The sequence below is a fragment of the Duganella sp. Root198D2 genome (genome assembly GCF_001428585.1).
GTDB lineage: Bacteria > Pseudomonadota > Gammaproteobacteria > Burkholderiales > Burkholderiaceae_D > Rugamonas.
Genome location: NZ_LMIC01000006.1, coordinates 54,884 through 170,226, shown reverse-complemented (window position 1 = coordinate 170,226; position 115,343 = coordinate 54,884). Strand labels below are relative to the sequence as shown.

The following is a 115,343-nucleotide window of genomic DNA, read 5'->3' as shown; positions in this document are numbered from 1 at the left end:
AACCTGGCCAGCATTCCGGACCAGTGCTTCACTTTGGACCATAAGCTTGGCGGCCGGCTGGCCGCGCGCGCATTACTGGACCACAAGCATCGCGATATCGCCGTGGTGGCAGGCCCGTCGCGCCTCGCCGACAACGTGGCGCGCGTCGAGGGCTTCATGGCGGAGTTGCAGGACGGCGGCATCGATACCAGCCGCATGTGGGTTGCCGAGAGCGACTTCTCGCCGGCCGGTGGCTGGGCCGCGGCCAAGGAACTGGTGGAATCGGGGCATCGCTGCACGGCCCTGTTCTGCGCCAACGACGAAATGGCGGTCGGCGCGCTGTCCTACTTCCAGGAGGCGGGTATCCGCGTGCCAAATGACTTGTCCGTCATCGCTTACGACGATACGCCGAGTGCGGAGTTTTCCGCGCCGCGCCTGACCACCGTCCATATGCCTTGGCGTGAAATGACGATGAATGGCTTGAGCGCTTTGCTGAACCGCTGTTACGACTTGCGGCGCACGGTGACGCGCAGCTTCCCTGTGACGGTCACGCTGCGCGCTTCCCTGGCCAAGGCGGCCAGTGTCAAGCGCAAGGCTGTCGCATGAACTGAACCTGCAAAAGGGGGCGCTTGCGCCCTTTTTTTCGAGTGAATGTGGAAACCTTTCCAAATCCTGTACACTACTGAATATGACTACTCCAGACCAGATTGAACCAGGCGCCCCGGCGCGCAGCGACTTCGCGCGCGACTTCCTGTGGGGCTGCGCCACCTCGTCCTATCAGATCGAGGGGGCCGGACGCGAAGATGGGCGGGCGGAATCGATCTGGGACCGCTTTGCCGCCACGCCCGGCAAGGTGCGCGACGGTTCGAGCGGCCTGGTGGCCTGCGACCATTACCACCGCTGGCCGGAAGATATGGATATCGCGCGCGACATGGGCCTGAACGCCTACCGTTTTTCGATTGCATGGCCGCGCATCGTCTCCGAATTCGGCGCGGCACCCAACCAGAAGGGCCTGGATTTCTATTCGCGCCTGGTGGACGGCATGCTGGAGCGCGGCATCCAGCCCTGGGCTACCTTGTACCACTGGGATTTGCCGCAGTACCTGCAGGACCGCGGCGGCTGGGCCGAGCGCGACACGGTGCAGCGCTACCTCGAATTTGTCGACGCGGTATCGCGCCGCCTGGGCGACCGGGTGCGGCATTGGATCACGCACAACGAGCCCTGGTGCACCGCCATCCTGGGTAATTTCGAAGGGCTGCATGCGCCGGGGCTGACCGATTTCAGCACCGCCCTGCAGGTCTGCCACCATGTGCTGCTCTCGCACGGCAAGGCAGTTCCGCTGATCCGCGAGAACGTGCCAGGCGCGCGGGTCGGCATTTCCCTCAGCCTGCATCCGCTACGCGCAGCCAGCACTGGAGAGGCCGATCGGGCGGCCTGCGAGCGCCACGACGGCCTGCGCTACCGCTGGTTCCTCGATCCGCTGCACGGACGCGGCTATCCAGCGGCGACGCTGCAAGAGGTGGGCGCAGCGGCGCCGGTGGTGCACGAGGGAGACATGGAGACGATCGCGGCGACGACCGATTTCATGGGCGTGAACTATTATTTCCCCGAGACGGTAGCAGACGCGCCCGGCCACGAGCCGCTGGATGCACGCGTGCTGCCGCCGCCAGCCGGCGCGCAGATCACCGCCATGGGCTGGGAAGTGGCGCCGGAAGGCATGAGCGAGCTGCTTGGCCGCATTCATGCCGATTACGCGCCGAAGGAGTTATACATCACCGAGAACGGCTCCTGCTACGACGATGAAGTGCTGGCCGATGGCAGCGTGGCCGACGTTGGCCGTCGACGCTACCTGGCGCGCCACCTGGGCGCAATGAAGGACGCGATTGCGGCCGGCGTACCGGTAAAGGGCTATTTCGCCTGGAGCCTGGTCGACAACTTTGAGTGGGCGGAAGGCTACCTGCGCCGTTTTGGTCTGGTCCACATCGATTACACAACACAAGAACGAAGGCTGAAGGACAGCGCCAAGTGGTATCGCGCCTTCCTGCAACAGCCGTAAAAGGAGACAGGATGAAACAGGTTTCACTGCTGGCCGCTGCGATGGCCATGGCGCTCGCGGCGGGCGCTGCACCGCTGGCCGACTGGCCGCACGTAAGCAGCGCAATCAAGGCCGACGCGGCGCTAGAGAAGCGCGTTGCCGATATCGTCGGCAAGATGACGCTGGAACAGAAAATCGGGCAAATGACCCAGCCCGAGATCAAGACCGTCGCGCCCGACGACGTTCGGCGCTACTACATTGGCTCGGTGCTGAATGGCGGCGGCAGCTGGCCGAATGGGAACAAGCGCGCCAACGCGGCGGAGTGGCTGGCCCTGGCGCAGAAATACCACGATGCGTCGATGGCGACCGATATGGCGGTCAAGGTGCCCGTGGTATGGGGCATCGACGCCATTCACGGCAACAGCAACGTCTTTGGCGCCACGCTGTTCCCGCACAATATCGGCCTCGGCGCGGCGCATAACCCCAAGCTCGCCTATGAGATTGGTGCTGCGACCGGCAAGGCGGTACGGGCCACTGGCATCGCCTGGGTTTTTGGTCCGACTATCGCTGTGGTGCGCGACGATCGCTGGGGACGTACTTACGAAAGCTTCTCCGAAGATGGCAAGCTGGTGGCACAGTATGCGGGCGAATACGTGAAAGGCCTGCAGGGCCGCTTCAAGACCGATGCCAACGTGCTGGCAAGCGCCAAGCATTTCGTCGGCGACGGCGGCACCGACCAGGGCAAGGATCGCGGCAACAACAAGTCCTCGCCGGCGGACTTGCTCAACCTCCACGGCGCAGGCTATATGCCGGCGCTGGCGGAAGGTGCGCAGACGGTCATGGCGTCGTTCAATAGCTGGAATGGCGTAAAAGTGCATGGCAGCCGCGAGTTGCTGACCGATGTGCTGAAGACCAAGATGGGCTTCGACGGCTTCGTGGTCAGCGACTGGAATGGCATTGCCGAAGTGCCGGGATGCCGCAACGATAGCTGCCCGCAGGCGATCAATGCGGGGCTCGACATGATCATGGTTCCGGATGACTGGAAGGCTTTCATCGCCAACACCATTGCCCAGGTGAAAGCGGGGGAGATCCCGATGTCCCGTATCGACGATGCGGTGACCCGCATCCTGCGCGTCAAGCTGCGCGCGGGACTGTTCGACAAAAAACCTTCGCAGAACATTTATGCCGGCAAGGATGCTGCCTTGCAGGATCGCGAACTGGCGCGCCGCGCCGTGCGTGAATCGCTGGTGCTGTTGAAAAACGAAGGGCCGGCGCTGCCGCTGGCACGCGGCAGGAAAATCCTGGTGGTGGGCAAGAGCGCAGACGACATCCCCAACCAGACCGGCGGCTGGTCGCTGACCTGGCAGGGTACTGACAATACCAATGCCGACTTCCCGAATGCGGACAGCATCCTCACAGGTATTCGCGCTGCTGCGGGACAGGGCAATGTGGAATTCAGCGTTGACGCGAAAGGCGTTGACCTGTCGCGCTTCGATGCCGTGATTGCGGTCATTGGCGAGCGCCCCTATGCGGAAGGCGACGGCGATATAGGTCCCTCGGGCACGCTGCGGCACAGCAGCCGGTATCCGGAAGACCTTGCCGTCCTGGAAGCAGTGGCGGGCCAAGGCAAGCCGGTAATCACCGTGTTCGTTGCGGGCCGTCCCCTGTTCGTGAACGACTTGCTCAACCTGTCCGACACATTCATCGCGGCGTGGCTGCCTGGCACCGAAGGCAAGGGCGTATCCGACCTGCTGGTTGCGGGCCCGCGCAACTACGCCTTCGGCGGCAAATTGTCCTTCTCCTGGCCCCAATCGGCTTGCCAGACGCCTTTGAACTTTGGCGACGCAGGCTATACACCGCTGTTCGCCTTGAACTATGGCTTGCGCAAAGGGCAGCGGTCGAAGCTGGGAACACTTGATACTTCCTACGCTCCGGGCGGCTGTGGTTCGAGCAATACCGTGACGGTGCACGGACAGGCAGACCGCGCCAGCTTCCCGTTGTCGATCCGCAGCGGCAGCCAGCAACTGGCATTGGGCGCCGATTTGAATGCGTCTTTCCGCCTGCCGGGCATCACGGTGCAGACGGCGCAGGTGAACACGCAGCAGGACGCCAAGCAGGTTACATGGTCGGCGGGAGCTCCGGCCGGAGCGGCGCTGGTCGCGCAGGGCGCCAAACCGATCGTGCTGCCGCCTGCCGCCGTACGCGACGGGGTCTTGCAATTCGATGCTGTCGTGGCCGCCCCGCCGCAGGGTAAAGTCATGCTGACAATGCAAGATACCGCATTGGATGCGACCAGGCTGTTCGCCCGCATTGCAGGCAAGGGCAAGCGGAGCATCAAACTTCCCCTGGCCTGCTTCACTGCGCGCGGCTTGCAGCTGGAGCGCCTGGACAAGCCGTTTGCCATCAGCGCCGGCGCCCCGTTTGCCGTAGCCATCGCCAACATCGAAATCGCCGGCGGTGCAGCTGGCGCCGCCGATGCGGTACGTTGCGAAGAACTGACCAAGGAGAACTAAATGGCGAGCATTGCCCCTGACTCATCTAACGTCGCGCAGCAGCATGCGGCTGGCGGCACGCAGGACAACGCCAACACGAGCGCGCTGGTGATCGTTACCATCCTGTTCTTCATGTGGGGCTTGATCACGTCCCTGAACGATGTCCTGATCCCGCACTTGAAGGCGATCTACACGCTGACCTATGTGCAGGCAATGCTGGTGCAGTTCTGCTTCTTCGGCGCGTACTTCATCGTTTCGCTGCCGGCGGGAGCGCTGATTCGCCGCATCGGCTACCAGAAGGGCGCGGTGACCGGCTTGCTGATTGCCGCCGGCGGCTGCGCGCTGTTCTATCCCGCCTCGTTCGGTGGCTACGGCCTGTTCCTGTTTGCTTTCTTTGTGCTGGCATCGGGCATCACCATCCTGCAGGTGGCCGCCAATCCCTACGTGACCGTGCTTGGCGCGGCGCGTACGGCATCGAGCCGCCTGACGCTGACCCAGGCCTTCAATTCGCTCGGCACCACCATTGGTCCTTCCGTCGGCGGCCTGCTGATCCTGTCGGCGGTTGGCGCGGCTGCTGGCGCCGCGGCGAATGCAGCGACCGTGCGTGGTCCTTACCTGGGGTTGGCCGCTGCGCTGGCGCTGCTGGCTGTGTTGTTTCTCGCCGCCAGGCTGCCGCAGATTGCCGATAGCGGCGATGCGTCGCTACCGGGCGAAGGACATGGTTCCGCGTGGGCGCATCGCCACCTGGTACTGGGAGCAATCGGCATCTTCCTGTATGTGGGCGCGGAAGTCAGTATCGGCAGCTTCCTGATCAATTTCCTCGGCGAGCCGCATATTGCCGGCCTGTCGCACGCCGACGCCGCGCATTACGTCAGCATCTATTGGGGCGGTGCGATGGTGGGACGTTTCATCGGCTTCGTCGTGATGCGCGTTGTCAGCCCTGGCAAGACGCTGGCATTTAATTCCTTGCTGGCGATCGCGCTGGTGCTGGGCGCCGTATTCGGCAAGGGAAGCGTTGCGATGTGGGCGGTCCTGGCAGTTGGCCTGTGCAATTCGATCATGTTCCCGACCATTTTCAGTATGGCGCTGAATGGACTGGGCAAGTACACGGGGCAGGGCTCGGGCATCCTGTGCATGGCCATTGTCGGCGGCGCACTGGTGCCGTTCGCGCAGGGCGCGCTGGCCGATTCGATCGGTGTGCAGGCGTCCTTCATGCTGCCGGCCGCCTGCTATGCCTTCATTTTTACTTCGGCGCCAAGTACTCTTCCATGTACGCCGCGCAGTAGTTCTCCAAGTACTGCTGGTGCGGCGGCAGCTGCACCACAGTACGTGCCACATTGCTGCGGATGCTGTCGAGGAAGCAGGACAGCTCAGCGTCGCCCATCAAATCCGCGGACGGGTGGTGCTGCATCGGCGTGATGCCCTGTCCCAGCATCACTTGGACCCAGGAGTTTTCGGCAAACAGTTCATTTGACAGGCGGAACACGCGGCCTGTTTCGCGGAACATGTCGATGCGATGGCGCAGCGACGCCGGCACCTCCATGGCGGCGCAATGGCGCCAGAACGCCGCGTCGCGCCGGTTCGTGACCTTGTAGTGCAGGATGATGAAATCGCGGATATGCTCGATCTCGCTCCATGCCTGCGTGTTGTATTCGTCGATCTCCGACTGGAAGATGCCATTTGAAGGGAACATCTGCAGCAGGCGGATGATGCCGCGCTGGATAAGGTGGATGCTGGTCGATTCAATCGGTTCCAGGAAGCCGCTGGCCAGGCCGATCGCAATGCAGTTCTTGTTCCAGACTTTGCGGCGCTGTCCGGGCTTGAAGCGGATCACGCGCGGCTGCACCAGCTGCTCACCGGTGATATTCGACATCAGCCTGGCGCGTGCGGTTTCGTCGTCGACGAACTTGCTGGAGAAAACAATGCCATTGCCGACGCGGTGCTGCAGCGGGATGCGCCACTGCCAGCCCCATTCGTGGGCGATGGCCCGCGTGTAAGGCACGGCTGGCCCGCTGGAGGAAGTCTGGACTGCGATCGCGCTGTCGTTGTGCAGCCACTGCGACCAGTCTTCAAACTCAGCGCCCAGGGTTTCGCCGGCCAGCAAGGCGCGGAAACCGGTGCAATCGATGAACAGGTCGCCCTCGAGCATGGCGCCGGAATCGAGCTGCAGGGCCGTGATGCAGCCGCTGGCGGCATCGGTGTGGACCTTGGCGATCCTGCCTTCGATGCGCCGTGCGCCGTAGCCTTCCGAATATCTGCGCAGGTATCGTGCATAAGCGCTGGCGTCGAGATGATAGGCGTAGTTGATGCCTTCGCATGGCAGGTGGCCAAAACGGTTCATTTGCGCGGCTTTCAGCTCCAGGCAGTAGTCGCCGTAGTCGCCGGCCAGCTTGCGTTCGCGGCCCTTATGCCAGAAATGATTGAATCCGGCGGTCCAGTGATCGGTACCCGTCATGCCGAAGGAATGGATATAGTCTTCGTTGACGTTGCGCCAGTTCTCGAAGCTGATGCCCAGCTTGAAGGTGGCCTTGGTGGCAGCCATGAATTCCTGTTCATCGATCTCCAGCAGCCGGTGGAAATTCAGCAGGCTCGGGATGGTCGCCTCGCCGACACCAACGGTGCCGATTTCGTCCGACTCCACCAGCTTGATGTCCAGCACTTTGCCAAGGCTGCGCGAAATCGCTGCGGCAACCATCCAGCCGGCGGTCCCGCCACCTGCAATGACAACGCGCCGCACTGGGCGGCGCCGGGATTGTTCATCTCTCACTTCGGGTCTCCGCTTATCGGTTGATTTTCTTGAGCAACTGGGCGCGCAGCATGCGAGCTGCGTTGTCGTCGATCGGGCCGAGCATACCCCGGGCGCCCTCTGGAACGTGGGCTGCCGTTCGTTCATCGGCCTCGAATACGTAATGACGGAAGATCTCCTGCCATGCGCTGCGCTGTTCTGGCGGCAAGTCGCGGATCGAGAGCAGCGACAGCATGAGCGCATTGACGGGCGTGTCCATGTAAGGCGGCGACTGGCGCCACCAGTAATTGACCAGCACATTGAAGCACTCCAGCGCTTCGACATGGTGCCACCACATGCTGGGGATGAAGATGGCATCACCTGGCTCCAGTTCGGCGCATTGCGCATGGCGCATTGCTTCGCTGAAGCGGGGGAAGCGTTCGAGGTCCGGCTGGTGCAAGTCGACCAGGCTGATTGGCTGGCCGGCCGGCGTGAAGTCCAGTGGGCCGACGTACAGGTTCGCCAATTGGCCTGGCGGGAACAGCGTGAACCTGCGTCTGCCGGCAGTCACGCAGGCCAGGTTGTCGGGCAGGTCGTAGTGGGCCGGGATGCGGGTCCGGTTGCCGATCCAGATGCTTGCGAGCGCGTCGCGCGCGTCCAGGCCAAGGGGATTTTCCTCAAGGTAGCCCGGCAGGGCCGTTTCTATAGTCGTGGAGCCGACGTAGATGGTGGGAGGATGCGGATTGTCGCGCTGGCCGGCGAGTTGCATCAGGACGTGGTCCAGGCGCGTGTGCAACGAGGCGAAATTGAAGCCGCTCAGGTCCTCGTTGTAGAAGATGCGCCCGCCGATGTCCGGGGCGGCAAGCATGGCGGTCACGGTGGCGTCGCGGCAGAAACGGCGCAGGTATGCGTCGGCGCTGGCAGCGCCGTGGCGGCCTGCCTGCACCGCCGGCCAGCCTGCCATCAGCCCGCGCAGCACCAGCGGTTCGGTGGAAGCCAGTACCTCATCGTCAAGGTCGGATGGGGAGATGCCGCGCAGCTCCCTGATCGGCTTAGCACTGGCCGGCATGGAGGCGGTTCTTGCGGTCGATCAGCGCGCGGAAATTGGACATGGAGGCGATGACCATGTAGGCGGAAAGCAGGTAGCCGGCACGGTTCAACCGTTCCAGCGCGCTGCCAGGCAGCGCGGCAAGGCGTTCTTCGTTGATGGTGTAGAAGCCTGCCAGGCGGTTCTGCGACCCGTCATCGAGTTCCATGTCAAATACGAATGGTTCCAGCAGCTGGTGTTCCAGTAACCCCGCCAGGAAGCCTCGCGCCTGTTGCAGTCCCTGGTGGATGGCCAGCAGGGTGGAATTGACGCGTTCCAGGTATTCGGAAGTTCCGCCGTGTGGCAGGAATACGCGCTCGCCGCAGGCATTGTTGATACGCGGGTTCTCCAGGTCCACATGCACCGTCAGCTCATCGCCGCTCACTCCGATCAGGAAGGGCTGGCGCTCAATCGCCAACGGCACGTAAGGCGCCTCCCAGCCGTGCAAGTCGAGGAACAGGTTTTCGCCTTCCTGGAAGCCGAACAGCGCATGTGCTTCAAAGCCGCCACCCGCCTGGCGGAATACGATCGGGTAACAGGCTTGCACGTCGCGGAATTCGGACGGAAAGGTGAGGGCGGACATGACGTTGTCCCCGAAATGGGCGCCGCGCCCGGTCTGCACGTGCAAGTCCTTGTGGTCGACATTATTGAGCAGGACAGGTTTTGCCATGGTGATCCTTATATGGTGGGCAGACCGAAGCGCGGCTTGTCGTCAGAACTTGTAGCGGGCCCCGAGCATGTAGCGCGGCCCGGATTGCGTCACGAAGAGCGCCATCGATTCAGCGCGGCCGTGCACTCGCTGGATTTCGTTGGTCACGTTGATCGCTTCAAACTGCACGCTAAGTTTCTCATTGAAAGCGTAGCCGATGCTCAGGTCGAGCTGGCCGTAAGCTTCCGTGTAGTTCGGGTTGGGGCCCGCACCATCGAAGGTCGAAGACAGGAATTTGTCGCGCCAGTTGTAGGCCGCACGGATCGACCAGTTCTTGTCTTCGTAGATGCCCACCAGGTTGGCTGAGTTGCTCAAGCCTACCAGCGCGAACTGCTCTCCGATCTTGAAGTTGTCGTACTTCAGCCCTGAGTCCACCCAGGTGTAGTTGGCCGAAAGCCCGAAGCCCGAATTGCCGAACATATGCTGCACATTGATCTCGGCGCCCTTCAGCTTCTCATTCTTCTGGTTGGCGAAGGAGTTGATCTCGAACGACATGACCGGATCGTTCGGTTGGCCGACGATGGTACCGGTCGCATTGCCGCTGGCGTCGTCCGGGCCGCGCGTCACGCCTGGAGCGGTCGGGTGGTTGCGGAAGATGTAGTTGCGGATGCAGACACGGTCGCTGCCGCAACTGCCTTGCTGGACAGCTTCATTCCAAAGCGCGCCGCCAACCGGCGTATGCAGGTTGAACGGGGTCGCCGTGATCTTGGATTGGCCGGCATAGTTGCTCAAGTCCTTGTGGAACAGGCCAATCGAGGCGAAGCTCTGCTGGCCGTAATACCACTCCCACGACAGGTCCAGGTTCTTCGACTTGACCGGTTTAAGTTGCGGGTTGCCCTGGCTGCCTGTGCCGCCGAAATCGCGCGCCAGGCGGTCCAATGTGGTGCCGCCCTGGATCTGGTCGTAGCGCGGGCGGCCGATGGTTTCGCCATAGCTTGCACGCAGCTTCATGTCCGGGCGGATGTCGGCATCCCAGTCCACGCTAGGCAGCCAGTGATTGTATTTGCCATTGAGCGTGGTGAAAGTCGGCGCCCCGAAGCTGAGCGGAAATTCGTTGGCCGATACCCAGCTGATCCCCGTCGCGGCGGGCACCAGCGCGGTCGACATGACGTCGGTCTTTTCATAGCGCACGCCGATATTGGTGTGCATCGGGATTGCGGTATCCCAGTCGGTGCCGAACTGCAGGTACGCGCTCTTCGATTTTTCCTGGGTGCGCTGGTCGGTATCGAAGGTACTCTTCGGCATGTACATTTCCGGCAGGCCGGTAACCTTGGCAGTCAGGGCGCGCAGTTCGGCGAAATTGAAGGTGTAGAACTGGTTGAACAGGGCAGGGTTGCCGCTGCCGTTTATCTTGTCGTAGTACTGGCGCAGCGACTCCTGGTGGAACAGGCTGGCCGGGTAGTCGGATGCGGTTGACGCGCCGCCCCAGGAATCGCGCTGCTGGGTCGACATGGCGGAGCGGTTTTTCACTTCGATCGCGCCCACGCCGAAGTTCAGGTTCGATGCTTCCAGCAGCTTCAGGCTGCCCTTGAACTGGGCCTGTTCGATCTCGCCTTTCATATAGCCGTTCTGGAATACGGAACCGGTTACCTGCTGCGGGGCCCTGGTGAAATCCGCTCCCTGGATGCTCAATACCGGGAAATCATTGCGGAAGTCGACCGTGGTGTCGCCGCGGCTGAAACTTGCGGTGCCGATCACGTTGCTCGAGCCGAACGGGCTGTCCGCCTTGGATACGGCGCTGGATTTATGTACGTCCAGTTCCAGTTTCAGGCCGTCGGTCTTCCAGGCGGCATTGAAGCCGAGCGATTGGTTCTGGGTCTTGGTGGCAAAGTCGGCGCCGCCCATGGCGATATCGCTGTTTGCCGCGGGCAGCAGTTCGGTGTAGACCAGCGGGGCGGCGACCGGGCCGTTGCTCCAGGTCGAACTGGACGGGCCGAAATTGAACCAGGCGGACAGGTCCTGGCGTCGTGTCTGGATCTTGTTTTCGGAGTAGGTGTAATCCAGCGTGGTAATGAGTTCCCTGACCGGCGCCCATTGCAGGGTCAACTGGCCATTGGTGCGCTGGCGCTGCACGCCGTTCATGTTGTAGTTCAGGTTTTGCGGCAGCGAGTAGTTATCGCCGTCTTTCGGGCGGTTGGTGGCGCCGGTTTGCGGCAGCGGGCCCGCATTGCCGAGGAAGGGGCCGCGCCAGCCATTTGCCACGGAAGCCTGGTTGAAGCCCAGGTTGCGCTCCTGGTAGCTGGCACTCAACGCCACGCCAAAGCGGTTGTCGTCGAAGGTATTGCTGTAGATGCCCGAAATTTCGGGCGTGGTGGCGCTGCCTCGTTTCACATCGCCGGGCAGGTTGTTGTGGGATGTGTCATGCACCGCCTTGGCGCCAACGCTGGCCACCATGCCGGGGCGGTCCAGCGGCCGCGCGGTCAGCACGTTGACGGTGGCGCCGATGCCGCCGGTCGGGGTTTCTGCGCGGCCGGTCTTGTAGACCTGGATCTGCGAAATCGCTTCCGAAGCAAGGTTGGCGAAGTCGAAGGCGCGGCCATTCAGATCGCCCAGGTTGGAGGCCGGCATCTGGCGGCCATTCAGCAGCACCAGGTTGAAGTCGGGGCCGACACCGCGCACCGTGATCTTGGAGCCTTCGCCAATGGAGCGGTCGATCGACACGCCGCTGATGCGCTGTAGCGATTCGGCGAGGTTGGTGTCGGGGAATTTGCCGATGTCGGCTGCCACGATGCCGTCTACGATACCGTCGGCATTGCGTTTCAGGTTCATCGAAGAACCCAGGCTGGCACGCAGGCCGGTCACAACCACGGTCGCGACGTCGCCGGTATTGGACGGGGCGGGCGCAACGCCTGCCTGCTCCGACGCTTGCGCCTGCGCCGGTGCGGTGAGCGCCGCGCAGGCGGTGGCAACTGCAAGGCTCATCAATGTCTGCTTCGCCTTTGGATAGTGCATTTGGTCTCCTTGGTTCTTATAGTCTGGCCGCCTCCCCAACCAGCATGGAAACGTTTCCATGTATCGCTTGAAAATACTAGGGGCAGCAAAAACGATTGTCAATAAAATACGCCGGGAATCGGCAGGAAGTGTGGGGTTTCCGTCATCAAACTGGAAACGTTTCCATTCTGGTCTGCGCAATATAGCACCGTTCAAATTTTGAAGTCAACAGCTTTACCCTGCTATATTCGCAACAAAATTGGGAACGTTTCCACTTGATGGGGATAAATAATGCTGAGGGCAATTCTTGTCGTATTGCTGGGCCTGCAGGGCGCACAGGCAGTGGAAACGTGGCCGAACGGAGCCCATGCGGCGGTCAGCCTGGCGTACGACGACGCGCTCGCTTCGCAGCTCGACCATGCGCTGCCGGCACTGGAGCGCCATGGCCTGAAAGCCACGTTCTACCTGGCACTGGCCAATCCGCCGGTACGCCTGCGCATGGACGGGTGGCGCAGGGCGGCACTACGCGGGCACGAGCTGGGCAACCACACTTTGTTCCATCAGTGCTCCGGCAGCGCGCCGGGCCACGAATGGATTGAGGCGCACCGTGACCTTGACACCACCAGCGTCGCGCACATGCTGGACCAGGTGCGGGTAGCGAACACAATGCTGCAGGCGATCGACGGCAGGCACGAACGCACCTTCAATGCCCCTTGCTTTGAGCAGCAAGCGGCCGGAAAGTCCTACTGGCCGGCGATCCGCGACGAGTTCGTGGCATTGCGCCCGGCGGGCGCGGCGCCGGTGGGCTTGAGCGGCGCCCAGCTCATCGCGCTGGTGAGAGAGCAGGGCGCGCACGGTGGCGTGGTGAACCTGGTGTTCCATGGCGTCGGCGGCGACTATCTCGCCACCAGCAAGGAAGCGCATGAAGAACTGCTGCAGTTCCTGGATGCGCACCGCGACCAGTACTGGACTGACACCTACCTGAACATCGTGCGCCATCAGCGCGCGGCCAAGCCGGGCTGGGTCCTGGACTGGGCCGATGAATTCGAAGGAGACGCACTCGATACGCGCAAATGGGTGGCGGAAGTCGCCGGCCATGGCTACGGCAACAATGAGATGCAGTTCTATACCGCGCGCAGGCAGAACCTGCGCGTGGAAGACGGCAAGCTGGTCATCGAGGCGCGCAAGGAGGCTTACCGGGGCAAGCAATACACCTCGGCGCGGCTGAAGACGGCGGGACTGATGGAAAGGCAATACGGGCGTTTCGAGGCGCGCATCCAGTTGCCTCGCGGGCAGGGCATCTGGCCGGCTTTCTGGATGCTGGGTGCGGATATCGGCAAGGCGGGCTGGCCGCGCAGCGGCGAGATCGACATCATGGAAAACATCGGCAAGGAGCCCGGCATCGTCCACGGCACGCTGCACGGCCCCGGCTACTCTGGTGAAAAGGGCTTTGGCGCGCCAGCGCCGCTGGCAGGGGGGCAGAGCTATGCCGACAGCTTCCACGTCTTCGCGGTGGAATGGGAACCCGGCGAAATCCGCTGGTACCGCGATGGGCTGCACTACCACACTGCGCGGCCGCAATCGGTGAAGGGCGAATGGGTGTTCGAGCATCCTTTCTTCGTGCTGCTTAACCTGGCCGTGGGCGGCTATTGGCCAGGCTACCCGGATGCAAGTAGTGCCTTCCCGCAACTGATGCAAGTTGACTACGTTCGTGTATATCGCAGGGATGAGTGATGGTACACTCGGTGCATGAATGCAATCATTATTGCTGTGGCCTTAATGGGCGCGCCGGCCACGCCGGAACAGGCGGTTGCCGCCCTTTGGCGCTCACTTAGCCATGATGCCGGCCAGGCCGGCGATGAAGCTGCGCTGCGTGCCATGCTCCACCCGGACGCCATGGTGTACGGCGCCCGTTACCGCGATGGCGCTGCGGCGCTGTCAGTTGCGCGCGGCACCGATTTTGCAGCAGGCATCGGGCGTGCCGGCGACAAAGGATTCCATGAGTGCGAAGTGGCGCGCGAAGTGCGCCAGTATGATCGCTTCACAACCGTCTACAGCGTGGTCGAATCGCGCCATGAGCGCGCCGCACCGAAAGCGGATTTCACAGGCGTCAACAGTATTCAGCTGTACCGTGCCGACGACGGCTGGCGCATCATCAGCCTGTACTACCAGGTCGAACGGCCGGGACAGCCAGTTTCGCTACAGGGCGGCAAGGCAGGCGCCTGCCTGGAGGGCTGATGAACGAAAAGACCGCCCGCGCCATCATGCTGGTCAAGGCGATCGAAGAGGCCGACCAGCACAAGGAAGTGCTGACCGACGATGACCGCAAATTTGCCAGCCGCACCGCGCGCGAGCTGGCGCACTGGCAAGCGGCCGAACAGCGTTCGGCGTCGTCCCTGCCGGACTTCCTTTTCCACCGCGCCGAACAATTGCTCAAGCGGCTGGCCGCGCGCCACAAAATGTTCGCTTCCGTCACGCAGGGCCACAGCGGCATGTGGGGCGCAAGCTGGCTGCTGCCTGTTGCGGCGCTGCTGGTTGGCGCCATGGCGGAACGTTTCGGCGATCCGCATCGCGTCGATTTGCTGTCGATGCCCCTGCTGGGCATTATCGCCTGGAACATGCTGGCCTACCTGCTGCTCATCGTGTGGGCGCTGCTGCCGGCGCGCCGTGCCGGCTTGCGGCGCGGACTGGCCAACCGCATGGCGCTGGGCGGCGGCCATGTCCCGCGCCGCCTGCCGCACGCATTGGCGGGCGGCGTACTGCAATTCATGGTGGACTGGGCGCGCGTGGGCGCCCGCCTGAACCAGGCCCGCATTGCGCGCATCCTGCACTGGTCGGCTGCGGCCTTTGCCGTTGGTGCCGTGCTGTCGCTGTATGCGCGCGGCATCGTCGAGCGCTATGCCACGGGCTGGGAAAGCACATTCCTCAGCCCATGGCCTGTGTATCGCGTGTTGTCCGTGCTGTTCGCTCCTGTCGAGTATATCTTCGGGCTGGAAGGCTTCACCCTGGACGAGGTGATGGGCTTGCAGAACTGGGGGGAATCGCGCCTTGGCAACGGCGCGCGCTGGGTGCACCTGTACGCGGCGAGCCTGTTGTTGTATGTGGTGCTGCCGCGCCTTGTGCTGGGCAGCGTTGCCGCAGTGCGCGCCATCTGGCTGCGCCGGCACTTCCCGCTCGACCTGGAGCAGGCTTACTACCACCAGCTATCGGTGGCGGCCGGCGGCGAGCCGGGCCTGCTGCGCGTGCTGCCGTACAGCCTGACGGTGGACGAAGCGCGCAGCAGGGGCCTGGACACGGTGGCGCAAGGGCTGTTGGGCGAACAGGCCCGCGTGCGGCTGCTGCCGCCGGCAGCATACGGCAGCGAAGCGCCGGCGCTGGAAGCCGGCAACGGCGTGACCAATGCGGTTTTGTTCGGCATTGCTGCCACGCCGGAGCAGGAAAACCACGGCGTCTTCCTGGCGGCAGTGGGGCACGGGCGCAAGCTCATTGCCTTGCTTGACCAGTCCGCCCTGGCGGCGCGCATGGACGCCACCCGCCTGGGCGAGCGCATCGAACTCTGGCGTGAATTCTGCATCCTGCACGGCGCCGAACCGATGGTGGTCGATTTGCTGGCGCCGGCGGCCGCCAGCGGGAATGCGGCATGAGCGGCGCGCCCGTCACCATCCAGCTTGCGCTGGTTTCCCACACCAACAACGGCAAGACCACGCTGGCGCGCACGCTGCTGGGCACCGATGTTGGGCAAGTGCGCGATGCGGCCCATGTCACGACGTTCGCGGAGTCGCATGCACTGATGACCAGCCAAAGCGGCGACCGCCTGCTGCTGTGGGATACGCCGGGGTTTGGCGACTCCTTGCGCCTGATGAAGCGCCTGGCGCTGACCGGCAACCCGATCGGCTGGTTCCTGCGCGAAGTGGTGGACCGTTACCGCGACCGCCCATTCTGGCTTAGCCAGCAAGCCGTGCGCACCGCGCGCGACGAGGCGGACGTCGTGCTGTACCTCGTCAACTCGACCGAAAACCCGGGCGATGCCGGCTATATTCCGGCCGAAATGCGCATCCTTGACTGGCTGGGCAAGCCGGTGCTGGTGCTGCTGAACCAGATGGGGCCTCCACGGCCGTTGCCGGAAGAACAGGCCGAGCTGCTGCGCTGGAAGGACTTCATGCTGCAATTCGGCCAGGTGCGCGAGGTGTTGCCGCTGGATGCTTTTGCCCGGTGCTGGGTGCATGAGCGCGTGTTTTACGATGCGCTGGGCGCGCTGGTCGGACCGGAAAAACAGCAAGGCTACCAACGCCTGTTCTCCGTGTGGGAAGACACTAATGCGCGCCGCTTCAAGCAGTCGATGGCGGTCATCGCGCACCAGCTGGCGGATGCCTCGCACGACAAGCAGATCGTGGAAACTGTGGAGCGCGGCGTCATCGCATCGGCGCTGAAGATCATCGGCATTGGCAAAGGCGAGGACCGCAAGCGCCAGGACCGCGCCATGAACACGCTGGTGGCGCGGCTTAACCTGGCCATCGGCCAGGCGACCGTCAACCTGCTGGCGCTGCATAAGCTTGACCCGAGCGAGGCGCCGAAGATCAATGCGCGGGTCAGCAACAACTTCGTGGTGCTGGCGCCGGTCGACAAGGGGCAGGCCGCGCTGCTGGGCGCCATTGTTTCCGGCGCCGCCACCGGTTTCTCGGCCGACCTGGCTGCCGGCGGCCTGACGCTGGGCACCGGGGCATTGCTGGGCGGAGTAATCGGCGCACTGACCTTCGCCGGTGCAGCCTGGGGCTTCAACGTCGGTATGGAGCGCGAGGTGCCGACCATGTCGCTGTCCGACGATTTCCTGCGTACGCTGCTGGTGTCGGGTGTGCTGCGTTATCTCGCCGTCGCGCATTTCGGCCGCGGCCGCGGTAATTTTGTCGAGGGCGAAGCCCCTGCATTCTGGCAGGAGGAAGTGGAGCAGGCCGTGGCGCTGCATGAGGCGCAGGTCAGCGCCCTGTGGAAGACCCTGCGCGAGCAGGAAGAGCGCGACCTGGCGCCTGCCAGCGCGGTGCTCACCGCGATCACGGCGCACGTGCTGGCACGGCTTTACCCGGAAGGTCAGGCAGCGAACCCGCCATCGATATTAAGGCCGGCGCCGGTCACGTAGCCCGCATCTTCGCTGGCCAGGTAAGCCACCATGCCGGCAATCTCCTCGCCGCGCGCGTGGCGCTTGATCGGCATCAGGTCGTGCAGCGCCTTGGCAAAGTCGCTGTGCGCCGGGTTCATGTCGGTATCCACCGGGCCTGGCTGCACGTTATTGACGGTGATGCCGCGCGCTCCGAGGTCGCGCGCCAGTCCTTGCACCAGGCCGGTCAGGGCCGATTTGCTCATCGCATAAATCGAACCGCCGGGGAAGGGCATGCGTTCGGCATTGGTGCTGCCGATATTGATCACGCGCCCGCCTTCCCTCATGTGCGCCACCGCTGCCTGCGTGGCGGCGAACACGGCGCGCACATTGACGGCGATGGTATGGTCGAAATCTTCCATGGTCAGCTCGGACACATCGCCCAAATGCAGCACACCGGCGTTGTTGACGAGGATATCGAGGCGGCCGAAGCGCTTGGCGATATCGTCGATGGCAGCGCGGGTGGCGGCAGCGTCCGTGGCGTCGACTTTCAGCGCGATGGCCTTGCCGCCGGCAGCGCCGATTTCGCTGGCCAGCGCATCGGCCGCAGCGCCCGAGCTTTGATAGGTGAAGGCGACGGTTGCACCGTCTTTGGCCAGGCGGCGTACGATGGCGGCGCCGATGCCGCGGGAACCACCGGTGACGAAAGCGATTTTGCTCATGATTTGCTCCTGATCTGGTTGGGATGGAGCTAGTATGGGCGCGGCATTGCATCTCGACTAGCTGGTAATATTGAGTATCACTTTCAACCAAATATATCAAATGCAGCCACTGAACCTGCTCGAATCCTTCCTGCAGAGCGCCGAATGCGCGGGCTTTTCCGAGGCCGCGCGCCGCCTGGGACTGACCCCGGCAGCGGTCAGCAAGAACGTGGCGCGGCTGGAAGCGCGGCTGGGCGTGCGCCTGTTCCAGCGCAGCACCCGCCGGCTGGCGTTGACCGAGGCCGGCGAACGCTTGCTGCAGCAGGTGCGCGGTCCGCTGGCGGAGCTGCAGGGCGCCATGGCCGGCGCGGCGCAGGACGCGGGGGAACCGGCAGGCACCCTCAAAGTGGCGGTGGCGCACGGGGTGGGACGCATGTACATCCTGCCGCTGCTGAAAGGCTTCCTGCAGCGCTACCCCGGCGTGCAGCACGACTGGCGCTTTGACAACCGCACGGTGGACCTGATCGGCGAGGGCTACGACGTCGCCATCGGTGGCGGCATCGAGTTGGCGCCGGGCGTGGTGGCGCGCGAATTGGGGCGGCCGCGCATCCTGGTCACGGCCGCCCCTTCCTGCCTAGCCGGTCGCAAGCTGCCCAGCCATCCATCCGAGCTGGCGGGCTGGGAGGGCATTGCGCGCCGCTCCGCCGAAACCGGGCGCCTGCGCGACTACCTGCTGCGCAATGCCGGCGGCGAGGAGGCCGTGGCCGAATTCCGGGCGGTTGCCACCTTCGACGATCCGGAAGCGATGGCGCAGGCGGCCTGCATGGGGCTGGGTGTGGCCTTGTTGCCTGGCCCGCATGCGGCGCCACTGCTGGAGTCGGGCCAGCTGGTGCGGCTGCTGCCCGACTGGCATGCGGAAGTGGGGGCGCTCTCGATCTACTATTCCAGCAAAAAACTGTTGCCGGCCAAGACGCGCGCCTTCGTTGACTATGTGATTGGTCAAATGCGTGCAGACGACTTTGCGGGCCGGCTCGACAGGCTTTGAAAGATCACGGTAATATTGGTTTCCAATTCATCAGCGATAGGGGTGCCTTCCATGAAGTTCCGCCTTGTTACCCGCAGTGATTTTGATGGCCTGGTGTGCGCGGTGCTGCTGAAGCACCTGGACCTGATCGACGAGATCCTGTTCGTGCACCCCAAGGATATGCAGGATGGGAAGATCGCGATCACCAGCCGCGACATCACCACCAACCTCCCTTACGTCTCGGGCGCCCACCTGGCGTTCGACCACCACCTGTCCGAGACCATCCGCAATACGGGCGAGCGGCAGAATCACGTCATCGATCCCAGTGCACCGTCGGCCGCGCGCGTGGTCTACGATTACTACGGCGGCGGCAACAAATTCCCTTCTGCCTGGAACGACATGATGATTGCGGTGGACAAGGGGGATTCGGCCCAGTTCAACCGCGATGAGGTGCTGAACCCGCAGGGCTGGGACCTGTTGAATTTCCTGATGGATGCACGCACGGGACTGGGCCGCTTCCGCGATTTCCGCATATCGAACTACAACCTGATGATGGACCTGATCGATTACTGCCGTTCGCATTCGATCAGCGAAATCATGGCGCTGCCGGATGTGAAGGAGCGCAGCGACCTGTATTTCGAGCACGCGGAAAAATGCAAGGAGCAGATCCGCCGCTGCGCTACGGTGCATAAGAACCTGGTGGTGCTGGACCTGCGCAATGAAGAGACGATTTACGCGGGTAACCGCTTCGTCATTTATGCACTGTATCCTGAGCAGAATATCTCGATCCACGTACTGTGGGGGCTGAAGAACCAGAATACGGTATTCGCCACGGGAAAATCAATCCTCAACCGGACATCGAAAACCAATATCGGCGCGTTGATGCTGGAGTACGGCGGGGGCGGGCATGAGAATGCCGGGACTTGCCAGGTTGAAAACGAAATGGCGGAGGACGTGCTGGGCGCCTTGATCGTGCGCATCAACAAAGAAGGCTAATTCGGGAAAATGTCCACTTTGGGTCGCCGGAGCGCCCCAAAGTGGACATTTTCCCGCAAGCGAATTAGAAGTCTTTTTCAGGTAAAGCTATAGAATTATCGGTCGAGAACTGGTAGTCCTTGAACACGTGTTCCGCGGTCAGGACCTGGTAGGAACCATCCGGCTTCTTGAAAGAGGTGTCCTTCAGGCGGTAGGTGTAGTGGCCGCACGTCCAGCAGTTGAAGTTGCGCATATGGGTGCACAGGCAGGTCTTGTCCATCACCTTGATGCCCTTGTCGCTGCCGCCGTTGGCCACCACTTCGCGGTTGTACGAATTGATGTAGGCGCAGTTGCCGCTTGCATCGAGCAGGTAGCCGTAGGATTCGCAGCCGGGACGGATGCCGGCGCCGATAGCAGGGGTGTTCTTCAGCATGCGCATCGGATAGCCGGTCGGCGACACGCCGTTGACGATGATGTCTTCTTCGCTGGCCTTGAAGTATTCCTGCTTCACGTCTTCAGGCAGGCCGCATTCCCGGGTCACGGTAAAGCGGGTTGCCACCTGTACGCCAGCCGCCCCCATCTCGAGGAAGGACACGGCATCGCTGCCGGTGAACACGCCGCCTGCGGCAATCACCGGCACGTCCAGGTTTTCCCCCTTCATGTAGTCCAGGATCTCCTGCACGATCTGGTGCAGGTCGAAGTCCTTCCAGTCTTCCAGGCCAAAACCCAGGTGGCCGCCGGCCAGCGGGCCTTCCACGATCACGTAGTCGGGCAGGCGGTTCAGCTTCTGGTTCTTGCGCAGGAAGATCTGCAGGGCACGCACGGACGACACGATGATGCCCAGCTTCGCTTCACGGAAGCGCGGGTGGTCGGCCATCAGGGCGAAGGAGCCGAAGTGCAGGCCGGCCGACAGGGTGATACCGTCGATGCCCGCATCCAGCGCCGCGTTCAGGCGCGTGCGCAGGGTTTCCTTCGGGCCGTTCATGGTCAGCTTTTCCATGCAGTTCACGAAGATCAGGCCGGGGCCTTCCTTGCGCTGCATGGTGTCGCCGATATGGCGGCGCTGGGCTTCGGCCAGGCGTCCCAGGTCGAACTGCACCTCGGACTTGTCCATATTATTGATGTTGTGCTTGTACAGGCGGGTCTTGTCCTTGACGAAGGTGGTGTCGAACTTGCGGTCCGAAACATCCTCCACCATCGCATCGGAAATATGGCCGATGCCGCCAAGGCGCGCTGCTTCCAGCGCCAGTTCGGTCGTGGAAATATCCACGCCCATCCCGCCGATCATGATTGGCACATACTCTTTGTCGCCAAGTTTGAGGCGGAAATCGTCAACACGTTTCATTACAGTCCTTCGATCAATCGCGGAAATTATTGAATTCCAGTGGCGTGTCCGGCACGTCCTTGCGCAGCAGCTGCATTGCAGCCTGCAGGTCGTCGCGTTTGGCGCCAGTTACGCGCACGGACTCGCCCTGGATGCTGGCCTGGACCTTCATCTTGCTTTCCTTGATTACCTTGGTGATCTTCTTGGCGGTCTCGGAATCGAGACCGTTCTTCACCTTGATGACCTGCTTGACTTTGTCCCCACCAATCTTCTCTACTTTGCCTTCGTCGAGGAAGCGCACGTCGACCTTGCGTTTGGCCAGCTTGTTGGTCAGCACGTCGCGGACCTGGCTAAGCTGGAACTCCGAATCGGCGAATGCCGTCAGGTCGTTTTCTTTTTGTTCTACGCGCGCATCGCTGCCTTTGAAGTCGAAACGGGTGGAGATTTCCTTGTTGCTCTGGTCGACGGCGTTGCGCACCTCGATCATGTCCGCTTCGGATACTACGTCAAACGATGGCATATTCTTTCCTTTACAATGAAGCACCCGCCCAAGGGGCGGATTCAAAAGAAGCGATATTTTAACGGACAAACAAGCGAACGCTCGGTCGTTTTTGTCATAATTGCACTATAACCGAGCAAAAACTTGATCTGCCCATGCCTTTCCCCGATTTTCTCCAGCACGACTACCCACTGAAGCATTTAAATACATTCAGTATTGATGTACGCGCCAAACATTACCTGCGCGTGACATCGGTGGAACTGTTGCGCAGCGCCCTGGCCGATCCGCAACTGGCTGCCATGCCGCGCCTGGTGCTGGGCGGCGGCAGCAACCTGCTGCTGACGCGCGATTTTCCAGGCCTGGTACTGCATATTGCGCTAGAAGGCCGCGACATCCTGTCCGGTACCCCGAGCCACCACCACGTGCGCGCTGCCGCCGGCGAAACCTGGCACAACTTCGTGCAATGGACCCTGGCGCAAGGCGTTGGCGGCCTGGAAAACCTGTCGCTGATCCCGGGCACCGTGGGTGCAGCCCCGATCCAGAACATTGGGGCATATGGGGCGGAAACCAAGGAGTTCTTCCTGTCGCTGACCGCATTCGACCCGGCCAGCGGCGAAGTCCGGGTGATGGACGGCGCCGACTGCCGCTTCGCCTACCGCGACAGCGTGTTCAAACACGAAGGCCGCGGGCTGATCATCCTGGAGGTGAGCTTTGCACTGCCGCGCGCCTGGCAGGCGAACCTGCGCTACGCCGAGCTGGCCAACGCCGTGGCGCAGCAGGGCCTGGCCGCGCCGACGGCGCAGCAGGTGGCGGATACCGTGATCGCCATCCGCCGCCGCAAGCTGCCCGACCCGGCGGACATCGGCAATGCCGGCAGTTTTTTCAAGAATCCCGTGGTCAGCGCCGAACAATGCGCGCAACTGCTGGAGAAATTCCCGACCCTGGTGCACCACAGGCAGCCGGACGGCAGCGAAAAACTCGCGGCGGGCTGGCTGATCGACCAATGCGGCTGGAAAGGCAAGTCGATGGGCGCGGCGGGCGTTTATCCGAAACAGGCCCTGGTGCTGGTGAACAACGGCGGCGCCACCGGCGCCGAAGTACAGGCGCTGGCCGCCGCCATCCAGGCCGACGTGGCCCAGCGCTACGGCGTAGCGCTCGAACCCGAGCCAGTCTTCATTTAAAAATGTCCACTTTGGGGTCAGGAACGGAAGTGGACATTTCACTCGGCGTTGACGACGCGGTTGCGGCCGCCGGCTTTGGCGGCGTAGAGGGCGCGGTCGGAGGCTGCTACCAGTTCGCTCCACGTTGATTGCTTGCTCGGTACGACCGTCCGCACGCCGATTGACATGGTCAGTACGCCGTAGGGCAGGGCGTTGGCGTTCTCGATCTCCAGCTTCTCCAACTGGCGCAGGCAGGCGCTGGCGACGTTCATGGCGCCGGCGTTGTCGGTCTCGGGCAGGATGATGGCGAACTCCTCGCCGCCGTAGCGCGTGACCAGGTCGGCCGGGCGCTTCAGGTTTTCGGTCATCACCGCGGCCACTTTCTTCAGCGCCAGGTCGCCGGCCGGGTGGCCGTAGCTGTCGTTGTATTGCTTGAAGAAGTCGACGTCCACCATCAGCAGCGACAAGGGTGTCTTGTCGCGCTGGCCGCGCTGCCATTCCAGCACCAGGGTTTCATCGAAACGGCGGCGGTTGGAAATGCCTGTCAGGGGGTCGAGCGCTGCCAGCTTTTGCAGTTCCACATTGGCCGCTGCGAGTTTTTGCTGGCTCTCGCGCAGGAAGCGGAATGCCTGGTCGCGCTGCAGGCGGTGGATGTGGGCATTCGAGTGATGGCGCACGCGCGCCAGTAATTCCAGCTTGTCGGGCAGCTTGACCAGGTAGTCGTTGGCGCCGACGGCAAAGCCGTGTGCTTTCAGCTTGGGGTCTTCGCGGGCCGACAACACGATGATCGGCACATGCGCCAGCATCTCCTCGGCGCGGAAACGGCGGATCAGTTCAAAGCCGTCCACTTCCGGCATCACCAGGTCCTGCAGGATCACGGTCGGCTGCAGCGAGTTGGCGCAGGCGATCGCTTCCCGCGCGTCGGTGGTGAAATGGAATTCGATGTCGTCCTGGTCGGCCAGCATGCGCCGCACCGCTTCCGCAATGATCAACTGGTCGTCAACCAGCAGCACGCGCACCTTGAAGTGGGTCAGGCTTGGCTCGGTTTCCAGGTTCAAGGTGAGTACGTCGGGCATCGCTTTCCTTTAAATCAGTTTGCCTCCGATCGTGCTTCGCAGGAATGGGCCGATCTTATCAAGAGGCAGGATGGTTTGCGCCGCATCCAGTTCGATCGCGGCGCGCGGCATGCCATATACCGCGCAGCTGGCCTGGTCCTGGGCAATGGTGTTCTTGCCCGCGCGGCGCAGCGCCAGCATGCCTTCGGCGCCATCGCGCCCCATGCCGGTCAGCAGCACGCCGACTGCGTCGCCTTTCCAGTGCTGTGCCACGCAGTTGAAAAACACGTCGACCGAAGGCCGGTAGGCGTAATCCTTCGGGTTGGCATCGTAACCCAGTTGGTACTTTTCATCCAGTACCAGGTGGTCGTTGCTTTTTGCGACCATGACGATACCACCCTGCAGGGCAGTGCGGTTTTCGATTGCGCGCACCGGCACCGCGAGCTGTTCCGACAGCCATTTGGCAAAATGGTCGGCAAAATTCTCGTCGATATGTTGTACCACGACGACGGCGCAATTGGGCGGCGGGGTCCAGCCGGCAAGGATGCGCGCTACGGCCATTGGACCGCCGGTCGAGGCGCCGATTGCCACCATGGTGTCGAGGGATACTTCGCGCGAAACCGGCAAGGCCGCGTTGCGGCGCGGCGGCATGGACTGGTTGCCGCCGCTGTGGCGGATCAACTTGTCCATGGTCTTGATCTTGTGCAGCAGTTCGGCGTCGCCGCCTTGTTTCCCCTGCAGCACCGGGGTGGCCGTCACGTCGAGCGCCCCCGCGCCCAGGGCGCGGAACACCTGGTTGACATTGTCCTGCGGGCGCCCGGTTACCACCAGGATGGCGCACGGGCATTCCTCCATGATGCGGCGCGTCGCTTCGACCCCGTCCAGTTCCGGCATATTGAGGTCCATCAGGACCAGGTCCGGACGGTCGGTGGCGCATTTATATACCGCTTCGAGACCGGTGCGGGCGATCCATGCAACCTGGTGTTCCTGCGTGCTGGCGACCACGCGCCGCAGCGCCTCTGCCGCCATCGGCACGTCGTTGGCAATCCCTATCCTCATCGGTACGCGTCGCCTATCAGGTCGGACACTGCGTCAAGCAGCGTCTCGTCGTGGAAGCTGCCCTTGGTCAGGTAATAGTCCGCCCCCGCGGCCAGGCCGCGTGCGCGGTCTTCCGGCCGGTCTTTGTAGGAGACGATCATGACGGGCAGCTTATGCAAGTGCAGGTCTTTCTTGATCAGGGTGACCAGTTCGATGCCATCCATGCGCGGCATGTCGACGTCGGTGATGACCAGGTCGTAATCGCCGCTGCGCACCACGTTCCAGCCATCGATGCCGTCGATGGCGATGTCCACTTCAAAACCGCGCCCGGCGAGCAGTTTACGCTCCATTTCGCGCACTGTAAGCGAATCGTCCACGACAAGGATGCGTTTCATTCTACGCCGTCCGGCGTGGTCTGCGCGCGCAAGTTGATGCAGGCCGCCTTCTTCCAGCAGCTTTTCGACCGAAAGCAACAGGTCGGGTACGTCCAGGATCAGCACCGGCTCGCCGTCATCCAGCAAGGCGGCGGCGGAAATATCGCGCATCTTGCCGAAAATCGGGTCAATGGCTTGTACTGCCAGGCTTTCTTCGCCGCGGATCTTGTCCACGACCAGGGCATAGCGGCGCGCGCTGCCGCCGATCACCACCACCGGCATTTCCTCGGCATGCGCCATGTCGCCCAGTTGCAGCACCTGGGCGGCAGCCACCAGGCCCAGGTGCTCGCCGCCATGGTCGAAGAACTGTTTGTTTTCCAGGGTGTGCACGGCGCCTTGCGGCACCATCAGGACGCGTTCCACCTTGACGATGGGGACGGCGTAGGCTTCGCCTTTGACGTCCACCACCAGGGCGCGCACGATCGACTGTGTGAGCGGCAGCGTGATCGAGGTGCGGAAACCCTTGCCCATTTCGGATTCGATGCGCACCGTGCCGTTTTGCTGGCGGATGGTGTCGTGCACGATGTCCAGGCCCACGCCGCGGCCGGAAATCTCGGTAATGCCGCCTTTCAGGCTGAAGGCGGGCAGGAACAGGAATTCCATCAGCTCCGCATGCGACATGACGGCCACCATCTGTTCGGTGGCCATCTTGCGCTCGATGATGCTGCGGCGGATTTTTTCCGGGTCGACTCCACGGCCGTCGTCGCTGAGTTCAATATTCAGCATGCCGGCACGGTGGCGCGCCTCCAGCACGATGGTGCCGGTAGCCGGCTTGCCGGCTGCAAGCCGTTCCTGCGCAGTCTCCATGCCGTGGTCGACGGCGTTGCGCAGCATGTGGTTCAGCGGGCCCTCGATGCGCAGCAGGATGTCGCGGTCGACCAGGGTGTCTTCGCCTTCCACCTGCAGCACCACATCCTTGCCCAGGTTGCGGGCCAGGTCGCGCACCATGCGCGGAAAGTGCTGGATGCCGTCGCGGAAGGGGCGCATGCGCAGCGACAGTACTTCATCGACCATGTTTTCCGAACCCGTCAGCAGGCGGCGTTCGTAGCTTTCCATGTCGGTGATGTGCTCCAGCATGAACTGCTTGAGCGGCTGGCTTTTCTGGATCGCCAGCAGGGCCTTTTCCTTCAGTGTCGGGTCGCTGCTGTGGGAGGCCGCTTCCATCACCTCTTCCAGTACCGCGAACAGGGCGGCCTGGTTGCGCTTATAACGCTGCATGCCCTGGATCAGCGGATGCAGCTGGTGGGCGTTGATGCGCGCTTCGCTCGCCAGCGCGAGCAGGCGGTCGAAATTTTGCGCGTTTTTCATCGGCGGCAGGCTGCGGCCCGGGACCGGCTGTTCGGCAACCGCGTCGGCCGGCGCGGCTTCCAGCGCAAGAACCGGCGCCTCGGCCGGCGCCGGCGCAGCCGGTGCAAAGGCTATGGGCGGCAGCAGCACCGGCTCCGGCAGGAAAGCAATGCCCTGCACATCATTCATGGTTTTGCTGACCTGGGCGCTGTTGGCTGCCAGCCACGCATCGAGGTCGCCGTTGACGCGCGAGCACTGCACGATCAGGTCGACCCCCGCCAGCAGGGCGTCGACCCGGTTCGGCGCCAGTTTGAGTTTGCCCGCCTGGGCGGCGAGGAACGCGTCCTCCATGCCGTGCGCAAGCTGCACGATCATCTCCAGCCCGACGATGGACGCGGCGCCCTTGATCGAATGCGCGGCGCGCATCATGGATTCAACGGCGGCCGGGTCGTTTTGGCGCTCGAAGGCAAGCAGGCCGTCGGTCAGGATCTGGGTCTGGCTGTCGGCCTCCATACGGAACAGGTCGAGCATGGAGAACTGGCTCAGGTCGTCCTTCTTGTCGCTCATCGCAAGGTCCTCGCGAGTTGGTAGCCGAGCAGGCTATCGTCCAGGCAGCCGACCTGCATGTCCTGGTGCGGCAGTACGCCGGCCAGGTAACGCTGAATGCCCTTGTTGATGGTGGCGGCCGGCGCTTTCAGGTCGCCGGCGGAATAGCGGATGATGCCGTGCAGTTCGGCCACTGGCATGGCGTACACCTGGCTTTCCCATTGCACCAGCAGCATGCGGGCGAAGGTATGGCGGCCGGCGCTCGCCTCGCCGCCGGATTCGTCGACTCCCAGCAATTCGGCAAGGGAGATGCAGGGATACAGCTTGCCACCTGCGTTCACCACGCCGCGCAAGCCGCGTGCGTCGCGGTGGGGCAGGCGGTGCGGAATGGCTTTCGGCGCAATTTGCTGGAACATATGGGTCGGCAGGGCGAGCCATTCACGGCCAATGCGGAAGGCGACGCAGGAGCTGTCGTGGCGCGCGCCTGCGTCCTGCGGGGCGCGGAAGTGTTCCGCCCATTCGCGCAGGTAGCCGGGATTGACCGGGCGCTGCAGGTTGCGCAGCGCCGCATCGGCGTACACCCCGCAATTGCGGCAGTGGACTGCCTTGTCGAGGACTTCGCAGCTATGGTCGCCGGCGATGCCGATTCGGTTCCAGCAGGCGTCCAGGTCTTGGATTTGGTCAGTCATTTGTTCTCGTCGGCTATCACTATGGCTGCTGGCGCTGGAAGGCGCGCGCCGCACGTGCCTTCAGCGTGGCGGCGGCGCTGCTGTTGCCGCCTTGCTCTTGCAGCAGGGCCAGGTGGCACAGGGCTTCGTAATGGTCCGGCTGCAGGTAGATGCAGCGTTTCAGGTGCGTTTCGGCGTCGCCTGGTTTGCCGGCAGTTTCTGCCAGCACGCCGAGGATGAAATAAGCGTCGGCCGATTCGGGCTGCCGGGCGAGGAATTCGCGGCAGGCGGCGGCGGCTTCCTGCGGTTTTCCGGCGTCGGCCAGCTTGCGCGCATGCGCGAGCAGGGACTGGTCGCCGGCGGCGGCCATCGGCGGTGTAGCGGCTGGCGCGGCCGGCGCGGTGCCGCTGGGCCGGACGCTGGGGCGTGCAGCGCCAGGCGCGGCCGCCGGGTGCTGCCGGGCGCCGGACGGGACGGCGGCTTGGCCCGCGGGGCGTTGCGTGCGATCGGCGCCGGCGGGCAGGGCGGCGCGGGCAGGGGCGCCAGGCCGCTTGATGTCCTTGCGCAGGGCGAATGCCTGGCGGTGCGGGAGGGGCGAAAAGCCGTGGCGGACGAAAGACGGCACCTCCGCGTACCCCGCCAGGATCATGCCGTCACTGGACAGGTGCTCCGACAGGCGCTCGATGGCGGCGGTGGTGGTCTGCTCATCGAAATAGATCAGCAGGTTGCGGCAGAAAATGACGTCGTACTGGCGCGCCGAGCCAAGCTCGCCTTCCAGTATGCTGCCCCGGCCGAAGCGGATGCGCGCCCGCAGCGCATCGTTGATGCGGTACAGTTCATCGTCGCCGGAGCAGGTGAAATAGCGCTCGCGGAACGACAAATCCTGGCCGCGAAAAGCGTTGCGCCCGAATATGCCCGCTTCGGCGCGCGCAATGCAGGCTGCGCTGATATCCACGGCGTCGATCACGAACGATTGTGGTTTTACGCCAGCATCGCACAAGGCCATCGCCATGGAATAAGGCTCCTCGCCGCCGGCACAGGGCACGGACAGGATGCGTACGACTTTGGCCCCTTCGGCCAGCCGCTGGCGCACGAACGCGGCCGCCGCTGCAAACGCTTGCGGATCGCGGAACAGCCAGGACTCCGGCACCACCACCAGTTCCACCAGCTCGCGCAGCTCCGCCTCGCCAAGCTGGTCGGCATAAGCCTTGCGCACCGTTTCGCCAGTGGCCTGCATGCGCCGCTTCACCGCCTGTTCGACCGTGCTGCGGGCCAGGTTCATGCCGGTCAGGCGGCGCAATGTGGAAAGCACATTCATATGGCTTCAGCCTGCGCCGGGAACAGGCGCGCCCGCAACTCGGCCGGCAGCAGGTCGTTCACCTCGACCAGTTGCACCAGGCCTTTCGCATCGCCAGCCACGCGGCCCAGGAAAGGAGCACCCTGCACGCCGCTTGGCGCCAGGTCCTGCGTCGAAACGTCCTGCACGCCCTGTACGCGCTCGGCCATCAGCCCCAGCGCGTACACCTTGCCACCGGGCGCCGTGTAATCGACCAGTACGATGCGGGTGTCGAAATGCTGGCGCGCCGGCGCGCCGCCGCTGATGCGCGACAGGTCGATCACCGGCATCGGGTCGCCGTGCAGGTTGAGCAAGCCCGCCACACAGTCCGGCGCCAGCGGAATACCCTTCAGCTCCAGCAAGGGCAGCACGCGCCGCACCTGCCGCAACGGAAGGCCGTAGCGGTCGGCGCCAATGTGGAAGACTAATACTCTCATGCGTTCACGGCGAAAGTGGAGACGCTCGATTGCAGGTCGCCGGCCGCATATTGCAGCTGGTGCACGGCTTCGCTGGTAGCCTTCAGCGACTCAACGGTCTGCTGCGTGGCATCGTTCAGCTGCATCATGGTCTCGGTGATCTGCTGCGCCCCGACCGCCTGCGCCTGCATGCCTTGCAGCACGGCGTCGAATTGCGGCGCCAGCTTCTGCACCTGGTCCATCACGCCCGACAACTGGTCGGTCACCTGGCGTACTTCGCCCACGCTGCGGCGGATCTCTTCCGAGAACTTGTCCATGCCCATCACGCTGGCCGAGACGGCCGACTGCATTTCCTTCAGCATCTGTTCGATATCCCAGGTCGACACCGAGGTCTGGTCGGCCAGGCGCCGGATCTCAGTTGCCACCACCGAGAAGCCGCGTCCTGCTTCACCGGCCTTCTCGGCCTCGATGGCGGCATTCAGCGACAGGATATTGGTCTGGTCGGCCACCTTGGTAATGGTGGTCAGCACGGAGTTGATGTTGGAAGCCTTTTCCGACAAGGCCGCCAGCTTGGCATTGATCGAGTCGGTGGCGTTGACCATGTTTTGCATGGTCTGGTCCATGCGGCGCAGGTTGCCTTGCGCTTCGGACGTGGCGCTGGTCGTGTAGTCGGCTACCGCAGTCGCATCTTCCATGGTTTTCAGGAGCTGCGCAGTGTTCGAAGAAATCTCCTTGGTCGTGCTCAGCACTTCCACCGAAGTCTGCGCCTGTTCGACGCCGGTTGCTTCCTGCTGCTTGGCCGAGGCAGCAATCTCGGTAGCCGAGGTGGTGACCTGGATGCCGGCTTTCTGCACGTTGTTCAGCAACTGGCGCAGGTTGTCGAACATGCGCTGCAGGCCTTCGCCGAGCTGGCCGATCGCATCGTCGCCGGTGACGGTGATCTTGCCGGTCATGTCGCCGCCGGCCGCGCGCGACACGGATTCAAGCAGGGCGTCGACTTTTGCGCGCAACTGGTTGGTCTGCTCCACCTCGCGCTGGCTCGAATCCTGCAGTTGCTGGGCCATCTTGTTGAAATCCTCGCTGACCTTGCCCAGTTCATCGCCGGAGGTCACCTCCGTGCGTGCCGCCTGATCGCCGCTGCCCAGGCGGGCCAGCGCTGCGGTCAGGTTGCTCAACGGTCCCAGGATCGCGCGGCCGAGCGTATAGGAGATCAGCAGCGAAAGCACGACCACGGCGGCGCCGCCGCCAATGATCAGGTTATTCTGGCTGGTGTGCAGGTCGACTGCCTTGGTGCTGCGTTCCGCCAACAGGCGGCGCTCTTCCTCGGCAGCCTGCTCCAGCAGCTCGCGCGCGCTGTTGACAATCGCGCCGGCTTCCTTCAGTTCCGAGGACTGCCCCAGGACTTCAGCCGCGCCCTTGGTTTCGCCAAGCGCGCGCCGCTTGTCGATCTGGCGCCGGATGTTGACGTCGGCCCAGGTGGCCAATAAAGCCTGCGCGCGCTTCAAACGCTCGTTCTGCTGCGGGTTATCGGCGGTAAGCTGGACCGCTTTCACGACATGCTGCTTCAGCAGTTCCCCGTTTTCGCGCTCGCTGGCGATCAAGGACTCGCTGCCGGTGAGGATGTAGCCGCGCGCATCGACCTGGATCTGCAACGATACGCTGTTGATCCGGTCAAGCTCGATCAGCACTTCCATCGTGTGCCTGTCCCACCTGTTCGCATCGGTCAGGCTGGCGAAATTGTTATAGGCCAGGACCAACAGTAGCAAGATGATTGCCACTATGCTGCCGAAGCCGATGTACAGTTTATTTTTAATACTTAGATTATTCATGCGCTGGTCTCCGGGGACGAGGGGCTTTCTTCCAAGGCAATGTAGCAAAAAAAACGGGCCGCGCAAAGCGGCCCGTCTTGGCGAAGCGGGGGAGCAGCTTACTGGCCGCGCTTATTGCGTGCGTTGGCGGCGATGCGCATGCGCAGCGCGTTGAGCTTGATGAAGCCGCCGGCGTCGGCCTGGTTGTAGGCGCCGCCGTCCTCGTCGAAGGTGGCGATGGTCTGGTCGAACAGCGAATCGGTCTTCGAATCGCGGGCCACCACGATCACATTGCCCTTGTACAGCTTGACGCGTACCCAGCCGTTCACGGTTGCCTGGGTGTGGTCGATCAGGGTTTGCAGCGCAACGCGCTCCGGCGCCCACCAGTAGCCGTTGTAAATCAGCGAAGCGTAGCGCGGCATCAGGTCGTCCTTCAGGTGGGCCACTTCGCGGTCCAGGGTGATCGACTCGATGGCGCGGTGCGCCTTCAGCATGATGGTGCCGCCAGGGGTTTCGTAGCAGCCGCGCGACTTCATGCCGACGTAGCGGTTTTCCACCAGGTCCAGGCGGCCGATGCCGTGCTTGCCGCCCAGGCGGTTCAGCTCAGTCAGCACGGTGGCAGGCGACATGCGGCTGCCGTTCAGGGCCACGATGTCGCCCTTTTCGAATTCGATGTCCAGGTACTCCGGCTGGTCCGGCGCCGCTTCCGGGCTGACGGTCCAGCGCCACATCGATTCTTCGGCTTCGGCGCTTGGGTTTTCCAGGTGGCGCCCTTCGAAGGAGATGTGCAGCAGGTTGGCATCCATCGAGTATGGCGCGCCGCCGTTCTTGTGCTTCATGTCGACGGCGATGCCGGCGTCTTCCGCGTATTTCAGCAGCTTTTCGCGCGACAGCAGGTCCCACTCGCGCCATGGAGCGATCACGCGCACGCCCGGCTTCAGCGCATAGGCGCCCAGTTCGAAGCGGACCTGGTCGTTGCCTTTGCCGGTGGCGCCGTGCGAGATGGCGTCGGCGCCGGTCTGGTTGGCGATTTCGATCAGGCGTTTGGCGATCAGCGGACGCGCGATCGAGGTGCCCAGCAGGTATTCGCCTTCGTACACGGTGTTGGCGCGGAACATAGGGAACACGAAGTCGCGCACGAACTCTTCGCGCACGTCGTCGATGAAGATGTTCTCAGGCTTGATGCCGAACTTCAGCGCCTTGGCGCGTGCCGGCTCCAGCTCTTCACCCTGGCCCAGGTCGGCGGTGAAGGTCACGATCTCGCAGTGGTAGTTGTCCTGCAGCCATTTCAGGATCACGGAGGTGTCCAGGCCGCCGGAGTAGGCGAGGACTACTTTTTTAACGTCACTCATGGTTTTCTCAGTCAGTTGGGTGTTCGGAGGCGATCTTGCCGAGCAAGAGATATTCGATCAGGGCCTTCTGCACGTGCAGGCGGTTTTCCGCTTCGTCCCAGACCACGGATTGCGGGCCGTCGATGACTTCGGCCGCGACTTCTTCGCCGCGGTGGGCCGGCAGGCAGTGCATGAACAGGGCTTCCGGCTTGGCGCGGGACATCTTGGCGGAATCGACGATCCAGCCGTCGAAGGCCTTCAGGCGGGCGGCGTTTTCCTCTTCGTAGCCCATCGAGGTCCAGACGTCGGTGTTGACCAGGTCTGCGCCTTCGCAGGCATCGGACGGGTTGGCGAAGAAGGTGTAGCGGTCGGTCGATACCAGCGACATGTCCATGTCGTAGCCGTGCGGCGTAGAGACATTGACGTGGAAACCGAACACTTCGGCCGCCTGCAGCCAGGAGTACAGCATATTGTTGGCATCACCCACCCAGGCCACGACCTTGCCCTTGATCGAGCCGCGATGCTCGATAAAGGTGAAGATGTCGGCAAAGACCTGGCATGGATGGTGTTCGTTGGTCAGGCCGTTAATCACCGGCACGCGCGAATGGGCTGCGAAACGCTCGATGATGTCCTGGCCGAAGGTGCGCACCATGATGATGTCGCACATGCGGGACATGACCTGGCCCGCGTCTTCCACCGGCTCGCCGCGGCCCAGCTGGGAATCGCGGGTATTCAGGTAGATCGCAGCGCCGCCCAGCTGGTGCATGCCGGCCTCGAAGGACAGGCGGGTACGGGTCGAGTTCTTGTCGAACACCATGACCAGGGTGCGGTCGATCAGCGGGTGGTAAATCTCGTAGGCCTTGAACTTGCGCTTGATTTCCGCTGCGCGGGCGATCACATATTCGTACTCCTCCAGGGTCAGGTCGTTGAACTGGAGATAGTGCTTGATGCTTTTAGGTGGTATAGACATCTTTGCAAAGTTTTGCTGCGGTGGACTAAAGATTATACGGGCATTTCAATAAATCGTGGCCGGGCGTTCGGGGTCATGCCGCGGCGCCGATAACGGCAGGTCCAGCGTGAACGTGGTGCCTGTGGCGCCGCTGTCGACGGCGATCTGGCCGCCCAGCAGGGAAGTGACGATGTTGTAACTGATCGATAACCCCAGCCCCGAGCCGCCTTGCCCCAGTTTGGTGGTGAAAAACGGGTCGAATATGCGCGTCAGGTTCTCCGGCGCGATGCCGCCGCCGTTGTCAGTGAACGATATTAGCACGCGCCCTTCCTGCGGCGTCGCCGCCGCCAGGTGCAGCTGGCCGCCTTCGCGCCTGTCGAAGGCGTGCAGCAGGGCGTTGTTGATCAGGTTGGTGATGACCTGGCCGAAGGGGCCGGGGTAGCTGTCCAGCATGATCAGCTCCGGCACCTCGAATTCGATCTGGTGGCCGTCCTTGCGGATGCGGTTCATCACCGTGGCCACCACTTCATGCGTCACCTGGTGCAGGTTGAAGATGCGCCGCTGCTCGGTGGTGCGGTCGACCGCCACCTGCTTGAAGCTCGACACCAGGTCGGCGGCGCTGTGCAGGCCGCGCATCACCAGGGTGGAAGCGGTACGCGCATCGTCGATGAAGGCCAGCAGTTCGGACTTGCGCAGCCCGCGGCCGTTGACCACCTCTTCCAGTTCGGTGGTTTTCTGCTCCAGCGTACTGGCAATCAGCAGGCTGTTGCCGATCGGCGTATTCAATTCGTGCGCCACGCCGGCCATCAGCGCGCCCAGGGCCGCCAGTTTTTGCTGCGACACCAGTTGCGACTGGGCCTCCTGCAGCTGCCGGTAGGCGAGCGCGTTATCCAGGGCGATGGCGCCATACGCGCACAGCGTGCGGAAAATCAGGCGCTCCCGTTCACCGTAGGCGTTGGCGTGCATCGCTTGCACCGTCATCACGCCCAGCGCCCGTTCGCCCACCAGCAACGGCACGTACAGCGCGCTGCGGCTGGCTGCCGTGCCGGGTGTCACCGTGCTGTCGCGCTCAGCCGGGATCTGGTCGATGTACACCTCGCGCCGCTCGCGCAGGCATTGCGCGGTGTAGGCACTGGGGTGCACCAGCGGAATCGCGTTGCGGGGCAGGGCCTGGCCCGCTTCCACGCCGAAAGCGCGTTCCAGTTGGCGGCCCGCCGGGTCGACCAGGTAGACCGCGAAAGTATTGGCCGACAGCAGGGCGTGGGTGTGGCGGTCCAGTGCCTGGAACACGGCGCCCGCATCGAGGTGGGTCGTGATTTCCTGGCCGATGGCGGACAGGCGTTCCAGCAATTTGCTGGTCTGCTGCAGCACTTCGGCGCGGCGTGCCTCGGACATGGCCAGCTCGCGGTGGTGCAGGCCTTCCGCGCGCGCCTGCTCGGTCTGGTGGTGCACCTGCATGGCGATGGCGCGGCTGGTGGCTTCCAGTGTATGGGTCTTTTCGCGCGCGGCGCTGGCGGCAGTCGCCATTTCATACGCGCGGGCAAAGTCGCCCAGGCGCGCATACTCGGCGCCCAGTGCGTCATACAGGTCGCCCGGCACCGTGTAGCCCTTGATGGTCTGCGCCGCTTCCAGCGCCTTGTGCAGGTAGTGCAGGCGCGCGTTCGGCGCCTCCATGCCGGGCGGCGCCGACAGCTGGAGCTGGCCGTGGATCAGTGCCAGCACGCGCAGCGCGGCCACGTGGTGGAAGGCATTGTGGTGGCGCGCGGCGCGCTCCACCGCCAGCTGCGCCATGTCCAGCGCTTCCAGCGAACGATTGAGGTAGCAAAGGGCGTGGGCCTGGCCGCGCAGGGCCACGATCTTGAAGTCGCCCTGCTGCAGGGCCTCGGCGCGCTCCGACAGGCGCTGGAAGGCGTCCAGCGCTTCGCCATAATCCTTCTTGTCCAGGCACAGTTCGCCCAGGTGCTGCAGGGCGATCGCGTAGGTGCGCCCGTTCGCCTGCGGCGCCAGGATCACCAGCGCTTCGCGCAGCAAGTCTTCCGCCGCGTCGAGGCGGCCCAGGCGGCGCACGATATCGGCCGTGTGCACCAGGCAGGAGCCGATGCTGCGCGGCCAGCCGGTGGGCTTGGCCAGCTCCATGGCACGCTGCATCCACTCCAGGCCGGAGTGGTGGTCGTTCAATTGCGAAAACTTCTCGGCGATATTGATGGCGGCGGTGGCGGCGGCGCGGACCTGGCCCGTTTCCAGCGCCGCCTCATGGCTGCGGATGTAAAAGCCGGCGGAATTGCCGATGTCGCCGGCCTGGCTGGCGGCGATGGCGAAGAAATCGTTGATCCAGCAATCGACGCTGGGCGCCACATCTTCGGCAAGGTCGAAGCGCGAACCCCAGCGCTCGGTGGCGGCGTGCAGGTCGCGCAAGGCCGCCCAGCGCGCCTGGACCGCATCGGCGATGGTGGCGCGCTGCTGGTCGCCGGCCTGATGGGCCCAGAGCGAACACGCCTCCAGTTCCGCATCGCGCTGGCCGTGGTTGCCGCGGTCGACGGAGATCCACGCTTTCAGCCAATGGGTGTCGGCGCGGCCGATGCAGTCGTTATGGGTTTCGAATGCCTCCATGGCGCGGGCCGCCAGGGCCCAGGCGACATCGAGTTCGCCGAGCAGCCAGCGGATTTCAGCGTCCACCAGGAGCAGGCGCGCTTCCAGGCCGGCGCGCGCAATATCCGGCAACTGGGCGGCGGACGCCAGGGCAGCCGCTTCGCGCGCCAGTTCCTGCGCGCGCTTGCCGTCGCGTTGCCGCAAATGCCAGGCCAGCGGCAGCAGCACTGGAAGCCGCATAACGCCACGCAGGGGCAGGAGCTCAAGCTCCCACTGCGCAACCGCATCGTCATCGGCAAACAGAAGCTGCATCGGCGTCCCGTCAATAAAGCGTTTGCGAGGACTCGTGCAACAGCTGGCCGTACAGCGTATGCCGCATTTTCGCGATCTTGCCTTCGCCGACAGCCTCCAGTACCGCGCATTGCGGCTCGCTCAGGTGCCGGCAGTTGTAGAACCGGCAGGCGCCCAGATAGGGCTGGAAATCGCGGAAGGCCCGTTCCAGCATGCCTTCGCTCAGGTGGTACAGGCCGAATTCCTGGAAGCCCGGCGAATCGATCACACTTGAATCGGGGCCCACGTGGTACAGGCGGGTGAAGGTCGTGGTGTGCTTGCCGGTATCCAGCGCCTCGCTGATTTCGCGGGTGGCGATATCGGCGTCCGGCACCAGGATGTTGATCAGGGACGATTTGCCCATGCCGGACTGGCCGATCAGGATCGAGGAGTGCCCCTGCAGCAGCGGCGCCAGGGTGGCGCCGGTCTGCTCCGGCTGGCCGGTAGCCGACACTTCGATCACCTCATAGCCCATGGCCGAATACACCTGCAGGCGCTTGCGCGCATGTTCCAGCATTTCGGTCACGTCGACCTTGTTCAGCAGCAGGCGCACGTGGATGCCGGCCGCCTCCGCCGCCACCAGGGCGCGCGACACCAGGTCGTCCGAGAAACTTGGTTCCGTCGCGACCACGATGAACAGTTGGTCTACATTGGCTGCCAGCAGCTTGGACTTGTACTGGTCGGAGCGGTACAGCAGCGTCTTGCGCTCCTGGATCTTGTCGATCACCGCCTGGTCGGGCGAAGTCAGGGTCAGGTCGACGAAATCGCCCACTGCCACATTGGTCTTCTTGCCGCGCGTGACGCATTGCAGGCGCTGGCCCTCCGCTTCCGCCAGGTAGTGGCGACCGTGGGCTGCGATGATGGTGCCGGTTCGTTTGGTTCCCTTGCTCATGCCTGGCCCAGTGCATCGGCCTTGGAGGCGCAGATGAAATCGTTGATCGACAAGCCGTTCACCGAGTGCGTGTCATAGCGCACCTGGCAGGTCTTGTAGCCCACCACCAGCTCAGGGTGATGGTCTTCGCGATGGGAGATGTAGGCCAGCGCATTCACAAAAGCCATGGTCTCGTAGTAGTTGTTGAAGCCGAAGGTGTTCACCAGCTTGCCGCTGGCCATGCTCCAGCCATCGAGCAGCTGGCACAGGCGCAGCGCTTCGGCTGCATCCAGGGCCTGCGTCTGGTGGCTGCAGCGCAGGGCGCGCAAATCGGCCGCGGTGTGGATATTCGCTGTCATTGGGATACCGCCAGATTGAGTTGACGGATCCGCACGCTGGCGGGCGGGTGCGAATCGTAGAAGGCCGAGTGCAGCGGATCAGGGGTCAGGGTCGAGGCATTATCCTCGTACATCTTGACCAGCGCCGACACCAGGTCGCGCGCGTCGGTATGCTTGGCGGCGAAGGCATCGGCCTCGAATTCGTGCTTGCGCGAGCTGAGCGAGGTCAATGGGCCAAACAGGAAGGTGAATACCGGCAGCACCAGCATGAACAGCAGCAGCGCCAGTGCGTCGTTGGCCTGGCCGGGCACGATGATCGGGTTCACGCCCAGGCCGGTGTAGAACCAGAGCTGGCCTTTCAGGTAGCCCAGCAAGGCAAGGAAGCCAAGCGACAGGCCGAACATGACCACGATGCGCTTGATGATGTGTTTCAGCTTGAAGTGGCCCAGTTCATGCGCCAGCACCGCTTCAACCTCCTGCGGCGACAGGCTGGATACCAGGGTGTCGTAGAACACGATGCGCTTGGCCGCACCGAAACCTGAGAAGTAGGCATTGCCATGCGCGCTGCGTTTGGAACCGTCCATCACGAACAAGCCCTTGGATGCGAAACCGACGCGCTTCATCAAGCCCTCGATACGCTGTTTCAGCGATTCGTCGGCCAGCGGCGTGAATTTGTTGAACAGCGGTGCAATCAGGTTAGGGTAGAGCGCCATCACCAGCAGCTGGAAGCCGCACCACACGAACCAGGCATACAGCCACCACAGGCTGCCCGATTTTTCCATCAGTACCAGGATGACCCACACCAGCGGCAGGCCGATCACGCCAGCGATGCCCACTCCTTTGAGCAGGTCAATGAAGAACAGGCGCTTGCTCATCTTGTTGAAGCCGAAGCGCTCTTCCAGCGTGAACTGGCGGTAGTAATCCAGCGGCAGGTCAATCAGGCCCGACACCAGGCCGAAGGCGATGATCAGGCCAAGCTGGTAAGTCATGCCGCCGCCAGTGGCGTTGAACAGGGTAGCCGACAGCCATTGCAGGCCACCGAGCAGGGTAAAGCCGATCAGCGCAATGCTGGACACCATCATGCTGAGCAGCCCGAGTTTGGTGCGCTCAATGGTGTAATCAGCAGCCTTCTGGTGGGCGGCCAGCGGGATTCTTTCTGCGAAATCGGCAGGCACGGCGGCGCGGTTTTGCAGCACATGGCGGATATGGCGCGAGGCGAGCCAGAAGCGCACCACCAGGGTTAATGTTAAAAAAGCAACGAACAAAAACGAAAACGCGTGTGAATACATTCTGTGCCTGTGAGAAAATGGCGGATTAATCCTGCCTTATATTGTCTTAGAGAGAATTATGTCACAAGCGAACGACACCCCAGCAACCCCGGCCAGCCCACAGCGCCCGAATGAGATGAACCTGGTGTGGGTCGATATGGAAATGACCGGCCTGGAACCTGAGACCGACCGCATTATTGAAGTGGCAATGGTGGTCACCGACATGCACCTGAACGTGCTGGCCGAAGGCCCGGTGCTGGCGATTCACCAGTCGGACCAGACGCTGGACAAGATGGACGCCTGGAACAAGGGCACCCACGGCCGCTCCGGCCTGATCGACCGCGTGAAAGCGTCGACTGTGAGCGAAGCGCAGGCCGAAGCCGAGTTGATCGCCTTCATGCGCCAATGGGTGCCGAACGGCAAATCGCCAATGTGCGGCAACACCATCGGCCAGGACCGCCGCTTCATGGTCAAGTACATGCCGAAGCTCGAGGCCTTCTTCCACTATCGCAATATCGACGTCTCGACCCTGAAGGAGTTGGGCCGCCGCTGGAAGCCGGAAATGGTGGCCGGTTTCAAGAAAGCCCAAAAACACACCGCGCTGGCCGACATCATCGAGTCGATCGAAGAACTGAAGTACTACCGCGAGAACTTCATCAAGCTGTAATTGCTGCAAGAAATGTCCACATTCGTTCCTGACCCCAAGGTGGACATTTTGATTTGCGGCTTAGCCGGCTACGCGGGCGGTTTGGCGCAGGCCCAGTAGCAGGGTTGCTGCGGCCAGCGGCCAGGGCGGGATGCCGTTCCCGCTCGCAGGCGAGTAGACCGGCAGGCGTGCGAAGTCCGCGGGGCCGAAGGGCTTGTCATTGAAGACGTAAGGATAGAAGTGGCGTCGCACACGCTCGTGGTAGGCCGCGACGCGATCCAGGTAAGCCTGCCGCGCTTCCATGTCGGTGCCGGCCAGCCGGTGCAGCAGAACCTGCACGTTTACCCCCGCCAGCACCAGGCCTGCATTGCGCGTCCATACTTCGCGCGACCATAGCGCCTGGCGGTATAGCGCTGCCTGGCCCGACACCATGTCATCCCCGGCCTGGTGCATCGCGTAATACCATTTCCAGTGGAATCCTTCCGGCAGTGGCGCCGCATCTTTCCACTCCGGATGCGTGCGGAAGAAGCGCTGCATCGTCTCTTCCCGCGGCTTGTCCCATGCCGTATGGACGGCCTGGCGCTGCGCCAGCGCCAATTCCGCGCCCTGGACGACCGGCACTGCGCGTTCCAGCATGGCGTTGACGCCAGTCGGCAGCACCAGCGCGAACAGTACGAAGGCGGCCAGCAATAATGCGGCACCTGCTGCCGCGCTGCGCGCCAGCGCCGCCCCCCAGGCTGCCACGCCGCACCAGAAGGCAAGGTAAAGCAGCGCGGCGCCGGCCATGAAAGCTGTTTCGCCCACTGCAGCGTGCGACAGTATCGCCCCGGCAAGCAGCGGCAAGAGCAGGGCCGTGGCGACCAGGGCCAGCCGCAGCAGCACGCGGCGTCGCCACATTGCACCGGGCTTGCCGGGCAAGGAGGACAGCAGCCGCAGGCGCCCGGCGCGAAGAGTTTTCCACTTACGACAGTGAACATGCAAAGTGGGAGGAGCGGCAAAAGGCCGGCAAGGCTGGCCGCTGACGGGATGCCTGTCAGTCCTTGAACGCCGGCGCGCGCTTGGCCATGCCGGACATCATGGCTTCCTGCAGGTCGGCCGACATCAGCATGGCCGCATTCCAGGTGGCGTTGTAATTGAGGCCGTCGGCAATCGAATGGTCGCGCGCGTAAGTGATCATCTCTTTCACGCCGCGCACGGCCAGCGGAGCCTTGGCGGCAATTCCGGCGGCAATCGCGCGCACGCCTTCACGCAGCGCTTGCGGCGATTCGAATACGCGGTTGACCAGGCGGATTTCCTTCGCTTCCGCCGCATCCACTTTACGCGCGGTGTAGGCCAGTTCGCGCGCCATGCCTTCGCCGACCAGGCGCGGTAAGCGCTGCAAGGTGCCTACGTCGGCCGTCATGCCGATATCGATTTCCTTGATCGAGAACCAGGCGTCCGCCGAGCAGTAGCGCATGTCGGCGCAGGTGATCAGGTCGATGCCGCCGCCCACGCAGGCGCCATGCACTGCCGCCAGTACCGGCTTGCGGCAGCGTTCCAGGCTGGTCAGGGTGTCCTGCAGATCAAGGATGATGCGGCGCAGCGATTCGCGCATGCGGCCATCGCAGTCGTCCTGGATCTGCTGGCCCAGGCCCATCATCATCTGCAGATCGATGCCCGCCGTGAAGGCCTTGCCTTCAGCTTCCAGCACGGCGACGCGGATTCCGGGCGTGTCGTCCACATAGCGGAATGCGCTGCGGATATCGTGCCACATGGCCAGGTTCATGGCATTCAACTTCTCCGGCCGGTTCAGTCGCACGGTGGCGATGTGGGCTTCTACGCTGATGGCGACTGTTTCCAGTGCTGGCATGTTCATGACGTCTCCTTTATAGTCTGGAGCCCGATTATGTCAGCGGTACCGCGATTGTTTTAGAGTAAGTACGCTAACGCACGGTCAGTTGCGCTACCTGCACCAGGAACTGGCGGTAGTCGATCGGCTTCTCGATATAGGCGTCGAAGCCGGCTTGCATCAGGCGCTCGCGGTCGCCCTTCATGGCCAGCGCCGTCAGGGCCACCAGCGGGATGGCTTGCGTACGCGGGTCGGCGCGCAGGATCCCGGCGGCCTGGATGCCGTCCATCTCGGGCATCTGGATATCCATCAGGATCAGGTCCAGGGACTGTTGCCGGGCGATCTCGATGCCGGGCCGGGCGCGGTCGGCATGGAACAACTCATGCCCGGCGCTCGACAGCAGCACCGTGGCCAGCTCCATATTCGCCGGCGAATCTTCAATGATCAGGATTCGGGCCATGGCATTGCCTCCCGGGCGCGTAGCGCGCGCCCCACTTCATGCAGGAATTGGTGGGTGTCCAGGCCACCTTGCGGCAAACCTGGTTTGGCGTGCGCGCCTGGCTGGCGCTCTGACAGCACCAGCACCGGCGGCGGCACGTGCATATCCGAGCGTAGTACGTCGAGCAGGGCCATGCCGCTGGCTTCATCGCGCATCGGACCCAGGACCAGCAAGTCCACCGCATCGGACTGTGCGGCGGCCATTGCCTGCGGCCCGTCGGCATAGTAGCTGACCTGGTAGTTCAGCCCCGCCAGCGCGCTGCGCAGCGCAATACTGTTGGCGCTTTCGTCGATGATCATCACATGCGGTGCCCGCTGGCGGTCGGTGCCCAGCCCCAGCGCATACAGGGCGCGGTTCAAGTCATCCTGCAGCACCGGCTTGGGCAGGAAGTGGGCGGCACCCAACAGGCAGCTGTGCATCTCCTCGGCCTGGATCGACACTACCACCACCGGCACCGATCCCAGCCCCGGCTCGGCGCGCAGTTGCTGCAGCACCGACCAGCCGCTGGTGTCGGGCAGGATCAGGTCGAGCGTAATCAGGTCGGGCCGCGCCGCGCGTGCCAGCTGCAGCGCGCTGGCAGCGCTGGCGGCGCAACTGACGGTAAAGCCGGCGCCCTCCAGTTGCAGCCGCAACAAGTCGGCGGCGGCCGGGTCGTCTTCCACCACTAGCGCGCGCCGGCCATCCGGCGCACAGGCCGGCGGCGCATCCCGCGGGCTGCTGCGCAGCGGCAGCCAGAGCGCGAAATGGGCGCCTTGCCCGGGCGCGCTGGAAACGCCCACCGCGCCGCCGTGCAAGGCTGCCAGGCGGCTCACCAGCGACAAGCCCAGGCCGGTGCCCTCATGGTTGCGCGACATCGATGAATCGACCTGGCGAAAGGCCTGGAACAGCACGTCCAGGTCGTCCGCGGCAATGCCGTCGCCGTCGTCGCTCACAAGCACTTCCAGCCACTGACGGAAAGGGCCGGGTGGCGGTGGCAGCACGCGGGTCGGCAACTCGGGCCGCGGCCCTGCTGCCAGCGCGGCATGCTCGACCACGCGCGCAGCCAGCCGTACGCTGCCGCCGCTGCGGCAGAATTTCACCGCGTTCGACAGCAGGTTGTACACCATCTGCTTGAATTTGCGCAGGTCCAGGAACTGTTGCCCGATGCCTTGCGCCGCCGTGAACGCCAGGCCGATCTGGCGCTTGGCCGCCATTTCGCGCACGATGTCGAGCGCGCTTTCCAGTACTTCGCTGGCCGGCACCGCTTCCAGGTGCAGCTCCATCTTGCCGGCTTCCACCTTGGACAGGTCGAGGATATCGTTGATCAGCGACAGCAGGTGCTTGCCACTGGTGGAGACGTGGTTGATGCAGTTCTGCTGGGTCGGCGTCAGGGGGCCGACGATGCCGCCGGCCAGCAGGTCGGAAAAGCCGATGATGGCGTTGAGCGGCGTGCGCAGCTCGTGCGACATATTCGACAGAAATTCCGATTTCAGGCGGTCGGCCTGTTCCAGCTGGCGATTCTTGGCGGCGATCTCGCGCTGGTGCTCGCGCAGTTCCAGCACCATGCCTTCCAGTTCGCGGTTGCGCTGTTCCAGCTCGGTCATCAGCTCGGCGCGGCTTTCCGCCAGTTCCTTGCGCGCCAGCTCGGCACGCATGCTCCGGCTCTCATCCTCGAACTGCTTGCGCCGCAATTGCGCCCGCACGCGTGCTTTCAGCACATCGAAGGTGTCAGACTTCAGTACGTAATCGTCGGCGCCGGTGGCCAGGCCCTCGATCATGGCCGCGCTGTCCTCCAGCGCCGTCAGCATGATCAGCGGCAGGTCACGCGTGGCCGGATCCTGCTTCAGGCGGCGGCAGGTCTCGGTGCCGCCCAGGCCGGGCATCAGGCGGTCAAGCAGCACGCAATCGACGGCTTGCGCCGCCAGCATTTCCAGCGCTTCCTCGCCCGAGCGCGCCAGCACTACGTCGTAGCCTTCGGCCGTCAGCGCCTGCGCCAGCTGGTCGAGGAAGGTCAGGCTATCGTCCACCGCCAGGATGCGCCGCGCACCGAGCAGGCTGTGTTGCGCGCCGGTCGCCGAGTCGGCCGCCTTGCGCAGCACGGCGCGCACCCGCGCCAATATGAGGGCAATGTCCTCGTCCTTGCGCACGAAGGCGTCGGCGCCGGAATCGAGGGCGCGCAGCTCTGCCTGGGCATCGCTGGAGCCAGTCAACAGCACGCAGGGCAGGCTGCGCAGCGCCGCGTCCAGCCGCAGCGTGCGTACCACTTCGGCCCCGTCCATGCCGGGCAGCATGCCGTCCACCACTACCGCGGCCGGGCGCCGCAGCGCGATGCTGCGCAAGCCTTCCTCGCCGGAGCCGGCCACGTCGACCGTGAAGCCGTGCTCGCGCAGCAGCGCCGCCAGGTGCTCGCGGAAGGTCAGGCTGTCGTCGATCAGCAGCACGCCGGCCTGCTGCTCCGTGCCGCGCGGCCGCAGCAGGGCGCTGGCGCGCGCCACCACCGCATCGCGGTCGTAGGGCTTGCCGACGTAGTCGGAGGAGCCGGTCGCCAGCCCGCGCAGGCGGTCGCCGACCTGGGCCTCGGTCGACAGCACCAGCACCGGCAGGGTGGCGCCGGCGCTGCGCAGCTCGCGCAGCAGGTCGATGCCGTCGCCGTCGGGCAGCAGTACGTCGAGGATCATCAGGCCGATGTCGGGCCGTACCAGCGCCGCGCGCGCTTCGGCCAGGCTGGCGCTGGGCACGGTGCCGATGCCGGCGGCGGCAAACGCTTCCTCCAGGTCGGCCCGCACAGTCAGGCTGTCGTCGACGATCAACACTTGCCGGTTCATGCCATGACTCCCGTGGTTACGGTAGCGGCCAGCGCCGGGCCGATGGCCCCCAGCGGCAGGATGCGCTGTGCCGCGTCCAGGCGTGCCGCTTCGCGCGGCATGCCGTACACCACGCTGGTCGCTTCATCCTGGGCGATGGTGGTGCCGCCAACTGCACGGATGGCGGCCAAGCCCACGGCGCCATCGCTGCCCATGCCGGTCAGCAGCGCGGCGGCGCAGGCGGCGCCGCATTCGCGTGCCAGCGATTCGAACAATTCATCCACCGAAGGCTTGCAGGAATGGCGTTCCGGCCCGTCTTCAAGCTGCAGGCGCCGCCCGCGCAGGCGCAGGTGGCGGCCCGGCGGCGCCACGCACACGGCGCCCGGGTCGAGCGCTTCGCCGTCGCGTGCCAGACGCACCCGATGCCGCGTCTGGCCGTCCAGCCAGTCGGCAAAGGCGCTGCCGAAAGGCTCTCCGATATGGATCACCAGCAGCAGCGGCAAGCCGAGGCCGGACGGGATGCCGCGCAACACCTGCACCACGGCGCGCGGTCCACCGGTGGAGGCGCCGATGGCGGCCACCCGCGGCAGCGTGGCCGATGCCGGCGCGGGCAGCGCGGCGCGCGGCGGCGCGACGTCGCCCGCTTGCAGGCGGCCGCGTACATGGGTCAATACGCGTACCCGTGCGATCAGGCGCAATTGGGCGATATAGTGGGCGCACCAGCTTGCGCTGTCTTCATCGGCGCGCGGCTTCTCTATCGCGTCCACGGCACCGGCTGCCAGCGCCTCGTAAGTCTTGAACAGTTCTCCGCGGTTGGTTGAGGCCGACACCACCAGGATCGGCGTCGGCACGTAAGCCATGATGAATTCAGTTGCGGCCAGGCCGCTCATCACCGGCAGCATCATGTCGAGCGAAATCACATCCGGCCGCAATTCCTGGCACAACTCGATGGCGCGCTTGCCGTTGTCCGCCTCGCCCACCAATTCGCAACCGGGATCGGCGGCTACCGCTTCGCACAGGAAGCGGCGCATGGTCAGCGAATCTTCCACCACCAGCACGCGCAGGCGCTTCATGGCAGCACCAGTTCCCCGACTTGGCGCAGGAATTGCGCCTGGTCGAACTCGCCTTTGATAATGTGCCCGCGCGCCCCGGCCTGCTGCGCGCGCGCGCGGTCGGCCGGGCTGTCGCGCGAAGTGACCAGGATGCAGGGCAGGTGGCGCAGCAGCGGGTCGGCGCCCACCTGTTCGATGAAGGTGAAGCCGTCCATGCCCGGCATTTCCACGTCGACCAGTACCAGGCCGTAGTCGTTTTGCGCGGCCAGCGCCAGGCCTTCCTCGGCGCAGGCGGCCAGCTCGACGCGGTAGCCGGCCGCCTCCAGGATGCTGCGCTCGAGCATGCGGGTGGTGAGCGAATCGTCCACCACCAGGATCGGTTTGTCGGGCCCGGGCGCCGCGCTGTCGCGCCGCGCGTGCGCCGCCAGCGCCGCTGCCAAATGGTCGGGATCGAGCACCAGGCCGGGATCGCCGGCATCGTCCAGGTACAGGCCCAGCACGCAGGCCTCGGCCGCCGCCAGCGGCGGCGGCGCCAGCAGCACCACGCTGTCGATGCCGGCCAGCCGCGTGACGCCAAGCGCACTGGCCGCACCCTGCGCCGGCGCCAGCGCCACCGCGCTGCAGGCATGCCCGGCACGCTGCATGGCGGCCCTTGATCCCATGCCCAGCGCCAGCGGCCGGAAAGGCAGCACCTGGCCGCCGAACTCGATGGCGTCGCCCTCGGCACCGGCCAGTACCTGGCCTGGCGCCACGCGCGCCGCGCCCCTTACTGCATCGAGCGGCAATGCCAGCAGGCGGCCTTCCGCTTCCACCATCAGCACGTCGAGCGCCGCCAGCGACATCGGCACCAACAGCTCGACCACGGTGCCATGCGGGCCGCTGCTCGCTTGCACGCTGCCGCCCAGCCGCGCCATGGCGTCGCGCACCACGTCCAGACCGACGCCGCGCCCGGCCAGTTCGGACACCGTGCTGCGGGTGGAAATACCGCCCTCGAACAGGCGCGCCAGCAGGTGGCCGGGGCCCAGTGCAGCCAGGTCGGCGGCTGCTTCGCCGCGCTGCGCCAGCACGGCGCGCACCGCCGCCAGGTCCACCCCGCGCCCGTCGTCGCCGCAGCGGAACCAGGCGCGCGTGCCGCGCCGCCCGGCCGCCAGCGTGATGCGCCCGCCCGCCGGCTTGCCTGCAGCGCGCCGCTCCGGCGCCGCTTCGATGCCGTGCGCCACCGCATTGCGCACCAGTTGCACCAGGCTGCCCAGCACCAGTTCCAGCACTTCCCCTTCCAGCCGCAAGCTGCTGGCCGCCGCTTCCAACGCCACCTGCTTGCCCTGGCCCTGCGCCGCATCGCGCACCGCCCGTTCCAGCACGCCGAACATGCTGGAGGCCGGCACCAGGCGCAAACGCTCGGCGGCATCGCGCGCCTGGCGCAGCTCGCGGTCGATGCGCTCGATACCGCCGGCCAGGCCGCGCTCCATCTGCGCCAGGCGCTGGCGCGCCAGGCCGGGCGCAAGCAGCGGCACGCGCGCCGCCGCCTCCAGCTGGGAGGCCAGTTGGCGCAGGCCTTCCAGCTCGCTGCCGATCTCGCCCAGCCCTTCCAGCAGGCTGTCCACTTCCACCAGGTCGGCGCGCGCCAGGCGCGGCGGGGCTGGCGGCAGAGCAGACGCCTGGGGCGCAGCGGCGGGCGCCACCGCAATGCCGGCCTGCACCACCGGTGCCGGGGCGGGCGCATCGGGCCGCGGCAACTGTTCGAGCAAGGCGCCGATGCGGTCCAGTGCTGCCAGCACCTGGTCGGCCTGCTCGCGCGCCAGAGCCATGCCGCCCGGACGCAGCGGCGCCAGCCAGTCCTCGACGCGGTGCGTCAGGTCCGCGATCTCCGCCTGGCGCACCACGCGCGCCGCGCCTTTCAGGGTATGGGCCAGGCGCAGCAGGCGCGCCACGGCCTCGCTGGTTCCGGCAGCGCCTTCCAACGCCAGCACGCCGGCGTTGAGCTGCTCCAGCAGCTCGCGTGCCTCGATGCGGAAGTAGCGGTAGGGATCGGCGGCCATGGCGGGACGGGAATCAGGCAGCGCTGGCCTGCGGCTGCACCAAGCGCCGCAAGTCGAGCGACAGGGTGGCCAGTTGCGACGCGGTTTGCAGCGTTTGCGCCGAACTGGCTTCGGTTTCCTGCGTGGCTTGCGCCACGTCGGTGACGGCGATGCGCACCTGTTCGGCCGCGCTGGCCTGCTGCTTGGTGGACAGTTCGATCTCGCGCGCCGCCTCGGTGGTCGTGACCACCAGCTCCGCAATCTGGCGGAAAGCCGCCGCCACTTCGGCAAACTGGCGGGCGCCGGCATCGACCGCCTTGGCGCCGCTCTCGGTTGCCATTACCGTGGTGTTGACGGCGCCGCGCACATCCTCGATCTGGCTGCGGATGCCCTTGGTGGAAGCGGCTACCCGGTCGGCCAGCTTGCGGATCTCTTCCGCCACCACGGCAAAGCGCTTGCCCGATTCGCCGGCGCCGCTGGCTTCGATGGTGGCGTTGATGGCCAGGATATTGGTCTGCTCGGCCAGCTCGGAGACGATATCGAGCACGGCGCCGATTTCCTGCGATTTGCGGCCCAGGTCCAGCATGTGGCTGACCACCGTGTCGATCTGGCGCCGGATGCCGCCGATCGCCTCCTGGCCCTGTTCGACGATAGTGTCACCCGCTTTCGCGCCCTGCGCGGTCTGCTCGGCGATCTGCGCCACGCGCTGCGCGCTTTCGGCAATCTGGCGCGAGGTGGCCACCAGCTCGCTGATGGTGGTGCTGATCTCGGTCATGGCGCCGGCCTGCTCCTTGGCGCCGGAAGCCTGCTGGCTGGCCGCCGCCTGCAGTTCGGCCGAGGAACTCTGCACATGGCCGACCGCGGCGCCGATCTGGCGCCCCAGGGTGCGCGACAACAGCACAGCCAGCAGCACCGCCAGCGCCAGCAGGATGGCCGCCAGCACGGTCACCCCCATGGTGGCATTGGCAGTGAGCTCGGCGGCCTCGCGCTTGGCCGTCTCCAACTGCTGCTCCTCCTGCGCATCCAGCATTTCGAGCGCCTTGCCCAGTGCCTCGCGCGTCGGCAGCAGGCGCTCGTCGAAGGCGCGCACCAGCTCGGCCACACCGGGCCGGGTATCGGCCAGCGCCAGCAGGCGCTCGGCTGCCTCGCGGTAGCTGTTGGCGCTGTGCTCGATCTCGGTCAATCCCTTGCGCTCGCTGTCGCTGCTCGCCAGGGTGCGGATGCGGCCGGTGACCTTGAAGAATTCGGCACGCGCCTCGTTGAAGTTGTCGAGGAAGCGCCGCTCCGGCGACAGCAGGTAGCCGCGCACATTGGCCGACATGCGCTCGGCCTGGCCGTTGCAGCGCTCTACCTCCAGCATCATCTGGGCGTTGACGCTGATCACCCGTTCCTGTCCTGCCACCGCCGAACGCAGCGCCAGCACGGCCACGATGCAGATCAGCAGGGCCAGTGCGGCCATCACAGCGTAGCCAGTGGCCAGCTTGCGTCCGAAAGTCCAATTTCCGTTCATGGCGATGTGCTCCCCAGGCGCTGGCAGCGCCGTTCCAGTGCGTCGATCAAGGATGGCAGGCTGACCAGGGTGCGCGGCACGCCATCCATGCGTACCGCGTTGTCCAGGAAATCGTCAGGCCGCACCGCGTGGTGCGCCTCGAACTGCTCGAAAGCGAAGGCGGCGCTGTGGCGGCCCGCGGCCAGTGCCAGCCAGCGCGGCGCGCACTGCGGCGGGTGGCCGAGCAGGGCAGCCAAGTCGAACACCGGCACCGCCTGGCCCCGCAAGCCGGTCAGGCCGAGCAGCTCCGGCAGGCGCGAAGGCAGCGCTTGCAGGCGCCGGTCCACGTACAGGCCGCGCAAGTCCGACAGGCGCAACGCCAGCGTCTGGCCACCGGCGCGGATCGCCAGTATTTGCTGGGCGCCGGCGTCGGCGACGGCGGGCGGCAGCGCAAAGGTGCGGTCGAATTCTTCCTTCAGGGCGCGCGCACTGGCGGCCAGTACGTTCTGCCCGGTCACGATGCCGCTCCCATTGTCGCCAATTCGGCCAGGCATAGCGAGAGCAGGGCCGCGCGCGGGAAGCCGCCGCCGAACAGCAGCAGGCGCGCGGCGTCTTCTCCTTCCAGCATCTGCGCTGCCAGCGCCAGTTCCCGCCGCGCAGCTTCCGGCTGGCCAAGGCGGCGCAGCAGGCGGCCAGCCTGCAGGCGCGCCATGGCGAAGCCAGGCGCCAGGTAGGCAGCACCCTGGTAATGGTCCAGTGCTGCCGCCAGTTCGCCGTCCATTTCCTCGCATAGCGCCAGCACATAATGGGCGCCGGCATGCAGGGCATCGCGCCCGAGCAGGGCAGCGCAGGTTTCGCGCGCCCGCGCTACCGTGCCCGATTGCGCTTGTGTCACGGCTTTCAGCAATAGCACGTCCGGATCGGCGGCATGTTGCGGCGGCAGTTTGCCGATGTGTTCCAGTACTTGGCCGAAACGCTCTTGGTGCAGGCTGGCCATCGCCATTTGCAGGTCGGGCGTGGCCGGCGTACAGGGCGGCGCCGCGCGCGCGCTGCTGGCCAGTGCGTCGATGCGCCGGCTGGCGCGTTCGATTTGCTCGGCCCACAGCGGTTCGGGCGGCGTGGCCGGGCGCAACACCGGCATCGGCTGGGCGGCCGCCGGCAGCGCCGGCATCGCCTGCTCGCCGCCTGCGCTGCGCTGGTAATAGAAGGTGCCGTGGCTGTGGCACAGGCGGAAATCGTTGGACAGGCCGCGCAGCGTTTCGGCATGGCCCAGGAACAGGTAGCCGCCCGGCGCCAGCGCGCGCGCGATGCGCGCCACGGCGGCCTGCGACTGCTGCGGCGTAAAGTACATCAGGACGTTGCGGCAGAATACGATATCGAAGCGGCCCGGCTGCCAGAAGGCCGGGTCGTCCAGCGCCAGGTTGCGCTGCTCGAAGCGTACTGCGCGCCGGATTTCCTGCGCCAGCTGGAATTGCTCGCCGTCGGGCTGCAGCCAGGGCCGCCAGTCGTCCGGCAGTTCGCGCAGCGACCAGGTCGAATAGCGCGCCCGCGCAGCGCGCGCCAGCATCGCAGGGTTGGCATCGAAGGCATGCAGCGACAGGCAGCTGTCGCGCCCGCAGGAGCGCGCCATCATCGCCAGTGAAAACGGCTCTTCGCCGGAGGCGCAGCCGGCCGAGAGCACTTCGGCCCGGCCGCGCAACTGCTGGCGTTCCGGCAAGGCCAGTTCGCCGAAGGCGCGCAACTGGTCGCCGCTGCGGAAGAAGTAGGTCTCGGTGACAGTCAGTTCCGTCGCCAGCCGTGACAGCAGGCTGTCGGCCGGCGCCGTGCCCGCCAGGTCGGCCAGGATGCGCTGGCGATCGCCGCCGCTGCAGCTATCGAGTACCTTGGCCAGGGTCGTGAGCTTGTGTTCGTCGAAGTCCAGCCCCAGGCGCTCGGCCAGCAGGGTACGAAAGCGCGCCACTTCCAGCGGCGCGGCCGGGGCGTTCATTTCAATTCCGCTGGTGCAGCCAGCGCCTGCCATACGTCCTCGGGCACGGCGCGTGCGGCGCGCAGTACCACCAGCAACTCCGCATCGCGCGCGCTGATGCCCGCAACCTGGGCTTCAGCGCCGCCGTTGAGCAAAGGGGGGGTCTGGTCCAGCAAGGCGGCCGGCAACGCATGCACGCCGATCACTTCGTCGACCGCCAGCGCCGCGCAACGCTCGCCAAGGCGCAGGCTGACGAAGCGGGCCGGCTCGCCCGGCGGCGCGCCGAGCAAGGCCGACAGGGAGATGACCGGCACCGCAGCACCGCGCAACATGCTGGCGCCCAGCACGCAGGGCGGCATATCGGGAACGGGCGTAACGGGCAGGGCGCGCAATGTTTCGCCGACGTGGGACAGGGGCACAGCGCATAAGCGACCGCCACTGCCGCACAGCAGGACAGGTATGGCTGGCAAAGCGGAAGAGACTATCTGCATGCAGTGCATCGCTCCGGGTCGGTCAGCCAAGTCTAGCGCGGTACTGCACCACGTGCCAAGGAGCAAACCTTGCACTGTGCGCCAGAGTGGAAGTTGGAGAGAATCCCTACCTGCAGAACAGAATGTCCGCCTTGGGGTCAGGAACGAATGTGGACATTTTCAAGGAGAATGTCCACTTTCCTTCCTGACCCCAAGGGGGACATTTGAGATGATGCGGCTTACTGCTCGGCGCCGTGGCACTTCTTGTACTTCTTGCCGCTGCCGCATGGGCAATCGTCGTTGCGGCCGACTTTCGGCTCTTCGTGCTTGACGGTGGTGACGCCGGTCTTGCGGCGCGGTACCCACCATTTGTGGATGGCCGGCAGGTTGGCTTCGATGTCCAGCGCCAGCTGGTGCGCTTTCACCGGGTCTTCCACTTCCGCCAGTTCTTCCGGCTTGATCTCGTCGGCGCCCAGCAGGTAGATGGCGCGCATCAGCGGCGCGGCTTCCGAATCCCAGATCTCGTCCCAGGAGCCTTCGCGCAGTTCCATGCCTTCCCAGAAGCCCCAGCACCAGGCTTCTGCGTTCAGCAGGACCTTGCCTTCGTGCTCGTGCTCGACGAACAGCGGCTCGAACTCCTTCGGCGCCACTTCAAAGGTGACCAGCACTTCGTTCATGAAGCGGGTGATCAGGTTGTAGATGCGCTCTTCCTGCTTCGGGTTCTTGAACTTCGGGCCATCCTTGCGGTCTTCGCCCCAGATGCTTGGCAGCCATTCGGCCGGGGTGATCGGTTCCGGGCCGATGGCGATGGCGGTCAGGAAGCCATGCAGGTGGTCCATCGTCATGGAATCCTCCGGGCTCTGGTCGCCCAGCAGGAAGTTGTCGAGTTCGTCGAATTCTTTGTCGGTCAATGGCTGGTCGAGTTGCATGGCTTGGCGCTTTATATATTGGGTCGAAGGGCGACAGTATACGCCCTGGCCCTTACAATAGCGAGAATGACGCACCCATTCTTAGATTTGAGCCCGGACCGGGTACTCGACGCCCTGGCCAGCATCGGCCTGTATGGCGATGGCCGCCTGCTGGCGCTGAACTCCTATGAAAACCGTGTCTACCAGGTGGGCATGGAGGAAGGGCCGCCGGTGGTGGCCAAGTTTTATCGCCCCGGGCGCTGGACCAGCCAGCAGATCCTGGAGGAGCATGCCTTTGTGCAAGAGTTGCAAGAGCGCGAGGTACCGGCCGTGCCGGCGCTCGAGCGCGATGGCCGTACCTTGCATGAACTCGAGGGCTTCCGCTTTGCCGTGTTCCCGCGCCACGGGGGACGGGCGCCCGAAATGGACGACCCCAAGGTACTGGAATGGACTGGCCGCTTTATCGGCCGTATCCACGCCGCCGGTGCGGCAAGGCCCTTCGCTACCCGACCCACGCTGGACCTCGCTTCCTTCGGCGAAGAGCCGCGCGACTGGCTGCTGGCCAGCGGCTTCCTGCCGCCGGAGCTGGTCACGCCCTGGCGTTCGGTGGTCGACCAGGCGCTGGACGGTGTGCGGCGCTGCTACCAGCGGGCAGGGCAGGTGGAGTTGATCCGCCTGCACGGCGATTGCCATGGTGGCAATGTTTTGTGGACCGACGCCGGCCCGCATTTCGTCGACTTCGACGATGCGCGCATGGGCCCGGCAGTGCAAGACCTGTGGATGATGCTGTCCGGCGAACGCAGCGACATGGTGCGCCAGATGGGCGATATCCTGGCCGGATACGAGGATATGCGCGAATTCGACCCGCGCCAGCTGTACCTGGTGGAAGCGCTGCGCACGTTGCGCCTGATCCACTACTCGGCCTGGCTGGCGCGGCGTTGGGACGATCCTGCGTTTCCGGTGGCTTTTCCGTGGTTTAATACACAACGATACTGGCAAGATCGTATCCTCGAATTGCGCGAGCAGATTGCGCTGATGGACGAGCCTCCCCTCTGGCCGGTTTAACCAGTACAACGCGAGAATTGGCGGGCTTTTCCCGCCTTCCTCGCGCGCTTCGCCCCTGCTGGTCTCATCGATAATGGCAACATCACCCTCCAAGCCAAGCGAGATTCCTCATGCAAGCACAACTGCCGCCAACTACCAACACCGTCGCCAACGACCGTGCTGAGCATGAGAAAGCCGAGATGAAGGCGATCACCGAGGCGATCGCCCGCGTCGAAGCCGAGGCGAAGGCCCAGTGTGCCGCCGAATCGCGCGCCGTGGCTGAAGCCCGCGCCCGCGCCCTGGCGGAAGACCGCGCCGCCCTGGAATCGGCTGCCGCCGCCGCGGCGGTGCAGAATGCCGAAGCTGCCGAAGAAGCGATCAAGGTCAACAAGGAGCGCCTGGAAACCCTGCGTGCTGCCGCCTCCGCCAGCGTGGCCCGCCTGGAAGCCGTCAAGCAGGAAACCGCCGAACTGCGTGCCCGCGTCGATGCCGACATCCAGGTCCGCCTGGCCGCCGAGCAGCGCGCCAGGGCCGAAGAAGAAAGCCGCCGCCGCGCCGCCGAGCAGGTCGTGGAAGAGGTGAAACTGACCGAACTGGCCAGCAAGGCCGCGGAGGAACTGGCCGTGCAGGCTGAGCAAGCCCGCATGCAAGCTGTCGAGCGCGCCGCCGCGGTGCAGGCCGCCCACGACGAAGTGGTGGGCGTGGCTTCCGCCGACGCCCGCATGGCCGCCATCGCCCGTGAGCATGGGCGCCAGGCCCACGCGGCCCGCATGACCGCCGAACAATTGGCCAATACCGAAGCCGAAGCGCTGGAAGCAACCCGCCAGCGCGAGCGCGCCGACCAGGTCGCACTGGAAGCTGCTTTCAAGCGCGCCGCCGCCGAAGTGCGCGCCCTGGAAGAAGCCCGCGCCCTGGCCCACCTGGAGCAGGAGCGCGAACAGATCGCCCTGGCCAAGGCCGAATCCGACCGCAGCGCCGCCCAGTCGCTGCACCTGCGCCTGCAGACCGAAAAGGAAATCCGCGACGCCGCCCTGCACCGTGAGCGCGTTGAAGCCATGGCCGCCGACGCTGCCCAGGCGCGCCGCGATGCCGACCTGCAGATCATCGCCGCCACCGAGCGCCGGGTGGAAACCGACCGCCAGCTGCACGCCATCGCCATGGCCCGCGTGGAAGCGGAGCAGCAGGCCGACTTCGAAACCCGCGCCCGCCTGGAGGTGGAAGCCCTGACGTTGGAGCAGGCCAAGCTGCGCGAACAGGCCGAGCAGGCCGCCGCCGAGCAGGCCCGTATCGAAGCCGAGGAACACCAGCGTGCCGCCGCCCTCGCGGCCGAGCGCCAGCAGCTGTCAGCGCGCTCCGTGATGGTGGCCGCCGAGCAGGCTTCCGCCGAAAAGATCGAGCGGGAAGCCGTGGCCGCCCAGCTGGCTGCCGCTGAAGAAGCCAATGCGCTGGCCCAGGAAAAAGCCGCCGCCGCCGTGCGCCTGGCCGATGTCGAGCGCGCGCGCGCCGAAGCGGAGCAGGCGGCACTGGATGCCGTCAATGCCCGCCTGGCGGAAGCACAGCGTGGCCGCGCCGAAGCCGAACAGGCTGCGCTGGCGGCCATGAACGAACGCATCGCTGCTGAAGAAGTGGCTGCCGCTGCTGCCAAGGCGCGCGTCGATGCCGAACGCGCTGGCGCTGCCGAAGCGCGCCGCAAAGCTGCCGCCGATGCGCGCCTGCAGGTGGCAGCCGAGCAGGAAGCTGCCGCTGTGCGTGCGATGGCCGAGCAGGTGGAACACGATGCAGCCAACAAAACCGCCATTGCCGAAGCGGCCGCCGCCCAGGCGCGCCTGGCCGGCGAGCTGGTAAGGGCCCAGGTTGAGCGTACCAAGGCCGAGCAAGCGCGCGTTGCGGCGGAGGAGTCGCTGCTCAAATCCGAGCTGGAATTCGTGGCCAAGGAGCGCGACACCCTGGCGCTGATCGACCAGAAGCTGGTGCAGCAGCGTGCTGCCAATGCGGCCGAGGCGCGTGCGGCAAAGGCGATCGAAGTGCGCGTGGAGCTGGAGAAGAAGGCTGCCGCTGCCGCCAAAGCGCGGGCGGATGCAGAGGAACAGTTGCTCGAAGTGGCACGCCAGCGTGAGGCGGCGGAGGTCGCTGCCAACGAGGCGGAATGGGCCAAGCTGGCCGAGCAGAAGACCCTGGTCGATACCGTGCATGCCCATGCCGAGCTGCAGCGCCGCGTGACCGCGACCACTGCGGCGATGGTGGAATCGAAGAAGAAGCTGCTGGAGCAGGAATCACGCCGCCAGCACGCGGCGCAGAATATGCTGACCGCGATGGAAGACAAGGCGACGCACCCGGCGGACGAACATTCCGAGACGATGGCGCGCGATGTGATCGGGCGCCTGAAGGAAACTGCCGGCGCCGTGTGGCGCGGCCGCTAAAACCGCCAGGGAGTGTCAGACCCTGCGGGTCCGACACGGGTTTACCGGTTCAAGGCTGAACGTTGACCGACTCAACAAAATACTGGGTATCGCCAAAGCAGGAAGTCGGAACCCCCTTATGCTGCGCATAATGCAGCACCACCCGCTTGCCGGCCGCCGCCGCGATCTGCGACGCGATTGCATCATCGCGCACGGTAAACTCGAATTTCTCCGGAATCGCGCCCGGCATCGAAGTCAGCAGAATTTCCCCCTCCCAGGTCTTGCACAGCCACCCGCGCTTGGAAAACTTCTGCAAATACCCGGCACGTTCACCCTCCGAATACGAATAGCTCAACGCCAGCCACACATACGCTGCAAACAGCAGCGCCACGGCGGCCAGCAGGCCGCCAACAATCACCAACACACGGCTCATTCAGACTCCACGGGATTCAATTTCTTATATTTGAGGGAAGACCACAGCGAAACAGCAATAAACGCCACCCCGGAAAGACCGGTGAACCACTCCGGAATGTGATATTTCACGCTGGCGAACATGATCAGCGCCAGGATGCCGATTGCGTAGTGCGCGCCGTGCTCGAGGTAAATGAACTCGTCCAGCGTGCCCTTGTGCACCAGGTAGACGGTCAGCGAACGCACGTACATGGCGCCGATCGCCAGGCCCAGCATGATGATCACCACGTCGCTGGTGATGGCAAATGCGCCGATCACACCGTCGAAGGAGAACGAAGCGTCCAGCACCTCCAGGTAGAGGAAGCCGCCGATCGAACCGCCGGCCACAGCCTTGCCGACCTCGCCATGGCCTTCTTCCTCCAGCAAGCTGCTGATCCAGCCCACGCCGACGTAGATCGCGGTACCGATCACGCCCGAATACAGCACGGTATAGCGCTTGGCTTCCGGCACCATCTGCACGCACAGCACCACGGCCACCAGGGTCAGCAGCACGGCCAGGCTTTCGGTGCCGTATTTGCCGACTTTTTCCTCGAACCAGTGGATCCAATGCACGTCCTTTTCTTCATCGAACAGGAAGTTCAGGAAAACCAGCAGCAGGAAGGCGCCGCCGAAGGCTGCCACTTCCTCATGCACGCCCAGCAGGTGGTGCGAGTATACTTCCGGCGTCTTGAGCGCCATATCCCAGACCGAAATCATGTCGAGCCCGGTCGCTGCCGCCACGATGGCCAGCGGGAAGACCAGGCGCATGCCGAACACGGCCACCAGGATACCGACCGTCAGGAACAGTTTCTGCCAGAACGGGTTCCAGTTCTTCAGCACCGAGGCGTTGACCACGGCATTGTCAAACGAGAGCGAGACTTCCATCACCCCCAGCACCCCGGTAATCCACAGCGCCGTAATCGCTGCGGACATGCCGCCATGGTTATAGCCCCACCAGCCGGCCAGCCCCATCAAAACGATGGTGACAATAATCGAAATCCTGAAATGCTTCATTTTTGCTTGCTATTAATATTGTTAGTGCGCCGATTATAATGGGGGATTGCACCTTAGGACGCTATAAATGGATCTCGCTTACCTGCTGACGCCTGTTTTGACCTGGATTACTGTCGGTCCGATCAAATTCCTGATTAACAGTATCAAAGCCCGCAAATGGGCCTTCAACCTGGTCGGGAATGGCGGTTTCCCATCCAACCACAGCGCCGTGGTTTCCAGCATGGCGACCCTGATCGCGCTGCGCGAAGGCATCGGCCACCCAGCCTTCGGCGTCGCCGTCGCCCTGTGCTTTATCGTGGTCATCGACGCCAACAGCCTGCGCCAGCACGTCGGCCGCCAGGCAGCAGCGATCAACCGCCTGGCCAAGGATGCCACGCACCACCAATGGCTGCGCGAACGGATGGGCCATACCGTGATCGAGATCACGGGCGGCCTGGCCACCGGCATTGCCATGGGCCATATCGTTTTCGCCCTGTTCCCGCGCTGAGCGATACGCAAAATACCCCGGGATTGCTACACTAATGTAGCAATCCAGCTCTGCCGTTCAGTCACCATATTTGCGGTTCATCCGCGAATCCTGCAGTCCAGCCCTAAAAACCCGCAGTCTGGCCCCTGGTGAATTGACACTCTCCCTCGGTAAAAGGATACTTTTGCACGCTGCAGAAGTATGCAATCAATATTCAAATAAGCCGTCCATCAAACTGGAGATTCACATGTTGCGTAAAACCCTATTAGCTCTCGCCGTTGCATCCGCGCTGGTCGCTTGCGGCAAGTCCGACAAAGCGCCTGAAGCCGGCAAGGCCAGCGCTTCGGCGACTGCCGACGCGAAAGGCAAGGGCGATGACAAGAAGCTGGCAACGCTGCAGGTTGCATCTGAAGATCTGGTGACGGTGGAAAGCAATGCCCTGTCGTCCGGCCCGGTGGTCACCGGCTCGATCCAGCCTGAACGCAAGGCCGACCTGCGCGCCGAAGTCGGCGCCGTCGTCATGCAAGTGCTGAAAGAGAACGGCGAAGCGGTCAAGAAAGGCGACCTGCTGGTGCGCCTGGACGATACCTCGCTGCGCGATGCGCTGAACTCGGCCCAGGAAGCGGTGCGCGCCTCGACCCAGTCGATGGACCAGGCCGAGCGCGTGCTGGCCCGCCAGAAGACCCTGAAAGCCTCCGGCATGGTGTCCTCGCAGGTGCTGGAAGACGCCGAGGTGCGCCGCAATAATGCGCAGTCCGACCTGTCGGCCGCCAAGGCCCGCCTGGTCGCCGCCAACCAGCAGCTGACCCGCACCCTGGTGCGCGCGCCGTTCGACGGCATCGTCTCCGAGCGTAAAGTCTCGGCCGGCGACACCGCGCAGATCGGCAAGGAGCTGGTGAAAGTGGTCGACCCGGCGTCGATGCGCTTCGAAGGCCGCGTCTCCGCCGATTCGGTAGGCGTGGTCAAGGCAGGGCAGGGCGTGGTGTTCGCCATCAACGGCTATCCCGGCCAGAACTTCCTGGGCAAGGTCAAGCGCGTTGACCCGGCGGCCAACCCGGTGACCCGCCAGGTCGAGGTGCTGGTCGATTTCGCCGACAGGAACCTGCCGCGCGTTGCCGGCCTGTTCGCCGAGGGCCGCATCGAAGCGGAAACCACTTCGGCCCTGATGGTGCCGGAATCGGCCCTGGTCAAGCAAGGCGACACCACCTACGTCTGGAAGATCAAGGACAAGGCCCTGGCCAAAGCCACGCTCCAGATGGGTGCCCGCGATGCGCGCAGCGGCAACTGGCAGGTGCAGACCGGCCTGTCCAAGGGCGATATCGTGATGCGCACGCCGGCTTCCGGCTTCCGCGACGGCCAGAAAGTCGACCTGCAGATGAACAAGGCGGTAGCTTCCGCTTCGGTGCCGGCCGATGCCGTCAAGGGTAACTAAAGCAATCCAGGGCAACCGGGGAAACCAGACCATGTTCCTTTCTAATTTCAGTATCAAGCGCCCCGTCGCCATGATCGTGCTGATCGTGGCGATGATGGCCATGGGCCTGCTGGCCTTGTCCAAGCTGCGCGTCAACCAGAATCCGGACGTCGAGATTCCGCTGTTGATCGTCAACATTCCATATCCGGGCGCTTCGCCGGAAACGGTTGAACGCGAGGTGGTCAACCGCTTGGAAAAATCGCTGCAGTCGATTGCCGGCGTGACCGACCTGTACTCGACCTCGCGCGAGGGCAGCGCCACCATCGAAATGCGCTTCACGTTCCAGAAGAACCTGATCGAAGCGTCGGACGAGGTGCGCAATGCCATCGCTGCGGTACGCTACAAGCTGCCGACCGAGATGCGCGAGCCGATGATCCAGCGGATCGACACCTCGGCCGACCCGATCATGCAGATGTCGCTGTCCTCCAAGACCCAGTCGCACGCCGTATTGTCGCGCATTGCCGAGGACAAGCTGGCTGACCGCTACCGCGCGCTGGATGGCGTGGCGGTGGTCAACGTCAACGGCTCGCTGCGGCGCGAATTGTCGGTGCTGCTGCGCGCCGACAAGCTGCGCGAGTTCAACGTCTCGGTGGCCGAAGTGGCCAACGCGGTGCGCATGCAGAACACCAATGCCCCGGTGGGCAAGGTGCGCGGCGACCTGGAAGAGAAGGCGATCCGCCTGGTGGGCCGTATCGAGCGTCCGGAAGAATTCAAGGACATCGTGGTCAAGCGCAACGGCGACCAGCTGATCCGCCTGGGCCAGGTGGCAACCATCGAAGACGGCTTTGCCGAAATCAATAACGTCAGCCTGCGTTCGGGCAAGCCGAACGTCGGCCTGGCCGTGATCCGCGCCCGCGACGCGTCAACCGTGTCGGTGGCCAAGGCCGTGCGCAAGCTGACCGACGACATCAACAAGGAATTCAAGGAAGAAGGCCAGGGCACTGCGCTGGAAGTGACGCGCGACGGCGGCGAAGACGCGCAGGATTCACTCAACAACGTGATCGAGGCGCTGGTGTTCGGCGCCGTACTGACCATCTTCGTGGTGTACGCCTTCCTGAATTCCTGGCGTTCGACCCTGATTACCGCGCTGTCGCTGCCTACCTCGGTGGTGGCGGCCTTCATTGCAGTGTGGCTGTGCGGCTTCACGCTGAACTTCATGACCCTGCTCGGCCTGTCGCTGGCGATCGGTGTGCTGATCGACGATGCGATCGTGGTGCGTGAAAACATCGTGCGCCATATGCAGAACGGCTCCGATCGCCGCAAGGCAGCGCTGGAAGGCACGGCCGAAATCGGCCTGGCCGTGGCCGCGACCACCTTCTCCATCATGGCCGTGTTCATCCCGGTCGCCTTCATGGGCGGCATGCCGGGCGAATGGTTCCGTCCCTTCGCGCTGACCGTGACCTGCTCGGTGGCCGTATCGCTGTTCATCTCCTTCACGCTGGACCCGATGCTGTCGGCCTACTGGGGCGACCCGGCGGACCACCACAACGCGCCGAAGACGGGCATCGGCAAGGTGCTGGACAAGTTCAACCACTGGTTCGACCACCAGGCCGACCGTTACGGCAAGGTGATTGCCTGGGCGCTGCACCACCGCCGCTGGATGGCCGTGATTGCCGTGGCAACCTTCATCGGCGCGCTGGCTTTGCAAGGCACCCTGGGCGGCTCCAGCTTCCTGCCGAAAGTGGACTTCGGCACCATTGCCATCGACGTCCGCACCCCGTCTTCGTCCAGCCTGGAATACACCAAGACCAAGATGGACAAGGCCGCGCAGATCGCCCACACCATTAAAGAGGTGAAGGCGACCAGCACCTACGTCAACCTGTCGGGCGGCCGCATCTGGGTCGACATCGGCAAGCGCGGCGAGCGCAAACGCGACGCAACCGAAATCGGCATGGAGCTGCGCCAGAAGCTGGCCGGCCTGGTGGGCGGCGAATTCGTGGTGCTGGAAGACATCAACAACGGCGCCCGCAAGCCGGTGCAGATCGACTTTGTCGGCCCGGATTCGCGCAAGCTGATGGAGATCACCAACCAGTACATGGAGAAGCTGCGCCAGGTGAAAGGTGCGGTCGATGTCGGCCTGTCCGAGCAGGATCCGAAGGACGAGCTGCAGATTGAACTGAACCGCGGCCTGGCCAACTCGATGGGGATTTCCGCCGGCGATGCGGCACAGTCGCTGCGCGTGGCCTTTGCCGGTATCGAAGTGGGCGACTGGGTCGATCCGACCGGCGAAACCCGCGACGTGGCCGTGCGCCTGCATCCGGACGACCGTGTCAGCCCGGACAATATCGAGCGCCTGCCGATCGCAGTTTCCGGCACCAACCAGATGGTCCCGCTGGACCAGATCGCCAAGATCACCATGGGCAAGGGCCCGGCCACCATCCGCCACAAGAACGGCAAGCGCATGGTGTCGGTCTCGGCCAACGTGGAAGGCCGCTCGAACGGTGAAGTGATCGAGGAAGCGCGCAAGCTGGCAACGCAAATGGACTATCCGCCGGGCTTCGGCATGGACGTGGGCGGCTCCGGCAAGGACCAGGCGGAAGTGTTCGGCGCAATGGGCATCGCCCTGGTGTCCGGCATCGGCCTGATGTACCTGGTGCTGGTGATGCAGTTCGGCTCCTTCACGGCACCGGGCGCGGTGATGCTGTCCCTGCCGCTGTCGCTGATTGGTGTGGTGGTGGGCCTGCTGCTGACCGGCGGCACCTTGAACCTGATGAGCTTTATCGGCGTCATCATGCTGATGGGCCTGGTCGCCAAGAACGCCATCCTGCTGCTCGACGCGGCGCGCAAGCGTGAAGAAGAAGGCTATGGCCGCGAAGACGCGCTGATGTATGCCGGCCGCATGCGCCTGCGTCCGATCCTGATGACGACCTTTGCACTGATCGCGGGCATGATGCCGGTGGCCATCGGCATGGGCGAGGGCGGTGAGTTCTACCGTCCGATGGCGGTAGCGATTATCGGCGGCACCATCACGTCGACCCTGCTGACCCTGCTGGTCGTGCCGACCTTCTACGACAGCATCGAGATCACCCGCGACAGCATGGTGGCCAAGTTCAAGTATCGCGAGGAACGCTGGAATACCGCAGTGGCTTTCCTGCTGACCTTCGTGGAAGCGATCCTGGCGCTGGTCTTCGTGCGCCTGGTGTACCGCTTGCTCAAGAAGCTGTTCGGCCTGTTTACCGGCCGCGGCCGCGAGCCGAACATGGCTTGATCCCTGCCTGGCAGGAACAAAGAAGGGCCCTCGGGCCCTTTTTTAATACTTCATAAATTAACAAAAAGTTAATCAATGTTCTTATCCAACTTTAGTGTCAAACGCCCGGTTGCGATGATCGTGCTGATCATCTCGATGATGGCGATGGGACTGCTGGCGCTGTCCAAGCTGAAGGTCAATGAGCGGCCCGATGTCGAAGAGCCGGTGCTGAACGTGACCGTCCCTTATCCGGGGGCGTCGCCGGAAACGGTGGAGCGCGAAATCGTCAACCGCCTGGAAAAGCAGCTGCAGTCGATTGCCGGCGTCACCGATACCTACAGCACCGCGCGCGAAGGGGTGGCCAGCTTCCGCCTGATTTTCAGCTTCGACAAGAACATGATCGAAGCCTCGGACGAAGTGCGCAATGCCATCGCGGCGGTGCGCTACAAGCTGCCGACCGAAATGCGCGAACCGCAAATCGTCAAGCGCGACATGGCGGCGCAGCCTATCGTCTACCTGTCGCTGTCCTCGCCCGTGCTGTCGCATGCCGCCATTTCGCGCCTGGCCGAAGATAAACTGGCCGACCGCTTCCGCGGCGTCGACGGCGTAGCAGCGGTCAGCGTCAATGGCGCCATGCGGCGCGAACTGTCGGTGCTGCTGCATGCGGACAAGCTGCGCGAATACAGCGTCTCGGTGGTGGAGGTGGCGCAGGCGCTGCGCATGCAGAATGCCAATGCGCCGGTGGGCAAGGTGCGCGGCACGCTCGACGAGAAGGCGATCCGCCTGGTGGGACGCATCGAACGTCCGGAAGAATTCAAGGATGTGGTGGTCAAACGCCGCGGCGACGAGTTGATCCGCCTGGGGCAATTGGCCACGATCGAAGATGGTTTTGCCGAGCGTAATGACCTGAGCCAGCGCAGCGGCAAGCCTGACGTGGGCCTGAATATCGTGCGTTCGCGCGACGCCTCCACTGTAAGCGTAGCCAAGGCGGTGCGCCAGCTGGTGGACGAAGTCAACAAGGAGTTCAGCGACGGCACCAAACTGGAAATCACCGAGGATGGCGGCGAATTTGCACAAAACTCGCTGAACAATGTCATCGAAGCCCTGGTGCTGGGCGCCGGCCTGACCATTTTCGTGGTGTACGCCTTCCTGAATTCCTGGCGTTCGACCCTGATCACCGCATTGTCGTTGCCGACGTCGGTGATCGCCGCCTTTATCGCAGTCTGGCTGTGCGGCTTCACCTTGAATTTCATGACCCTGCTTGGACTGTCGCTGGCGATCGGCGTACTGATCGACGATGCCATCGTGGTGCGCGAAAATATCGTGCGCCATATGCAGCTGGGCAAAGACCGGCGCACGGCCGCACTGGAAGGTACGGCTGAAATCGGCCTGGCAGTGGCCGCCACCACCTTTTCCATCATGGCGGTGTTCATCCCGGTCGCCTTCATGCCTGGCATTCCGGGCGAATGGTTCCGTCCGTTTGCCCTGACCGTCACCTGCTCGGTCGCCGTGTCGCTGTTCATTTCGTTCACGCTGGACCCGATGCTGTCGGCTTTCTGGGGCGATCCGCCGGACCACCACAGCGCGCCGAAGCGGGGCATCGGCAAGGCGCTGGACCGTTTCAACCACTGGTTCGACCAGCAGGCCGACCGCTATGGCAAAGTGATCGAATGGGCGCTGCACCATCGGCGCTGGATGGCAGTGATTGCCTTCGCCAGCTTTGCCTCCGCCATCGCCTTGCAAATGACATTTGGCGGCACCAGCATGCAGCCCAAAGCCGACAACGGCTTCCTCATGGTCGAGGTGCGCACGCCATCCTCGTCCAGCCTGGATTACACGCGCCGCAAGATCGAGCGCGCCGCCCAGGTCGCCCATACGTTGAAGGAAGTGAAGGCCACCAGCACCAATATCAACCTGGCCAGCGGCAACATCTTCGTCGACATCGGCAAACGCAGCGAGCGCAAGCGCAATGCCACCGAGATCGGCTCGGAACTGCGCCGCAAGCTGGCCGGCATGGTTGGCGGCGAATTCGTGGTACTGGATGATTTCTCCAACAACGCCGCCAAGCCGGTGCAGATCGACTTCGTTGGGCCGGACTCGCGCAGGCTGATGGAAATTACCAATGCCTTCATGGACAAGCTGCGCCAGGTGCCTGGCGCAGTCGACGTCGGCCTGTCCGAGCAGGATCCGAAAGACGAGCTGCAAATTGAACTGAACCGCGGGCTGGCCAATTCCATGGGCATTTCGGCCGGCGATGCCGCCAGCGCCCTGCGCGTCGCCTTTGCCGGTATCGAAGTGGGGGACTGGATCGATCCGACCGGCGAAGCGCGCGACGTGGCGGTACGCCTGCACCCGGACGACCGTGTCAGCCTGCACAACATCGAACGGCTGCCGATCACGGTATCGGGCACCAGCCAGATGGTCCCGCTGGACCAGATCGCCCGCATCACCATGGGCAAGGGGCCGGCCTCGATCCTGCACAAGAACGGCATGCGCACGGTGTCGGTGTCGGCCAATGTGGAAGGGCGCTCGCAGGGCGACGTGATTGCCGACGCGCGCAAACTGGCCGCTGGCATGGATTACCCACCCGGTTTCGGCCAGGCTGTAGGCGGCGCCGGCAAGCGCCAGGCCGAACTGTTCACCAGCATGACGATAGCGCTGGTGTCCGGCATCGGACTGATGTACCTGGTGCTGGTGATGCAGTTCGGTTCCTTCACGGCGCCCGGTGCGGTGATGCTGTCGCTGCCCTTGTCGCTGATCGGCGTGGTGGCGGGTTTGCTGGTGTTCGACGACACACTTAACCTGATGAGCTTTATCGGCATCATTATGCTGATGGGCCTGGTTGCCAAGAACGCCATCCTGCTGCTGGACGCGGCGCGCAAGCTGGAAGCGGAGGGCATGCAGCGCGAAGAGGCACTGATGCAGGCCGGCCGCCTGCGCCTGCGCCCGATCCTGATGACTACCTTCGCCCTGATCGCCGGCATGCTGCCGGTGGCCATCGGCATGGGCGACGGCGGCGAATTCTATCGCCCGCTGGCCATTGCCATCATCGGCGGCACCATTACCTCCACGCTGCTGACGCTGCTGGTCGTGCCGACCTTCTACGACAGTATCGAAATTGCCAAGGACCGCATGCTGGCCAAATTCCAGCGCCGCGATGCGCGTTGGGGCGCCGCAATGGCCTTCCTGATGACGCTGATGGAGGCAATCCTGGCCCTGGTGTTCGTGCGCCTGGCTTTCCGCCTGGTAATGAAGCTGTTCCGGCTTGTAACCGGAAAGCGACAGCAGCTTACTGCCTGAATCCGGCGTTTCGTTGGAAATAGGGCCTTCGGGCCCTACTTTATTAAACTATTTTCAATCAAAAAGCACCGTCGTACGGTTTTGGTGTAGACTTCGATGCCCTTTCGCATTTTATAATCGCGCAAGGTTGTATCTATATCAATAACGAACAAGCCGAGACCTACCTTGAACCCAAAATACCTCTCCCTGATGGTTGCCGCAGCCCTGTCGGCCGCCGCAATGAACGCAAACGCATCCGGTTACCGCTTCGGTTCCCAGTCCGTGTCCGGCCAAGGCACCGCGGACTCCAACACCGCTGAAGCCGCCGATGCTTCCACCATTTTCGCCAATCCAGCCGGCCTGTCCCGTCTGGAGGGCACCCAGTTCTCCGGCGGCGTCACCGCCGTCGTACCACACTCGACCTACGACGACAAAGGTTCGAAGCGCTTCGGCAACGTCGGCTCCACCGGCGGCCTGGCACACCAGGATGATTATGCCCCGAACGCGGTGGCAGCTCCTTCGCTGTACATCTCGCATAAGCTGAACGACCAGTGGGCCGTTGGCCTCGGTACCTTCGTTCCTTACGGCGCGAAGCTGGACTATGACAACAACTGGGCCGGCCGTTACGCGCTGACCAACATCGACCTGAAGTCGGTTACCCTGAACCCATCCGTTTCCTTCAAGCTGAACGAGACCCACTCCTTCGGTTTCGGTATCGATGCCGAGTTCATGAAAGCCGAGCTGGGCCAGGGCGTTGACGTGCCTGGTTCCATCATGTTCCTGGGCGCTAACGCTGCGAACCCTGCGATTGCTGCGCGCCGCGCTGCACTGCTGCAAGCGATCGTCGCTGCCGGCGGCAACCCGGCGGCCCTGGGAGCTGCCAAAGACGGTCACGCCACGATGGACGGCAAGGATTGGGGCGTAGGCTTCAACCTGGGCTATATGTTCAACCTGAACAAAGACACCCGTTTCGGCCTGGCCTACCGTTCGTCGATCCACCACAAGCTGAAGGGTGACGCGGTATGGGACTTCTCCACCGTGACCACCGATGCCAAGGTGAACGCCGTGCTGCAAGCTTCCTCGCGCAAGTCTAACTCGCCAGCGCTGGTCGACATCAAGACCCCGGAAACCCTGTCGGCCAACGTGTTCACCCAGGTGGACGACAAGCTGGCCCTGATGGCTGACCTGACCTGGTCGCGCCACTCCCGCATGGACGACCTGCACATCCAGTTCGTAGGCACCACCGAAGGCGACGAAGTGATTCGCCAGCAGTGGAAAAACACCGTACGCGGCTCGCTGGGCATGAACTACAAGCTGAACGACGCCTGGCTGCTGCGCGCCGGTGTGGCGATCGACGAGTCCCCAGTGCGCTCGCAAACGCTGCGCCACTCGGCACTGCCTGATTCGGATCGCAAACAGGTCTCCTTCGGCGCCAACTGGAAAGTATCGGCCAACTCGTCGATCGACCTGGCTTACAGCTACCTGAAGTTCGACGACGCATCGAGCAACTACACCAACCAGTGCAGCACCCTGGCTGGTCCTGGCACCTGCACCGGCAACGGCGAAACCACCATCGGCACCTGGAAGACCCATATGTCGCTGGTTGGCGTGGCGTACAACTACAAGTTCTAATCCTTCCGGGATGGACCGAAAAGCCGGCGCTTGCGCCGGCTTTTTTTATGTTTGAGCCCATTGGCAAATATCATTTTGCATGTTGGCTATTTTCGCAATTGCTCCGTCTTTGTCCCCCTTGTAAATTGAGCCACGTCGCCTGAAACTCGGTGCCGACGTGGCAAGAATGGACAGGGCACGGGAGTACCGGACAAACAACGAACCCAACAAACACGATGATATTGCGAACGGCCCTTGGAACAACGATTCTTGCCAGCTCGCTGGCGCTTGCGATGCTCGGCTCCCCGGGCCGGGCCCAGAGTGTCGAAAACCATCCTGGCTGGCCCGGCGCCGGCCAGCTCTTCGTCGGCACCAACTACCAGCCCTTCGATCGCAGCGGCCGCGATCAGATCGAGCGCGACATCGCGCGCATGAAGCGGGCAGGCTTCAAGGTCGTTCGCATGGGCGACCTGGCGTGGGACGCTTTCGAGCCGGCCGAAGGGAAGTTCGACTTCCGGTTCTTCGACTGGGTCATGGACCGGATGCATGCTGCCGGCCTGAAAGTCATCATGGACATCCCGGGCCAGCCCGCGCCGGTGTGGCTGCACAACAAGTACCCGGGCGTCGACATCATCGACCAGCGCGGCGCGCGACTCGATCCCGTCGAACGCTACATGGACGACACCAGCGATCCGGGCTACCGGCGGCTGCTGGTGCGCCTGGCCGATACCATGACGAAACGCTACGCCAAGCATCCGGCGCTGTTCGCCATCGGCTACAACAACGAGATCGGCAACGGCATGGTGTCGTACTCGGAGGCCGATCGCCAGCGCTTCATCGTCTGGCTCAAGCGCAAATACGGCACCGTCGCAGCCTTGAACAAGGCGTGGGCCACGCAGCGCTGGTCGCGTCACCTGAACACCTGGAATGAGGTGCGCCTGCCGTATATCGAAGGCCCTGGTCCGTATGAGCGCTACCTTGATATGCGGCGCTTCTGGTCGGACCAGACCGTTGAAGTACTGGAGCTGCTTGAAGCGGTGCGCAAGAAGAACGTGCCGGACAAGCCCGCCATCTCCAACCTGTGGGACAGCGCCTGGCGCAAGGGTTTCGACATGCTGGCCAACTACCGCAAGTATGCGAGCTATGGCGCGATGGGCTTCTACCCGGGCGATCCGCTGAGCGCAGGGTTTGAATCGACCATGATGCGGGCCGGCATGAAGGCGCCGATCTGGTTCAACGAATTTACTGCGGGTGGCCCCGGCTACTACGGCACGCCGGGACGTTCGCGCATGTGGGCGCACTTCGGTCTGCTGATGGGCGCGCAGGCAGTGATGCCGTGGACCTGGCACAGCCACCACGGCGGCGAGGAACAGGCGCTGTTCGGCCTGATCGACCACGACGACCGGCCTTCCTGGAAGCTCGACGAATTCGCTACCATCGCGAAGGAATTCGCCAAGCTGGAAAAGCTGGGCTTCCCGCGCATGCAGGAGTCCAAGGTTGCCATCGCCTACGCGTTCGACAACATCATCGCCACCAACCTGCCGAAGGAAGGCATGAACAACACGGTGCGGCCATACGTCAACCCGGGCTACATGAAGCAGGCGCACGGCGCATATGAGCCGCTGTTCAAGGACAACATCGATGTGGCCGTCATCCACGTCGGCCACGAGGACCTGAGCCGATACAAGCTGGTGATCGTGCCGGGCATGTATCTGCTGGACGCCGCATCGAGGACGAACCTGCGCAAGTTCGTCGCCGACGGTGGCACCCTCATCATGACGGCGCAATCGGACAAGGTGGATGACAACAACCAGTGGTTCGACACACCGCTGCCAGGCGGCCTGACGGACGTGTTTGGCCTGCGCACCAACGCGTTCTACAATGCGGGCGCGCTGCAGACGACCATCGGCGGCGAAGAGGTCAAGGCCGAGCTGGGCCCCTACGAGGTGCTGGAGCCGTCCAGCGCCGACGTGCTGGCGCGCTTCTCGAACACGGACGGCAACGTGCCGGCGATTACGGTCAACCGCTTCGGCAAGGGGCGTGCCATTTACGTCGCCACGGCCGCGCAGCCGAAGCTCATGGGACCGTTGTACCGCCAGCTCTACGAGAGCCTGGGCATTGTGCAGGGGCCGAAGACGCCCGACGGCGTCTACGCGCGTGTCGTCGATGGCAGGACGCTCTACGTCAACACCACTGGTGAGGCGAAGGACGTGGTAATCGACGGTGCGATGAACGGCGTACTCACTGGCAAGCGCTGGTCGGGCCTGCTGCACCTGGAGCCCTTGGGCGTCGACCTGCTCGAGAAGTAGCGAACCCAGCGCAGGCGATTCAGCTGGAGATGCCAGCGCTAAGGGATGCCTGCGCCGCGCCGCTATCGAAGTGGAGCATGTGTTCGACGTGCACCTTGATTTCGCCGTTCAGGCTTGCGAGTTCGGTGCGTAACGCGCGCGCCGATTCGTCGCCGATACCATTGACGGTAATACAGTGATCGTAACAACCTGCACGACGCGAGATCACCCACTTCTCGATTTGGGCGTTCGAGTTTTTCAATGTCGATTCGAGCTGGCCTGCAACGGGTTCATTCGTTCCCAGCGAAAGGTGGAACGTATGGGTCATGCGAAACTGGTTGCCCCATGCGCTAAGGTCGAGGGAAGGGGCTGGGGAGGTATGAGTTGTCATGGTTTCTCCTGAGAGCTTGGCCCGATTCGGAGCAAACCATGTCGCGCCCGCTTCGTTGCCGTTAATAGGCCGCATCGCCGTGATGGCTTCCACCTTGCCCGGGTAAGGCAGGTTGGCGTCGGATAAACCGACTCTTGATGCTGAATAGCTGCCAACAAATTCGTTGAACGAATTTCGTTATACAGAACATGTGTTCAATATAGCGGAATTTTTTTGAGGCAGCAACAAATTGTTCAGATGGTGAGCAAACAGCTAATATTTTCCTGCGATTTGCTCACCGGGAAGGGGCGGGCTCACCCGCACAAAGCCGCTGGCAGCACTGCCGTGGACCACGGCGAAATAACGGTCCAGCCGAGACGAGTGTAGAGTGCACGCCCATCCTCGGTTGCCACCAGCAGCCGTTCGGTGACACCAGCCTGAGCGGCGAGCGAATCAAGCGACTGCATGACGACACTGCCAAGGCCGCGGCGCCGATGGGATTCTGCTGTTTCGATCTGGTCGAAAATGGCGGTTCGGCCGTGCAGCACAATGCGCCCCGATGCGGCCAGCTCCTGGCTTTCATGGATCACTCGAACCACCTGTGCGCCGTGCTGGGCTTCGAAGCGGGCTTGATACCCCAGGGGCATCGCCACAGCATCCGGTGCCAGCGCGGGCCCCATCATGAGGTAGCCGGGGCCTTCGATGTTCCAGCGCGCCGGCAACGCCTGCCGCAGCACGTGAGGCTCGACGGCCGCTTTGAGGAAGATGTGCGGATCGCGTATGCGGTCGGCGCAAGCCTGCAGTGCCTGTCCTGCATCGAGAAATACATGGCGCCGCAGCTGTTCCGGCTTCCCGACTTCAACAACAAGTCCGCCATCCGAAGGGCGTGGTAAAGGCACGCCGCGCGACAAACTCCAGCCGGTGAGCCAGCGTTCGACCAGTGCAAAATCTATAGTGTTCAATTCGAATTCTCTGTCATTCATTTTCCAGTTTCCAGCCGCCATCGCAGTCGACGATGGTGCCGGTGACGAATGTGAGCATGGCGACGGACATGATGGCGCGGACTCGGCGCACGAGTGTAACAGGGGCATGGAGATTTTGCTTTTGTAGTGCAATTACATCATTGCGGCCTCAATGTAGTTGAGTAAACGCCAGCGGCGGAGCAGAATCAGCTCGCTACCAAGTAGCAAAAATACATAAATTAAGAATAGGGAGACATTAATGAAAGTTCGCCGTGCCCTCCGGGTGGCGATGCTGGGCTGCGCCTTGCTTGCGAGTCCAGTCATCCATGCCGCCATCAATGCCAACAGCCTTGGCGCCGCCTACGACGCCGCCAAATCCAGCATCAACTTCAAGATTTATTCCAGCCGTGCCGCCCGCATCGACCTGTACTTGTACAGCGCCGCCACCGGGCAGCAGGAAAAGGCCAGCCTGCCGATGACCCTTGGCAGCGGCGGCATCTGGAGCGTGAACGTCACCAGCAGCCAATTGGCCAGCTACGGCATCACCGATACGGTGTATTACGGCTACCGAGCCTGGGGCGCGAACTGGCCCTATAACGCGGCCTGGACCAAGGGTTCGTCGGCAGGCTTCATCACCGACGTTGACGCCAACGGCAATCGCTTCAACCCGAACAAGTTGCTGGCCGACCCTTATGCGCTGGAGATCAGCCACGACCCGACTACCGCCACCATGGGCAATGGCACGATCTACGCCAGCGGCGCCCTGTACCGCACTATCGACAGCGGCAGCAGCGCGCCGAAAGGCATCGTACTGCAGGGCGACAGCCAATCGATCGGCACCAAGCCAACGCGCGCCTTCAAGGACGACATCGTGTATGAGGCCCATGTGCGCGGGCTGACGAAGAGTGACAGCGGTATCACGGCCGCTTACCGCGGCACCTACAAAGGCGCGGGGATGAAGGCGCCATACCTGGCAAGCCTTGGCGTGACCGCGGTTGAATTCCTGCCGGTGCAGGAAACGCAAAACGATACCAATGATGCCGACCCGAATTCCAATACGGGCGACAACTACTGGGGCTACATGACCCTGAACTATTTCGCGCCGGATCGCCGCTACAGTTACGACAAGACAGCTGGCGGCCCGACCCGCGAGTTCAAGGAAATGGTGAAGGCCTTCCATGACAACGGCATCAAGGTCTATATCGACGTGGTCTACAACCACACGGGCGAGGGCGGCCAGTGGAATGCCGGCGACAAGACCACCTACAACATCTACGGCATGCGCGGGCTGGATAACCCGACCTACTACTCGCTGACCAGCGACTTCCAGAATTCCTGGGACAACACCGGCGTAGGTGGTAACTACAACACACGCAATACGGTGGCGCAAAACCTGATCGTCGATTCGCTGGCTTACTGGCGCGACAAGCTGGGCGTCGATGGCTTCCGCTACGACCTTGCATCGGTGCTGGGCAACACCTGCCAGCGCGGCTGCTACAACTTCGACAAAGCCGATAGCGGCAATGCGCTGAACCGCATTGTGGCGGAATTGCCGGCGCGTGCTGCGAGCGGCGGCAGCGGCGTTGACCACATTGCCGAGCCGTGGGCGATCGGCGGCAACTCCTACCAGGTCGGCGGATTCCCTGCAGGATGGGCGGAATGGAACGGTATCTACCGCGACGTGATCCGCCAGGACCAGAACAAGATGGGGCAGGTGGCGATCACGCCGGGCACGCTGGCCACGCGCTTTACCGGCTCCAGCGATTTGTACGGCGACGATGGGCGTAAGCCATGGCATTCGGTGAACTTCATCACCGCGCATGACGGCTTTACGCTCAAGGACCTGTACAGCTGCAATATGAAGAACAACAGCCAGGCCTGGCCGTATGGTCCAAGCGATGGCGGCGAAGACAATAACAATAGCTGGGACCAGGGCGGCGTGGCGAGCGAGCAGCGCAAGGCGGCGCGCAATGGCATGGCGTTGATGCTGTTGTCGGGCGGGGTGCCGATGATGGTGGGCGGCGATGAGTCACTGCGCAGCATTAACTGCAATAACAATCCCTACAACCTTGATTCCCCGGCCACGTGGCAGAACTGGAGCTGGAGCGCGGACCAGTCCAATTTTCAGGCCTTCACCAAAGGCCTGGCCGCTTTCCGCAAAGCCCATCCAGCGCTGCGTCCTGCGAATTTCTATGCATCGACGGACGGCAACGGCAATGTGATGGAACAACTGCGCTGGTTCAAGCCCGATGGCGCGGTGGCCGATGCGGCTTATTTCAACGACAGCAATAGCCACGCTATCGCCTGGCGCATCGACGGCAGTGAGTTTGCCGACAGCGCCTCTGCCATCTACGTCGCCTACAACGGCTGGAGCGGCAACGTGAACTTCACGCTGCCGTGGCCGGGCGCGGGCAAGAGCTGGTATCGCGTGACCGATAGCTGCCCCTGGGCCGAAGGCGCCGGCCAGGTACGCACGCCAGGCGCGGAGGACCTCATCGGCGGCGAGAACTACGTGTACGGCGTGTGCGGCCGCGGCCTGCTGCTCCTGATCGCGAAATAGTAAATGTCCACCTTGGGGTCAGGAGCGAAAGTGGACATTTTCCTGGTGGCCGGGTTGCTGGCCGGTGGGGGGCGTGGAAGTGCCGGGGACTGCGGCTGGACTGTCTGCCGGCGCCGCCCCACTAGTTGGGGGGCGCCAGCGTGGCGGAAGGTCGGCATGGCTCGGCCTCCGCATCAGTAAGTTGGACGGCGGTCACGCTGCATGTCCTTCTGGTCGGTCTTGTCAGGCACGTAGGCAGGCGGCTGGCCGGCTCCGGTGTTGCCTTGTGTGCCGCTGGTTCCGCTTGTGCCCGGAGTGGCGCCGGTAGCTGGCGGCACCGTCGTGTCGGGTGGTGGTGTGGTGGTGTCGGAAGGCGGCGTTGTTGGCGTGACCGGTGCCGGTGCCGGGGCCGGCGTGGCCGGTGACGCTGCAGGGGGCACGGTTTCTGCTGCTGTTACGGGAGCCGGTGACGTGTCTTCCGTGCGATTTTTGCAACCGGCGACGCCGGTGGCCAGGGCTGCGCCCAGCAACAGGGCGCCTGCTTTGCTCATGGTGTTCATTTTGGAGTTCCTTTCATTGGGCAGCCAGTACCCGCAACAATGCCGGTATTTCGGCTGCAAGTTCGCGCGCCAGGTAGCCCAGTGGGCCGCAACGCAGCGCCAGTTGTTCGCCTGCTGCTGCATGCAGCACCACGCCCCAGGCCGCAGCCTGTTCCAGTGAAGCGCCGCGAGCCAGCAGCCCGGCGATGATGCCGGCCAGGGTATCCCCCGATCCGGAGATGGCCAGGCCGGCGTTGCCGCCCTGGTGCTGCCACAGCTTGCCGTCCGGCGTCGCCAGCACCGTGGTGGCGCCTTTCAGCGCAACGACGGCATTCCAGCGATCGGCGGCGGTTTGCGCTGCGCCTTGCGGTTCCTGCTCGATATTTCCGCGCACCCCGCCTGTCAGGCGTGCCAGTTCGCCGGCGTGGGGTGTCAGCAATACTGGCGTGGGAAAGCGGAAATGCTCCCAATCGACTGCTTCGTCCAGCAAGTGCGGTTCGCCGCGCGGATGAACGGCGCACATGGCGGCGGCGTCGAGCACGATTGGGATGGCGCTGAAGCGCTGCAGCAGGTGCTGCACCAGTTCGACGCAACTTCCCTCGTCTTGCATGCCGGGGCCGACCAGCAAGGCGTCGGCTTTGCCGGCCAGCTCTGCGAGGCGCCGCGTACTGTCGGCCTGGAAGCCGTGTGCCGGCGTTTCGCCAAGGCTGATCACGCGCGCTTCGGGGATGGCTGCACCCACTTGCGGTGCTACGCTGGCAGCGGTGGCGATGGTCAGCTTGCCGGCGCCCGCGCGCAGGGCTGCTTCACCGGCGAGGATGGCGGCGCCCGGCATTTCCGCCGAGCCGGCAACCACCAGCACGTGGCCGCGCGCTTCCTTGTCGCCGTCGAAGCCGGGCTGCGGCAAAGGCCAGCCGCGCAGCAGGGCAGGATTCAGTTCGATCGGAACGTTGCTCATGGTTTCGGTGCGGCCGGGATGTCCGGCTTGTCGGTGACTGGTGTGCCGCTTTCTTTCAGCGGCGCGACGAAGTTTTCCAGTTCCAGCACCAGCTTGCCGCGCTTGCCCGCTTGCGGATCGAATTGGTAGGAGGTGACGCCGCAGTTGGGTACGTCGGCAGCGCGGTCGACGGCGAGGATGGCTTCTTCATCGAGCCGTTCGAACAGGTAGCGGAAACAGTTTACGATGACCTGGTGGCCGATGATCAGCACGCGCTCGCGTCGGTACTCGCGGGTGATGGTGTCGAGCACACTGCGCAGGCGCAGGATCACGTCGCACCAGCTTTCCCCGCCGGGTGGACGGAAGTAGAACTTGCCGACGTGCTTGCGCTGCGCTGCCAGGTCGGGGTATTTATCCGCGATGCCCAGTGGCGTGAGCCGGTCCGTAATGCCGAATTCCTTCTCGCGCAGGCGCTCGTCGGAGACCACGGCCAGCATATCTTCAGCGCCGAGGCATTGCAGTACGGCTTGCGCGGTGGCGTGGGCCCGCAGGTAAGGGGAGTACAGCACGACATTGGGCTGCCGGGCAGGCGGCAGGGCCGCGAACCATTGCGCCAGCGCGGCGGCCTGGCGCATGCCCAGCTCAGAGAGGGGAACGTCGACATCGCGCTCGGCAATGTCGATCAGGAACTCATTGGCAGCCGTGGCGGCGTCGCGCGCCACGTTGCCGGCACTCTGGCCATGCCGCACGAGCCAGATCTGTTGCGGCCATTTTTGCTCCATCGCATACCTTTCGGTCGATAGCCAAAAGCTTATGGTAAGCGATGCGAAGGCAGGGCGGCACACAATCCCCGCCAGCAAGATTTACGGCTGCGCCCGTGTCACACCTTGGGGTGTGACCCCAAGGTGTGACACGGGCTCGGCTGGTGCGAGTTGCTACGGGTTCCAGCCGGCGCCGTTGTTGTAGGCGGCGAAGACCTGGGCGCGGGTGGAGAAGCCGGTGGCGACGTCGGTGGCGCTGAGCTGGTAGCCGCCGACGCGCGGGGCGAGGTTGAGTGGATTGCCGAGCAGGTCGGTGCTGCCGTATTCGCGCCAGCCGCTGGAGGCGTCGGGAACCGCCGGGTTGGCTGCGGGTTGGCCATTCACGCCTGCGCCGGCCCAGCCGACAGGGGCTATGTGGCTATCCATCTGGCAGTTGATGAAGGCGACGTTGTCCCACACGCTTGCGTTGCCGGAGCTGCGCGCCAGGTAGGTGGCGCCGTTTGGCACGTCGCCATGCGCGGGGCCCGGGCCGGGGCCGTGCGTCAGGCGGCTGTTCAGGAACACGTAGCCTTTGTCGGCGGCATTCGGCACGCGGGCCTGCAGGATGTAGCCGCCGCTGCTGGCGCTGGCAGTGTCGCCAACCGAGCGGATTTCACTTTCTTCAAACAGGGCGGCGCGACTGCCTCCCCAAATGAAGTCGACATTGCCTGCCACCAGTGTGCGGTAGAACCAGGACCAACCCTTCAGGTTCAGCGTGTCCTGCTCGCTGTAGAAGGCTGCGTCGCGTGCCACCAGGCGGCCATTGTCGTTGTTGAAGTAGAGCGTTTCCGCTTGCGCCGAGATGTTGGCCGCACGCAGGGTAGTGTTGCGCAGGGTGAGGGTGTCGAGCACCAGCATGTCGGAGGTTTCCACCAGCATGACAGAGCGTCCGCCAGCGGCGGCATTCGCGCCGGGCGCCTGGCTGGAGCCGGTACCGGGGTTGAGGGTGTCGTAGTTGGCATACTGGATTACCGTACCGTCCCGGCTTTCTCCGCGCAGGGTTACGTTGTCCTTTCCGCGCAGGAAGAGCAATTCGTCGTAGCTGCCGTTGCGGATCGTGACCGTGGCTGGCAAGGCCTGGTCCACATTCCGCATCAGGAAGTTGAGTGCACCTTGCACGGTGGCGAAGTCGCTGCCCGCATCTGCCCCCACCGCCAGGTCCGGCCCGGACGGTACCGTGGCCCTGGTGGTGAAGGACCAGTTGCCGAGCTTGCCGATGCCGACGAACGGCGTGCCGCCCAGCGTGGTGCCATTGAACACCCCATTCGCGATCGCCACATAGTATTCGGTGCCGTAGGCGAGCTTGCCGCTGTGCGGCTTGATCGTCACGAGGTTGCCACTGATGGTGACAGGGTTGGTATTCACCTTGCGCACGGTGCCCTGGCCAGGGTAGCCCAGTTCATCGCTCTCGCCGGACAGTTTGATCACGTCGACCAGCGCGTCGTCCATCTTGCGGAAGATGCGAATGGTTCCGCTGCTGCCCAGAGTCGGCGTGCCGTCGAATGCCAGGCGCAGGCTGGCATCAATGTGGGCTGCTCCTTGGGTCGCGGCAGGCGAAGCACGGTCGGCCAGCGCGTAAGTCTGGGTCGGCTGCACGAACTGCGCGCCGATGGCGGCACTGACCAGCCGCACCAGCGTTGGATCGCTGTCGCTGGTCACGCGCACCGTGGCGTTGCCGGCAGCAACCGGCGTCAGTACCAGCGTGTTGCCGCTGACGCCGGCTGCCAGCACCGCCGGGTTGCTGGAGCTGGCGCTAAAGCTGTCGGCCGTGCCGTCCGGTTTGAGGGCGGTAACGGCCAGCTGCAATGGCGCATCGCCCGCTTCCGCGTTATAGCTGCTTATGGCGGGGTTCAGCGTCAGTTGCGAGGGCTTCAGGTTTGGATCGCCGATCCGTACGTCGTCGATCTGGAAGGATTTATTGGCGGTGTACAGTCCAACCAGCCCGCGTGCGCTGAAAGCGGTGTCGCTCACTGATCCCAGCGATTCGCCATCGAGATAGACCGTCAGCGTGCTGCCGATCATTTCAAAGCGCACGGTGTAGAACACGGAGTCCATATTGATTGGCTTGCGCACCTGCTTGGGCCGGGACAGTGCGCCGTTCAGCATTTTGGCGATTTCGACCTGGGTGCTGGTATTCGCGTTCTGGACGTTCAGGCCGGCGCCATACCAGTTGCTGGCGTTGATATAGCGGGTGATCAGGTAAAGCTGCTTGTTGCCGGTCGTGCTATTGGTTTGAGGCTTGATGCGGGCTTCGACGAAGTAGTCGCCGTTCGGCACGTTGGCCATCGCAGCTGGCTTCAACAGGGCCAGTACGCCTCCGGTCGTGGCGGCGGTGTATTGCATCAGCATATTCGTCGCGCCGACCGCTTCCGCCTTGACGCTGAAGCTGCCGTTTGGGCCGGCCACGGGCAGCAAGTCCCAATTGGCGGAGGTGCCGGACTGGAAGTCATCGCAGAAATACAGGCCGCTCGAAGGGCAGGCCAGGGTAAGGATTGGCGTGCCGCTGGTGTCGCCTGTGCCGCTGATGCTGGTGGACAGCTTACCGGCACCTGCTTGCGCCAGGGCGTTGGCTTTCACCAGGGAGACCTGGCGCACGCTATATGTGTAAGGCGGCGTCCACGCGACGTTATTATTGATGGTGCAGCCGGCAAGCAGCGTACCATTCAGCAGCGAGCCGCCGTCCTTGAAGGTGCCGGTGGCTGTGCCGCCCGGATTGACCACGACACTGCTGCAGCCTTGGGCGCCAGCAATTTCAAATACATTCGAATGCGACAGGATCTTCGAGTTGTAGCCGGCGCCAATGCTGTAGAGGTTCGCGTACACCGCGGCGTCGCGGCTGCCGGTGAAGTAGTTGTTGAACAGGTGGACCTGGCCATACCGCACGCGCGGCGCTCGGCTCGAAACATTGCGGAATACGTTGTTGCTGAAGGTGACGCGCAGCTTGCCTTCGTCGGCCGAGGCACCGTCGCTCGAGCCGATCAGGTTGTTCTTGTGATGCTCCCCGAAGACGTTGTACGAGACCGTAACGTAGTCGGATGCGTTGGTGATGTCGACGGCACCGTCATGGCACTGCTTGAGCTGGCCGTTTTCGGTCGGCAGCAGGTTGTCCGTCGTCGGCACATCGGTGAAGGTGTTGTGATCGATCCAGATATGGTCGGAGCCGGAGACGCCGATTGCGTCGTAGGCCGAATTCCATGCGCCGTTGGCGCCATCGTTCGGGTCCCACACAGGGCCGACATCGCAGGGTGCAACGATCTTCAGGTTGCGGATGATGATCTGCGAAACGCCGACAAGCTGGATATGGCCATTGACGATACCAGCCCCGGCTCCAGCGCCGACCAGCGTCGTATTGCTTTTCAGGCGGATGGCACCGCGAATGGCCTGGTCGCCGGTGTTCGCGTACGGAACGCCTTCGGTCATGTCGATGGTGCCGGTGATCTTGATGATCTTGGGATTGGTGCCGCCGTTATTGATCGCGTTCACCAGCTGGGCGCGATTGGCAGCGCTGTAGATTTGTGCAGTGATAGCTGCCGAACCTGCGGCGGTACCGCCAGCCTGGCTTGCCCAGCCATCTGCCGGTGCGACAGCGCGCGCCGGATCGTCGGCCGCGTGGGCGGGCAGGGATAGCGCGGCAAGCAGGGCGAGCGCGGTCCTGAAACCTTTGAGTTCCATATGATTCTCCTTGAGGGGAAGAGCGCTGCTTTAGCTGCGGCGTGTACGGCGGCGGCTTGCCGCAAACGCGGCAAATCCACCAAGCATCAGTGCGGCGCTGCCAGGTTCCGGCACGGCGGCAGCATCCAGTTGCGCAGTAATGCTGGCAAATTCCGCCCAGGTGGTGCCGGTCAGGTCGATATCGATCGACTTGCCGTTCGCGCCCAGCGTCAGGACGGGCAGGCCGCCGATGCCGCTGCCATCGAGCAGTTCGAAGGCGGTAAGCGGTGCGGCGAGGGTATCGCCGAAATCGAAGTGGAACTGGTAATTGCCGGGCGTAACGGCGGCGTTCGCGATCACGGTCAACAGGCCGCTGGCGTCGAAATCGAAGCCGAACATTGCGTCGGCGCTGAGGAACTCGACGCCGGTGCCGGATGGATCAAGCGCGGTGGTGTTGGATCCTGGTTCAAGCTGGAACAGGTGGTCCAGGCCGACGATGGTGTCGGGCGAGCCGTTGTACGTGGCTGTGATGACGGCGTCATGCAAAGGTAATGCTGCTGCGTGTGCAATTCCGGTGGCGAGTACGGCAGCCGCCAATGTCTCCATTATGGTTCTTTTCATCGTGCGCTCCGGTGGGGCTGAATAGGCGTGCCTGATCGGCACCACTAATCTTATATTGGCCTGACCAATATTTCAATCAATCAGGCCAAATTTGGTGCGGTCAGACCACGTTGCCTTGCGGGAATTCGCGGGTAGCGGTTTAAAGAACGTTCTTTTTGTCGCAGAGGTAGCTTGACGAGACGTATTCCGGCCGGCTCGGGTCAGTGGACAACGGCACCTTCGGATGCGTGGCCGACTTGTCGTCGGCGACAATGGTGCCATTGGATTTTGTCAGCTGAAGGTCGGGGAGAATCTGCTACGCTCGATGCAGTTGACGTGCAAGCGGGATCTCAGGGAAGTCACCGGTCCGATAGGTGGTGGATAATCCCTTCGATTCTTGAAAGTCAATTGTTCGGAGTACTCGACTTCATCTCCGTTCCTCACCAGGGTCTTGCGATCAATCGACAGCGTTTCTCCATCGTTTCCAACGGAAATCGGGACCCATTCGGGCTCACCGATAAATGCCGACTTGGTGGAGGCAGCTACTGGTGCCCCCGTATCTTCCATGTTTGCAACCTTATAGATCGCAAGGCCGACGGCGCACAGGCCGACGATCACACACAGCTTCTTGTTTTTCAAAAATGCCGGAAGGCGCTGCTCCAGCTGAAGGGGCAATGAGGCAAACGCGAAATAGAAGAATATTCCGGCAAACAGGACGAAGCCGACAATGTCGTACCACGGGCCTAACTATTGGCTTCCCACGGTTTGGTTCATTCTGTTTCCTCTCAAGGGAAAGTACTTCTACTTCATCCGGATGCATTGCGGCCGTGGCGCCAGCAAAGCGGTTGGGACGAATGGTGTTCACCCGAACCACATCAAATTGACGAATTTCTGCAGACATTCAAGACTGCTCCGGTACAAGCGAAAAGACGTAGGCACCGGTGAATGTGCCGTGCAACTTCAATCGATTGCGTGACAAACATTCTCGTGTTGCGCCGGCTCTTTCCGCAAGGGCCTGACTAGCAAAATTTCCTGCGGCTACAACGATTTCCACCCGTCCCTGTGCGAGATCCCTGAAGGCAAAGCTCTTGAGTGATTGGATGGCGAACATGCCCGCACCCCTGCGTTGCCAGGATTCGCGAACCCAATATCCGAGGTTGCAAAAGCCGTTGACTACGTTGAACTGGTTCAGGCCACAACCACCGACAAGGCTTTGAGATTCAGCGTCGAAGATGCCGAATTCATAGCTGACGCTTTTTGCGCGTTCGGTAGCGCAAGTTGCAAACCACGACATCGCTTCGGCTTCAGAGTACTCCGCATGGGCCCAAGACATCCATCTTCCGACCGTAGCACCAGATTCACGAATGGCTGCAGCAAACGACGACGCGTCACTTTCAGCAAAGGGTCGCAGAAGAAACTGACTACTTTTGATAATCATAGATGGATCCACGCAGCTCATACCAGTCTCCGCTTAGCGCATCGCCGCGAGTAATGCTATGACAATGACGACGAGAGCCAAAACCAACAGCACGATCCATCGAAGGCGTCCAGCCCTGAGCGACTTCGAATAACAATCCATGCACACATCAACTTTTGTCGCTTTGCGAACTCTCGAGTATTTGTAGGCGACCTGGCGTCTTTCCCCAGAAGTGAGCTTGCAACCACAATGCGCGCACAGCCCCGCGTTATTTCTTGTGTCATGAAGTTTCATGCGGCGAAAGTCTCGCACTGCAAACACCGCGACTACTGCCACGGAGACTGTAAGAACCAGGTAATTCAATGCTGCTCCCAACGCAATTCATCAATCCTTCATTATGACGGCTAAACCCATCATGAACAATTGGCAGGAGAGACCTTTACCGTCGCCCATTTAAGGGCCAGGAGTCCAAGTGAGATTGCATATCCGTCGTTGGGCAGCATACAAAACTCTGTGCCGCCAGGCGCGGAACCAAGGGCAGTCCAGTTCAGCGAGACCAATTTTCCCCAAGGGTAGGGCGCAGTGGATATTAGGCTTCTGATTTCTTCTACGCTGGTGTACGCGTTCAAGGCCGACTTGATGAAGTAGTCGACTATCTCTTGCTCCGTGAATGCGAAGGGCTGGAGGGGGCGGACAACGTGACGCCTTTTTTTCCTGGGACTCCCATTCAGGCCGAGACTGTGGCCCGGCCGTCCGCATGTTCGATTTCGATCAGATGGGGCACTGTGACCCAGTCATCGCACAGCCAGTCGTAGTCGGAACCGTCGCGAGGAACGGATACGAGCGCAGGCTCGAAGCTGACTTCAAATGCCCCGATAGTTATCGTGCTTGGGCCGTTGGCTGCGTTCGAATTCGTAGCGGATCAGCATATGTCATGCGGCGGATTGGGAGTCCACTTGCAGTTCCTGGTCGCTGGCAAATGCCGCCATGTTGGTCTCGCCCATCACGCGGCTGGTGACGGTGCCGGCAGCGATCGAGCCGCTGACGTTCAGCGCCGTACGGCCCATGTCGATCAGGGGTTCGATCGAAATCAGCAGGCCGGCCAATGCTACCGGCAGGTTCATGGAAGACAGTACGATCAGCGCGGCGAAGGTCGCGCCGCCGCCGACGCCGGCCACGCCGACGGAGCCGATAGTGATGATCGCCAGCAGCGGCACCAGGAACGATGCGGTAAACGGATCAATGCCAACCGTTGGGGCGATCATCACCGCCAGCATGGCCGGGTAAATGCCTGCGCAGCCGTTCTGGCCGATAGTGGCGCCAAACGAGGCGGCAAAGTTGGCGATGCCTTCCGGCGTGCCCAGGCGCTGGGTCTGGGTCTGCACGCTCATCGGAATGGAGCCCGCGCTGGTGCGGGAGGTGAAGGCGAAGGTCAGCACCGGCAGGATCTTCCTGGTGTAGCGCAGCGGATTAAGGCCGCTGGCGCTGACCATTGCCAGGTGCACGCAGAACATCAGCAGCAGGGCGCAGTAAGAGGCCACCACAAAGCCGATCAGGTTCAGGATGTCGGCATAGCTTGAGCTGGATACCACCTGTGCCATCAGTGCGAACACGCCGTAAGGCGTCAGGCGCAGCACCAGCGTCACCATGCGCATCACGATGCTGTGCGCGACATGCACGGCATGGTCGAAGGAGGTGAAGTGTTCCGGTTTCTTTTCCGCGATGCCGATGGCGGCAATGCCGATAAACACCGCGAACACCACCACTGCAATGGTCGATGTCTTGCGGGCGCCCGTCATGTCGAGGAAGGGATTGCTCGGGATGAAGGAAAGCAGCATGTTCGGCAGCGAGATCGATTGCGCGTCGGCCAGCTTGCCTTCCAGGTAGGCGCCGCGCGCCAGTTCCGCCGCGTTGGATGCCAGGCCGGCTGCGCTGAGGCCGAACAGCTTGGCCATCAGGATGCCGATCGCCGCCGCCACGGTGGTCGTCAACATCAGGGTGCCGATGGTGAGGGCGCTGATCTTGCCCAGCGAGCTGGCGTTGCGCAGCTTGAGGATGGCCGAAACGATGGACACCATAATCAGCGGCATCACGATCATCTGCAGCAGCTTGACGTAGCCGCTGCCGACGATATCGAGGTACTGGCCGGTCACCTTGACCACGTCGCTGCCGGCGCCATACAGCGCCTGCAGCCCGGCGCCCATCACCACGCCCACACCCAGCGCGCTGAACACCCGAACGGTAAAGCTGGCATGGCGTTTCTGCTGCACGACGAGGAAGGCCAGCACGATGGCCGCGACGGCCAGGTTGAGGATCACTTGCAGGTTCATGTGGGGGCGGCGGCTTATATTTTGGAATCGACAGATTCTAAATGAATTGGTGTAGTCTTGCCTATTTGCAGGACCGAGGTTGCAGAGTCGCTACGAAAGGGATAGCTATGTCTAAGCAATCGATGAAGGTGGGCACCCGGTTGGCGCTGGGGTTTGGCCTGGTGCTGGCGTTGATGGCTGGCGTGTCGGGGCTCGGTATCTACAATATGCACCGCATCCACGCCCAGCTCGAGAAAGTCGTGCAGCTTAATGTGGCGAAGCTGACCTATGTGCAGGATATGTCGGAAGCGGTGCACATCGTTGCACGCGTGACGCGCACCATGGTGCTGTTGTCCGATGAAGCGGCCATGCAGCGTGAACTGCCCAAGATCCAGGCAGCCAGGGCCCAGTATGACAAGGCGCAGGCAGCGCTGGAAGCCTTGCCGGGTTCGGACGAGGGCAAGGCGATTCGCTCCCGCATCCGCGCCTTGCAGCAGGAAGCCCGCCCGCTGACCGACCAGTTGCTGCAACTGGCCTTGCGGCATAAGGACGAGGAGGCGATGGCGCTGCTGATGCAGAAGGCCGGCCCTGTCACACAGCGCTGGCAGGATGTGATGGACGAAGACGTGCAACTGCAGCGTCAACATAATGCCAAGGATGCAGCTGCAGCGAGCGAAGCCTATGCCTCGGCCCGCATGATGATGCTGGCCATGAGCGGCCTGGCGCTGGTGGCGGGCGTGGTTGCCGCCGCCGTTATCGCGCGCCGCCTGCTCGGCCAATTGGGTGGCGAGCCCGATGTGGCGGCCGAAATTGCCGGCCGTATCGCCGCCGGCGACCTGACCGTGCACGTGGAAACGCGCCAGGACGATGAAGCCAGCATGATGAAGGCCATGAGCATGATGCGCGACAGCTTGCTGCGCATCGTGTCCGAAGTGCGGCAGGGAACGGAGACCATCAATACCGCCGCCACCCAGATCGCGGCCGGTAACCTGGACCTGTCGTCGCGCACAGAGCAACAAGCCAGCGCGCTGGAGGAAACCGCTTCTTCAATGGAGCAGCTGACCAGCGCCGTGCGCGAAAACGGCAGCAATGCACGCCAGGCCAACGAACTGGCCGCGGCAGCGACCGCGGTGGCGCAGCAGGGCGGCGCCGTAGTGGGCCAGGTGGTGCAGACCATGGGCTCGATCAGCGATTCGTCGCGCAAGATTTCGGACATTATCGGTGTGATCGACGGCATCGCTTTCCAGACCAATATCCTGGCGCTGAATGCGGCAGTGGAGGCGGCGCGCGCCGGCGAGCAGGGGCGCGGCTTTGCAGTCGTCGCTACCGAAGTGCGCCAGCTTGCCCAGCGTTCGGCGGCCGCCGCCAAGGAAATCAAGGACCTGATCGTCAATTCTGTGGAGCAGGTGGACCAGGGCAGCGCCCTGGTGGCGCGCGCCGGCAGCACCATGGAGGAAGTGGTGTCCTCGGTGCAGCGGGTATCGCAAATCATGCGCGAAATCACCGCTGCCGGCGACGAGCAAAGCGCAGGCATCGAGCAGATCAACCGGGCCGTGACGGAGATGGATACGGTGACGCAGCAGAACGCTGCGTTGGTGGAAGAGGCAGCATCAGCGGCGGATGCGCTGAAACAGCAGGCCGCCCACCTCGATACCCTGGTGGGCGTGTTCAAGCTGCATCACGACGTGGCCATGCGCACTGCGAACAGCAGGATAGCGACGAAGCAGCTTGCCGCAATCAGTCCGCCTGCGATGACGTAGCCGGGGCGCAGGGCGCCGACGTCGCGTTCAAAGTCGCTGCGCCGGCGCAGTCCGATGAAGGACCAGGCAACGGCCAGCATGGTTTCGCCGAAGCTGCGGGGTTTGCTGTCGTCCATGTCGTTTCCTTTCGAGGTTGGACCTATTGTGCGCCGGCCCGGCCCCGAAAAACAGGCGCAGAAGCGCCTGGAAACGACCGTATCAGTTGGCCCTTAGCCCGGCCAGGGTCTTCAGGAGTTTGGCGCGCTGGCCGCCGGCCCAGTCCAGCCGCAGCAGGTCGGCGTCGCCCAGCGACTCCAGGCTGGCGGCCGCCTCGTCGCTGCCGCCGTCCCCCTCGTCCAGCATTTCCTCGTACAGCTCGGGGTAGGCCTGGATGCGCAGCATGACTTCGTCGGCCACTTCATCTTCCACCATGATGTCGCCCCAGGCGAGCAGGCGCTCGGCCAGTTCACATAGCGGGGCAAGGCGTTCGGCCGACCTGGCCTGCTGCTGCAGCAGGTCGAAGCTGGCCAGGGCTTGCTGCAATTGGCGACTGCAGGCCGAGACATGGCAGGCGTAAGTGGCGAATTCGCGTGCCAGCGGGCCGCCTTCGGCCATCTTGTGCCAGCTTGCCAGCATGGCGTCGCCGCCCAGCACCGGGCCGGCGCCTGGCACTTGCCAGGCTTGGGGGACTGCCAGTTGGCGCAGCTGCACTTCGGCGCGCGCCACGCAGACCTGCAGGTCCTCCAGGCGGCGCGCAAAGGCGCTGTTGGCGCGCGACTCGCGCAGCTTGTCCAGCAGGTGGGTGGGGAGGGATTCGCGGCCGCGCCATCGGCCAAAAACGGGCAGGGCGGCGGCGCGCGGCGCAGGGGCCGGTGCCAGCAGGTGGTTCATGGCGCGCGCGCCGCGGCTGCGCAGCAGCCAGGCGTCGCCAGGCTTGAACTGTAATAAAGAGTCCATCACAACCTCCCTAGGGCTTTGAGGGAATTCTGAACCTTTTATCAAGCCCTAGCAAGCATCAGTCGGCGCCGACGATACGGTTGCGGCCGGCGCGCTTGGCCTGGTACAGGGCGTCGTCGCCGCGTTTCAGTACCTCTTCGCAGGAGCAGTCGCCGGCGCGGAAACCGGCCAGGCCGCCGCTGATGGTGACGGAATCGCCAATTTTGCCCAAGGCTTGCAGGGTTTCAGCGATGCGCTGGCGCAGTCGTTCGGCGATCGGCAAGGCTTGCTCGCAGGTAGTGTGCGGCATCAGGACCACGAATTCGTCGCCGCCCAGGCGGGCCGGTGCATCGGTGCTGCGCAGTTCGCGCTGGCAGACGTCGGCGGTGGTCCTGATGACCGTGTCGCCGGCCAGGTGGCCATATTCGTCGTTGACGCGCTTGAAGTGGTCGATATCGAAAATCAGCATGGACATCGGGGTGCCGTAGCGCTCGAACGTATCGAAATGCTCGGCCAGCACGCTCATGAGTTTGCGGCGGTTCAGCAGGCCGGACAGGGAGTCCACCTCGCTCAGCATGCGCAGCTGGTCTTCCATCTCCTTGCGCGCCGTGATGTTGCTGGCAACCCACAGTACCGCGTCTTCGCCGTCCACCAGGAAGTCCAGCGCCTGGATGCGGCCCTCGAACCATAGCCGGCAGCTGGGGCCGCTGCTCGGCAGTCCCTTGATATCGCCGGCCACCAGGCTGTATTCGACGATGTGCAGGGCGCGCCAGGCCAGGGCGGTTTCGAGTTCCTTCAGGAACCAGCTGGCCTTGTCCGGCGTCAGGACGTCATGCACGGTCTTGCCGATCAGGTGTGTGCCGTCGTGGTAATAGCGCGCGTCGATGCCGCCGTAAATGGCCATGTATCGGCCGCTGCGCGTCAGGACGAACGCAGGGTCGGGCAGGGCATTCAACAGCGACGAGAGTTGATTGCCAGAAAATAGTGTTTCATCGCGCATTCTACGACAGTAGCCAGAGTCGGCCAATAAGGCAAAAATTGTTAATAGGAAATTACTTAATTGTAACTATTTGAATAACGCGTCTTGCTGCTTTGGCCACTCAAGCTGGCCGCTGGCGGCCTCGTTCAGCTGGTCTACCAGGGCCGGCGCGGCGGCCTGCGCGATACGGAACGCCAGCGTGACGCGCTGGTCGTGGGCCACTTCCAGCAACTCGGCGCCGGCGGCGGCCAGCTCGCGCCGCAGCAAACCTTCCAGCGAATAAGGCAGGGTGCATCGCATCTCGGCATAGCGCACGATGGCGACCTTTTCCACCTTCAGCAGGGCCTGGGCTACGGCATCGGTGTAAGCCCGCACCAGGCCGCCTGCGCCCAGCTTGATGCCGCCGTAATAGCGCACCACGGCTGCCAGCACGCCCTCCAGGTCCTGGTGGCGCAGCACGTCCAGCATGGGGCGGCCGGCGGTACCGCCCGGTTCGCCGTCGTCGACCGCTGCCGATTGGCCGCCCGCCAGCAGGGCCCAGCACACGTGGGCGGCGTCGGGATGCTCGGCGCGCAGGCGGGCCACGACGGCCTGGGCTGCGGCGCGGTCGGCCACCGGCAGCACAAAACCGAGAAATCGGCTTTTCTTTACAATTAAATCGCTAGTCGCGAGAGATATAATGGTTTGTGGCATGGGGCCAACATGATACAGCTTTGCTGAACTGTTAACCTCCGGCATCCCTTACAATGCTGTTGCAATTTGTTCAACTTGGTCGACGTGGCGACGTTCGTGGCAACTTATCGGATCAAAACCCTTGGCGTACAGAGCGGCTTCCAGCAGGAGCGGGTCGAGGCACGCCTGATGCTTTTGTTCCGCCGCCCGCTTGAGGCGGTGCGCCCGATCGCCGCCGGCAATGGCTCGATCGTGAAGAAAGGCGTCGACTGGGCCATGGCCGAGCGCTTCCGCGACGCCTTGATGACCTGCGGCATCCGCTGCGAAGTCGAAGAGGAGAAACCGCCGCCGGCGCGCGCCACCCTGGCTGAATATGCGGCGCAGTTGCAGGCGCACCTGGAACTGCTGGACCCGGGACGGCGCTGGACTTTCATGGCGGACGAAGGCGAACTGTTTGGCGTACCCGGCCCGGAGTCGCCATATCCGCTCGAACTGCTGGTGCCGCTGGAGAACATGTACCGGGAATGGCTGGCTGTTTCGCTGGCCGCCAGCGAAGATTTGCTGCGCCACACTGCCGGCATGGTCCTGATGGGCAATACGCCGGGCATGGTGGAGGAGGCCGTGCGCCACCTGCTGCCGATCGTGCGCAACAGCGCCGAACGCGGGCAGGCCATGCTGGCCGCCGCCCGCGGCTATTCGCCGCTGCTGTTCCGGCCTATCTGCGAAGGGCTTGAAATGGGGCTGGCCTTCCATCGCGGCACCGTTGTGCACCGCGTGGCGCGCGCCCACCTCGAAGCCTGGGACATGACGGAGGATGCGGCCTTCGAAGCCGCCTTTGCCAACCTGCGCGCACGCTCCACAGCGCCGCTGCTGCCTTCGCCCCAGGGCGTGTTCGGCGGCGGCTGGGACGATGGCTACGATGCGTCGCGCATGCTGCTGCCGGAGTTGATCCAGGCTGCGGTCCCTGATGGCCGTCCGGTCGTCATGGTGCCGACGCGCGGCATGCTGATGGTGTGCAGCGACAAGAACGAAGTGGCGATGGATGCGATGCTGAAGGCGGCCATCTCCGCCATGCGCGAAGAAAAAATGGTCATGCCTCGCTTGCTGCGCCTGGTCGACGGCCGTTGGCAGATCTTCGTGCCGCCAAGCCTGACGCGGCGCCTGAACAGCCTCGCCAAGTACGTGGAAGGCAATGATTACCGCCTGCAGAAAGAGCTGCTGAAAGCGCACGAATGGGCCAGTGGGCGCAATCGCTGCGTGGTGACCTACTTGGTCGGCAAGCTCGGTCCGGAGCAGGTGCGCACCAGCGCCTGCACCTGGACGCGCGACATGCCAAGCCTGCTGCCGAAAACCGACCTGCTGTACTTTGCCGATCCCGCCAGCCTGGAGCCGCCAATTACCGTGACCTGGGAAGACGCCATGCCGGTGGTGGGCGCGCTGATGGAGCGCACCGACGACTATCCGCCGCGCTATTTTGTCGCCGGCTTCCCGAACGAAGTGCAATTGGCGCAGCTGGCCGATATCGCTGCCGCCGCGCGGCGCGAGGCCAAGGCTCAAGCCCTGGCCGCGGCCCAGGCTGCGCAAGCCGCGCTGGCCGCGCAGAACAGCCGTCCAGTGCTGGATTCGAAGCGCATGCAAAACGTCGCGGCGGTGCTGAACCGTCCTGTCGGCGACGTGCTGCGCAGCGCCCTTGGCCGCAAGGCAGGCGTCAAGCCCGCGCATGCTCGATAACAATGCCCTGGTGGCTGCGGCCACTCCCGTTTTCCTGGTCATGATCGCGGCTGAAGCCTGGCTGGCGCACCGCCGCCGCCTCGACGCTTATTCGCTGGCCGACAGCCTGACCAGCATGGCATGCGGCATCTGGACCGTGACGCTGGAAGTATTCACCAAGTCCGCCATGCTGCTGGCCTATGGCTGGCTGTTCAGCCACTTGTCGCTGTGGCAGTCGGCGCCAGGTTCTGCGTGGACCTGGGCGTGGTCGTTCCTGGCCTTCGACTTTATCTATTATTGGGCTCACCGCTGGTCGCACGAGATCAACTTCCTGTGGGCGGTGCATTCGCCGCATCACCAGAGCGAAGAATTCAACCTCACCACCGCGCTGCGGCAGGGGGCTTTCCAGGACCTGTTCCATGCGCCGCTGTTCATGCTCCTGGCGCTGCTTGGCTGCCCGCCGGGCGTGTTCATCATCCAGCTCACCTTGAGCAAGTTCTACCAGTTCTGGATCCATACCCGCCTGGTCAGGCGGGTGCCGCTGATCGAAGGTCTCCTCAACACGCCCAGCGCACACCGGGTGCACCATGCGGTGAACGATGTCTACCTGGACCGCAACTATGCCGCCACGCTGATGATCTGGGACCGCCTGTTCGGTACCTATATCGAAGAGGGCGAGGAATGCGTGTACGGCGTGCGCAAGGGCGGACCGGGCTGGAATGCCGTGTGGGCGCAATTCGCCTGGCCGGCCGTGATGTGGCACGACGCTGTGCGTACTGCACGCTGGCGCGACAAGCTGTCGCTGTGGTTCCGCCATACCGGCTGGCGACCCGCCGATATGGCCGCCGCCGATCCGTGGCCGGCCTTTACGCTGCCGGCGGGGCGTCTTTATACCGCAACGCGCGCCACAAGCGGCGGTGTGCGCTGGACCATCGCCGCGCTGCTGGCCTTCGCCGCTGCCGTGGTCTTGCAGAACCAGTTGATTACGCATGCCGCCACGCTGTCGCTGCCAGCCCGGCTGGCGCTGGTCGGCGCCGTTACTGCGGCGCTGCTGCTGGTGGCGCACTGCCTGCAGCCTGCTGCACCTTCTGCCGCCAGCGCACCAGCCAGAACACCGGCAGGCTGACCGCGCCCAGCGCGATGCCCCACCAGAAGGCCTCCTTGCCCATGCCGTAAAAGGCCCAGAGCGAGAAGACGCAGCTCATTACCGCACTGAACGCCAGCACGGCGCCGCGCTGGCGCAGCTTGAATACGGCCGCGCCGCCGACCAGGTAAAGCGGCATGCTGGCAGCCGTCACCACCAGCGTCAGGAAGGTAAACGCCTCCGCCATCGAGCGGCTGTAGTTCATCGCAATCATCACGCTGGCCAGCACTCCCACCAGCAGCAGCGACCAGGCTGGCGCACCGTGGCGGTTGGACGCTTTCAGCGCAGCGGGGAAAATGCCGTGATTGGCCATTGACGCCGTCACTTCGCCCGCCAGCATGGTCCAGCCATTCAACGCACCGAGGCCGCTGAAGATGACTGCCAGGGCCAGCCAATGGCCGGTGCCGGCATCCCAGTAGCGGCGGAACAGGTCGACGAAGGGAGCGTTGGACGCGGCCAGCTCCGACTGCGGCAACAGCAGCATCGGGATGGTGCAGACCAGCACATACACCACCGCCGCGATTAGCGTGCCTGCAATCGTGGCGCGCGGGATGGTGCGCTGCGGCTCGTGCACCTTGGTGGCGGGCAGCGAGGCGCATTCCACGCCCAGCATCGCGAACAGCGCGATGCTGCCGGCAGCGGCTGTGCCGTCCAGCGTGAACGGCGTGGGCGGCAGGTGTGCCATGTAAGCCGCGCTGTCGGTGCCGAAGATCCAGGCGCCGAGCAGCACGATGGCTCCCATCGGCAGCAGCTTGAGCGCCGCCGACACCAGCTGCACCCGGCCGGAAGCCAGCGCGCCGCGCAGGCTGACCAGCACGAAGAACCAGACGATGCCCATGGCGGCGAGCGGCGGCAGGGCGGGATGCGAGGACAGTGCCGGCACCAGCGTCGCCAGGTAGCCCACGACGCCGATCGCCAGTGCCGCATTGGTAACCCAGATCGACACCCAGTAGCACCACATGGTAAAGAAGGCGACGCCATTGCCGAAGGCGCGGCGGCAATAGCCGTATGGCCCGTCCTCGTCCGGCATGGCGCGCGCCAGGCGGGCAAAGACGTGGGCGATGAAAAGGCAGCCGATCACGGTGATGGCCCATCCCGCAAAAGCGTTCTTGCCGAAGGGCGCCAGGGAGGCGGGCAGCATGAAGATGCCCATGCCGATCATGTTCCCCACGATCAGGGAGGTGCACATCCAGAAGCCGAGCGGCTTGCCCTTATCCGTGGCGTGCATAGGCGGTGCGCAGCAGGTTCTGGAAATGCCACACGCCGCTTTCGCGCCTCGGGTTCAGGCGCCCGGCGCTGTACGAGCCCGATGCCAGGCCTTGCTGCACGTGCTCGCAGATGCTGATGTCCTCCGCCTGGATTTCGTCGCTGAAAGCCTGCTCGGCCTGCACGCGCGCCTGCACGTCCGGATCGTCGGTGTAGTAATAGTCGAACTCCACGACGCATTGCCGCTGGCCGGCCGGCAGGATGCGGTTGGTCTGCAGCCGGCCCGGCGTGATGTTCAGCATGATGTTCGGGTAGATGAAGTAATACCAGGCGTTGCCGTCGCCATAGATGCCGTCGTTATTGCGCAGCGGGGAATGCTGCAGCGAATGCCATTGCGCCAGTTCAGTGTCGTAGACTCGGTAGTCGAGCACCTTCGACAGGCCGGGATGGACGAAGGGCAGGTGATAGCCTTCGAGGAAGTTGTCGATATAGACCTTCCAGTTGCATTCGAGCTTGTAGGTGTCGCGCTTGGCGAAGCGCATATGCGACAGATCGGTTGGCGCGATACGTTCGGCGATGCCGGCAAAGACCTGCTCGAACGGCGGCGTGGCGGCCTCCAGCGCCACGAACACCAGGCCCTGCCACTCGCGCACCTGGATGCGGGGCAGGCGGATTGCCGACTTGTCGAAACCGGCCGCGCCTTGCATTTCGGTGGCGGCCCGCAGCGTGCCATCGAGTTCGTAAGTCCAGCCGTGATATTTGCAGTGCAGCGCCCGCGCGCCCTTGCCGTTGCAGGTCGCAAGCGGCCCGGCGCGGTGGCGGCAGACATTGAAGAAAGCCTGCAGGCTGCCGTCGGGCTGGCGTATGATGAGGATCGGCTTGCCGGCAATGTCCCCGACTACGTGGTCGCCCGCCGCACGCAATTCTCCCGCGTGTGCAGCCAGCTGCCAGGTCGAGCCGAAGATTTCGCGCTGTTCGAACTCCAGCCAGCGCTGGTCGGTGTAGAAGCTGGCATGCAGCGCGTGTGCGCGTTCCAGCGGATCGATTCGGCAATGCTCCTGCAGGGTCATCATGTGCTCCGCGGCGCGAAAGATTTACTGTCTCATAAATTGCAGCGTACTGGAAGAAAGAGGTTGCAAAAATGGAGGAACGTCTTTTCTTTGAGGGCTTGCAAGCCCTGGCCGCGTCGGCCTTCCCCAAACATTGCAGTTATTGCGGACGGGTGTTCGCCACGTCCCAGGACTTCATGCGGCAAACCCAGTCCGTTCGCCAGGACATCACCGGCCTCAAACAAAGCTTCGACGACGACAGCGTTGCGATTGTCGAGGCTTACCGCAATTGCCTGTGCGGCTCCACGCTGATGGATTTCTTCACCGATCGGCGCGACGTTACGGATGCCGGGGCAAGGCGCCGCGAGCTCTTTGAGAAGCTGTTGCCGCACCTGCAGGAGATGGGCATGACGATGGCTGCGGCGCGCGAGCACCTGCTGGCGCTTTTGCGCGGCCGGGAGAAATCCGGTAGTATAGGTAGGTAGCCTACCTAATTATCTGAGCAATGCCGAAAAAACATGAAGCAAGCCTGGCGCCGCGCGTGCTCGCTGCCGGCGAGGCATTGCGCCTGACGCTGAAACGCCTGGTGCGCGAGATGCGCCGCGACGCCAGCGAAAACGGCGGCGATGTCCCGCTGGTGCAGTACATGCTGCTGTCCATCATCCAGGATCAGCCGGGCATCGGCGTGGCCGAACTGGCGCGCATGGAAAACGTACGCGCCGCCACCATGAGTGGCCACATCAAGTCGATGGAAGAGGCGGGGCTGGTTGAACGCAGCGCGCCCGACCCGCAAGACCGGCGGCGTTCCGGGCTGCAGGCCACGGCGCTCGGCACCGAGCGCATCGAAGCTTTGCGCGACAAGCGCCGCGACTGGATGGCGCAGCGCATCGCCCGCCTGACGCCCGACCAGCTGGCTGCGCTGGAAGCAGCGATTGAACCCCTGAACATCATCGGAACGCCATGAGGGACACTCCCGTCACCGAGCGCGAGATCCGCGCCGTCTATCTTGCGATGATGGCCGTGCTGGGCCTGAGCGCGCTGGACCAGAGCATCGTCGCCACCGCCTTGCCGCGCATCGTGGCCGACCTGGGCGGCATGGCGCACCTGTCGTGGGTGGTCACGGCTTATGTGCTGGCCTCCACTGCCACCATGCCGCTGTATGGCAAGCTGGCCGACCAGTACGGCCGCAGGCCGATGATCTTTGCCGCCATGGCCGCCTTCCTGCTTGGCTCCGCGCTGTGCGGCCTGGCGCAGAACATGACGCAGCTGATCGTTTTCCGCGCGCTGCAGGGCGTAGGCGCGGGCGGCTTCCTGCCGCTGGCGCAGATCATCATTGCCGACATCATTCCGCCCGCGGAGCGCGGCAAGCGCATGGGCATGGTGCCGGTGGTGTATGCCGCCACCAGCCTGCTTGGCCCGGTGCTGGGCGGCCTGATTACCGATGCGCTGTCCTGGCACTGGACTTTCTACGTCAACCTGCCGGTCGGGGCAGTGGCCTTCTACGCCATTGCAAAGGCGCTGCACAAGGAACAAGTGCACCATGCCCACCGCGTCGATTACCTGGGCTCCGTGCTGATGACCGGCGCGATCACGTCGGCGCTGCTGGTGCTGGCGCTGGGCGGCACCGAGTGGGCCTGGGATGCGCCGCAGGTGCAGGTGTGCAGCGTGCTGGCCGTGGTGCTGGGCGCCTGGCTGGCCGTACATGTGCGCAAGGTGCCGGAGCCGGTGCTGCCGCCGGATTTGTTCGGCAACCGGGTTTTCAATATCGCCAGCGTGGTGATGGCGCTGACCTTCATGGGCCTGATGGGCGCCACCGTCTTCTTCCCGCTGTTCTTCCAGGTGGTGATGGGCAGCAGCCCCGCCAGTTCCGGCCTGCTGACCGTGGCCATGATGCTGGGCCTGGTCGGTTCGTCGATGCTGAGCGGCCGCAGGCTGGCGCGCACCGGCAGGTACAAGGGCGTGCAGCTGGGCGGGCTGGCCGCGGCATTCGTGGCATTCACCACGCTGGCGCTGGGGATGGAAGCCGGGTGGGGCTATTGGGTCATCGAACCGGCGATCTTCCTGCTTGGCGCCGGCCTTGGGCTGGTGATGCCGAACATGACGATCGCGGTGCAGAACGCCTTACCGCTGCCGCGGCGCGGCGTTGGCACTGCGATGCTGACTTTCTTCCGCTCGCTGGGCGGCTTGCTCGGTGTCACCGGCTCGGGCGCCATGCTGGCGCGTTCGCTGCACATCCACGGTGTGAAAGCCGTGGCGGCAGTGGGGCCCGGCGCCAGTGCGCTGCCTTCGACGGTGGCGGTGTACCGCCACGCGATTGCCGGCATCTTCGGCGCGGGCGCCGCGCTGGTTCTGCTAGGCCTGGTCGTGCTGCTGTTCCTGCCGGAGCTTCCGCTGGCTGGGCACAAGGCCGATTGATCTCGCAATCCTGGGACGGCAAATTGCAACTATCGTTTCTGCAGACAAAGTATCAAAAGTCACGAGTTGCATAAATCCGACATCAGCCGGGGTAAATCGGCGCGTCGGCCAGCTTGCCCGCCACCGTCATCCATGGCCGGATGCGCCATTTGAGTACCAGGCCACCTTTTACATAGGGGTCGGCATGGACGAACTCCTCGATCAGCGCCGGCGAATCCGCCTTGAACCACAGTAGCGCGCTGTCGACCGGGTCGCCCAGCACGCCGCCCAGCTGGAACTCCCCGCGCTCATGCGAGGCCCAGGCCAGCTTCAGGTGCGCGTCGCGGAACTCGGCGCGGCGTTCGAGGTAGTCGGGGGCGTACTCATAAATCAGGACGTAGTGCATGCTGTTCTCGCGCGGTTGAAAAGGGGAGCCCAGTATGACTCATACGTTTTCGGAATATCAATACTGAAAGACGCAATACTTTGCTATTGCAGGCCCTGCGTAACATTGGCTCACCAAAATCAAAATAATGGAGACAACATGCGTAAGACTGTATTGGCGGCGCTGATCGCAGAAATGCTGCTGCCGCTGGGTGCCTATGCTCAAACGGCCGATGAGGCAATCGATCCTTCGGCCAAGGTGGTGGTGAGCGGCGTGCGCGCTTCCCTTGCGTCCTCGCTCGCGACCAAGCGCTTGCAGGAGGGGGTGGTAGATGCGGTATCGGCTGAAGATGCCGGCAAATTCCCGGATACGAATATCGCGGAATCGCTGCAGCGCGTCACCGGCGTGCAAATCCAGCGCAACAACGGGGAAGGGCGCTACATCTCCGTGCGCGGCCTGGGTCCCGAGTTCAATAATGTGCTGGTCAACGGCCGCACCATGACCAGCGACACCGGCGGCCGCGATTTCTCGTTCGACCTGCTGTCGTCCGACCTGATTTCGAAAGCCATTGTCTACAAGACTTCCATGCCATTCCTGCCGGAAGGCGGCATCGGTTCGACGGTCGACATCCAGACCGCCCGCCCGCTGTCCGGCAAGGCGGGCCACTCGGGGGTGGTCAATGTGTTCGACTCCTACGATTCGAACTCGAAGAAGAACACCCCCAACGTCAGCGGCATGTATTCCTTCGCCAACGAGAACAAGACCTTTGGCGTGACCGCTTCGCTGTCTTACACCGACCGCGCGTCGAAGCAGAACAAGGCCATCAACGACGCCTGGAACCTGCGCGACGTCTACATGATCGACGGCGACCTCAATTCCAAGGGCCTGACCATGGCCAACGTCAGCAGCAGGAAGCTGCTGATGCCGCAAAGCTTCGGCTACCAGCAGGAAAATGAAACCCGCAAGCGCCTGGTCAGCAACGTCACTGTGCAGTACAACCCTTCGCCGGACTGGAAGCTGACGGCCGACGCGCTGTATTCGCGCCTGAACCAGCGCAACGACGTGATCGCCATCAGCGACTGGAACAACCCTGTTCAACTGGGCGTGAAGTACGACGCCAACAACCAGGTCACCAGCTTCATGCGCCCCGGGGCGAATTTCTTCGCCAATAACCCGGCCCTGGTAGGCGACGGTACCGGCGTCCTGACCGATGCCAATTCGAATGACATGATCGTCAAGGGCGGCGACCGCTTGTCGATCACCAAGGCTTTCGGCCTGAATTCGAAATGGAACGTATCGCCGGAATGGAAACTGGAAGGCGATATCTCGAATTCACGCACGACCACCAAGACCCCGGACCAGTGGATCGTGGCCGGCATGGTGCCCAATAATGGCGACACGCTGGCCTTCGGCAGCATACCGAGCCTGGCCTTCGGCGACGGCATTACCGACCCGAATGCGGTGCGGGCGCACGCCGTATCGAATAAGGACGTGCGCTTTGCCGACGAATTGAGCGAAGGCCGCATGAGTGCATCGTGGGCGCACGACATGGGCGCCTTCAAAGGCCTTGATACCGGCATCTCGTATTCCCAGCGCAAGGTGGGGCGCAACCAATGGGAGAGCGATTCGTGGAACGCGTTCAGCGGCTACCATGTCGCGCTGCCATCGTCGCTGTTCACGGTAAAGTCGCTGGATAACGCCTTCCCAGGTGCGCCGGCAAGCTACCTGAGCTTCGATCCCTACGCGTACATGAACTACCTGAACCAGCCTGCCACGCTGGCGTTGTCGAACGATCCCGCGCTGTACCAGGATAAGAGCAAATTCCCGAATGGCCCGATGGCGATCGATTACACCAAGCCCAATTTCTGGAGCGTCAAGGAAAAGGTATCGAGCATCTTCCTCGACTCCAAGTGGGAAGGCGAGCGCTGGTCGGCCAATGCCGGCGTGCGCGTGGTGCATGTCAATTCGACGTCCACCGGCATCAGCCGCGTGCTGCTGTCGGCAACCAAGAGCCCGAACGACACCACCTACATCCTGAATTACGGCCCGGCGGTCGAGACGGCGGTCGCGAACAGCTATAACAGCGTGCTGCCTTCGGGGAACCTGAAGTTCGACCTGACCGACGATATGGTGCTGCGCCTGGCGGCTTCCAAGACCGAGACGCGGCCGACGCTGAACCAGATGGGCGTGGACAACTGGTATGGCGGCCGCTTCGGCGACGTGCAGACCGGCGGCGGCAACCCTTACCTGAAGCCGATGGAGTCGAAGAACCTGGACCTGTCGTATGAATGGTACCTGTCCAAGACCAACTTCCTGGGCGCGGCGATGTTCCAGAAGAACGTGTCGAACTTCCTGGAAAAGCGCCTCGAAGACATCACCATTCCCCAGTATTCGGAAGTGGCGCATGACACCCGCATCCGCAACGGGCAGAAGGGCAAGATCAAAGGCATCGAATTGGCCGGCCAGTACGCTTTCGACAACGGCATCGCCTGGCTGCGCGGCTTTGGCGTCGCCGCCAACTACACCTTCGTCGACGCTACCGCCAGCAGGGAAGATGCAGCGGCGCTGGATTGCGGTTACCCTGGCTTGTCCAAGCAGTCTTACAACGCCTCGCTGTTCTACGAGAACGAAACCTTCTCGGCACGCGTGAGCTACAACTGGCGCAACAAGTTTGCCGTCGATTGCGGCGGCGGCAGCACCCAGCCCCGCACCCGCGCGGCCTACGGCCAGTATGACCTGAGCCTGCGCTACAACATCACGCCGAAGATCGCGCTGTACCTGGACGGCATCAACTTGAACAATTCGCGCATGCACGAATATGCCAACAATGAGAGCCAGTTCCTGACGTTGGAAGATGTGGGGCGCCGCGTCAACGCCGGCCTGCGCTTCGCCTTCTAAGCCAGTAAAGGCGCGATATCGTCAAGGTGGGCGGCTTCGAACGTGGGCAGTGCTTGCGTGCCGTTGGCAGAACGGCCCGGGTTGTACCAGCAGCTTTCGATGCCGAAGCGGTTGGCGCCGAGGATGTCGGCGTCCAGCCGGTCGCCCACGATGATGGTTTCATCCTTGCTGAAGGTGCGTGCCATCCTGGTGGCGTATTCGAAGAAGCGGCTGTCCGGCTTGGCGAAGCCGCATGTTTCGGAGGTGGCGGTAAACGAGATAAAGTCGCCCAGGCCGGAGCTGGCGATGCGGCGGTCCTGGATGTGTGCGACGCCGTTGGTGATGATGCCTACCTCGCCGGCCGCTGCCAGCGTTTCGCACAGGCGCCTGGCGCCATCGACCAGCACCACGGTTTCGGACAGCGATTCCAGGTAGCGGTCGCTGGCTTGCCGTGCATCGATTTCCAGCCCGTTCGCGGCGAAGGTCTTGCGGAATCGTTCGACCTTCAGGAATTCCTTCGAAACCGTGCCGGCCTCGAATGCCCGCCACAACTCGATGTTAATGCCTTGATATTGCTGGAACAGTTCGTCAAAGCTGTCGTTGAAACCCAGTTCACGCAGCACGCGCTCGAAGGAAAGTTTCTCGGATGCGCGGAAATCCAGCAGGGTGTCGTCGAGGTCAAACAGGAAGAGGGAGTGCTTCATAGTGCAGATAATAAAATAGCCAGCCCGAAGGCTGGCTATTCTATCTTTTTCTGGTAGGCCGTGCGGGGCTCGAACCTGCGACCAACGGATTAAAAGTCCGCTGCTCTACCAACTGAGCTAACGACCCGAAGGGCCCGAATTATATAGATCCCGAATCGATTCAGCAAGTGGCAACAGGAGATCATCGGCGATTATAATCAGTGGATTCAACCTGCTACGCCCGGAATTAATCATGACCTACGAAGAATATCTTGACGAAGTGACCACGCTCATCTTCGAGAAATACAACCTGAAAGACGCGCTCGCGGTGAAGCTGGTGATGGATGCGCAGGACGCGGGGTTCTTCGTCCGTCATGACGACGACAAGAAGCTTCGCAACGTCGACCAGGCCCACAAGGACGCCAAGACGATCTTCGAAGCCTACGCCGCCAAGAACCAGCGCCGTTAAGATGGAAATGGATCGCGCCTCGCTGGAGCAGCAGCTGGCGGCCGGGGTTCGGCAGTTCGTACAATGCAGCTTTGACGAAGCCGACTTGTCCCGCCTCGACCTGCAGGACTGCGTGTTTGATCGCTGCACCTTCAACGGAACGATTTTGTATGCCGGCAAGCTGGCCCGCAGCAGCTGGCAGCGTTGCCGCGGCACGGCGGCGGATTTCGAATCGGCCGACCTGGTCGACGCCCAGTTCCAGGGCTGCGACCTGAATAACAGCAAATGGCGGCGCACCAAGCTCGCTTCGGCCAGCTTCCGCAGTTGCAAACTGACCGGCGCCGCGTTCGAAGAGGTATCGCACCTGGGCGCCAGTTTCGAAGAATGCCTGCTGGTTGGTGCTGACATGCGCAGCTTCTCGTTCCGCAAGGCGACCGTGAGCCAGCTTGATTTCTCGGACGCCGACCTGTCCGGCTGCGACTTCCGCGAGGCGGTGCTGGAAGGCTGCAGCCTGCGCGAAGCGGTACTCAAGCTGGCCCGCTTTGAAGGCGCAGACCTGCGCGGAGCAGACCTTGGCGGCCTGAAACTGACCGACGTGCGCGCCTTCAAAGGTGCTGTGATCTCCCATACCCAGGCTGCAGCAATCCTGGGTGAAATGGGACTTGTCGTCGCCTGAACGCCTTAATGCCTGGCCTGCTGCATGGCGAGCCTTTCTTCCGCCTGTGCCAGGGCATTCGCAATGCGGCGCGAGTTGCGGTCACGCCAGCCCGGTTCCTGCGATACGCGGCCATGCAATTCCCGGCACTGGTTCAGCAAGGCCCAAGCCTGCAGGCGCGCCGCAGCAATGCTTGCGTGATCTGCCTGCGCACAGGCGCTGACAGCTTTGCGCAGGCGTGACAGCGCCGTCTTGAGCGCCTGGCCTTCGCGTTCCGGCCACAGCAGTGTGTACACCGTGATCGAGACGGCCAGGCCAAGCAGGATGCCCACCAGGCGGTCGCGGATTTCCGTGACGTCGGTGACCGGCCCGAAGCTGCCCAGCTGCGCCAGGGCGAATGCAAACATCATCTGCACCCCGATGTAGTTCGTGCGCGGCGATCCAACGGCAATCCACGCGCCAACGGCGATGATGGGCAGGGTCATGGCCAGCAGGCCGACAATGCTGTCCAGGTGCGGCACCACGAATACGGTTGCCGCCAGCGCCGCCAGGCTGCCCAGGCAGCAGCCCAGCAAGCGGGCAATGCCCTTGTGCGTGGTTGCCCCGAGGCTGGGCAGGGCGAGGATGATGCAGGTCTGCATTGCCGTATGGATGCCTGGCCATTGCAGGCCGGTGTAAATGACATAGGTGGCCATCGCCGCCAGCACTGCCTTGAAGGCGAACTTCAGGCAGCTGATGCGCATCGGATTGCCGGCAGCGGCCGCAGCCGGCTGTATGGGCGGCGCGGCGCTTGCCTGTCCCGCGCTGGCCGCTGCACGCAATGCCCGCGCCATCTCCCGCAAGATCGCGCTGTGGGCGAGCATGGCGTGCGGCGCGGCTTCGGCAGCCTCCTCATGCCTGAACTCCGCATCGTGTCCAAGGCACGTACGCAGCGAAGCGCAGGCTTCGCGGATTGCAGCCATCTGCTCGCGCTCCTGCGGCGAAGGCTCAAACGGCGCCAGCCTGGCCAGTTGCGCGGCCGCCGCATGCAGGCGGCTCACAGCAGCGGTCCGCGCCGCGGTGCGCTCCTTATTGCCCAAGCTCGCAAAGGCCAGTTGCCGCTGCAAGGCCAATGCGCCGCGGCCAACGCGGCCGCTGTGAAAGGCAGGCGCAGCAACCCCCGCAATGCGCGCATCGAGCTGGTGTTCAACCTCGTCCAGCTGGCGGCTGTACTCGTCCACCAGCAGCTTGACCGGCAGCGCAGGCCGGAACAGGCGCTGGATGATCATCGTCACCACGACTGGATAGACCGTAGCCACGCCTACCCACAGCAGGGCGCGCGTCATGACCTCCGGGTCTTCGTAGATGTCGGCCATGCTTTGCCCGTACACCACGATCAGCGCCACCAGGAATCCGATGGCGCCAAGCTTGTTGCTCCTCATGAAGTACATGCCGCAGAACGCCACCAGGGCCGCGCCGAGAATGCGCAGCATCGGCGCGTCAATGAAGAACTTGAGCAGCAGGATGGAGGCTGCCACGGACAGGATGCTGCCGATAATCAGCACGATGCCGCTCATGCGGGTCAGCACCGTATTCTCCTGCGCCGTGAAGAACACCATGATCAGCGACAGCGAGAGCGAAGGAACCTGCAGGGCCATCGAGCAGACGATGACCACCGTGCAGCTCGCGAGCAGGCGCCACACCGCATCCATGCGGCCAGGAAAGGGCGCCAGCTCGTTGCGGATGCGCGCTATCAGGGCTTGCATGATGTTCACTTCGCGCTCAGCATGGCCACGGCGGAAGCACCGATGCGGAAGGCTGCGTCAGGCTGTTCGATCAGGATGCGCACCGGGAAGCGCTGCGCCACCCGCACCCAGTTGATGGAACGCGGTACGCGCGGCAGGCCCGCCACTTCGCTGCCGCCGTCATCGGGGAACACGCCGTAGCCGATGGATTCGACGGTGCCGCTGTAGCGCCTGGAGGTGTCGCCAAGCAGGTAGACCTGGGCGCGGCGGCCGGCCTTGATGCCGGCAAGGTCGGTCTCGCGGAAATTGGCCACCACGTACCAGCGGCTGGAACTGGCCAGCGTGAAGACCGCGTGGCCGGCGGCGGCAAACTGGCCGGCCGAGGTTTTCAGGTTCAGCACAATGCCATCGCCCGGCGCGCGCACTTCGGTATAGGACAGGTTCAGGCGCGCCAGTGCGATCTCCGACTTCGCCACCTCGCGCCTGGCGACCAGCGCATCGACGCCGCTGACGGAAGCTTCGGCGCGGCGCGCATCGAGCAAGGCTGCGCTGAGCTGGGACTGCGCGCTGCGCTTGGCTGTACGCGCCTGGTCGATCCGCTCGGCCGATACAAAGCCTTTGGCGAGCAGCGGCTCCAGTCGCGCCAGCGAGTCTGCCGCCTGTTCCGAGGCGGCCTTGGCATGTTCGACGTTCGCCTGCGCCGCAGCGGCGGCAAATTTCTGGGCATCGACCGTGCGCTGGGCCAGTTTGATTTCGCTGTCGAGCGCTTTCAGGCTGGCCTCGGCCTTGGCCAGGGTTTCCTCGAACGGCTTCGGATCAATGCGGAACAACAGCTCGCCTTTCCTGACGCGCTGGTTGTCTGCCACCGGCAACTCCACTATCCGGCCGTTCACTTCCGGTGCGACATTGATGGTATCGGCATAGACGTAAGCGTCATCGGTGCGCGGCGCCTGGTCGATCGAACGCACAACGTAAATGGCGAGCCCGATCGCGGCCAGGGTCAGGGCCAGGACGATCGCGGTCCAGCGGCGGGAGTTCACGGTCTTCTTCATGCGTCACCTTAATGTTGGAAAAATACGAGCCAGGCCGACAGCGACAGCACGGTGGCGAGGGCGGGGTAGCCCAGCGCGAGCAGGTGCGAAGGGGCGCCTGCCAGCCAGGCGCGCGCAGCCAGTAATGCGTGGAGCAGGAAGCACAGCACCGTGGCGCCGGCAATGCAGAAAAGCCAGTCGGGGAAATAGGCTCCCAGCACATTGATTGAAGGTTCCATATTCATTCCTGAATGTATGATTGCCTAGGCAACTGTTTGGGCAAAAAAAAAGAGCGCCTACCTTCCAGCGAACATTTTCAGCAGGAGCGACTCGAAAGCCTGGAGTTCCTGCGCACTGAAGGTGCCGAAGTACTGCCCGATCACGGTGCCCGAAGCTTCCAGCAGGCTCGGGAAAAGACGCCGGCCTTCTTCGGTCAGTTCCAGTTGCACGGTGCGGCGGTTGGCCACGCTCGGCGCCTTCTGGATCATGCCTTTCTGCTCCAGGCGGTTCAGCATGCGGGTCATCGCGCCGGGGCTGTATGAGAGTTCCTTGCAGATCTGGGCGGCGATATTGGCCCGCCCGCTGTGCAGGGTAGACAGCACCACGTACTGCGCCGCCGTGATATCGAACGGCGCGAGCTTGGTGTCCAGTTCTTCTTCCAGCGTTTTTTGGGCGCGGCTGATAAGCCGGGCAACGCGGCGCGGGTCCTTGTTTTCGTTCATAAATGAACTATACGTTGCCTAGGCAATGATTGTCAAGCACCATGCGCGCGCTTGCGCAATTCACAAGCCTGTCATTTTCGCTACCTACAATCCGCCACGTTTTCAACTCAGACAGCGGGGCAATGATGAAAAAAGCAGTAGGGGGCGCGGTAGCGGCGGCGATTTTGGCGGCATGCGGCGGACATTTGCAGGATCCGCTGCCTACCCTGGACGGCAACCCAACCATGGTGGCGGCGCATCGCGGCGCCAGCGGCTACCTGCCGGAAGAAACAGTGGAAGCCTATGCCAAAGCGATCGAAATGGGCGCCGACGCGATTGAGCCGGACGTGATCTCCACCAAGGACGGCGTGCTGATTGCCCGCCACGATCCGAACCTGGCCTTCAGCACCGACGTGGCGCAGCACCCCGAGTTTGCTGGCCGCAAGCGCAAACTGAGCGTCGACGGCGAAGTGCAGGACGGCTGGTTCGCCAGCGACTTCACGCTGGCCGAGATCAAGACCCTGGGCGGCATTTCGACCGATGCCGAACGCCCGCAGCAATTTAACGGCAGATACAGGATCGCGACCATCCAGGAAGTGATCGACATGATCAAGAATAGCGGCCGCAATATTGCCATCTACCCGGAAACCAAGAACCCGACGTTCCACCGCCAGCAAGGCCTGCCGCTGGAAGACAAGCTGCTGGCCATGCTGAGCGCCGCCGGCTGGACCGAACGCGAGGCGCCGGTTTTCATCCAGTCTTTTGAGCCGGGCAGCCTGAAATACATGCGCAGCAAGGGCTCCAGGCTGAAGATGGTGCAATTGATCGACGCCGATGACGTGGACCTGAAAACCGGAGCGCTGACCTACGCCGCGCCGTACGACAAGCCGTTCGACTGGGCACAGGCAGGCGATAAACGCCTGTTCGGCGAAATGGTGACCCCGGCCGGACTGGCCGAGATCAAGACCTATGCCGACGGCATCGGCCCATGGAAGCGCTATATCGTCAGCGTCAAGGGCGCGGTGGACATCAACGGCGACGGCAAGGTGAACGATGCCGACGCCACTACCATGGAGCCGACCTCGCTGGTGGCGGATGCACACAAGGCCGGCCTGTTTGTGCACCCGTACACCTTCCGCAACGAGAAGCGCCGCCTGGCCAGCAACTACAAGGGCGATCCTGCGCTGGAGTACAAGCAGTTCTTCGCCCTCGGCGTCGACGGCCTGTTCACCGACTTCGCCGACACGGCGCTGGCGGCGCGTGAGCAATACCTGAAGGAAGCCAGGCGCTGACTCAGAACTTGTGGTTGTACTGCGCGGCGAAGCGCACCTGGCGTTCGGGTGCGCGCCCCAGCACCTGCCCGTAGTAAGGGCTGACGGTGTTGGCGCCCGCGTTGTAGACCGGCTGGGTTGCCAGCGTCGTCTGGCGGTTCAGCAGGTTGAACACGTCCGCTTTCAATGCCAGGCCTTTGAACATGCGCGGCATATAAGTCGCGTTCAGAGCAATGCGGAAATCGGTCGGCATGCGGCCGGCGGAGCCACGTGGCGCAGGCTTGTCGTCGCAGTAGAACACTGCGGCGCCGTAATTCGCGGCCGGGTTCTTGCCGTCCTGGTTGAGCGCGGTCGGCAGGTTGCCGATGCAGGACTTCGGCGCGCCGGTGACGATGTTGATATTGCCGCCTACGGTCCACTCCTGGCCGAGCTGGTAGTAGCCAAAGGCTTTCAGCACGTGGGTATGGTTGTTTGGCAGGGGGCCGCTGGCGTGATCCATCAACTCCGGGAAGTCGAACGAGGTGGTGGCGGCAATGTCGGCCTGGCCGATGTCGGACATCACCTGGCCCTCCATGTTGCCCCTGGTGCGCGACAGCGTGTAGTACAACTTGCCGTACCAGCCGTTGCGCATCGGATGTTCGATGAAGAAGTCCAGCGCGGTGTACACGCGGCTTACTTTCGGCAGGCCGATTTCTTCAGCAGTCAGCGGGATGGAGACCAGCTTGCCGTCGCCCGCCAGGTCGAGCGTCAAGGTATTGTCGCGGCCCGGGTTGATCAGCAGGCATGGCATATCGTATTTGCTGGTATCGACGTTATTGCGTTTGCCCCAGGCGCGCAATGGACGCGAATCGCACCAGTCCTCGATGGTATTGCGCAGCGTACGGTAGGTGACCTTGCTGCCAACCGTGTACTCCGGCGTCAAGGCCGCTTCGAAGCCCAGCGCGATTTCGTCCTGGTAGGTGGCGCCCAGGTTGCTCGACGCGACCTGGCGCGGGTCCTTGGCATTGCCCCATTCGTTGCCGCCGGAAACCCGCGGGGAGATTTCGGTCAGCCCGGTCGGTACGCCGGTTTTCGGATCGACGCCGGTGTAGGTGAAGTAGTGGTCGATGTGGACCGGATTGCCGGCGAGGCGCAGCGCCACGCTGGTCGGGATCTGCAGGTGGTAGCGGCCCAGGTTGGCGAAGGCCTTCAACGTGCTGTCGCCGCGCACGTCCCAGGATGCGCCGATGCGCGGGGCCAGCATGTGGCGCTGCGCCGCGTAGGCCTGGCCGAAGCTGTTCTTGTTGGTGAACTGTTCGTTGCGCAGGCCCAGGTCGAGCAATACGGTATCGGTGACCTGCCAGCGGTCCTGGATGTATTGCGCCGACTGGTCGGTCTTTGGCGACGCAGAATCGCTCTGGTGGTACTCGTTGACGTAGTAGCCCTGCAGGCCGTAGCCGCCGCCCGAAGCAGGCGTGTTGCCGCCAGGGACCGTCTTGCTCGGATCGCCGTGGAAGTAGGTCCAGCTGCCGCCGCCGGCCAGCTCCGATCCATTGATCGAAGAAACGTTGTTACGGTCGATGCCCGCGCGCAGCGCATGGTCTCCCAGCTTGTACTCGACATCCAGTCGCAGCGTGGATTGCTTGTCTTCCGCATTTGGCACCTGGATGGTTCCGCCAATGGTCTGCGGGTTGGTATACGACAGGCCCGGCACCTGCGCATTCATCGGCGCGATGATCTGGTATACGCCAGGCACATAGCCTTCACGCGATTGCGGATAGGTCGACTTGAAGCGGCCCGCCAGCGCAGTAACAGTCAGGTTGTCGGTCAGGAAGCCGGTGTACTTCAGGATCGAATCGTTGGTCTTCGCGCCATCGCCTGTGGTACCGCCGGCGCGCACCTCGTTGCGCTGCAACGTGGCGTAGTCGAAGCCGTAGTTCTGCTGCGTCTTCTTGTTTTCGTCGTGGATCTGGGTGAACTCGAGGCGATGGTTGTCGCTGATGTTGTAGTCGAGTTTGAGCAGGTAGCGCGGGGTTCGGGCTTCGCGCTCGGTCCAGCCGTTGGTCTTGTTGAGCGAATCGGAGTCTTTGCTGATGTAGCCGGTGCTGAAGCGGTCCTGTTCGATGTTGGCGAACATGAACAGCTTGTCCTTGATCAGCGGGCCGCCGACGTAGGCGCTGCCGAAGACGTCGGTGGCATTATTGCCGTGGCGGTAGGTGAGCAGCTTGCCGTCGGTCTTCGGGTTATGGCCGGTGTCCGGGTAGTCGGTGTTGTCCGGCTTGGCGCGCAGCCAGTCCGGGGTGTATTGCAGCACGGCGCCGGCTTCCCAGTTGTTGGTGCCGCTCTTGGTGGTGATGTTCACCACGCCGCCGGTGGAGCGGCCGAACTCCGCGCTATAGCCGCCTTGCAGGATCTGCGCCTGTGCGATGGCGAAGAAGGGCAGGGTGGTCGAACCGATCTGGCGGTAGACATTGGTGACCGGGAAGCCGTTGATGAAGTAGGCGTTCTCGGTCACGCCGGCGCCGCCGAAGCTGTCGCCGCCGACGCGCGTATTGCCGCGCGCCGTGCCGGGGGCAAGCTGGATGATGCCCGACAGGCTTTGTGAGATCGGCAGCGCATCCAGCTGGCGCGCGGTGAATACCGCGCCGTTGTTGGTGTTGCTGACGTCGATCGTCGGGCGGCGGCTGCTGACCGTCACCGCCTGGATGACTTCGAAGGACGCTTCCACCCCCTGGCCGATCAGCGCTTCCACTTCCAGCACGCGTTCGACGACGCCATTACGCACCAGCATCACTTTGTAAAGGCCCGGCGGCATGGAGCTGGCGTTATAGCGCCCGCTGGCATCCACGCTGATGGTGCGGCGCGCGCCGGTGGCGATATTCTCCAGCACCACGACGCTGCCGCCTGCGTTGGCGACCTGGCCGAAAATGCTGCCGGTGGCATTCGATTGTGCATGGACTGGCCCAGCGAAAGCCAATGCAAGGGCGTGTGCGAGCAGCGTCATCCGCACACCTTGGGAATGGTTCTTCATTGCGTCTCCTGTTGTGGTTATGATTCGGCCGCACTATGGCGGCCGATGGAGACATGCTAGGTAGGATGGCGATGGCGAACAATTGAATGTTTACGCGCCATCTATGCCTAAAAGGTTATAGCTGGTCGGGAAGCGTGACGAGCAGCGGCGCCTTGCCGTCCCAGGCCTGGTCGAGCAAGGGCTGGCCATCCAGGCGCACCAGCACGCGCTGGCCGCGTGGCGTGCGTGTGGCGACGATGTCGATGCCGTCGCCGTCTTCGCCTGCACCGAAGGCGCGCATATGCCGCAATGCCATGCGCGGCCAGCCCTGCGGCAGGCGCGGTGCCACGGTGAAGCTGCGCAGGCTGGTTGCTTCAATGCCGAACAGGCCTTCCGTTACCACGCGCGCATACAGCCCGCTTTCGGCGGACAGGTGGCGCTGCTGCCCTTCAGGCCACGCTTCCACGGCATACGGCACGTGCTCTCCCAGCAGGCGGCGGCTCGAGTAGTAGCGCAGGTAAGGCATGGTGCGTTCCAGTTCGCCCGCTTTCAACAGGCCGCGCAGCGCATACAGCGTGGCCCGGTCCCAGAAGGTCTTGTCGCCGGCTTCGGTCAGCACGCCGTTTTCGCTCCAGAGCTGCGGCGACAGCAGTGCATCGACCGTGCCGCGCTGGCGTTCATTGATGCCCAGCGCGAGCGGCAGCGCGATCCAGGCGCGCAGTTTTTCGTTGCCGTCGTAGTAGCGGTAGGTTTCGAAACCATCCATGCGCGCGCCGAAGTAGCGTTCGATGGCGCCGCGCTGCGACTCCGCTTCCTGCCGCAGCGCCGTGGCGCGCTGCGCGTCGCCCAGCGAAGCCGCCAGCCGTGCTGCTCCTTGCAGGCCGCCATAGGCCAGCACATTGGTCGACAGGTTGGCTTTGCCGGCCGGGAAGCGGCCTTCCAGTTCGTCGCTGTCCGACTGCACGATGCCTTGCGCGTCGCGCTTGCGGCGCGTGAACTCCAGGCACCAGTCGATCAGGGGCAGCAACTGGCGGGCGGTGCCGCTGTCGCCCTGCGCCAGCGCGAACTGGCTGGCGCCGTAGGAGATCATGGCGCAGTCGCCGCGGTCGCCGGCGCCGTTCCAGTAGCCGCGTCCTTCGGCGATGATGGAGGAGGGGATTGGTTTGTAGTCCGCGTTCATGTAGCGCGCGAACATGCCGAAACTGGTGAGCGCGCTTTGCACGCCGGCGCTGTCGCCCAGGTAGGGGAAGAAGGGATTGATGTACTCCGCCTGGTCGTTGGCCCAGACGGCGGCATAATAGCGCGTGCCGCCTGGCCCGTGCAGCAGGCCGCCGCGCGTGGCGAAGATGCTTTCGGCGGCGCGCACTTTGGCGAAGGCGAACATCGCGTCGAGTACAGGTTCCGGCGTTTCCAGTACCAGGTTGGAACGCCATTGCGCCACCTTGCGCGCGCGTTCCTGCAAGGCTTCGCTACCGTCCACATACACCATCTCGTTCTGTAGGCGGCCGCTGATGATCACGTCGACATGCACGCGCGCACCGGGCGCCAGCTCGCCTTCGCGGGCAGGCGAGCGTACCTCGATCACGTAGGCGCCGTGGGTGCCGCGCTCGGCCGGCGTGGTTTCGCTGCGCTCCAGCGCACTGAAGCTGTAGCGCCGCGTGGCCGCGCCGGTGTTGGCCAGCTCCAGCCGCTCCACCAGGGCCGGTTCGCCGGGAGACGGCGTCAGGGTGCGCGTCAGCGCCAGGCCAGGGGCCAGTTGCGAACGCAGCGCGAGGCGGCCGTCGAAGCGTACTTGCTGCAGCCGTTCGGCGGCGGGCTGGCCGTCGACTGTGACGGCGGGCGAGGCTTCCGCGCCGAATTTGCGAATCAGGCTGGCGTGCGTATCGTCGGGAATGGTGCGCAGCATCGGCCACACCACGGTGCGCGCCAGCAGCAGCGAGCCGTCGGCCTGGCTGCCGTAGTCGATCACGGCGGAGACCTGGCGGCCGCTCATTTCAAGCTGGTCGCGGTGGACGTCTTTCACCTGCCAGCGAATGGCATCGCCGTCGAGCTGCCAGCGCGGGGTGAAGGCTGGCGGCGCAGCCTGCGCCAGGCTGGCGGCCAGCAGTGCCGCAGCGGGGATGACGGCACGGGGACGGAACAAGCGTTGCATCTGTATCTCCTTATTTCGTCTTGCGGATGATCGCCGCCCAGCCGCCGCCGGGCGCCAGCTGCATCGCCAGGCGGCTGCTGCGGGTGACGCTGGCGCTGCCTTTCTGTACGTCGGTAGCGAAGACCCCGGCATTCGGGCCGTCTTCCATGCTGTCCACCTGGTAGTTGCCATCGCCCAGGAAAGACAGGTCCAGTTCCAGGTCGCGGCCATCGGCGCCGGTCATGGCGCCGACATACCAGGTATCGCCGCGGCGCCGCGCCATGGCCACGTAGCGGCCAAGCTGGGCGTGCAGTACGCGGCTTTCGTCCCACTCCACCGGTACCTGGCGGATGAACTCCAGCGAGGATGGATTGGCGCGGTATTGCGAAGGGCTGTCGGCCAGCATCTGCAGCGGGCTTTCATAGATCATGTACATCGCCAGCTGGTGCGCGCGCGTGCCCTGGCTCATGGGGCGGTCGAAACTGGCGGCGAAGTCCTTGCGGTGCGCATTGCTCATGGCGCCCGGCGTGTAATCGAGCGGGCCGGCGAACATGCGGATGAAGGGCAGGGTGACGTCGTGCTCCGGGGTCTGCTTGTCGCTCCACTTGTTGTTTTCCAGGCCTTTCACGCCTTCGAAGGTCAGGACGTTGGGCCAGGTGCGCTGCAGCCCGCTGGGTTTGAAGCTGCCGTGGAAGTCCACCAGCAGGCGGCGTTGGGCCGCTTCGCGCGCAACGCGTTCGTAATAGTTCACCATCCACTGGTCGGAGCGCTGCATGAAGTCGACCTTGATGCCGGCCGCGCCCCAGCGTGCGAACTGGTCGAGCGCGGCGGTCATCTGGGTGTCCAGCGTCTTCCACGACACCCACAGGATGATGCCGACGCCACGCTGCCTGGCGTACGCCATCAGCCCGGGCATGTCGATCTCCGGCTTGACGGCCAGCAGGTCGCCCAGCTTGTACCAGCCTTCATCCATGATGATGTATTCGAGGCCGTTGTCGGCGGCGAAGTCGATGTAGTGGCGGTAGGTGCGGGTGTCGAGGCCCGACTTGAACGGCACGCCATACAGCTTGTTGCCGTTGTACCAGTCCCAGGCCACCTTGCCGGGTTTGATCCAGCCGGTTTCCTTCAGTTCCTGCGGCTCGGCAAGCAGGTAGGGCATCTGGTTCAGCAGCAGGCCGCCGGCATCGGCGGCAATGCCCAGGATGCGCCAGGGGAAGGTGCGGTTGCCATCGGTGTGGGCGATATAGGCCGCCTCCTGCGTGACCGGTACATTGCGGTCGTCGCGCGCGGTTTCTGCCAATGCCACTTTGGGGAAGATGGCGCGCAGGCCGGCCGGCTCGCCGTGCAGGTACAGTCCCGGATAGTCGCGCAGGCCCGATTCGGTGAACACCAGGTGCACGCCGCCGTTCTGCACCAGGGCCGGTACGCCAACCAGTTTGCCGGCCGCGTCGCCCACCGTCAGCGCCTGGTAATAATGCTCGTTATGCGATTGCATGGATTTTTCCTGCGGCCAGTACAGGGTGTCCTGCGGCCGCAAGTTGACGCCGGCGAGCTCGTCCTCCACCGTGACCTGGCCGGGGAGGGAAGTGCGGAAGCGGTAGGCGATACCCTCGTCGTAGGCGCGTACTTCCAAGGCGTAGCCGCCCGCGAAATCGAGCTGCAGGGCGTTGTAATGGTCGCGCACTTCGCGCGACTTCTGCGCCACCACCGGCCGCAAAACGGTGTCGACGCTGCGGCGCTGCTGGCCGGCCAGGCGCGGCTTGTCGCCCAGGGAGCCGATGCCGGCCAGGGTGATGCCGATTGGGGTGGGCAGCACCAGGTCGGTGCCGCGGTGGCTGACGGCAAAGGACAAGTGGTCGCCGGTGCCGATCGTCACGCGCAACTGGCGGTCGGGGGAGTCGAGTTCGATCTGGCGCGCGGCATGGCCAGCCAGCGGCGCGATCAGCAGCAGCGCGCCGGCCAGGCGGCGCGCAAGAGATATTTGGTTCAAGGCAGGTCTCCGGATTTAGGTGTGCCGCTCCATGCTATGCGCACGCTCGAAGACCGATCCAATGAGTTTTTACGCGAGAGCTATGTCGTAGAGGTTATATGTCGCGGGCATCTGTTCCGCTTCTGTCTCCTGCTGCACGGCGGGCGCCGAGGCTTCGCGCCGAATCGCCTGCAACAGCAGCTCGGCGCCAGGCGACATCACACTGTCGCGCCTGCGGATGATGCCGAAAGGGTCCATGCGGCAGTCCAGCTCCAGCGGCAGGATGTCCAGCAGCCCCAGTTCCTGGTAGCGCCGCGCCACGTCTTGCGACATGACATTCAGCGCATCGCTCATTTGCAGCATGCTGGTGATCAGCACAATCTCGCTGGTGTCGACGATATCGCCCGGCGGCTCCAGGCCGGCGTTATGGAACAACTGGTCGAAGCGCTGGCGCAGGACGCTGCCGGGCGGCGGGGTGATCCAGGGCGCCTGCACCAGGTCATGCAAAGCAAGCCCGCTGCGACCGGCCAGCGGATGGCCGGTCCGCGCCACCACCACTACCGGCTCCGGCGCCAGCTCTTCGTACACAAGTTCCGTGCAATCGTGGAAGCCGGTAAGGCGCGCCAGCAGGAAGTCGAGCGTGCCGCGCTGCAGCCGCTCCAGCAATTCGTTGCTGGCCTCGATCTGCACGCCGATACGCAGCTGCGGCACCTGCTGTTTGACGCGCGTGATGGCGCGCGGCAGCAGGCTCAATGCCGGCGTCATGATGCTGCCGACGTCGACCTGGCCCGCCAGGCCGGCCTTGAGCGCAACGATATCTTCATGCGCGCGCGCCAGGCTGCTCAGGGCCATGCGCGCATGGCGGATCATGCTCTCGCCATAGATCGTCGGCGCCATGCCGCGTGGATGGCGCTCGAACAGGGCGATGCCGAGCATGTCCTCCAGTTCCTTGAGCTGCTTGGAAGCCGCCGGCTGCGTCATGCACAGCGCCTCGGCTGCGCGCAGGATATTGCCGGCGTCGTCGATGGCGATCAACAGCAGGAGCTGGCGGGTCTTGAGCCGCGCGCGCAGGTACCAGTTCGGATTTGGAGCAGTCATTGCATTGCCTTTCGGGTCGATTGGCATTTTTAACATGTTCAAAATGGTATCGGTGTTGCCTATTTGGTGATTGGTTGTATATCGAGGCTTCCCTTAACTTATTCAGCACAATGCCGCTCGTGTTAGACTGCGCCGTCCAATTGCCAATTTTGTAATGATGAAGATCCAGCAAAAACTGCGCTCAGTCAAAACCGCCCTATCCGAACGCCGCGAAGTGCGCAAGCGCCTGCGCGGCCCCGCCCAACTGCGCTACGCCATTGCCGACTCCATCGGCATGCTCGATGCGCAGGCATGGAAAGGGCTTACGGCCCAGGCAGGCTTTTTCCTGTCCTACGATTACCTGCGCTCGCTGGAGAGCGTGCTGCCGGCCAATCTCGACCCGCGCTACGCGCTGGTGTACGAAGATGAGCAGCCGGTTGCCGCGCTGTATATGCAGCTGGCCGATATCAGGCTGGCCCAGGCCAGCAAAACCTCGTTCGGTTCGCTGGGCGAGAGCCTGGGCCAGCGCGTGCTCACCTGCGGCAACCTGCTGACCTTCGGCCAGCACGGCATCGCCATCGCGCCCGGCGTCGATCCGGAACTCGCCTGGCACGGCGTCGCGGAAGTGCTGTACCGCGTGCGCCAGGCGGAAAAGCTGGCCGGTTCCGCCAACTTCGTCATGATCAAGGACTTGCACGGTCCCCAGGTGGAGGACGCAGCCTTCCTTAAGAACCTCAGCTACCGGTTCGTCGAAACGGAGCCGAACATGGTGCTGGCCCTCGGCGAAGACTGGAAAAGCTACGACGACTACCTGGCCAGCCTGGCTTCAAAGTACCGCGCCAACGTCCGCAACGGCATTTTGAAGCCGATCGAAGCGGCGCAATGTAGGGTGGAGCATTTCAGCGACATGGCCGCCATGCAGGACGAAATCCACGCCCTGTATAAAGCCGTGCAGGTCAATGCCGGCTTCCGTCCGTTCGAGCTGCTGCCGGAGTACTTCCCGGCGCTGCAGGAAGCGGCAGGGGAGCGCTTCCGCTGCAGCGTCCTGAAACGGGAAGGCAAGATGCTGGGCTTCCTGGTCACCATCGCCGACGGCGAGACTGCCATTGCTTTCCACATCGGCTTTGACCGCGCCGCCGCAGCCGACCTGCCGATTTACCTGCGCCTGCTGCATGCCGGTATCGCCGACGCCATTGGACTGGGCTGCAAGCGCGTCTCCTTCGGCCGTACCGCGCTGGAGCCGAAGGCCGCTCTGGGGGCGAGGCCGGAAACATACGGCGTCTTGATCCGTCACCGCCAGCCATTCATGAACAAGGTGATCAAGCACCTGCTGCTGAATATTGACCACGACGAAGCTCCTGACCGCAGCCCGTTCAAGAAGGCTGAGGGCAAGGCTGCGTAACATCTGGTTACTTACGAGGCGCTAGGCGCGCGCCTCTAATCTGCTGAGCTCGGTTATCATGTTGACCTTTCGCATAGTCGGCAGCAGATGTAATGAAGTATGGCGTGATCAATTTATTAAAGGCTGTTGCAGCGCAGCTAATTGTGTTGCACCACTTGGCATTTTATGGCCCCATGGCGGAC

At 63.7% G+C, this 115,343-nt stretch carries 91 protein-coding genes, 1 tRNA gene, 1 pseudogene and 1 riboswitch (2 of these 94 running past the window's edge); of the genes and pseudogenes, 33 read left to right on the top strand and 60 right to left on the bottom strand.

From position 1 onward, the window contains the following. From ASE26_RS08905 to ASE26_RS29770, 4 genes and pseudogenes are all read left to right on the top strand, one after another. Positions 1 to 585, top strand: the 3' portion of a protein-coding gene (locus tag ASE26_RS08905) for a LacI family DNA-binding transcriptional regulator (RefSeq protein WP_055935353.1). The gene continues 447 nt to the left of window position 1, outside the view; the window shows 585 of its 1,032 coding nt (coding positions 448-1,032); its start codon lies beyond the left edge, outside the window; its stop codon occupies positions 583 to 585. A gap of 82 nt (positions 586 to 667) precedes the next feature. Continuing rightward, positions 668 to 2,035 carry a GH1 family beta-glucosidase gene (locus tag ASE26_RS08900; RefSeq protein ID WP_055935351.1) on the top strand — a complete coding sequence of 456 codons (1,368 nt, stop codon included), beginning with the start codon at positions 668 to 670 and terminating at the stop codon, positions 2,033 to 2,035. Positions 2,036 to 2,046: 11 nt separating this feature from the next. After that, positions 2,047 to 4,527, top strand: coding sequence for a glycoside hydrolase family 3 protein (locus ASE26_RS08895; protein ID WP_057246061.1), 2,481 nt, complete (start codon positions 2,047 to 2,049; stop codon positions 4,525 to 4,527). Continuing rightward, positions 4,528 to 5,792, top strand: a pseudogene (locus tag ASE26_RS29770) (sugar MFS transporter). Here ASE26_RS29770 and ASE26_RS08885 read toward each other — a convergent pair. The 4 genes from ASE26_RS08885 to ASE26_RS08870 are packed head-to-tail and all read right to left on the bottom strand — an operon-like array spanning position 5,750 to position 11,949. Next, a complete protein-coding gene (locus ASE26_RS08885) occupies positions 5,750 to 7,273 on the bottom strand; it encodes a tryptophan halogenase family protein (protein ID WP_307146536.1) in 1,524 nt (507 codons plus the stop codon). The pseudogene ASE26_RS29770 and the gene ASE26_RS08885 sit on opposite strands and share 43 nt — an antisense overlap. A gap of 13 nt (positions 7,274 to 7,286) precedes the next feature. Next, positions 7,287 to 8,300: a cupin-like domain-containing protein gene (locus tag ASE26_RS08880; RefSeq protein ID WP_057246055.1), complete on the bottom strand. Its 1,014-nt coding sequence runs from the start codon at positions 8,298 to 8,300 to the stop codon at positions 7,287 to 7,289. Further along, positions 8,284 to 8,988: a SapC family protein gene (locus ASE26_RS08875; RefSeq protein WP_057246053.1), complete on the bottom strand. Its 705-nt coding sequence runs from the start codon at positions 8,986 to 8,988 to the stop codon at positions 8,284 to 8,286. The genes ASE26_RS08880 and ASE26_RS08875 overlap by 17 nt, the downstream gene beginning before the upstream one ends. Before the next feature lie 42 nt (positions 8,989 to 9,030). Further along, on the bottom strand, positions 9,031 to 11,949 hold the full coding sequence (locus tag ASE26_RS08870; protein WP_057246072.1) for a TonB-dependent receptor: 2,919 nt from the start codon (positions 11,947 to 11,949) through the stop codon (positions 9,031 to 9,033). Positions 11,950 to 12,249: 300 nt separating this feature from the next. On the opposite strand from ASE26_RS08870, the gene ASE26_RS30525 reads away from it, so the two are divergent. Genes ASE26_RS30525 through ASE26_RS08850 form a run of 4 tightly spaced genes read left to right on the top strand, consistent with a single transcriptional unit; the run spans position 12,250 to position 17,092 of the window. Further along, the gene (locus ASE26_RS30525; protein ID WP_156398139.1) at positions 12,250 to 13,692 is read left to right on the top strand and encodes a family 16 glycosylhydrolase; all 1,443 of its coding nucleotides are present in this window, start codon (positions 12,250 to 12,252) and stop codon (positions 13,690 to 13,692) included. A gap of 15 nt (positions 13,693 to 13,707) precedes the next feature. Beyond that, entirely contained in the window at positions 13,708 to 14,196 is a 489-nt protein-coding gene (locus ASE26_RS08860) for a hypothetical protein (RefSeq protein ID WP_055935340.1), read from the top strand. Then, positions 14,196 to 15,602, top strand: coding sequence for a DUF2868 domain-containing protein (locus tag ASE26_RS08855; protein WP_055935338.1), 1,407 nt, complete (start codon positions 14,196 to 14,198; stop codon positions 15,600 to 15,602). Before ASE26_RS08860 ends, ASE26_RS08855 begins: the two co-directional genes overlap by 1 nt. Next, positions 15,599 to 17,092, top strand: a complete 1,494-nt coding sequence (locus tag ASE26_RS08850; protein ID WP_055935336.1) for a DUF3482 domain-containing protein — start codon at positions 15,599 to 15,601, stop codon at positions 17,090 to 17,092. The genes ASE26_RS08855 and ASE26_RS08850 overlap by 4 nt, the downstream gene beginning before the upstream one ends. Here the strand turns inward: ASE26_RS08850 and ASE26_RS08845 are convergent. Further along, positions 17,044 to 17,772 (bottom strand): SDR family oxidoreductase, encoded by a 729-nt coding sequence (locus ASE26_RS08845; RefSeq protein ID WP_055935333.1) that lies wholly within the window; start codon positions 17,770 to 17,772, stop codon positions 17,044 to 17,046. The two genes, ASE26_RS08850 and ASE26_RS08845, sit on opposite strands and share 49 nt — an antisense overlap. A gap of 100 nt (positions 17,773 to 17,872) precedes the next feature. On the opposite strand from ASE26_RS08845, the gene ASE26_RS08840 reads away from it, so the two are divergent. Together ASE26_RS08840 and ASE26_RS08835 are read left to right on the top strand one after the other, a co-directional pair. After that, the gene (locus ASE26_RS08840) at positions 17,873 to 18,796 is read left to right on the top strand and encodes a LysR family transcriptional regulator (protein WP_055935330.1); all 924 of its coding nucleotides are present in this window, start codon (positions 17,873 to 17,875) and stop codon (positions 18,794 to 18,796) included. A 51-nt stretch (positions 18,797 to 18,847) separates the two neighbouring features. After that, positions 18,848 to 19,771 carry a hypothetical protein gene (locus ASE26_RS08835; protein WP_055935328.1) on the top strand — a complete coding sequence of 308 codons (924 nt, stop codon included), beginning with the start codon at positions 18,848 to 18,850 and terminating at the stop codon, positions 19,769 to 19,771. 64 nt (positions 19,772 to 19,835) lie between these two features. Here the strand turns inward: ASE26_RS08835 and ASE26_RS08830 are convergent, their stop codons facing one another. Beyond that, positions 19,836 to 21,095, bottom strand: a complete 1,260-nt coding sequence (locus ASE26_RS08830) for a nitronate monooxygenase (RefSeq protein WP_055935326.1) — start codon at positions 21,093 to 21,095, stop codon at positions 19,836 to 19,838. 13 nt (positions 21,096 to 21,108) lie between these two features. Continuing rightward, complete coding sequence (locus ASE26_RS08825; protein WP_055935325.1) at positions 21,109 to 21,594, bottom strand: YajQ family cyclic di-GMP-binding protein; 486 nt, start codon at positions 21,592 to 21,594, stop codon at positions 21,109 to 21,111. Positions 21,595 to 21,728: 134 nt separating this feature from the next. On the opposite strand from ASE26_RS08825, the gene murB reads away from it, so the two are divergent. Continuing rightward, positions 21,729 to 22,754 carry a UDP-N-acetylmuramate dehydrogenase gene (murB, locus tag ASE26_RS08820; RefSeq protein WP_055935323.1) on the top strand — a complete coding sequence of 342 codons (1,026 nt, stop codon included), beginning with the start codon at positions 21,729 to 21,731 and terminating at the stop codon, positions 22,752 to 22,754. Between the two features lie 38 nt (positions 22,755 to 22,792). Here murB and ASE26_RS08815 read toward each other — a convergent pair whose 3' ends face one another. The 13 genes from ASE26_RS08815 to ASE26_RS08755 form a co-directional block, all read right to left on the bottom strand. Next, the gene (locus ASE26_RS08815) at positions 22,793 to 23,809 is read right to left on the bottom strand and encodes a diguanylate cyclase (protein ID WP_055935321.1); all 1,017 of its coding nucleotides are present in this window, start codon (positions 23,807 to 23,809) and stop codon (positions 22,793 to 22,795) included. A 9-nt stretch (positions 23,810 to 23,818) separates the two neighbouring features. Beyond that, positions 23,819 to 24,847 carry a chemotaxis-specific protein-glutamate methyltransferase CheB gene (cheB, locus tag ASE26_RS08810; protein WP_055935319.1) on the bottom strand — a complete coding sequence of 343 codons (1,029 nt, stop codon included), beginning with the start codon at positions 24,845 to 24,847 and terminating at the stop codon, positions 23,819 to 23,821. Continuing rightward, complete coding sequence (locus ASE26_RS08805) at positions 24,844 to 27,114, bottom strand: hybrid sensor histidine kinase/response regulator (RefSeq protein WP_055935317.1); 2,271 nt, start codon at positions 27,112 to 27,114, stop codon at positions 24,844 to 24,846. The genes cheB (ASE26_RS08810) and ASE26_RS08805 overlap by 4 nt, the downstream gene beginning before the upstream one ends. Then, positions 27,111 to 27,782, bottom strand: coding sequence for a chemotaxis protein CheW (locus tag ASE26_RS08800; RefSeq protein ID WP_057246051.1), 672 nt, complete (start codon positions 27,780 to 27,782; stop codon positions 27,111 to 27,113). Before ASE26_RS08800 ends, ASE26_RS08805 begins: the two co-directional genes overlap by 4 nt. 19 nt (positions 27,783 to 27,801) lie before the next feature. After that, the gene (locus ASE26_RS08795; RefSeq protein WP_057246049.1) at positions 27,802 to 29,079 is read right to left on the bottom strand and encodes a protein-glutamate O-methyltransferase CheR; all 1,278 of its coding nucleotides are present in this window, start codon (positions 29,077 to 29,079) and stop codon (positions 27,802 to 27,804) included. Beyond that, positions 29,076 to 29,534: a chemotaxis protein CheW gene (locus tag ASE26_RS08790; protein ID WP_055935311.1), complete on the bottom strand. Its 459-nt coding sequence runs from the start codon at positions 29,532 to 29,534 to the stop codon at positions 29,076 to 29,078. The genes ASE26_RS08795 and ASE26_RS08790 overlap by 4 nt, the downstream gene beginning before the upstream one ends. Continuing rightward, the gene (locus tag ASE26_RS08785) at positions 29,531 to 31,342 is read right to left on the bottom strand and encodes a methyl-accepting chemotaxis protein (protein WP_055935309.1); all 1,812 of its coding nucleotides are present in this window, start codon (positions 31,340 to 31,342) and stop codon (positions 29,531 to 29,533) included. The genes ASE26_RS08790 and ASE26_RS08785 overlap by 4 nt, the downstream gene beginning before the upstream one ends. Positions 31,343 to 31,440: 98 nt before the next feature. Next, the gene (locus ASE26_RS08780) at positions 31,441 to 32,673 is read right to left on the bottom strand and encodes an argininosuccinate synthase (RefSeq protein ID WP_055935307.1); all 1,233 of its coding nucleotides are present in this window, start codon (positions 32,671 to 32,673) and stop codon (positions 31,441 to 31,443) included. A gap of 7 nt (positions 32,674 to 32,680) precedes the next feature. Next, positions 32,681 to 33,622 carry an ornithine carbamoyltransferase gene (gene argF, locus ASE26_RS08775; RefSeq protein WP_055935305.1) on the bottom strand — a complete coding sequence of 314 codons (942 nt, stop codon included), beginning with the start codon at positions 33,620 to 33,622 and terminating at the stop codon, positions 32,681 to 32,683. A gap of 45 nt (positions 33,623 to 33,667) precedes the next feature. Next, on the bottom strand, positions 33,668 to 36,502 hold the full coding sequence (locus tag ASE26_RS08770; RefSeq protein WP_057246047.1) for an ATP-binding protein: 2,835 nt from the start codon (positions 36,500 to 36,502) through the stop codon (positions 33,668 to 33,670). Positions 36,503 to 36,512: 10 nt separating this feature from the next. Next, a complete protein-coding gene (gene rsgA, locus ASE26_RS08765; protein ID WP_055935301.1) occupies positions 36,513 to 37,412 on the bottom strand; it encodes a ribosome small subunit-dependent GTPase A in 900 nt (299 codons plus the stop codon). Beyond that, complete coding sequence (locus ASE26_RS08760) at positions 37,409 to 37,750, bottom strand: 4a-hydroxytetrahydrobiopterin dehydratase (protein WP_055935299.1); 342 nt, start codon at positions 37,748 to 37,750, stop codon at positions 37,409 to 37,411. Before ASE26_RS08760 ends, rsgA begins: the two co-directional genes overlap by 4 nt. Continuing rightward, complete coding sequence (locus ASE26_RS08755; RefSeq protein WP_055935297.1) at positions 37,747 to 39,018, bottom strand: M48 family metallopeptidase; 1,272 nt, start codon at positions 39,016 to 39,018, stop codon at positions 37,747 to 37,749. The genes ASE26_RS08760 and ASE26_RS08755 overlap by 4 nt, the downstream gene beginning before the upstream one ends. 58 nt (positions 39,019 to 39,076) lie before the next feature. Between ASE26_RS08755 and orn the strand changes: the two genes are divergently transcribed. Continuing rightward, the gene (gene orn / locus ASE26_RS08750; RefSeq protein ID WP_200953841.1) at positions 39,077 to 39,664 is read left to right on the top strand and encodes an oligoribonuclease; all 588 of its coding nucleotides are present in this window, start codon (positions 39,077 to 39,079) and stop codon (positions 39,662 to 39,664) included. A 60-nt stretch (positions 39,665 to 39,724) separates the two neighbouring features. Here the strand turns inward: orn and ASE26_RS08745 are convergent, their stop codons facing one another. The 11 genes from ASE26_RS08745 to ASE26_RS08695 form a co-directional block, all read right to left on the bottom strand. Further along, on the bottom strand, positions 39,725 to 40,540 hold the full coding sequence (locus tag ASE26_RS08745; protein WP_057246045.1) for a DUF3526 domain-containing protein: 816 nt from the start codon (positions 40,538 to 40,540) through the stop codon (positions 39,725 to 39,727). A 136-nt stretch (positions 40,541 to 40,676) separates the two neighbouring features. Further along, entirely contained in the window at positions 40,677 to 41,498 is an 822-nt protein-coding gene (locus ASE26_RS08740; RefSeq protein ID WP_229207254.1) for a crotonase/enoyl-CoA hydratase family protein, read from the bottom strand. 67 nt (positions 41,499 to 41,565) lie between these two features. Then, the gene (locus ASE26_RS08735) at positions 41,566 to 41,931 is read right to left on the bottom strand and encodes a response regulator (protein ID WP_055935291.1); all 366 of its coding nucleotides are present in this window, start codon (positions 41,929 to 41,931) and stop codon (positions 41,566 to 41,568) included. Further along, a complete protein-coding gene (locus ASE26_RS08730; protein WP_055935288.1) occupies positions 41,916 to 44,774 on the bottom strand; it encodes a response regulator in 2,859 nt (952 codons plus the stop codon). The genes ASE26_RS08735 and ASE26_RS08730 overlap by 16 nt, the downstream gene beginning before the upstream one ends. Then, positions 44,771 to 45,826 carry a chemotaxis-specific protein-glutamate methyltransferase CheB gene (cheB, locus tag ASE26_RS08725; protein ID WP_055935287.1) on the bottom strand — a complete coding sequence of 352 codons (1,056 nt, stop codon included), beginning with the start codon at positions 45,824 to 45,826 and terminating at the stop codon, positions 44,771 to 44,773. Before cheB (ASE26_RS08725) ends, ASE26_RS08730 begins: the two co-directional genes overlap by 4 nt. Next, positions 45,823 to 47,844, bottom strand: coding sequence for a hybrid sensor histidine kinase/response regulator (locus ASE26_RS08720; RefSeq protein WP_055935285.1), 2,022 nt, complete (start codon positions 47,842 to 47,844; stop codon positions 45,823 to 45,825). Before ASE26_RS08720 ends, cheB (ASE26_RS08725) begins: the two co-directional genes overlap by 4 nt. 13 nt (positions 47,845 to 47,857) lie before the next feature. Next, the gene (locus ASE26_RS08715) at positions 47,858 to 49,333 is read right to left on the bottom strand and encodes a methyl-accepting chemotaxis protein (protein WP_055935283.1); all 1,476 of its coding nucleotides are present in this window, start codon (positions 49,331 to 49,333) and stop codon (positions 47,858 to 47,860) included. Next, positions 49,330 to 49,830, bottom strand: coding sequence for a chemotaxis protein CheW (locus ASE26_RS31025; protein WP_057246043.1), 501 nt, complete (start codon positions 49,828 to 49,830; stop codon positions 49,330 to 49,332). The genes ASE26_RS08715 and ASE26_RS31025 overlap by 4 nt, the downstream gene beginning before the upstream one ends. Next, positions 49,827 to 51,299, bottom strand: coding sequence for a CheR family methyltransferase (locus ASE26_RS08705; protein ID WP_057246041.1), 1,473 nt, complete (start codon positions 51,297 to 51,299; stop codon positions 49,827 to 49,829). Before ASE26_RS08705 ends, ASE26_RS31025 begins: the two co-directional genes overlap by 4 nt. Next, on the bottom strand, positions 51,296 to 51,769 hold the full coding sequence (locus tag ASE26_RS08700; protein ID WP_162246596.1) for a chemotaxis protein CheW: 474 nt from the start codon (positions 51,767 to 51,769) through the stop codon (positions 51,296 to 51,298). Before ASE26_RS08700 ends, ASE26_RS08705 begins: the two co-directional genes overlap by 4 nt. A gap of 218 nt (positions 51,770 to 51,987) precedes the next feature. Then, the gene (locus ASE26_RS08695; RefSeq protein ID WP_055935275.1) at positions 51,988 to 52,677 is read right to left on the bottom strand and encodes a UPF0149 family protein; all 690 of its coding nucleotides are present in this window, start codon (positions 52,675 to 52,677) and stop codon (positions 51,988 to 51,990) included. Between the two features lie 66 nt (positions 52,678 to 52,743). Between ASE26_RS08695 and ASE26_RS08690 the strand changes: the two genes are divergently transcribed. Next, positions 52,744 to 53,721, top strand: a complete 978-nt coding sequence (locus ASE26_RS08690) for a serine/threonine protein kinase (RefSeq protein ID WP_057246039.1) — start codon at positions 52,744 to 52,746, stop codon at positions 53,719 to 53,721. Between the two features lie 110 nt (positions 53,722 to 53,831). Further along, on the top strand, positions 53,832 to 56,120 hold the full coding sequence (locus ASE26_RS08685) for a hypothetical protein (protein ID WP_057246036.1): 2,289 nt from the start codon (positions 53,832 to 53,834) through the stop codon (positions 56,118 to 56,120). A 49-nt stretch (positions 56,121 to 56,169) separates the two neighbouring features. Here ASE26_RS08685 and ASE26_RS08680 read toward each other — a convergent pair whose 3' ends face one another. Beyond that, complete coding sequence (locus tag ASE26_RS08680; RefSeq protein ID WP_055935269.1) at positions 56,170 to 56,532, bottom strand: hypothetical protein; 363 nt, start codon at positions 56,530 to 56,532, stop codon at positions 56,170 to 56,172. After that, the gene (locus ASE26_RS08675) at positions 56,529 to 57,563 is read right to left on the bottom strand and encodes a DUF475 domain-containing protein (protein WP_055935267.1); all 1,035 of its coding nucleotides are present in this window, start codon (positions 57,561 to 57,563) and stop codon (positions 56,529 to 56,531) included. Before ASE26_RS08675 ends, ASE26_RS08680 begins: the two co-directional genes overlap by 4 nt. A gap of 67 nt (positions 57,564 to 57,630) precedes the next feature. On the opposite strand from ASE26_RS08675, the gene ASE26_RS08670 reads away from it, so the two are divergent. From ASE26_RS08670 to ASE26_RS08645, 6 genes are all read left to right on the top strand, one after another. Beyond that, positions 57,631 to 58,050 carry a divergent PAP2 family protein gene (locus ASE26_RS08670; protein WP_055935265.1) on the top strand — a complete coding sequence of 140 codons (420 nt, stop codon included), beginning with the start codon at positions 57,631 to 57,633 and terminating at the stop codon, positions 58,048 to 58,050. Positions 58,051 to 58,276: 226 nt separating this feature from the next. After that, positions 58,277 to 59,461 (top strand): efflux RND transporter periplasmic adaptor subunit, encoded by a 1,185-nt coding sequence (locus ASE26_RS08665; protein WP_055935263.1) that lies wholly within the window; start codon positions 58,277 to 58,279, stop codon positions 59,459 to 59,461. Between the two features lie 31 nt (positions 59,462 to 59,492). Then, entirely contained in the window at positions 59,493 to 62,708 is a 3,216-nt protein-coding gene (locus ASE26_RS08660) for an efflux RND transporter permease subunit (RefSeq protein WP_055935262.1), read from the top strand. Between the two features lie 75 nt (positions 62,709 to 62,783). Next, positions 62,784 to 65,987: an efflux RND transporter permease subunit gene (locus ASE26_RS08655; protein WP_055935260.1), complete on the top strand. Its 3,204-nt coding sequence runs from the start codon at positions 62,784 to 62,786 to the stop codon at positions 65,985 to 65,987. A 165-nt stretch (positions 65,988 to 66,152) separates the two neighbouring features. Next, entirely contained in the window at positions 66,153 to 67,598 is a 1,446-nt protein-coding gene (locus ASE26_RS08650; RefSeq protein ID WP_156398138.1) for an OmpP1/FadL family transporter, read from the top strand. Between the two features lie 272 nt (positions 67,599 to 67,870). Beyond that, positions 67,871 to 69,886 carry a beta-galactosidase gene (locus ASE26_RS08645; protein ID WP_229207253.1) on the top strand — a complete coding sequence of 672 codons (2,016 nt, stop codon included), beginning with the start codon at positions 67,871 to 67,873 and terminating at the stop codon, positions 69,884 to 69,886. A gap of 19 nt (positions 69,887 to 69,905) precedes the next feature. Here the strand turns inward: ASE26_RS08645 and ASE26_RS08640 are convergent, their stop codons facing one another. Together ASE26_RS08640 and ASE26_RS08635 are read right to left on the bottom strand one after the other, a co-directional pair. Further along, positions 69,906 to 70,256: a hypothetical protein gene (locus tag ASE26_RS08640; protein WP_156398137.1), complete on the bottom strand. Its 351-nt coding sequence runs from the start codon at positions 70,254 to 70,256 to the stop codon at positions 69,906 to 69,908. Between the two features lie 41 nt (positions 70,257 to 70,297). Then, positions 70,298 to 70,402, bottom strand: a riboswitch (SAM-I-IV-variant riboswitch). A gap of 147 nt (positions 70,403 to 70,549) precedes the next feature. Beyond that, on the bottom strand, positions 70,550 to 71,218 hold the full coding sequence (locus ASE26_RS08635) for a GNAT family N-acetyltransferase (protein ID WP_055935252.1): 669 nt from the start codon (positions 71,216 to 71,218) through the stop codon (positions 70,550 to 70,552). Positions 71,219 to 71,456: 238 nt separating this feature from the next. Here ASE26_RS08635 and ASE26_RS08630 point away from each other — a divergent pair, with 238 nt between their 5' ends. Then, positions 71,457 to 73,757, top strand: coding sequence for an isoamylase (locus ASE26_RS08630; RefSeq protein ID WP_057246034.1), 2,301 nt, complete (start codon positions 71,457 to 71,459; stop codon positions 73,755 to 73,757). A gap of 173 nt (positions 73,758 to 73,930) precedes the next feature. Here the strand turns inward: ASE26_RS08630 and ASE26_RS08625 are convergent, their stop codons facing one another. The 8 genes from ASE26_RS08625 to ASE26_RS08590 all read right to left on the bottom strand — a co-directional run bounded on the left by ASE26_RS08625 (position 73,931) and on the right by ASE26_RS08590 (position 84,010). Continuing rightward, entirely contained in the window at positions 73,931 to 74,296 is a 366-nt protein-coding gene (locus ASE26_RS08625) for a hypothetical protein (RefSeq protein ID WP_055935248.1), read from the bottom strand. 13 nt (positions 74,297 to 74,309) lie between these two features. Then, on the bottom strand, positions 74,310 to 75,233 hold the full coding sequence (locus tag ASE26_RS08620; RefSeq protein WP_057246032.1) for an NAD(P)H-hydrate dehydratase: 924 nt from the start codon (positions 75,231 to 75,233) through the stop codon (positions 74,310 to 74,312). Further along, on the bottom strand, positions 75,230 to 75,994 hold the full coding sequence (locus ASE26_RS08615; RefSeq protein WP_055935244.1) for a histidine phosphatase family protein: 765 nt from the start codon (positions 75,992 to 75,994) through the stop codon (positions 75,230 to 75,232). The genes ASE26_RS08620 and ASE26_RS08615 overlap by 4 nt, the downstream gene beginning before the upstream one ends. A gap of 153 nt (positions 75,995 to 76,147) precedes the next feature. Then, positions 76,148 to 79,684: a pectinesterase family protein gene (locus ASE26_RS08610; RefSeq protein ID WP_057246030.1), complete on the bottom strand. Its 3,537-nt coding sequence runs from the start codon at positions 79,682 to 79,684 to the stop codon at positions 76,148 to 76,150. 30 nt (positions 79,685 to 79,714) lie between these two features. Beyond that, positions 79,715 to 80,284: a PEP-CTERM sorting domain-containing protein gene (locus ASE26_RS08605; protein WP_082591316.1), complete on the bottom strand. Its 570-nt coding sequence runs from the start codon at positions 80,282 to 80,284 to the stop codon at positions 79,715 to 79,717. 270 nt (positions 80,285 to 80,554) lie between these two features. Continuing rightward, positions 80,555 to 80,902: a hypothetical protein gene (locus tag ASE26_RS08600; RefSeq protein ID WP_156409905.1), complete on the bottom strand. Its 348-nt coding sequence runs from the start codon at positions 80,900 to 80,902 to the stop codon at positions 80,555 to 80,557. A 262-nt stretch (positions 80,903 to 81,164) separates the two neighbouring features. Continuing rightward, positions 81,165 to 81,701, bottom strand: a complete 537-nt coding sequence (locus ASE26_RS08595) for a GNAT family N-acetyltransferase (protein ID WP_057246070.1) — start codon at positions 81,699 to 81,701, stop codon at positions 81,165 to 81,167. 911 nt (positions 81,702 to 82,612) lie between these two features. Continuing rightward, the gene (locus ASE26_RS08590) at positions 82,613 to 84,010 is read right to left on the bottom strand and encodes an L-cystine transporter (RefSeq protein WP_055935237.1); all 1,398 of its coding nucleotides are present in this window, start codon (positions 84,008 to 84,010) and stop codon (positions 82,613 to 82,615) included. A gap of 107 nt (positions 84,011 to 84,117) precedes the next feature. Between ASE26_RS08590 and ASE26_RS08585 the strand changes: the two genes are divergently transcribed. Then, a complete protein-coding gene (locus ASE26_RS08585) occupies positions 84,118 to 85,749 on the top strand; it encodes a methyl-accepting chemotaxis protein (protein WP_057246023.1) in 1,632 nt (543 codons plus the stop codon). Here ASE26_RS08585 and ASE26_RS08580 read toward each other — a convergent pair. The 4 genes from ASE26_RS08580 to ASE26_RS08565 all read right to left on the bottom strand — a co-directional run bounded on the left by ASE26_RS08580 (position 85,668) and on the right by ASE26_RS08565 (position 88,336). Continuing rightward, a complete protein-coding gene (locus ASE26_RS08580; protein ID WP_057246021.1) occupies positions 85,668 to 85,865 on the bottom strand; it encodes a DUF2970 domain-containing protein in 198 nt (65 codons plus the stop codon). The two genes, ASE26_RS08585 and ASE26_RS08580, sit on opposite strands and share 82 nt — an antisense overlap. 82 nt (positions 85,866 to 85,947) lie before the next feature. Continuing rightward, entirely contained in the window at positions 85,948 to 86,685 is a 738-nt protein-coding gene (locus tag ASE26_RS08575) for a hypothetical protein (RefSeq protein WP_057246019.1), read from the bottom strand. Between the two features lie 58 nt (positions 86,686 to 86,743). Continuing rightward, positions 86,744 to 87,568, bottom strand: a complete 825-nt coding sequence (locus ASE26_RS08570) for a GGDEF domain-containing protein (protein WP_229208130.1) — start codon at positions 87,566 to 87,568, stop codon at positions 86,744 to 86,746. Between the two features lie 162 nt (positions 87,569 to 87,730). Beyond that, the gene (locus tag ASE26_RS08565; protein ID WP_057246017.1) at positions 87,731 to 88,336 is read right to left on the bottom strand and encodes a YigZ family protein; all 606 of its coding nucleotides are present in this window, start codon (positions 88,334 to 88,336) and stop codon (positions 87,731 to 87,733) included. Between the two features lie 96 nt (positions 88,337 to 88,432). Between ASE26_RS08565 and ASE26_RS08560 the strand changes: the two genes are divergently transcribed. Next, positions 88,433 to 90,046 carry a hypothetical protein gene (locus ASE26_RS08560; protein ID WP_156409904.1) on the top strand — a complete coding sequence of 538 codons (1,614 nt, stop codon included), beginning with the start codon at positions 88,433 to 88,435 and terminating at the stop codon, positions 90,044 to 90,046. Further along, entirely contained in the window at positions 90,036 to 91,151 is a 1,116-nt protein-coding gene (locus tag ASE26_RS08555) for a sterol desaturase family protein (protein WP_055935223.1), read from the top strand. The genes ASE26_RS08560 and ASE26_RS08555 overlap by 11 nt, the downstream gene beginning before the upstream one ends. Here the strand turns inward: ASE26_RS08555 and ASE26_RS08550 are convergent. Together ASE26_RS08550 and ASE26_RS08545 are read right to left on the bottom strand one after the other, a co-directional pair. After that, positions 91,063 to 92,397, bottom strand: coding sequence for an APC family permease (locus ASE26_RS08550; RefSeq protein WP_055935221.1), 1,335 nt, complete (start codon positions 92,395 to 92,397; stop codon positions 91,063 to 91,065). The two genes, ASE26_RS08555 and ASE26_RS08550, sit on opposite strands and share 89 nt — an antisense overlap. Continuing rightward, a complete protein-coding gene (locus ASE26_RS08545) occupies positions 92,381 to 93,448 on the bottom strand; it encodes an aromatic ring-hydroxylating dioxygenase subunit alpha (RefSeq protein ID WP_055935219.1) in 1,068 nt (355 codons plus the stop codon). Before ASE26_RS08545 ends, ASE26_RS08550 begins: the two co-directional genes overlap by 17 nt. Positions 93,449 to 93,516: 68 nt before the next feature. Between ASE26_RS08545 and ASE26_RS08540 the strand changes: the two genes are divergently transcribed. The 3 genes from ASE26_RS08540 to ASE26_RS08530 are packed head-to-tail and all read left to right on the top strand — an operon-like array spanning position 93,517 to position 95,839. After that, a complete protein-coding gene (locus ASE26_RS08540; RefSeq protein ID WP_057246014.1) occupies positions 93,517 to 93,909 on the top strand; it encodes a hypothetical protein in 393 nt (130 codons plus the stop codon). A 20-nt stretch (positions 93,910 to 93,929) separates the two neighbouring features. After that, positions 93,930 to 94,388 (top strand): MarR family winged helix-turn-helix transcriptional regulator, encoded by a 459-nt coding sequence (locus tag ASE26_RS08535; protein WP_055935215.1) that lies wholly within the window; start codon positions 93,930 to 93,932, stop codon positions 94,386 to 94,388. Beyond that, positions 94,385 to 95,839, top strand: a complete 1,455-nt coding sequence (locus tag ASE26_RS08530; RefSeq protein WP_229208129.1) for an MDR family MFS transporter — start codon at positions 94,385 to 94,387, stop codon at positions 95,837 to 95,839. Before ASE26_RS08535 ends, ASE26_RS08530 begins: the two co-directional genes overlap by 4 nt. Before the next feature lie 82 nt (positions 95,840 to 95,921). On the opposite strand, the gene ASE26_RS08525 is transcribed toward ASE26_RS08530, so the two are convergent. Continuing rightward, positions 95,922 to 96,224, bottom strand: a complete 303-nt coding sequence (locus ASE26_RS08525; RefSeq protein ID WP_057246011.1) for a YciI-like protein — start codon at positions 96,222 to 96,224, stop codon at positions 95,922 to 95,924. 138 nt (positions 96,225 to 96,362) lie between these two features. Here ASE26_RS08525 and ASE26_RS08520 point away from each other — a divergent pair, with 138 nt between their 5' ends. Continuing rightward, positions 96,363 to 99,101, top strand: coding sequence for a TonB-dependent receptor (locus ASE26_RS08520; protein WP_057246009.1), 2,739 nt, complete (start codon positions 96,363 to 96,365; stop codon positions 99,099 to 99,101). Here ASE26_RS08520 and ASE26_RS08515 read toward each other — a convergent pair. Then, entirely contained in the window at positions 99,098 to 99,784 is a 687-nt protein-coding gene (locus tag ASE26_RS08515; protein WP_057246007.1) for a YjjG family noncanonical pyrimidine nucleotidase, read from the bottom strand. The two genes, ASE26_RS08520 and ASE26_RS08515, sit on opposite strands and share 4 nt — an antisense overlap. 51 nt (positions 99,785 to 99,835) lie before the next feature. Then, positions 99,836 to 99,911, bottom strand: a tRNA-Lys gene (locus ASE26_RS08510). Between the two features lie 105 nt (positions 99,912 to 100,016). On the opposite strand from ASE26_RS08510, the gene ASE26_RS08505 reads away from it, so the two are divergent. Beyond that, positions 100,017 to 100,232, top strand: coding sequence for a hypothetical protein (locus ASE26_RS08505; RefSeq protein ID WP_055935207.1), 216 nt, complete (start codon positions 100,017 to 100,019; stop codon positions 100,230 to 100,232). 7 nt (positions 100,233 to 100,239) lie between these two features. Further along, positions 100,240 to 100,887, top strand: a complete 648-nt coding sequence (locus tag ASE26_RS08500) for a pentapeptide repeat-containing protein (protein WP_229208128.1) — start codon at positions 100,240 to 100,242, stop codon at positions 100,885 to 100,887. Between the two features lie 5 nt (positions 100,888 to 100,892). On the opposite strand, the gene ASE26_RS08495 is transcribed toward ASE26_RS08500, so the two are convergent. From ASE26_RS08495 to ASE26_RS08480, 4 genes are read right to left on the bottom strand one after another with little or no spacing between them, the layout of a single operon-like run. Further along, positions 100,893 to 102,611 (bottom strand): FUSC family protein, encoded by a 1,719-nt coding sequence (locus ASE26_RS08495; protein WP_156409903.1) that lies wholly within the window; start codon positions 102,609 to 102,611, stop codon positions 100,893 to 100,895. Between the two features lie 5 nt (positions 102,612 to 102,616). Continuing rightward, on the bottom strand, positions 102,617 to 103,642 hold the full coding sequence (gene mdtN / locus ASE26_RS08490; RefSeq protein WP_057246002.1) for a multidrug transporter subunit MdtN: 1,026 nt from the start codon (positions 103,640 to 103,642) through the stop codon (positions 102,617 to 102,619). A gap of 8 nt (positions 103,643 to 103,650) precedes the next feature. After that, on the bottom strand, positions 103,651 to 103,860 hold the full coding sequence (locus tag ASE26_RS08485; RefSeq protein ID WP_229208127.1) for a YtcA family lipoprotein: 210 nt from the start codon (positions 103,858 to 103,860) through the stop codon (positions 103,651 to 103,653). Positions 103,861 to 103,917: 57 nt separating this feature from the next. After that, a complete protein-coding gene (locus ASE26_RS08480) occupies positions 103,918 to 104,343 on the bottom strand; it encodes a MarR family winged helix-turn-helix transcriptional regulator (protein WP_057245998.1) in 426 nt (141 codons plus the stop codon). Between the two features lie 122 nt (positions 104,344 to 104,465). On the opposite strand from ASE26_RS08480, the gene ASE26_RS08475 reads away from it, so the two are divergent. Beyond that, the gene (locus tag ASE26_RS08475; protein ID WP_057245996.1) at positions 104,466 to 105,614 is read left to right on the top strand and encodes a glycerophosphodiester phosphodiesterase; all 1,149 of its coding nucleotides are present in this window, start codon (positions 104,466 to 104,468) and stop codon (positions 105,612 to 105,614) included. 1 nt (position 105,615) lies between these two features. Here ASE26_RS08475 and ASE26_RS08470 read toward each other — a convergent pair whose 3' ends face one another. The 4 genes from ASE26_RS08470 to ASE26_RS08455 all read right to left on the bottom strand — a co-directional run bounded on the left by ASE26_RS08470 (position 105,616) and on the right by ASE26_RS08455 (position 113,780). Further along, a complete protein-coding gene (locus tag ASE26_RS08470) occupies positions 105,616 to 108,603 on the bottom strand; it encodes a TonB-dependent receptor (RefSeq protein WP_055935187.1) in 2,988 nt (995 codons plus the stop codon). Between the two features lie 115 nt (positions 108,604 to 108,718). After that, on the bottom strand, positions 108,719 to 110,734 hold the full coding sequence (locus ASE26_RS08465) for a hypothetical protein (RefSeq protein ID WP_057245994.1): 2,016 nt from the start codon (positions 110,732 to 110,734) through the stop codon (positions 108,719 to 108,721). A 10-nt stretch (positions 110,735 to 110,744) separates the two neighbouring features. Then, on the bottom strand, positions 110,745 to 112,703 hold the full coding sequence (locus tag ASE26_RS08460; protein WP_057245992.1) for a glycoside hydrolase family 97 protein: 1,959 nt from the start codon (positions 112,701 to 112,703) through the stop codon (positions 110,745 to 110,747). 69 nt (positions 112,704 to 112,772) lie between these two features. Continuing rightward, complete coding sequence (locus tag ASE26_RS08455; RefSeq protein ID WP_082591323.1) at positions 112,773 to 113,780, bottom strand: LysR family transcriptional regulator; 1,008 nt, start codon at positions 113,778 to 113,780, stop codon at positions 112,773 to 112,775. A gap of 154 nt (positions 113,781 to 113,934) precedes the next feature. Here ASE26_RS08455 and ASE26_RS08450 point away from each other — a divergent pair, with 154 nt between their 5' ends. Next, entirely contained in the window at positions 113,935 to 115,161 is a 1,227-nt protein-coding gene (locus tag ASE26_RS08450) for a GNAT family N-acetyltransferase (protein ID WP_057245989.1), read from the top strand. A gap of 92 nt (positions 115,162 to 115,253) precedes the next feature. Beyond that, positions 115,254 to 115,343, top strand: partial view of an acyltransferase gene (locus ASE26_RS08445; RefSeq protein ID WP_055935173.1) — the 5' portion only. Its footprint extends 987 nt past the window's final position; 90 of the gene's 1,077 nt are visible here — the first part of the coding sequence; the start codon lies at positions 115,254 to 115,256; the stop codon falls past the right edge of the window.

What these genes read in the sequence shown, in the direction of transcription:
- ASE26_RS08590 (WP_055935237.1), bottom strand. Translation starts at nt 84,010, where the DNA reads ATGAACCTGCAAGTGATCCTCAACCTGGCCGTCGCGGCCATCGTGCTG.
- cheB (WP_055935287.1), bottom strand. Translation starts at nt 45,826, where the DNA reads ATGAAGCGCCTGCGCGTGCTGGTGGTGGAAGATTCGCTGACCATGCGC.
- orn (WP_200953841.1), top strand. Translation starts at nt 39,077, where the DNA reads ATGTCACAAGCGAACGACACCCCAGCAACCCCGGCCAGCCCACAGCGC.
- ASE26_RS08525 (WP_057246011.1), bottom strand. Translation starts at nt 96,224, where the DNA reads ATGCACTACGTCCTGATTTATGAGTACGCCCCCGACTACCTCGAACGC.
- ASE26_RS08465 (WP_057245994.1), bottom strand. Translation starts at nt 110,734, where the DNA reads ATGCAACGCTTGTTCCGTCCCCGTGCCGTCATCCCCGCTGCGGCACTG.
- ASE26_RS08575 (WP_057246019.1), bottom strand. Translation starts at nt 86,685, where the DNA reads ATGGACTCTTTATTACAGTTCAAGCCTGGCGACGCCTGGCTGCTGCGC.
- ASE26_RS08640 (WP_156398137.1), bottom strand. Translation starts at nt 70,256, where the DNA reads ATGACAACTCATACCTCCCCAGCCCCTTCCCTCGACCTTAGCGCATGG.
- ASE26_RS08630 (WP_057246034.1), top strand. Translation starts at nt 71,457, where the DNA reads ATGAAAGTTCGCCGTGCCCTCCGGGTGGCGATGCTGGGCTGCGCCTTG.
- ASE26_RS08570 (WP_229208130.1), bottom strand. Translation starts at nt 87,568, where the DNA reads ATGGCCATTTACGGCGGCATCGACGCGCGCTATTACCACGACGGCACA.
- ASE26_RS08800 (WP_057246051.1), bottom strand. Translation starts at nt 27,782, where the DNA reads ATGACTGACCAAATCCAAGACCTGGACGCCTGCTGGAACCGAATCGGC.
- ASE26_RS08505 (WP_055935207.1), top strand. Translation starts at nt 100,017, where the DNA reads ATGACCTACGAAGAATATCTTGACGAAGTGACCACGCTCATCTTCGAG.
- ASE26_RS08565 (WP_057246017.1), bottom strand. Translation starts at nt 88,336, where the DNA reads ATGCCACAAACCATTATATCTCTCGCGACTAGCGATTTAATTGTAAAG.
- ASE26_RS08500 (WP_229208128.1), top strand. Translation starts at nt 100,240, where the DNA reads ATGGATCGCGCCTCGCTGGAGCAGCAGCTGGCGGCCGGGGTTCGGCAG.
- ASE26_RS08870 (WP_057246072.1), bottom strand. Translation starts at nt 11,949, where the DNA reads ATGAGCCTTGCAGTTGCCACCGCCTGCGCGGCGCTCACCGCACCGGCG.
- ASE26_RS08720 (WP_055935285.1), bottom strand. Translation starts at nt 47,844, where the DNA reads ATGGCCGCCGATCCCTACCGCTACTTCCGCATCGAGGCACGCGAGCTG.
- ASE26_RS08830 (WP_055935326.1), bottom strand. Translation starts at nt 21,095, where the DNA reads ATGAAACGTGTTGACGATTTCCGCCTCAAACTTGGCGACAAAGAGTAT.
- murB (WP_055935323.1), top strand. Translation starts at nt 21,729, where the DNA reads ATGCCTTTCCCCGATTTTCTCCAGCACGACTACCCACTGAAGCATTTA.
- ASE26_RS08730 (WP_055935288.1), bottom strand. Translation starts at nt 44,774, where the DNA reads ATGAACCGGCAAGTGTTGATCGTCGACGACAGCCTGACTGTGCGGGCC.
- ASE26_RS08475 (WP_057245996.1), top strand. Translation starts at nt 104,466, where the DNA reads ATGATGAAAAAAGCAGTAGGGGGCGCGGTAGCGGCGGCGATTTTGGCG.
- ASE26_RS08840 (WP_055935330.1), top strand. Translation starts at nt 17,873, where the DNA reads ATGCAGCCACTGAACCTGCTCGAATCCTTCCTGCAGAGCGCCGAATGC.
- ASE26_RS08645 (WP_229207253.1), top strand. Translation starts at nt 67,871, where the DNA reads ATGCTCGGCTCCCCGGGCCGGGCCCAGAGTGTCGAAAACCATCCTGGC.
- ASE26_RS08555 (WP_055935223.1), top strand. Translation starts at nt 90,036, where the DNA reads ATGCTCGATAACAATGCCCTGGTGGCTGCGGCCACTCCCGTTTTCCTG.
- ASE26_RS08900 (WP_055935351.1), top strand. Translation starts at nt 668, where the DNA reads ATGACTACTCCAGACCAGATTGAACCAGGCGCCCCGGCGCGCAGCGAC.
- ASE26_RS08825 (WP_055935325.1), bottom strand. Translation starts at nt 21,594, where the DNA reads ATGCCATCGTTTGACGTAGTATCCGAAGCGGACATGATCGAGGTGCGC.
- ASE26_RS08545 (WP_055935219.1), bottom strand. Translation starts at nt 93,448, where the DNA reads ATGATGACCCTGCAGGAGCATTGCCGAATCGATCCGCTGGAACGCGCA.
- ASE26_RS08540 (WP_057246014.1), top strand. Translation starts at nt 93,517, where the DNA reads ATGGAGGAACGTCTTTTCTTTGAGGGCTTGCAAGCCCTGGCCGCGTCG.
- ASE26_RS08595 (WP_057246070.1), bottom strand. Translation starts at nt 81,701, where the DNA reads ATGATTATCAAAAGTAGTCAGTTTCTTCTGCGACCCTTTGCTGAAAGT.
- ASE26_RS08680 (WP_055935269.1), bottom strand. Translation starts at nt 56,532, where the DNA reads ATGAGCCGTGTGTTGGTGATTGTTGGCGGCCTGCTGGCCGCCGTGGCG.
- ASE26_RS08845 (WP_055935333.1), bottom strand. Translation starts at nt 17,772, where the DNA reads ATGAGCAAAATCGCTTTCGTCACCGGTGGTTCCCGCGGCATCGGCGCC.
- ASE26_RS08530 (WP_229208129.1), top strand. Translation starts at nt 94,385, where the DNA reads ATGAGGGACACTCCCGTCACCGAGCGCGAGATCCGCGCCGTCTATCTT.
- ASE26_RS08760 (WP_055935299.1), bottom strand. Translation starts at nt 37,750, where the DNA reads ATGACAGCGAATATCCACACCGCGGCCGATTTGCGCGCCCTGCGCTGC.
- ASE26_RS08705 (WP_057246041.1), bottom strand. Translation starts at nt 51,299, where the DNA reads ATGAACGCCCCGGCCGCGCCGCTGGAAGTGGCGCGCTTTCGTACCCTG.
- ASE26_RS08515 (WP_057246007.1), bottom strand. Translation starts at nt 99,784, where the DNA reads ATGAAGCACTCCCTCTTCCTGTTTGACCTCGACGACACCCTGCTGGAT.
- ASE26_RS08635 (WP_055935252.1), bottom strand. Translation starts at nt 71,218, where the DNA reads ATGAATGACAGAGAATTCGAATTGAACACTATAGATTTTGCACTGGTC.
- ASE26_RS08485 (WP_229208127.1), bottom strand. Translation starts at nt 103,860, where the DNA reads ATGGAACCTTCAATCAATGTGCTGGGAGCCTATTTCCCCGACTGGCTT.
- ASE26_RS08455 (WP_082591323.1), bottom strand. Translation starts at nt 113,780, where the DNA reads ATGACTGCTCCAAATCCGAACTGGTACCTGCGCGCGCGGCTCAAGACC.
- ASE26_RS08795 (WP_057246049.1), bottom strand. Translation starts at nt 29,079, where the DNA reads ATGAATGTGCTTTCCACATTGCGCCGCCTGACCGGCATGAACCTGGCC.
- ASE26_RS08835 (WP_055935328.1), top strand. Translation starts at nt 18,848, where the DNA reads ATGAAGTTCCGCCTTGTTACCCGCAGTGATTTTGATGGCCTGGTGTGC.
- ASE26_RS08805 (WP_055935317.1), bottom strand. Translation starts at nt 27,114, where the DNA reads ATGAGCGACAAGAAGGACGACCTGAGCCAGTTCTCCATGCTCGACCTG.
- ASE26_RS08770 (WP_057246047.1), bottom strand. Translation starts at nt 36,502, where the DNA reads ATGCAGCTTCTGTTTGCCGATGACGATGCGGTTGCGCAGTGGGAGCTT.
- ASE26_RS08620 (WP_057246032.1), bottom strand. Translation starts at nt 75,233, where the DNA reads ATGAGCAACGTTCCGATCGAACTGAATCCTGCCCTGCTGCGCGGCTGG.
- mdtN (WP_057246002.1), bottom strand. Translation starts at nt 103,642, where the DNA reads ATGAAGAAGACCGTGAACTCCCGCCGCTGGACCGCGATCGTCCTGGCC.
- ASE26_RS08675 (WP_055935267.1), bottom strand. Translation starts at nt 57,563, where the DNA reads ATGAAGCATTTCAGGATTTCGATTATTGTCACCATCGTTTTGATGGGG.
- ASE26_RS08780 (WP_055935307.1), bottom strand. Translation starts at nt 32,673, where the DNA reads ATGAGTGACGTTAAAAAAGTAGTCCTCGCCTACTCCGGCGGCCTGGAC.
- ASE26_RS08665 (WP_055935263.1), top strand. Translation starts at nt 58,277, where the DNA reads ATGTTGCGTAAAACCCTATTAGCTCTCGCCGTTGCATCCGCGCTGGTC.
- ASE26_RS08660 (WP_055935262.1), top strand. Translation starts at nt 59,493, where the DNA reads ATGTTCCTTTCTAATTTCAGTATCAAGCGCCCCGTCGCCATGATCGTG.
- ASE26_RS08625 (WP_055935248.1), bottom strand. Translation starts at nt 74,296, where the DNA reads ATGAACACCATGAGCAAAGCAGGCGCCCTGTTGCTGGGCGCAGCCCTG.
- ASE26_RS08520 (WP_057246009.1), top strand. Translation starts at nt 96,363, where the DNA reads ATGCGTAAGACTGTATTGGCGGCGCTGATCGCAGAAATGCTGCTGCCG.
- ASE26_RS08550 (WP_055935221.1), bottom strand. Translation starts at nt 92,397, where the DNA reads ATGCACGCCACGGATAAGGGCAAGCCGCTCGGCTTCTGGATGTGCACC.
- cheB (WP_055935319.1), bottom strand. Translation starts at nt 24,847, where the DNA reads ATGAGGATAGGGATTGCCAACGACGTGCCGATGGCGGCAGAGGCGCTG.
- ASE26_RS08790 (WP_055935311.1), bottom strand. Translation starts at nt 29,534, where the DNA reads ATGAGAGTATTAGTCTTCCACATTGGCGCCGACCGCTACGGCCTTCCG.
- ASE26_RS08745 (WP_057246045.1), bottom strand. Translation starts at nt 40,540, where the DNA reads ATGTGGCGACGCCGCGTGCTGCTGCGGCTGGCCCTGGTCGCCACGGCC.
- ASE26_RS08585 (WP_057246023.1), top strand. Translation starts at nt 84,118, where the DNA reads ATGTCTAAGCAATCGATGAAGGTGGGCACCCGGTTGGCGCTGGGGTTT.
- ASE26_RS08860 (WP_055935340.1), top strand. Translation starts at nt 13,708, where the DNA reads ATGAATGCAATCATTATTGCTGTGGCCTTAATGGGCGCGCCGGCCACG.
- rsgA (WP_055935301.1), bottom strand. Translation starts at nt 37,412, where the DNA reads ATGAGCAAGGGAACCAAACGAACCGGCACCATCATCGCAGCCCACGGT.
- ASE26_RS08450 (WP_057245989.1), top strand. Translation starts at nt 113,935, where the DNA reads ATGATGAAGATCCAGCAAAAACTGCGCTCAGTCAAAACCGCCCTATCC.
- ASE26_RS08655 (WP_055935260.1), top strand. Translation starts at nt 62,784, where the DNA reads ATGTTCTTATCCAACTTTAGTGTCAAACGCCCGGTTGCGATGATCGTG.
- ASE26_RS08735 (WP_055935291.1), bottom strand. Translation starts at nt 41,931, where the DNA reads ATGGCCCGAATCCTGATCATTGAAGATTCGCCGGCGAATATGGAGCTG.
- ASE26_RS08685 (WP_057246036.1), top strand. Translation starts at nt 53,832, where the DNA reads ATGCAAGCACAACTGCCGCCAACTACCAACACCGTCGCCAACGACCGT.
- ASE26_RS08740 (WP_229207254.1), bottom strand. Translation starts at nt 41,498, where the DNA reads ATGAACATGCCAGCACTGGAAACAGTCGCCATCAGCGTAGAAGCCCAC.
- ASE26_RS08850 (WP_055935336.1), top strand. Translation starts at nt 15,599, where the DNA reads ATGAGCGGCGCGCCCGTCACCATCCAGCTTGCGCTGGTTTCCCACACC.
- ASE26_RS08715 (WP_055935283.1), bottom strand. Translation starts at nt 49,333, where the DNA reads ATGAACGGAAATTGGACTTTCGGACGCAAGCTGGCCACTGGCTACGCT.
- ASE26_RS08670 (WP_055935265.1), top strand. Translation starts at nt 57,631, where the DNA reads ATGGATCTCGCTTACCTGCTGACGCCTGTTTTGACCTGGATTACTGTC.
- argF (WP_055935305.1), bottom strand. Translation starts at nt 33,622, where the DNA reads ATGTCTATACCACCTAAAAGCATCAAGCACTATCTCCAGTTCAACGAC.
- ASE26_RS08615 (WP_055935244.1), bottom strand. Translation starts at nt 75,994, where the DNA reads ATGGAGCAAAAATGGCCGCAACAGATCTGGCTCGTGCGGCATGGCCAG.
- ASE26_RS08895 (WP_057246061.1), top strand. Translation starts at nt 2,047, where the DNA reads ATGAAACAGGTTTCACTGCTGGCCGCTGCGATGGCCATGGCGCTCGCG.
- ASE26_RS08535 (WP_055935215.1), top strand. Translation starts at nt 93,930, where the DNA reads ATGCCGAAAAAACATGAAGCAAGCCTGGCGCCGCGCGTGCTCGCTGCC.
- ASE26_RS08480 (WP_057245998.1), bottom strand. Translation starts at nt 104,343, where the DNA reads ATGAACGAAAACAAGGACCCGCGCCGCGTTGCCCGGCTTATCAGCCGC.
- ASE26_RS08855 (WP_055935338.1), top strand. Translation starts at nt 14,196, where the DNA reads ATGAACGAAAAGACCGCCCGCGCCATCATGCTGGTCAAGGCGATCGAA.
- ASE26_RS08470 (WP_055935187.1), bottom strand. Translation starts at nt 108,603, where the DNA reads ATGAAGAACCATTCCCAAGGTGTGCGGATGACGCTGCTCGCACACGCC.
- ASE26_RS30525 (WP_156398139.1), top strand. Translation starts at nt 12,250, where the DNA reads ATGCTGAGGGCAATTCTTGTCGTATTGCTGGGCCTGCAGGGCGCACAG.
- ASE26_RS08880 (WP_057246055.1), bottom strand. Translation starts at nt 8,300, where the DNA reads ATGCCGGCCAGTGCTAAGCCGATCAGGGAGCTGCGCGGCATCTCCCCA.
- ASE26_RS08690 (WP_057246039.1), top strand. Translation starts at nt 52,744, where the DNA reads ATGACGCACCCATTCTTAGATTTGAGCCCGGACCGGGTACTCGACGCC.
- ASE26_RS08755 (WP_055935297.1), bottom strand. Translation starts at nt 39,018, where the DNA reads ATGTATTCACACGCGTTTTCGTTTTTGTTCGTTGCTTTTTTAACATTA.
- ASE26_RS08495 (WP_156409903.1), bottom strand. Translation starts at nt 102,611, where the DNA reads ATGCAAGCCCTGATAGCGCGCATCCGCAACGAGCTGGCGCCCTTTCCT.
- ASE26_RS08815 (WP_055935321.1), bottom strand. Translation starts at nt 23,809, where the DNA reads ATGCCCGACGTACTCACCTTGAACCTGGAAACCGAGCCAAGCCTGACC.
- ASE26_RS08700 (WP_162246596.1), bottom strand. Translation starts at nt 51,769, where the DNA reads ATGCAGATAGTCTCTTCCGCTTTGCCAGCCATACCTGTCCTGCTGTGC.
- ASE26_RS08695 (WP_055935275.1), bottom strand. Translation starts at nt 52,677, where the DNA reads ATGCAACTCGACCAGCCATTGACCGACAAAGAATTCGACGAACTCGAC.
- ASE26_RS08875 (WP_057246053.1), bottom strand. Translation starts at nt 8,988, where the DNA reads ATGGCAAAACCTGTCCTGCTCAATAATGTCGACCACAAGGACTTGCAC.
- ASE26_RS08610 (WP_057246030.1), bottom strand. Translation starts at nt 79,684, where the DNA reads ATGGAACTCAAAGGTTTCAGGACCGCGCTCGCCCTGCTTGCCGCGCTA.
- ASE26_RS08580 (WP_057246021.1), bottom strand. Translation starts at nt 85,865, where the DNA reads ATGGACGACAGCAAACCCCGCAGCTTCGGCGAAACCATGCTGGCCGTT.
- ASE26_RS08785 (WP_055935309.1), bottom strand. Translation starts at nt 31,342, where the DNA reads ATGAATAATCTAAGTATTAAAAATAAACTGTACATCGGCTTCGGCAGC.
- ASE26_RS08605 (WP_082591316.1), bottom strand. Translation starts at nt 80,284, where the DNA reads ATGAAAAGAACCATAATGGAGACATTGGCGGCTGCCGTACTCGCCACC.